The following is a 115,343-nucleotide window of genomic DNA, read 5'->3' as shown; positions in this document are numbered from 1 at the left end:
TAATACGAGCATATTGTCCAGTGCTATCTACAAAATTCTGAAGTAAATAAGAATCTGAAGACATGTTTTTGGCATAAGATAAAATGAAACTACTTTCTTGAGAAGTCGGTAACTGGTAAAATTTAGTATTTCCGTTATAATAGGCTTGTTTAGAATATTTTACCAGATCTACAACCGAAAGAGGTTTAGATAGTTCAGGAATGTCATTAATGGCCTCCTGTAACTCATCCATTCGCTTTAATGTTGAACTTTTCATAACACCTTTTTTTCGTTTGGTGTCGATCATAATTTCAAGAGGCATAATACCGTTAAATTCTTTCTCAAAAAATCGTATATCTCGAAAGAATTCGGTGTTTTGGGGCATGTCTTCAATTAAACTTCCCGATATTTTTATCTGGTAAATACCTATAATACTAGCTATTAATAGTATTAATGAAACCGAATAAATAGCAATGTGTTGATGCTTAACCATGCGTTCCATCCAATTTACAAAACCACCTATCCATCGTTTATTTAAATGCTTTAAGTGACGATTTTTAGGGTAGGGAAGAAAGGTGTAAACAATAGGGATGATAAGTAAGCAAAGTATAAAAATCGCCAAAATACTTAAAGAAGCTACAATACCAAATTCTTTTAATAAGGTGCTCTCGGTAAGAATGAATGTGGCAAAACCAGATGCCGTGGTTACATTGGTCATTAAAGTGGCGTTACCAATTTTAGTAATAACACGCTGTAACGATTTTACTTTATTCCCATGAAGTTTTACTTCATGCTGGTATTTATTGATTAAGAATATACAATTTGGAATTCCAATAACAATAATTAGAGGAGGGATCAAGGCAGTTAAAACCGTAATTTCGTAGTTTAATAAACCAATAATTCCTAAGGTCCACATCACACCGATACAAACGACAATCAGAGATATAAAGGTTGCTCTAAACGATCTGAAAAAGAAAAAGAAAATGATGGAAGTTACCAATAGGGCCGCAGCAACAAATAAACCAATTTCATCAACAATATTTTGTGAGTTTAAAGTTCGAATGTAAGGCATTCCAGAAATACGAACATCTAATTGCTGTGCCTCTTCAAATGCTTTAATCTCGGGAATTAGGTTTGCTTCAATGAAATCTTTCCTTTCAGCAGTATTTACAATATCTTTTTTAAGATAAATGGCGGTTCGAATAGTTTTCGATGTTTTGTTAAACAAAACATTATCATAAAAAGGATATTTGTTAAAAAGTTCATCTTCCAGAATATCAATTTGATTTTGAGATACAATTGAATCCTTAATAAAAGACTCCAACTTAAACTTTGTATGTTCGTTATCTTTTACAAGTTTTTTTAGGTCTTTTATTGAAACTACCGTTTCTACGGCATCATACTTTTTAAAGCTATCTGAAAGATTATTCCAGGCATTTAATTTCGAGACGGTTAATAACGAACTATCTTTAACACCAAGAACAATTAAGTTGCCTTCTTCTCCGAAAGTGTCTAAGAAATTATTGTAAATAATATTTACTTCGTGATCGTCCGGTAGTAGGTTGGCTTCGGTATAGGTGAAGCGCATGTTTTCCCATTTTGTGCTGAAAAATAGGGTGATTAAAATAATACTTAAAAGTATGATTATTTTATTACGTAATATTAATCGAGCTACGACATCCCAGAAGTGCTTGGTAAGAAGTTTAAACATGCCTAAAATAAAAGTTGCGCAAAGGTAGAAAAAAGCTAAATATTACCTCATAAAGTCAAGTTAAATGTAAATTTTAAAGCCAGATTATCTTCAAATTCAGGTAAATGGTAAGCTCCATACCTATAGGTGAAACTTAATCCAAATCCGAACAGTATTTTATTAATCTCAAAACCTGATTCTGTATAGCCTTTATTTAATGATTTGAAAGAAACATTTTGATGCCTTTCAATGTTTCTTATATCACCCAAACCATAACGAGTAATAAGTACTAATTGGGGTTGAAAACGCTGCGAAATATGAAACGGCTTAATAAACTGTTTAAATTGAATAGTTGTAAATCTATCGGAAAAGAATTCATTAAAATACATGGTTTCAAAACTGTTATTTCCAGCTACAGAAAACCGTTGTAAAATGGTTTCTTTAGTAATGTTATTAGGGTACGCATGGTATAAATGTGTTAGTGGTATGTCGCCATTGGCAATACCAGCAACAAGACTTATTTGTGAAAGATAATCATCTTTATTACCTATTTGGTAAACCGCCCTAAAATCGAATTTTGAAAAGTTAAAATCGCTCTGCAAGACATCTTTGAAACTTTTGGTAAATTGAAAAGTGAATTTCGGATAGCCCGCCGTAGTTTCAATCATTTTTGTTCCATCGGTTTCAAATGCGCTAAACGGACTCCATTGAATAGCTGCTTTTGCTGAACTAACATGGAAAGTATCATATAAAGTACCATTAAGGTTATAATTGTAGTTGTATGTTGGATTTATATAACTTGACGAAAAGTCGATTTCTCCAACTAGGCTTGGGGTAAAAGTATGTTCTAGACCAATTGATTTCGTAATGTGATGATGAAATAAATCGATGTTAAATAGTCGCGGTTCAAAAAATTGAAAAAAACGTTTGTCTGTTAAAAATTTGGTACTTCCTGTTTCCTGTAAGTCGTCTGTATAAGATAGGTTTAACCAAGTATTCGTAGTTTCAAATAATCTCGCACCTGCACCTACACTATATTTAAACTTGTCGTCACGAAATCCATAAACGGTATATGCGTTAAATCGGAATTTCTCTGAAAAATTTTCATTTGTTGTGCCACCAAGTCCTGTTCTCACACCTTCGTATTGGTTATATTTAAACAAATATCTAAGGTCGAAATTGAAATATTTAGTAGGAAAGTAACCGTTGCCTAAGCTTTTCAGAAATTTATTTTCATGATTAATAGAATCTTGAGCCGGCTCATTTTTGTCGCTAGCTGTTTGCGACTGCATTATGGCAGAGGAACAAATAAATAAAACGAGAAAACGTTTTTTAAGCATGTACAAAGTTAAAACTATAGAATTAAAAAAAAGCGACAATTAAAATGTCGCTTTTAAATTTGTTATTACACAGTCATGATTTCTTTTTCCTTGACTTCGAAAAGATCGTCAATCTTCTTAACGTATCGGTCTGTTAATTGTTGTACATCGATTTCAGCATTCTTTTTTAAATCTTCAGAAATGTCATCCGATTTTTTAAGATCATTGTTGGCATCCTTTCTTGCGCCACGAACACTAATTTTAGCTTCTTCCGCTTCAGCTTTAGCTTGTTTACTAAGTTGGCGTCTGCGCTCTTCTGTTAATGGTGGTACGTTGATGATAATGGTTTCTCCATTGTTCATTGGGTTAAAACCTAGATTGGCAATCTGAATACCACGTTCAATTTCCTGAAGCATGCTTTTCTCCCAAGGTTGAACCGTAATAGTACGACCGTCGGGTGTGTTTACGTTTGCTACCTGACTGAGTGGTGTCTGTGATCCGTAATAATCAACCATAACACTACCTAGCATAGCAGGACTTGCTTTTCCTGCCCTAATATTTACGAATTGCTTTTCTAAATGCTTTATGGCATTGTCCATAGATTCTTTTGTTGAATCTAATATAAATTGAATTTCTTCGTTCATTGTTTTTAGCTTTTAGTAAATCGATGTTTCAAAAATCAGATCAAATTTATAAGTTTACTTCCGTGCCAACGTTTTCACCTGAAACCACTTTTAATAAGTTGCCTTTTTTATTCATATCGAATACAATAATAGGTAATTGATTTTCCTGACTTAAGGTAAACGCGGTGGTGTCCATAACTTTTAAACCTTTTCTCAAAACATCATCGAAAGAGATGAAATTAAATTTGGTTGCCGTTGTGTCTTTTTCCGGATCGGCGTTGTAAATACCATCAACCCGTGTTCCTTTTAATATAACATCGGCTTCTATTTCTATAGCACGTAAAACGGCTGCAGAATCTGTTGTAAAATAAGGATTTCCAGTGCCACCACCAAAAATAACAACGCGCCCTTTTTCTAAATGGCGCATGGCTTTTCTTCTAATAAATGGCTCGGCTACTTCATTAATTTTAATAGCGGTTTGTAATCTGGTAGGGATGTCGGCATCTTCTAAAGCACTTTGTAAAGCCAAACCGTTTATAACGGTTGCTAACATACCCATATGGTCTCCCTGAACTCGGTCCATGCCATTACTAGCTCCAGCAACACCTCTAAAGATATTACCACCACCAATAACGATGGCTACTTCGACACCTTTATCAGTAATAGTTTTAATGTCTTGGGCGTATTCTGCCAAGCGTTCTGGGTCGATGCCATATTGGCGAGTTCCCATTAAGGCTTCACCAGATAGTTTAAGGAGTATGCGTTTATATTTCATTTGTAATTTTAAGTTTCTTTTCTTGAGCAATTTATGATTGGCGTGCTTTTCTTTGGCATGCCGAGTTGTGGCTATTATATTGTTGCTTATAAAAGTTTAGCAAATATAATGAATATCTTAAATTGCTAAAGTGAATTTTTTACATAAAAAAAGCCATTATACTTATGTAGTATAATGGCTTTTTGATTTATCGATTATAGGATGAATTAACCTACAGTAGCTCTTTTGAAACCAGTGATTTCAACTTCTCCGTAAGAAGAAACATATTCAGCAACTGTTTTCTTTTCATCTTTAATGAATTTTTGGTCTAATAAGCATTGCTCTTGGTCTAACGTAGTGTTATCAGAAATAAAACGCTCCATTTTACCTGGTAAAATTCTGTCCCAGATTTGTTCTGGTTTGCCTTCTGCAGCTAATTCAGCTTTTGCCGCCTCTTCAGCTTCAGCTAAAACTTCAGGAGTTAATTGAGACATAGAGATGTATTTAGGAACGTTTTTAAGTGTTTTACCTAAACGACCTAATTCGATATTCTCTTTTTCAATAACTGCGATTCTGGCTTCAGTTTCAGAAGCAACGTAAGCAGGATCGAAATCTTTATAAGATAATGAAGTAGCTCCCATAGAAGCAACTTGCATAGCTACATCTTTAACTAAAGTTTCAGCGTTATCTACTTTTGAAGATAATCCTACTAAAGCAGCAATTTTGTTAATGTGAACATAAGATCCTACGAAAGGAGCTTCTAATTTTTCAAAAGAAGTAATGTCTAATTTTTCGCCAATAACACCAGTTTGCTCAACTAATTTTTCAGCAACGGTAATTCCACCGAAATCGGCAGCTAAAAATTCTTCTTTTGTATTGTAGTTTAAAGCAGTTTCTGCTAATTCGTTAGCTAATTTAACGAAGTTTTCGTTTTTACCTACGAAGTCTGTTTCACAACCTAAAACGATTGCAACACCAGATGTTTGGTCTGCATTAACTTTAGCGATAGCAGCTCCTTCAGAAGAGTCTCTATCGGCTCTTTTTTCTGCTACTTTTTGACCTTTTTTACGTAAAACCTCAATTGCTTTATCAAAATCACCACCAGCTTCAACTAAAGCTTTTTTACAATCCATCATTCCTGCACCAGTAGCTTGTCTTAATTTGTTAACCTCTGCTGCTGTAACTTTTACTGTAGATTCCATATGTTTTTTAATTTAAAAAAGTCGTTTAAAATTTCTACAAAGAAAATAATTAAACGACTTATTTGTATTGTGTAATTGTTAATTATTCTTCCTCTTGGCTTGCAGTTACTTTAGCTGCTGCTTTTTTAGCTTTAGCAGCTTCTTTAACTGTTGCTTCGTTTTCTTTTTCAGCTTTTCTTTCTGCTAATCCAGAAGCTATTGAAGCTGTAACCTCAGATAAGATTTTGTCGATTGATTTAGAAGCGTCATCATTTGCAGGGATTACATAGTCAACTTGACGTGGGTCAGAGTTAGTATCAACCATTGCAAAAATAGGAATGTTTAATTTTTGAGCTTCTTTAATCGCGATGTGCTCACGCTTAATATCAACTACAAATAAAGCACCTGGTAAACGCGTCATGTCGCTAATAGAACCTAAGTTTTTTTCTAACTTAGCTCTTAAACGATCTACTTGTAAACGTTCTTTTTTAGATAATGTGTTGAAAGTACCATCTTTCTTCATTCTATCGATTGAAGCCATTTTTTTAACAGCTTTTCTAATAGTAACAAAGTTAGTTAACATACCACCTGGCCATCTTTCAGTGATGTAAGGCATGTTGATAGCACCTGCTTTTTCAGCAACGATATCTTTAGCTTGCTTTTTTGTTGCAACAAATAAAATTTTACGACCTGATGCTGCAATTTTAGCTAATGCTGCTCCAGCTTCGTCAATTTTAGCTGCGGTTTTATATAGGTTTATAATATGGATACCATTACGCTCCATATAAACATAAGGAGCCATGTTTGGATCCCACTTACGAGTAAGGTGTCCGAAATGTACACCTGCTTCAAGTAATTCTTTTACTTCTACTGCCATTTTTTAATAGTTTACGTTCTGTTGAATTAGCAATGATCAAGTGGTCTTTTTAAAAATCGCCTTAACCATTTAGATGCTAAACTAAATCCTGTCTTTTGGACTAGGACAACAATAACTAGTTTTAATTTTTTTAATTTGCTATTAACGTTTAGAGAACTGGAATTTCTTACGAGCTTTCTTCTGTCCGAATTTCTTACGCTCTACCATTCTTGGATCTCTAGTTAATAAGCCTTCTGGTTTAAGTATTAATCTGTTTTCAGCATCAACCTCACACATAGCGCGAGAAATTGCTAAACGTACAGCTTCTGCTTGTCCAGTAATACCACCTCCATATACATTTACTGTAATATCAAAGTTGCTTTCATTGTTAGTCAAAGCTAAAGGCTGCTTTACTTTATATTGTAAAGGCGCTGTAGTAAAATAATTAGCTAAGTCTTTTTTGTTGATTGTAATGTTACCACTTCCTGAGGCAACATAAGCACGAGCAACAGCCGTCTTTCTACGGCCGATTTTGTGAATTACTTCCATTACTTGAATTCGTTTAAGTTAATTGTTTCTGGTTTTTGTGCAGCATGTGCATGTTCTGAACCAACAACAACAGTTAAATTGCGGAATAAATCGGCACCTAATTTGTTTTTAGGTAACATTCCTTTTACTGATTTCTCTACTAATCTAGCTGGATCTTTTCCAAACATTTCAGTAGCAGTTAAACTTCTTTGACCACCTGGGTAACCTGTGTGACGAATGTAAGTTTTGTCGTTCCACTTGTTTCCTGATAAGTTGATTTTCTCAGCGTTGATAACAATTACGTTATCGCCACAATCAACGTGTGGTGTGAAGCTAGGCTTGTGTTTTCCTCTTAATAGTTTTGCAACTTTAGAAGCTAAACGGCCCAAAGTTTGACCCTCAGCGTCAACTAAAACCCACTGTTTATCTACAGTAGCTTTGTTAGCTGAAATGGTTTTGTAGCTTAATGTGTCCACGTTATTAATTATTTTTTATTAAACATTCCTCTCTTTAAAAGAGTTTGCAAATGTACGATATTCTTGTTGATAACCAAAACCTCTTGTAGAATTTTTATTTGTTTTGGTTTTGAGTGATTTACAGGTGGTTGCGCTTGGAAATTTATTTAAAATGTTAAGGGATAAAAAATGGGATATTTCCAAATAAAAAAATGGAGGTCAAATGTAATAAATGACACTCCATTTTTTAATATGGTTTATGGCGATGCTAATTAAAATTCAAATTTCGCCATGGTTTGAATTCTATTAGCGGCACCGTATGCATCGTTCGATGTTCTTTGAGCGCCCCAAATATACTCGGCACCAATAGAGAATCTTTCATCGAATTTATATATTAAATTCAAATGCCCAATGCCTCCTCGCTTTAGAGCAAATGGTGCTCTTGATGCCGGAGCGCCAAGCCATCCGTATGCATAGTTAATGTTAGATTCAATTTTTGGTGCCCACCTATGCATAAAGCCAAACATTATGGCTTTTGATAACATGGGGTCTAGTTTCCCTTGGGTATTTAATACGGCATTAGCTTTACTACCTGCAAAGGCTATGATGTTTTCGCCAGAGGCATTACCATAGCTAAAGTTATAGGTGAAGTAATTATTTTCTCCTATGTATTGTCTACCCGCAATTATAAAATCCCATTGCAAGGTATCGTCTGATGGCCCTGTAGCTCCACCATCCCAACGTAATTGAGCTATGCTTGAACCTAAAAATAAAACTCCGGTTTTCCATCTGTAGTCCATTCTTAAGGCTAATAACGGAAGTTTTATCGAAGCTTGACCATCAAAGTTATTTGGGTTTTCAATACCTAAGAATCCCTGATATTCTAAACCAGCAATAAATTTAATTTTTTCACTTAGTTGCTTTTGGTATCTCAATTGAACAGATCGTCCTCCAAATAAGGCGTCACCAGCCGCAAAATCAATCATGAAGGCCATGGACTCCAGAAACGAAAGCGTCGTCCATGTTTGACCTATAATAAAATCGCCTGCTGCTATATAGGCATGTCTTACTCTAAAATGGTTTTCATCGTTAAAGAAGTCGCCCTCAAAAAATAATTGTATTGGAATTTTGTTTGTTTCAAAACGCCGAACATCTATATTAAAACGGGTTTCGTTTACTAAAAAATAGGTGTAACCTTCGTTGTTGAACTCAGGCTCCCCTTCTACAGGAATACCAGACAGTAAAAACTGCTTTTTGTCATTGGTTCCATCGAAATCATATAAATAATCGGCTTTTAAATAGCCTCCAATTTTCATTCTTAAATCGGTTCCAAATAAGGGCCATGAGCCTGGGAATTTTGAACTGACAAGATGCTCTTTTGCTGTTTTTAATATATTTTCTTTAATATCGTCAGCAGGCGAGGATAGCTGGTTTGGAACAGAGTCTTTAACCTGTGCGTAAGTGCCTAAAGAAAATAACAAACTCAATAGTAGGGAAAAAACATTGTAATTTTTCAATTTACTTAAGTATTAGTTGTTAATATCTTATAAGAGCCTTCTTTTAATTTTGAGAAATTTCCAAGAAGGTGACTTACATATAATTTTGTTCTAAAAAGTTATAAAAGAGTTACTTTTCTAATAATTTAAAAATATAATATCCTATATTTTAAAGACTATAAATAGTTTATATTAAAAAAATAACTCCTGTGTATAGTTACATGTTCTAATTCAAATTAACTGTTATTTCGGAAAAATGAAGGATATTTGTGCTCTTATACCAAATTTAGCTCTACTACTACTAGGAGCGATTACATTGAATTTTGGACCAACTAAAAATTGAAGTTTTTGCTTTCCTAAACTTGTAACACCACTTACACTTGGTATTATCCATAGGGTTGAAGTATTTCCTTCCCAGTTTTGTGTGTATTCAATTGTGGCTCCGGCTCCAGCACCAGTTTTCCAGTTGTATACTATAAAAGGTTGTAAAAATAACTGATTAATATCAGGACGTTCGTCATTTCCTGCATAGCTCCAGATTTGATTTACTAAAGCACCAATGGTTAATCCGCCAGTTTGCTTTAATGCTACTATAGACGGTCCGGCAGCAAATTGTTTAGTAGTTAAGAATTCGTTAGTGCCAGTAGGAAAAAATAAAGCAGGACCTACCCCCCAGATTAAACCTCCCGGTTTTGGTGTTGGACTTACAAACGCTGATATTAGAATATCAGATAAGCCGCTTTCAGAGTTTCCGACTCCCGAAATGTTGTATTGAGAAATTATAGGAGCAACAAGACGCGTTATAAGAGTTAAATCCTGAGATAAGGAAATAGGTACAACTGGCTGAAAATTGACGGTATATTTTGCCCCGTTTAAATCACCTATTCCAAAATCTGCATTTTGTTGAAAAGGTGAACTTATTAATGAGGCTACTGGGTTAGCTAATTTTTTAGCTAGTTCTTCTGCTGATGCTTCACTGGATTGATCCTGAGCTTGGGCGAATAGGCTAAAAAAAATAGAGCAAATAATGAAACTAATACGTAATTGATTTTTCATAATGTTAAAATTTAAATGGTTATTTCTGTTTGTTTCTTTTTTCTGTTATTAAATAAAGGATTGGTAAAAAACATTATTCCAATTTCTATCCCAGCCGCATAGGAATTGTTAAAGGCGCTGGAATAGGTTAGTGATACCACACATTTAGGACTTTCCCAACGAACGCCTCCGCGATAACTAAAAGGCGCATTTGCTTGTCCTGCAGTTCCGAATACTTCGCCTACAATGGCAGACTGCGGTATGATTTTATAAAAGGCTACCCTTGAACTATACGTAAATCCCCAGGCTGTATTTCCTGTTTGTTTATGGTCTAAATTAACCGTGGCTCCAGGTAATATGTCAAGTAAAATGTTATCATTAGCAAAGGCATAAGTAGCTGATGCCATGACCCACCAAGATTGAAAGCGACTTGTTACTTCGCCTTGATCCAGGTGCTGGGGGAATAATCCAACACCTCCAAATGCGGCATAACCCGCTGTTTCTGTTTCATTTTGATAGAGTCTTCTTTTTACATAAAATGAAGGATTCAAATATGAGTCTGTATTGGTTCTTGGATTATCGTAATAATAGACAAACTGAGAATTAAATTCCCAATTTGGTAAAAAAGCTATGATGCCATACAACTGTGCATATTCTTGACCGGCCGTTGCAACAAAAGTTGCTACACCATGAGGTGCGACCCATTGATTGTCCCCTACGAATTGTTGGGCTAAAACGTTGCTTGTTATAGCTGGGATTATAACAAGGTGCCAGAGGGAAATACATTTATTCAATAGATTGTTGCTCATAATTAATATTTGCGGTTAAAATAAAGTTAAGAAAAAACTTCTTAACTTTATTTAAGTGTGTGACTTACTTATAACTAGTTCTGTAGCTCTTTTAGGTTGTCAAATATGGTGTAAAAGAACCCAATTGATTTCCCAAATTCATCAACAAGGATACGCTCATTCACACCATGGAAGCCTTTAAACTCTTCAGTGTTTTCTAATTGAATAGCGGTGATGGTATACACATCAGGAGCAAAATCGCGTGCTTGGAAATGTTTCGAATCGGAACCTCCAATTACAAAGAAAGGCGATACAATTAAATCATTGCCATAGATTTGACGGATGGTTTTTTCAAGCATTTTATAAGCAGGATTACCTACCTCTGCTATATTGGTAGCTGGTGTAGAAGCAGAAATGTCTCTAATTTGAATGCGATCATCTTGAATAGCATTTTTCACGTGCTGGATAATTACCTCAGGGGTGTCACCCGGCATAGGTCTGAAATTTACAACAGCTGTTGCTGAGGGCGGTAAGACATTGTCTTTAATGCCGGCGTTGAACATAGTCACAGCAATCGTGGTGTGTAACATGGCTCTGGTAACTTCATTTTTAGTCATGGCCTCAATGAATTTTTTTTCCATGTCGGTCAGTTCATCATCCTTACCAAAGGCAACCGCCGCATAAAGTGGTTGCATCGTTTCATCTAGTTCAGGTCCCATATAGCGATATTGTGAACGAACAGCAGGATGTATTTTGTATGGAAAAGGAGCCGCTTCTAATTTGGTAATAGCTTCTGCTAAAATACCAATGTTAGACTCTTCTGGTGGCATCGATGAATGTCCTCCAATACCATGTATAGCCAATTCTAAACTAATAAATCCTTTTTGAGCAATACCTATTAAAGCCGTATTGTCTTTAATGCCAGGGAAGATACCTGGAGTTAATGGGGCCGACTCATCCATTACATAGGCAAATCGTTTAATACCGCGTTCTTCTAAAACATCAGCAATTTTTTTGGCACCTTCTGCACCTCCTACTTCTTCGTCCTGTCCAAATACGAAATAAATAGTACGTGCTGGTTGCCAGCCTTCTTTAATTTTCATTTCGGCAGCTTCCAGAATGGCATGAATTTGATTTTTATCGTCTAAAACACCACGTCCCCAGATGTAACCATCTTTTACAGTGCCAGCAAAAGGTTCTACTTTCCATTGATCTCTAGATTCTTCTGGAACAGGAACAACATCTTGATGCGCGTAAAATAATGCTGGCTCTAAACTAGGGTCTTTCCCTTCCCAAGTATAAAGTAAACTATAAGGTCTGGGGTCTCCATGTAATTCTTTTTTTAGCGTTTTATGAACCAACGGATATGATTGCTCTAAAAATTTGTGATACCCCTCGAAAGCTTTTGTGTCGAAATCGCTTCTGTCCTGATTGGAAATGGTAGGAAAAGTTACAGCTTTGGATAGTCGTTTAACTGCAGCATCTAAATCAACATCAACAGTTATTTGTTCTATGCCTGTCATCTGCATAGAGGTGAAGTTTTCCAGATTAACAGGTGCTGCAGGTTTTTCCTCTGGTGTACTTTGACTAGCTTTTTGATTACAACTGAAAAATAAGGCTAAAGAACAAATTCCAGTGTAATAGATGACTCTAAATGATGATTTCATGTTATTGTTATATTAGATTAATATATATATTGTTAAAGCACATTGATAATTTGTGCCTTGGTTTATGATAACTGTAGTATTTTATGGATATAGCTTTTAAGCTAGAGCACCTGGAGGACTGGTATTAAATATTTTGTAATTTTTAGGGATAATAATGTTTCGGCTATACTCTAAAAAATAAAAATTTTCAGGTATAGCTAATTGTGAATTAGGCTTGAAGTCCATAAGTGTAAATTAATTATTTTGAATTAGTCAATGAAAGTCTAGTTAATAAAAATAGTGAATTTTATGTTAAAATAAAATCGTTTACAATATTTAATCATTTCTTAATATTTGATTATTAGTGAGTTTTGTATTGATTGTAGTGTTTGTTTACAGTAAGAGAGAAGTTGCAGTTATTAAATCATTAAAGTTTTTTATGAATATTTAATTGCCATTTTTCTTTAAGCTTATTATGTCTAACGAGTGATGCATAAATAACGTCTGTTTAGTTAAATAAATAGTTACCAATTTAATTTTGGTTATTTTTGCATCGCTATGCAAGAATTAAAACTTTCAGATTGGTTGCCTACCACGAACAAAGAGGTGAAAATACGGGGATGGGAAGAACTCGATGTTATCCTGTTTAGTGGTGATGCTTACGTTGATCATCCATCGTTTGGCCCTGCGGTAATAGGTAGGATACTAGAGAGTTATGGTTTAAAAGTTGCTATAGTGCCACAGCCTAATGTGAACGATAATCTTCAGGACTTTGTAAAGCTAGGTAGACCCAAATTATTTTTTGGCGTCACAGGAGGTTGTATGGATCCGATGATTAGTAATTATAATGCTAATAAAAAACGTCGGGATAAAGATGCCTATACGCCAAATGGAGATATTGGTTTTCGACCAGACTATGCTACCACGGTATATTCTAATATTTTAAAGGAGAAGTGGCCGGATGTACCTGTTTTAATTGGCGGGATTGAAGCATCTTTGCGTCGCGTAACACATTACGATTATTGGAGTGATAAACTCATGCCTACCATATTAGAAACATCTAAAGCCGATATGTTGGTATATGGTATGGGAGAACAGCCTTTAAGAGAAATTGTTCGCTTACTGCAAAAAGGCGTGCCCTTTGATAGTTTAAAAACCATTAGCCAAACGGCTGTCCTTTTAAATGCAGATGAAAGCATTCCAAAAAATAGTAATTGGGAAGATGTTGAGATTGTCTCTCATGAAACCTGTTTGATGGATAAGAAAGCATACGCTTCGAATTTTAAAATTATTGAGCAGGAATCTAATAAATTGGCAGCGCGTCGTATTTTTCAGGAAGTAGGAGGTAGGACTCTGATGATTAATCCCCCATATCCTACTATGACCGAGGAAGAAATTGATGCGTCTTTCGATTTGCCTTATACGCGATTACCACACCCCAAGTATAATAAGCGTGGTCCGATACCGGCGTTTGAAATGATTAAGTTTTCCATAAATATCCATCGGGGATGTTTTGGGGGTTGTAGTTTCTGTACTATTTCGGCTCACCAAGGAAAGTTTATTGCATCACGAAGTCAGGAATCTATTTTAAAAGAAGTGGATACGGTAGCCAATATGCCTGATTTTAAAGGATATTTATCTGATATTGGCGGGCCAAGTGCCAATATGTATAAAATGAAGGGAAAAGTACAATCGATTTGCGATAAGTGCGTAGCGCCTTCATGCATTTCACCAGTTATTTGTAGTAATCTGGATACCTCTCATAAGCCATTAACCCAATTGTATCAGGCAGTAGATAGTCACCCAAAGGTGAAAAAATCATTTATAGGAAGTGGGATTAGACATGATATGTTGGTGCCGGAATTCAATAAAAATGCCGATGCCAAAGAGTTAGATGATTATACGGAGGAGGTGATGACCAAGCATATTTCGGGACGTTTAAAAGTGGCTCCTGAACATACCAGTGATCCAGTATTGAAATTGATGCGTAAACCGTCATTTAAATATTTTCATAAGTTTAAAGAACGTTTTGATAAGATAAATGTGAAGCATAAATTGAAATTACAACTGATACCTTATTTTATATCTAATCATCCGGCATGTGAAGCTGAAGATATGGCTAATCTGGCTGCCGAAACTAAAGATATGGGCTTTCAGTTGGAACAGGTGCAAGGGTTTACTCCAACGCCTATGACAGTTGCTACGGTAATTTATTATAGTGGATATCATCCCTATACTCTTAAGAAAGTAAGAACGCCAAAAACCCGAAAAGAAAAAGATGAGCAACATCGCTTTTTCTTTTGGTATAAAGATGAAAATAAAGCGTGGATTCGAAATACATTGAGTAAGCTAGGGCGTCAGGATTTATTAAAAGTATTATTACCCGAAAACGATAGCTGGAGAAAAAATAAACCAGGTAAGCCAAAACATACTTTTGATGATGCCGTACCATTTAATCAGCGGAAAAATAAAGCTAAATTTAGGTCTAATAAGAAAAGGAGCTAACAAAAAAGCGATTCAAATATTTGAATCGCTTTTTTGTTCTTAAATGTGAAGTGTATTTATTAATGTGCTTCTAACCAATTATTACCAGTGCCTAAATCGACAACTAAGGGAACGTCTAGTTTGTAAGCATTTTCCATTTCAGATTTTACTAAATTTTTAATGCTTTCTAATTCCGGTTTATATACATCGAATACCAATTCATCATGTACCTGTAGTAGCATCTTCGTTTTAAAATGACCCTTCTCTAGTTTTTCGAAAATATTAATCATGGCAATTTTAATAATGTCGGCAGCACTACCCTGAATAGGAGCGTTTACTGCATTACGTTCTGCGGCGCCTCTAACTACAGCATTACGGGAATTGATGTCTTTCAGATAGCGACGACGGCCTAAAACCGTCTGTACATACCCATGATCGCGTGCAAAATCTACCTGAGTGCTTATATATGCCTTTAATTTAGGATAGGTTTCGTAGTAGGTATCAATAAGTTCTTTAGCTTCACTGCGCGATAAATCGGTTTGATTGCTTAAGCCAAACGCAGAAACACCATAAATAATACCAAAGTTTACCGTTTTAGCATTACTACGTTGTTCGCGAGTAACTTCATTTAAAGGCACATTAAATACTTTTGAAGCGGTTGAAGCGTGAATGTCTTCTCCATTCTTGAAAGCTTCAATCATGGTTTCTTCTTTGCTTAATGCTGCTATAATACGAAGTTCAATCTGGCTGTAATCGGCCGCGAGCAATGTATAATCTTCATTGCGGGGAATAAATGCCTTGCGAACCTGGCGTCCGCGCTCGGTGCGAATAGGTATGTTTTGTAAGTTCGGGTTGTTACTACTTAAACGCCCAGTTGCAGCAACTGTTTGCATATAATCGGTATGTACGCGACCCGTAATTTTATCAACCTGATTAGGCAATGCATCAATATAGGTGCTTTTTAATTTCGATAATCCTCTAAAATCTAATATCTGTTGAATAATTTCATGGTCTTTCGCTAGGTAGCTTAATATATCTTCCGAGGTTGCATATTGACCTGTTTTAGTCTTCTTTGGTTTATCCACCAATTTCATTTTTTCAAACAGTATGATACCAAGTTGTTTTGGTGAAGCGATGTTGAATTCTTCACCCGCGGCTTCATAAATATGCTTTTCAAGCTGAGCTATGTCATTGTTAAGTTGTTCCGATAACGAATTTAGAAAGTCCTTATTAAGGTTGATGCCCTCAAGTTCCATGGCTGCTAATACACGAAGTAATGGAATTTCAATATCATCAAACAGGGTTTGGGTATTAGCTTCGCCTAGTTCTTTTTCGAAATGTTCTTTAAGCTGTAAGGTAATATCGGCATCTTCTACGGCATACTCCGTCTGTTTTTCTAGGGCGACTTCACGCATAGATAGTTGGTTTTTACCTTTTTTACCAATTAAATTTTCTATGGAGATGGGGCTGTAGTTTAGATACGTTTCGGCAAGCACATCCATATTATGACGCATATCTGGATTAATAAGGTAATGTGCTAACATGGTATCGAACAGTTTACCTTTTACCTGAATATTATATTTGGCTAAAACCTTGATGTCGTATTTTAAATTCTGACCTATTTTCTGTATGGTGTCACTCTCAAAAAACGGTCTTAACTGTTCGATGAGGTTCTGTGCTTCCTTTTGGTCTTGGGGAAATGGCAGATAAAACCCTTTACCAACTTCCCAGGAAAATGCAATGCCTACCAGTTCTGCCGAAAGCGGATTTAATCCCGTAGTCTCCGTATCGAAACATACACTATTCTGTTTCAAGAGGTTTTGAATGAATAATTTCGTAGCCATACCTGATGCCACACTTTGATAGAAGTGTGAAGTATTCTCGGCTGTTTTACGCCCAAAATTTATATGTGCTCCTGCATCATTAGAAGGGTCTGCTCCGAACAAAGAAAATTGTCCGGCACCTGCGGTTTGTGTATCAACCGGTTTTGCTTCAGTGATCGTTTTTTTAGCTTCTTCTTGAGTTGATTCTGGTGCTTTGGTATTTACGATAAAGGTTTTTTGGAAATTGCTTAGTAACTGGCGGAATTCTAAATCCATAAATATTTCGGTTACTTTTTCAATATCTGGTTCAGACATTTCAAAGTCATGCTCGTCAAATACAACAGGGACATCCAGCATAATAGTAGCCAGTTTTTTCGATAGCAAACCGAGTTCCTTATTGGCTTCCACTTTTTCTTTCATTTTGCCTTTAAGCTCGTGCGTGTTTTCCAGTAAGCCTTCCATACTACCGTATAAGCCAATAAATTTTTTGGCTGTTTTTTCACCAACACCAGGTAATCCAGGTATGTTATCACTGGAATCTCCCATCATACCTAAAAAGTCAATAACCTGCAATGGGTCTTCTACTTCAAACTTCTTCTTAACTTCGGGAATTCCCCAGGTTTCGTAACCGCCACCGAACGATTTTGGACGGTACATAAAAATATTTTCAGAAACCAATTGCGCAAAATCTTTATCAGGAGTTACCATAAAGGTTTGGTAGCCCTCTTTTTCAGCTTGTTTAGATAGGGTTCCAATAACATCATCTGCTTCATAACCTTCTTTAACCATGATTGGAATATGCATGGCTTTTAGAATGTCCTGTATATAAGGTATAGCTACTTTAATAGCTTCTGGCGTTTCATCTCTGTTGGCTTTGTAAGCTTCAAACATTTCAACGCGATCGGTGCTTCCGCCCTTATCAAAACAAACCGCCAGGTGATCCGGGCGTTCTCTTTTAATAACATCTAAAAGTGAATTCATAAAACCCATAATGGCAGAAGTGTCTATGCCTTTGGAGTTTATTCTTGGATTTTTAATAAAAGCATAGTAACCGCGAAAGATTAAGGCGTAAGCATCGACTAAAAAAAGACGTTTTTTATCGGACATTGTATTTGTTTTGGTAGAATTTCAAAACTACGAAAACTTGCGCTTATATATGCGTTTTAAAAGTGTTTCGCATTGTAATTTATGAACAAAAACAGATGTCTTAACATATAGTTAAATGTAAAACACAGGTTTATAACTGTTTTGGATTTAGTTATATTTGAAAAAAAAGTACTATGCTACGTTGGATTATTTTTATATGCCTTTACGGTATAATAGATTTTTATGCCTTTCAATCCTTTAAAACGGTTACGAAAAGTAATTGGGTTTATGGTGTATACTGGTTTCTTTCTGTATTGGTCATAGGGAATTTTATATATAATTATTATGGATTTAATAGGCGTGATGGATTTTCCCATGCCAATGCTTTTGCCTTTGGATTCTTTATTGCAATTTTAATTCCAAAAATGGTCCTGCTGATGGTTATGCTTAGTGAGGATTTATTTCGGTTGCCTCAAGCCATATTTAGATATTTTACAGAGGGGGATTCAGCCAAAGGGAATTATTTTGCTTCCAGACGTGCGTTTATAAGTAAGATTGCTTTGGGGATAGCGGCGATTCCGTTTGCTTCTATTATTTATGGGATTTATAAAGGGAAATATAATTATAAGGTCCTTAAATACACGCTTTCTTTTGATGATTTACCGGAAGCCTTCGATGGTTATAAAATTACCCAATTAAGTGATATTCATTCCGGAAGTTTTGATGATGTTGAAAAAGTAAAATACGCAATCGATTTAATAAATGAACAGGAAAGCGATGTTATTTTATTTACAGGTGATATGGTTAATAATAAGGCTGAAGAAATGAAGCCTTTCATGGATATTTTTAGTAAGCTTCATGCCAAAGATGGTAAGTACTCGGTTTTAGGGAATCATGATTATGGGGACTATCTGCATTGGGATTCTGAAGAAGATAAACGCCAGAATCTGGAAGATTTAAAATCAATTCAGAAAGCTATAGGATTCGATTTGATATTAAATGATAGTCGCTATTTAGAAAAAGATGGACAGCGTATAGCTTTAGTAGGTGTTGAAAATTGGGGAGCTGGTGGATTTAAAAAAGCAGGTGATTTAAAGAAAGCGATACAAAAAATTGAGGCGAATGATTTTAAGGTGTTAATGAGTCATGATCCGTCACATTGGGAAAAACAAGTGATAGACGATTCGTATCACTATCATCTTACTTTAAGTGGTCATACCCATGGGATGCAGTTTGGTATTGAAATTCCGGGCTGGTTTAAATGGAGTCCGGTTAAATGGCGCTATAAATATTGGGCAGGTATATATGAGGAAATGGGGCAGTACATTAACGTGAACCGCGGATTTGGATATCTGGCATTTCCGGGACGCGTAGGTATTTGGCCGGAAATAACTGTGATTGAATTAAAAAAGGGAGTTGCTAAAGCCTAATTAGGTCCTATTTGGTGATAAATTTCAATAATTTGCGTAAATTTATGTTAAGATCTTGAAAAATGTGTTGTAAACTATTGCAATTAATTGTAATATGTAAAAAATATGTAGGTTTGTATAAGGTGTTAGACTTTTAAATAACAGCGTATGTCAAAATTTGGAGAACTTATTGATGTAGAAATTCCTGTTTTATTGAATTTTTTCACAGAATGGAATGAGCAATCTACATCCATGCATGCGGTGCTTAGAGATGTGGCCGCAGCCCTTGGTGATAAGGCTAAAGTTATAAAAATTGATGTTGAAAAAAATGGTGAGTTAGCAGAAGCGCTGCGAGTAAAGTCATTGCCAACATTGATTGTTTACAAAGGAGGTGAAATGAAATGGCGACAAAGTGGTGAGCAGGATGCCAACACGCTTATTGGTATTGTTCAGCAGTATGCTTAAAGTCTAATGATTTAAAGCTGTAACCATTTTTTGAAAAGTACTCCAAAGTCTTTGGAAGAGCATATTGCATATTTTTTGAGGCTTTTATGCTGTCATGAAACACAACAATACTTCCGTTGGTAGTTTTAGAAATCACGTTCTCCAAACAGTCTTGTTGAGTTGTTTTATAATCCCAATCGAAAGATAAAACATCCCACATAATAATTTTATAATCTTTAGCTAATAGTAATTTGCCGAGTTTTGGTGTTATTTGACCATATGGCGGACGAAATAATTTTGCTTTTTGCTGTAAGGGGGTGTTATTAGAATGCTTATTTATGGCGCTAGCAGCCAAATCGACGTTTTGTAAATATGCTTCAGCTTTCGTTTTCCAGCCCTTTACATGGTTGTGGGTATGATTGCCAATAGCGTGTCCATAACGAATAATGTTTTGAAAAATATCGGGATGATTTTCAATATTCTTACCTATACAAAAGAAAGTAGCTTTTGCTTGGTATGTGTTTAATGTATCCAAAACCCAATTTGTTATTTCCGGTGTCGGACCATCATCAAAAGTAAGATAAATGAATTTCTCGTTAGTGGAGATGTCCCAAATAAAATTTGGGAACATCTTCTTAGCAACTAACGGTGTTTTTATCGGGGTTAAGGTCATGCCTTACTTTATTGTACTATCGTGTCCTAATTCTATAATAGAATCAAGATCGTCCTGTATTTCAATTTCTTCCTCAGGATCATCTCCGTAGAAATGCTTAAACATCATTAAGTGATTGTTAAAGATATCACCTTCGGTTTCAGCAAATTCTAGATCATATTTTACCAAAACATCTACTAGTGCTTTGTAGCGTTGGATGTCTGTGTAAATCTCTTCAAATAAACGTTCCTGATTGGCAATGGTTAAGCTGCTATACCAGATCAGGTTTTCCTGATATTTTACGGCCACATCTTTAAATAGCTGTCTTGCTTTTTCCTGATTGCCAATTTCATAGTAAGCACCAATGAAGGGCTCTAAAAGCGTGTAGTAACCAAAATAGTCAACAGGCATATTAGTCATAGCAATATCTGCTATCTCTTCGGCTTTATCTAGTTTGTCTTCGTTAATTAATTCCTGTACTAAACGAGCTAAATTACCTCTATAAGTAATGGCGTTTTTGCGGGTTTCAGGATCATGATAAATGTCAGGGCTTCCGCTGTTACCCCAATCCCATTTTTTAACTTTTTCATACATTAAATCGGAGTCTATGCGACCCATGTCGAAAGGGTTTGCACGATCGATAGGGGTTTTTATTGGAACTAATTTATAACATAAACCATCTAGCTGTAAGTAGTCTTTCATCCATAAATAATCATCGTCGCCAAAGCTTCCGCCTGTAAAATATATGGGGCGTTCCCAGTTGTTATTAGCAATCACATCTAACATTAATAGTCGGTTCTTGTAAAGGGCATTACCGCTAACTTTAATGTCGATATAAGGGACTATTTTATCAGCGTCTTTGGCTTTTACAATACCCGATTTTAAGGCATTCTCTTTGTTTACGGGTATGCGTAAATGGGGTGTAGGCATATAGCTAGCATTTAAATCTTGCCTTCTAACCTGAGATAAGTCGATGCCACGCTGTTGTAAAATGTATTTGTATTTTGTTTTGGCATTATCGCTAGCAACGAAATCTAAAAATTGTTTTATGTCTAATGTGTCTTTAATAACATCTTCAATAACAATATAATCGTTAGTTCCATATTTGTATAAATTGTGCGTTAATTGAGAAGGAATAGGTTTACTTTCGTAGGCCTGTCGCTTCATTTGATCGATATACCAGTCTGTTTGGAATAAACTGGTATTTACAATACGAACATCTGTACGGTAGCCTTCTATTTCCTGGGCGTACCAAAGCGCAAAGGTGTCGTTATCTCCAATAGTGAATAAAATGCCATTTTCTTCGCAAGAATCTAAATACATTTTAGCCATTGCTTCAGCGGTATATTTATCAGAACGGTCGTGGTCATCCCAGTTATTGGCAGCTAAAATACCCGGAACAAGAACAAGGCAAATAGCTGTGGTGATACCTGCAGTTAGGTTTTTCGCAGCAATGTAATTTTTAAGAGTATCGTAAATGGCATAGACCCCAAATCCAATCCATATTGCGAATACATAAAATGATCCTACCACCGAGTAATCACGCTCGCGAGGTTCGAATGGGCGAACGTTGGTGTAAACTTGAATTGCTACACCGGTAAACACGAAAAACACCAGCATAGTCCAGAAGATTTTTTTGTTAGTGTTAAATAAGAAGAAGAAGCCAACTAGCCCTAAAATTAGAGGCAACATGTAGTAGGTGTTTCTTCCTTTGTTATTTAATACATCACTTGGAAGGTTCTCCTGTGAATAACCCAATATTTTTGAATCGAGTGGTTTTATTCCAGTAATCCAGTTACCATGATTGTCCATACGACCTTGAATGTCGTCCTGACGCCCTGAAAAATTCCACATAAAATAACGCCAGTACATATAGCCTAGCTGGTATTGGAACATATATTTTACATTATCCCATAGGCTAGGTTTCTCTATGTCTATGTAATTTTTAAAACGTTTAAGGAAATTATTATAATCCTGGTAGTCTACATTTCCTTGATTAACATCATTTCTAAAATTCGCTACGGCAGAACGTAGTTCGTTTTCCATTTGATATTCAGGTTTTAATTTGAATTTTAAAAACCCGGAGAACATCATATAGTTTTCGGCGTGTTCGGCACTCCACATTCTTGGTAATAATGAAGCGTGCTTAGAATTGTAATTTTGTTTAGCACCTTTATAGTCGTTAACAACCACATATTTACCTTTTTCTTCATCCTTTTCGTATTTCGGTTTGTCGTCTACATAAGGATTGTTTTCATCTAAATAAGCATATTGATCGGTAAACTGTGGTCCGTAAAACAAATGTGTTTCAGGATACTGTTCTAAGTTGTAATAGGCTAAAAGTTCACGGGCGCTTGAAGGATTGTTTTCATTAACAACCGTATTGGCATTGGCACGGATTGGTAGCATTAACCAAGTGGAAAATCCGATAATAACAAAGGTTAAACATAATACTCCTGTGTTTAAATGCACATAACCTTTTTTTCTGGTGTATTTAAGCAAATAATAAATGCCTCCAATAAGTAGGATGCCTGCAATGATCGAACCTGAGTTAAATGGAAGCCCAATGGTATTGACAAAAAATATTTCGAAGGCACTAAATATTTTTAAGATATTAGGTGCTAAAAGTTTAAATATGAATAATAAAACCGCCACTGCAGCAACATTGGCGACAATAAAACCTTTAAGAGTAACAGTTTTGTAATTTTTAAAATAGTAAATAAGACCTATGGCTGGAATGGTTAATAATCCCATAAAATGCACCCCAAAAGAAAGTCCTATTATAAATGAAATTAAAATTAACCAACGATTGCCTCGAGGCTTGTTCATGTCGTGTTCCCAGCGTAATCCTAGCCAGAACATGGCAGACATGATTAAAGCAGCCATGGCGTATACTTCAGTTTCAACGGCATTAAACCAGAACGAATCTGTAAAAGTAAAAGCTAAACTACCGACTAAAGCACTGCCCAAAATAGCAATACCTTTATCTTTTGTTACGTCTTCTTTTTCAGAAATTAGTTTTTTTAAAAGTAAGGTAATAGACCAGAACATAAATAAGATGGTAAATGCACTAGCAATGGCACTCATCATGTTCATCATAAAGCCTATTTGGCCAGAATTAAGGGCAAACATAGAAAAGAAAGCCCCTATCATTTGAAACAGTGGTGCTCCTGGAGGATGGCCGACTTCTAATTTTGCAGAGGTTAAAATGTATTCTCCGGCATCCCAAAAGCTAACAGTAGGTTCTACAGTTAAACTGTATGTTATTAAGGCTATTAAAAAAGAAACCCACCCTAGAATGGTATTCCATTTTTTAAAGTTAAATGAGGTCATATGATTTTTTATTTGCTTTGGCGAATTTAGTAATAAATATGATATTCAATATATTTTTAAGTAAACGTTAAGTTTGGTGAAAATATTTTTTTAAAAAATACTTGCAGAAACAAAAGTTTGTTTTAAATTTGCACCCGCAATGAGGAATTGGCCTATGGTGTAACTGGCAACACGTCTGGTTTTGGTCCAGAAGAGTCTAGGTTCGAGCCCTAGTAGGCCAACAGTTGTTTTAAAAGTCTTAGCAATATTGTTAAGACTTTTTTTTGTTTTAAATCTTGTGAGATTATCTTTTTTATCTCAAAAGTAGAATGGTGTTTGAGTGTATGGGTTTCTAACATAGAATTTTAATCGTAATACTTTAAAAACCAATAAAAAGTTTTATATTTGCACCGTTGAAAGGAAAAATTAAGAACGAGGGGACGGAAAGTCCCCTCTTTTTATAATAAAAAATGTTTAAAGATACCGTTAAAGATTTATTAGACGCAGCCTTGGTTGAGAGACCGGATCTATTTTTAATAGAATTTACTGTGCAGCCAGATAATCACATAAAAGTGGTTGTTGATGGTGATAATGGTGTTTTGGTTGAGGATTGTATGTTTGTTAGTCGTGCTATCGAACATAATTTAGATCGTGAAGAGCAAGATTTTTCTTTAGAAGTCATGTCGGCGGGTGCCGCTGCTCCTTTAGTGAATAAGCGACAATATGCTAAAAATCTTAATAGAGATTTAAAAGTTAAAACAGCTACAGAGAAAATTGAAGGCACTTTAATGCTAGCAACCGAAACAAACATCACTTTAGAGTGGAAAGTTAGAGAGCCAAAACCTATAGGTAAAGGTAAAGTAACTGTAAAAAAGCAAGCAAATATTGCTTACGAAGATATTGTAGAAGCAAAAGTTATGATTAAATTTTAATTCAATAAGAGTTATGGAGAATATCGCGTTAATTGAATCTTTTTCAGAATTCAAAGACGATAAGCTAATTGACAGAGTAACGTTAATGGCAATTTTAGAGGATGTGTTTAGAAGTGCTTTAAAAAAGAAATATGGCGATGATGATAATTTCGATATTATTGTAAACCCGGATAAAGGAGATTTAGAGATTTGGAGAAATAGAGTTGTAGTAGCCGATGGTGAGGTTGAAGATCCAAATCAAGAAATTTCTTTAACTGAAGCTCGTAAAATTGAACCAGATTTTGAAGTAGGTGAAGACGTTTCTGAAGAAGTTAAACTTATTGATTTAGGAAGACGTGCTATTTTAGCTTTGCGTCAAAACTTAATATCGAAGATTCACGAGCACGATAATACCATTATCTATAAGCAGTTTAAAGATTTAGTAGGCGAAATTTATACCGCTGAAGTACATCATATTCGTCATAGAGCTGTAATTTTGTTGGATGATGAAGGGAACGAAATTGTATTACCAAAAGATAAGCAAATACCTTCAGACTTTTTCAGAAAAGGTGATAACGTAAGGGGTGTTATTGACAGTGTTGAATTAAAAGGAGCAAAACCTGCTATAATCATGTCAAGAAGCTCCCCTGTTTTCTTAGAGAAATTATTTGAACAAGAAATTCCAGAAGTTTTCGATGGTTTAATTACTATTAAAAATGTTGTTAGAATACCAGGAGAAAAAGCAAAAGTAGCTGTAGATTCTTATGATGATAGAATCGATCCGGTTGGTGCTTGTGTTGGTATGAAAGGATCGAGAATTCATGGTATTGTAAGAGAGCTAGGTAACGAAAACATTGATGTTATTAATTACACTAATAACTTACAATTATATATCACCAGAGCTTTAAGTCCAGCGCGTGTAACTTCAATAAAAATTGATGAAGAAACAAAACGTGCCGAGGTAATTTTAAAACCAGAAGAAGTAAGTAAAGCTATTGGTAGAGGCGGACACAACATACGTTTAGCAGGACAGCTAACAGGTTATGAAATTGATGTGTTTAGAGAAGGAGCAGAGGAAGATGTTGAATTAGCAGAGTTCTCTGATGAAATAGAAGGTTGGATTATTGAAGAATTTAGTAAAGTAGGTCTAGATACCGCTAAGAGTATTTTAGAGCAGGATATTAAAGATTTAGTAAAAAGAACCGATTTAGAGGAAGAAACAATTAAAGAAGTTATTAATATTCTTAGGGAAGAATTCGAAGAATAACATATATTTGAGTATTTTAAAGGCGATTTATGGCTGAAACAATAAGATTAAATAAAGTATTACGCGAACTTAACATTTCTTTAGACCGTGCTGTAGAATTTTTAGATTCTAAGGGCATCGAAATTGAAAAGCGACCGACTACAAAAATTACAGAAGATGTATACAATGTACTGTCTGATGAATTTCAAACAGATGCAAGTAAAAAAGTAGCGTCTAAAGAGGTTAGCGAAGCAAAACAAAAGGAAAAGGAAGTATTGCGTGAACAGCGCGAACGTGAGCTTGAAGAAAAGCAGAAGGAAGCAGCAAGAAAAGAAGAAATAGTTAGAGCCTCTAAAGTACTTTCTGGACCTAAACAAGTTGGTAAAATAGATCTTAACCCTAAGAAAAAAGAAGAGGTTAAGTCTGAACCTGTGCAGGAAACTCCTGTAAAGGAAGAGCCAGCTCAAGAAAAAATTGTTAAGCAAGAAGCGCCTGTAAAAGAAGAAGTAGAACAACCAGTTCAAAAATCTCAGGAAGAAACAAAACCTGAAAAGGTAGAAGAGGTAGTGAAGCCTGAAAAGGCAGAAGTGAAAGAAGTTGTTAAGGAGAAGAAGGAAGAAGCTCCTAAAGCTCCACAAAAAGAGGAGAAACCTATACAAAAAGATGCGCCTGTAGTTAAGAAAAACACCATTACAACGGAAGATGGTGAGCAGATTACTGAAGAGCGTGTTGAAACAAAATACCAAAAGCTTACTGGACCAAAAATTGCTGGAGATAAAATTGACTTATCACAGTTTAATAAGCCTAAAAAGAAGAAGGAAGATAAAAAGCCTGAAGCTAAAGGGGGAGACGCTTCTGGAAATAAGAAAAAGCGTCGTCGTATAAGTAAAGCTGGAGCACCAAATAGTAATAACAATACTGGTGGAAATAATCGTGGACCAGGTGGTAAGAACGATCGTTTTAAAGGTAAACCAGGTCAAGCAAGGCGTCCAATAGTAAAAGAAGATCCTAGCGAGGAAGATGTTAAAAAACAAGTGCGTGAAACACTTGAAAAGCTTCAAGGTAAGTCCTCAAAAGGAAAAGGTGCTAAGTACAGAAGGGATAAGAGAGATCAGCATAGAGATCAAACTGAAAGAGATCTTCAGCAAGAAGCAGCAGAAAGTAAAATACTTAAAGTAACCGAGTTTGTTACTGCAAACGAGGTGGCTACCATGATGGATGTGTCTGTAACACAGATTATCTCCGCATGTATGTCTTTAGGTATGATGGTTACTATGAACCAACGTTTAGATGCAGAAACGTTAAGTATTGTTGCTGAGGAGTTTGGTTATCAGGTGGAATTTGTAACTGCCGATATCGAAGAATCAATAGAGGAAGTTGTAGATAAACCAGAAGATTTAAAAGAGCGTGCTCCAATTGTTACAGTGATGGGACATGTCGATCACGGTAAAACGTCGCTTCTGGATTATATCCGTAAGGAAAATGTAATTGCTGGAGAATCCGGTGGTATTACACAGCATATTGGTGCCTATGGTGTTGAATTAGAAAGCGGACAAAAAATAGCCTTCTTAGATACACCTGGTCACGAGGCCTTTACCGCGATGCGTGCCCGTGGTGCTCAGGTAACCGATATAGCTATTATTGTTGCTGCGGCAGATGATGATATTATGCCACAAACAAAAGAGGCTATTTCTCATGCGCAGGCTGCAGGAGTGCCTATTGTATTTGCAATTAACAAGATAGATAAACCAGATGCTAATCCAGATAGAATAAAAGAAGGTTTAGCAAACATGAACCTGTTAGTTGAAGATTGGGGTGGTAAAATTCAATCACACGATATCTCTGCGAAAATGGGTACTGGTGTAAAAGAATTATTAGAGAAAGTATTACTGGAAGCTGAATTATTAGAGCTTAAAGCAAATCCTAATAAACCGGCAATTGGTACTGTAGTAGAGGCTTTCCTTGATAAAGGTAGAGGTTATGTGGCTACAGTATTAGTACAAGCAGGGACCTTAAGAGTTGGTGATTACGTATTGGCAGGGAAGAACAGTGGTAAGGTTAAAGCGATGCATGATGAGCGTGGAAATGATGTGACTGAAGCAGGTCCGTCAACACCTGTATCAATTTTAGGTTTAGATGGTGCGCCACAGGCAGGTGATAAATTCAATGTATTTGAAGATGAGCGTGAAGCAAAACAAATTGCAGCTAAGCGTTCTCAGTTACAACGTGAGCAATCTGTTCGTACACAACGTCATATTACATTAGATGAAATTGGTCGTCGTATTGCATTAGGAGATTTCCAGGAGTTAAATATTATCCTTAAAGGTGATGTGGATGGTTCTGTTGAGGCTTTAACAGATTCATTCCAGAAATTATCGACTGAAGAAATTCAAGTTAATATCTTGCATAAAGGAGTTGGGGCTATAACAGAGAGTGATGTATTATTAGCATCGGCTTCTGATGCGATTATTATCGGATTTAATGTGCGTCCTGTTGGAAATGCAAGAGCAACAGCTGATAAAGAAGAAATCGATATTAGAACATACTCAATCATCTATGATGCGATAAACGATTTGAAGGATGCTATGGAAGGTATGTTATCTCCGGAATTTAAAGAAGAGGTAACAGGTACTGCTGAAATTAGAGAAATCTTTAAAGTTTCTAAAATAGGTACTATTGCCGGCTGTATGGTTACCAATGGTAAAATACTTAGAAGTTCAGGCGTTCGTATTATTAGAGACGGGGTAGTGGTTTATACCGGCGAATTAGCATCATTAAAACGATTTAAAGATGATGTTAAGGAGGTATCTAAAGGTTACGACTGTGGTATGCAAATTAAAAACTACAACGATATTAAGGAGGGTGATATAATCGAAGCCTTCCACGAAGTTGAAGTTAAAAAGAAGCTTAAGTAATTTAAGTAATTATAAAAAAGAGAAAGCACTTGTGAAAACAAGTGCTTTTTTTGTCTATCTAAGGTTGTATTTGTAGCATCAGGAGGCAATTGTTTAGGTTATAGCTGATTTTGGTATTGTTTTAAATAATAAGGTGATTAAATAGAATCTTAGACAGGTGCTATGTAGTTTTAATAAGAATTTTTATAAGGTACATCTTAAAAGCCGTCGATTTGAAAGTTTAGAAAGGACATAAAAAAAGCGCTAAATAAATTTTTAGCGCTTTTTTTGATTGTTATACCATGTTGCTATGAGCTCTTTTTCGGCTTAAAAATAAAAGCACTTGGGAATTGTCTTTTTATTTTTTTAAGAGCACGATCGGCTTCCAGGCGGGTTCTAAAACTTCCAGCCCATATTTTAAAGTTTGGAGTTTCGTATTGCATAATAGTAGGCCAATCTTCAAATTCCTTATTAAAGTCATTTTGAGCCGCTTCGGCTTCCTTGCGATTGCCTGAATAGATTTGTATTTTATATCTATCGGAATCGTTTTTGTTCATATCCTTTTTAATTTCTAATAATTTACTAATGTTTTTGTCTTGATTGATGCTAACCTGACCTTGTTGAGCATGACTGAAAACACATGCGGTAAATACAACTAAAAAGCCTAAAATGTTGATTTTCAAATTCAATTGTTTTTATTTTAATATTGTTAGTACAAATGTATACGTTATAAGTTTAAAATAAGATTATTTATTTATTTAGAATGTCTCTAAATTAAATGTTAAGAGTTCATGAACATTTCCTAAATCCACTTTAAGTGTTACTTTTGCCCAAGATTTTATAACTGTATATTTTTCTTTTTGATTAAATGAAAAAATCATACCAAAGTTTAGAAGTTAATATAACCGACAATATGAGAAAGGTGACTCACCGTACATTAAGTAAAAACGTTCTTGGTTTAAGCTTATCTATTTTATTACTGTTTACAGCCTCTCTTTCTGCTCAAGGAGGAGACCCGGCAAAAGGAAAATCATTATTTAATGCGAATTGTGCTGCTTGTCATCAGCTTGATAAAAAGATGACCGGTCCGGCTTTACGTAACGTAGAGCAACGTTTGGCAGACGACGAAGGTTTAGATAAACAATGGCTTTATGATTGGATTCATAATAGTGCGGGTGTTATTAAATCTGGCGATGCTTACGCTAATAAAGTGTACAACGAATATGGTGGTGCTGCGATGACGGCATTTCCTCAGTTATCAGAAGAAGATATTGATAATATTTTAGCGTATACGGCTGAAGAAAAGAAAGAAGCTCCTGCCGCTGCTACTGCAGTAGCAACACAATCAACCTCAGATTCTAGCGGTATTTCAAATGAATTAATTTTGGGAGCCTTAGCAATCTTATTTTTGTTGTTAGCTTTAGGTCTTTATTTAGTTAATAAAACATTACGTCGTTTTGCTGAAGCTCAGAATATCGAGTTAGCAGAGGCAACAAAAAGAACGCCACTTTGGAAAGCTTTTATTCAGAATCAATTTTTAATGTTGGTTATGGCTATTTTCTTATTGCTTTCAAGTGCTTATTTCGTTTACGGATATTTAATGCAGGTTGGTGTTGATCAAGGGTATCAACCAGTGCAACCAATTCATTTCTCACATAAAATTCACGCTGGTGATAACGGTATCGATTGTAAATACTGTCACTCATCTGCACGTGTAAGTAAAACATCAGGAATTCCTTCTGTAAATGTTTGTATGAACTGTCATAAATCAATTTATGAGTATAACGGTGAAACATCAGCAGAATATTCTAAAGAGTTTTACGATGGCGAAATCAAGAAAGTATATAAAGCTGCAGGATGGGATGATGCTGAGCAAAAGTATACAGGAGAAACACAACCAATAAAATGGGTGCGTATTCATAACTTGCCAGACTTTGTTTATTTCAATCACTCACAGCACGTTTCTGTTGCTGGTGTTGAATGTCAAACTTGTCACGGTCCAGTTGAAGAGATGGAAGTTCTTTATCAACACGCTCCATTAACAATGGGATGGTGTATTGACTGTCACAGAACAACAAATGTGAAAGTTGAAGATAACGCTTACTACGAGAAAATTCATGAAGAATTATCTAAGAAGTATGGTGTAGAGAAGCTTACAGCTGCTCAAATGGGAGGTTTAGAATGTGGTAAGTGTCACTACTAATTTTCCAGAAAAGGAAAACTTTAAAAGATTAATTAAGAAGTAATTCAATTATATAATATGTCATCAAACAAGAAATACTGGAAAAGTGTTGAAGAGCTGAACGAAAATAGCTCTATTGTTGAGACGCTAAAGCAAAACGAGTTTGTAGCTGAAATACCTACTGATGAATTTTTAGGAGATAAGGATACATTAGAGTCGACATCTACAAGCCGTCGTGATTTCTTAAAATATGTAGGATTTAGTACTGCTGCGGCTTCATTAGCTGCCTGTGAAGGTCCAGTAAAGAAATCCATTCCTTATGTAGTGCAACCTCAGGAAATTATTCCGGGTGTAGCAAACTATTATGCCACTACAATAGCTGATGGTTTTGATTTTGCTAGTGTTTTAGTGAAAACGCGTGAAGGTCGTCCAATTAAAATTGAAAACAATGGCTTAGCTGCTACTAACGGAAGTGCTAATGCCAGAGTGAATGCTTCAGTTTTAGGATTGTATGATAGTTTAAGAGTTCAAGGTCCTAAAAAAGGAGGAGAATCTATTTCTTGGAATACGTTTGATGCTGAAACTACTCAAAAATTAAACGAATTAAAAGGGGCAAATAAAAGAATCGTGTTACTAACACAAACTTTTGCAAGTCCGTCTACAAGTAAGCTCATTGCACAATTTACAGAAAAATATGGTAACGTACAGCATGTAGCTTACGATGCGGTATCAGAATCTGCTGCATTAGACGCTTTTCAAGCAAAATATGGAACACGCGGTTTAGCTAATTACGATTTCTCTAAGGCGATGACTATCGTTTCGGTTGGTGCAGATTTCTTAGGAGATTGGCAAGGCGGTGGTTTCGATGCTGGATATTCTAAGAATAGAATTCCTCAGCATGGAAAAATGTCACGTCATATACAGTTTGAATCTAATATGTCTTTATCTGGTGCTAATGCCGATAAGCGTGTGCCTTTAACACCAACTCAGCAAAAAATTGCTTTAGCTAAATTACATAGTCATATTGTTGGTGGTACGGTATCAGGGAATTTACCTGAACATGTTGAAAAGGCTGTACAGAGTGCTGCTGCCCAGTTAAAAAATGCTGGTAGCGCAGGTGTTGTGATTACAGGAATTCAAGATGTAAATGCTCAAACAGTGGTATTGGAAATTAACGAGCGTTTAGCAAGTGAAGCTTTCGATACTAAGAATGTTATTAAAACAAGACAAGGAAGCGATAAAGAGGTGTCTCAATTAGTTGCCGATTTAAAAGCTGGTCAGGTAGCTGCAGTTATTATGGCTGGAGTTAACCCATTATATACTTTGCCTAATGCTTCAGAATTTGCTGAAGGTTTAAAGAAGGCTGAGTTATCTATTGCGTTTTCAATGAAAGAAGATGAAACGTCTTCGGAAGCACAATACATTGCAGCAGCACCACACTATTTAGAATCTTGGGGTGATGTTGAATTTAAGAGTGGTCACTTTGCTTTAACGCAACCAACCATTCGTCCTTTATTTGATACTAGACAGTTCCAGGAAGCTTTATTAAAGTGGACTGGTAATGATATTTCTTATAACGATTACATCAAACAAGTTTGGAATGCATCTATCTTAAATGGTGGGTCTTTCAACCAAGCTTTACACGATGGACAATTTGTTACCAATGTAGCTGAGGAAGAAACTGCTTCTGAAGGTGCAGAAACTCCAGCGAGTAATGCTGCTGCTAGTTTAGCAGCATCGGCTAAGTCTAATGGTTTAGAATTAGCATTCTATACTAAAACTGGTATGGGTGATGGACAGCAAGCTAATAATCCTTGGTTACAAGAGTTTCCAGATCCTATTTCAAGAGCATCTTGGGATAACTATTTAACGGTTTCTAAAGCAGATGCAGATGCCTTAGGTTTAGCTAATACACATGTTGCAACTGGAGCCTTAAATGGAAGTTATGCAAAAGTAACTGTTGGAAGTACAACACTTACCGTGCCTGTGTTAATTCAGCCAGGTCAAGCAAAAGGATCGGTAGGGTTATCATTTGGTTATGGTAGAACTAGAGGTTTAAAAGAAGAAATGCAAACGGGGGTTAATGCTTATGCATTATACCAAGGATTTAACAATGTGCAAACAGTAACAGTGGAAGCTGCTGCCGGAGAGCATGAGTTTGCATGTGTTCAGTTACACAATACCCTTATGGGACGTGGAGATATCCTTAAAGAAACTACTTTAGAGATATTCAACACAAAAGATAAAAAGCATTGGAATGCGGTTCCTGTAGTGTCTTTAAATCACGAAGAAACTCCTGTAACTTCTCCAGATGTTGATTTATGGGATGAGTTTGATCGTTCTATCGGACATCACTTTAACTTATCAATCGACTTAAATGCTTGTACAGGATGTGGGGCTTGTGTTATTGCTTGTCACGCAGAAAACAACGTACCTGTAGTAGGTAAAACTGAAGTTCGTCGTAGCCGTGATATGCACTGGTTACGTATCGATAGATATTATTCATCTGATGAAACTTTTGAAGGTGATGACGCTAAGAAGGAAGGTTTCTCTGGATTATTCGGAGACAACGGTTCTCTTGGAGGATTTGGAGAAATGGAACACCCATCTGATAATCCTCAGGTAGCATTCCAACCAGTAATGTGTCAGCACTGTAATCATGCACCTTGTGAAACAGTATGTCCTGTAGCTGCTACATCTCACGGGCGTCAAGGTCAAAACCACATGGCGTATAACCGATGTGTAGGTACTAGATACTGTGCAAACAACTGTCCTTATAAAGTACGTCGTTTCAACTGGTTCTTATACAATGGTAATGATGAGTTCGATTATCACATGAATGATGATTTAGGACGTATGGTATTAAACCCAGATGTTGTAGTTCGTTCTCGTGGTGTTATGGAGAAATGTTCTATGTGTATTCAAATGACACAAAAAACAATTCTTGATGCAAAACGTGATGGACGTGTAATCAAAGATGGTGAATTCCAAACAGCTTGTTCTGCAGCTTGTAGCAGTGGGGCTATGGTATTTGGTGATATCAATGATAAGGAAAGTAAAGTTGCAAAACTTAAGGAAGATAACCGTATGTATCACTTGTTAGAGCACGTAGGAACAAAACCTAACGTACAGTATCAAACAAAAGTGAGAAATACAACTGAAGCATAAATCTAATTAAAGAATCAATTATATAATTATGGCGTCTCATTACGAAGCACCTATTAGAAGACCCTTAGTTACAGGTGAGAAATCATACCACGACGTTACTGTGGATGTGGCAAAACCTGTAGAAGGAAAAGCAAATAAGCAATGGTGGATTGTTTTTGGTATTTCACTTGTAGCCTTTCTTTGGGGACTTGGCTGTATTATTTATACCATATCTACAGGTATTGGAACTTGGGGTTTAAATAAAACCGTTGGTTGGGCCTGGGATATTACTAACTTCGTTTGGTGGGTTGGTATAGGTCACGCAGGTACACTTATTTCTGCGGTACTTTTATTATTCCGTCAAAAATGGAGAATGGCAATTAACCGTTCTGCAGAAGCAATGACAATCTTCTCGGTTGTTCAAGCAGGTTTATTCCCAATTATTCACATGGGTCGTCCATGGTTAGGATACTGGGTATTACCTATTCCAAATCAATTTGGATCATTATGGGTTAACTTTAACTCACCATTACTTTGGGACGTATTTGCGATTTCTACGTATTTATCGGTATCATTGGTTTTCTGGTGGACTGGTTTATTACCTGACTTCGCTATGTTAAGAGATAGAGCTATTAAACCTTTCCAAAAGAAAATTTATGCTTTATTAAGTTTCGGATGGTCTGGTAGAGCTAAAGACTGGCAACGTTTTGAAGAAGTATCATTAGTGTTAGCAGGTTTAGCTACGCCATTAGTACTTTCGGTACATACCATTGTATCATTCGATTTCGCAACATCTGTTATACCAGGATGGCACACTACAATATTTCCTCCATACTTCGTTGCTGGAGCGGTATTCTCGGGATTTGCCATGGTAAACACTTTACTTATCATTATGAGAAAAGTGTGTAACCTTGAGGACTATATTACAGTTCAACACATCGAATTAATGAACTTGGTAATCATGATTACAGGTTCTATTGTAGGGGTGGCATATATTACTGAGTTATTCATTGCATGGTATTCTGGTGTAGAATATGAGCAGTATGCATTCTTAAACAGAGCAACAGGTCCTTATGCATGGGCATATTGGATGATGATGTCTTGTAACGTATTCTCTCCGCAGTTTATGTGGTTCAAGAAACTAAGAACAAGTATCATGTTCTCATTCTTTATCTCGATTGTTGTAAACGTAGGTATGTGGTTTGAGCGTTTCGTAATTATTGTTACATCGTTACACAGAGATTACTTACCATCATCTTGGACTATGTTCTCGCCTACATTTGTAGATATAGGAATATTTATTGGAACAATAGGATTCTTCTTTGTATTGTTCTTATTATACTCGAGAACATTCCCTGTAATTGCACAGGCAGAGGTTAAAACGATCTTAAAATCTTCAGGAGAAAAGTATAAAAACTTAAGAGAAGCTGGACAAAGTTTAGTAGGAACTGGTGCAGATGCAAGAACTTCAGGAGATAATGTTAACAACTCAAAAAACGAAGCTTAGACAATGGAAGCAGCATCTAAAGTACTTCACGCTATTTATACGGATGATGACGTATTAATGTCGGCGGTTAAAAAAGTTAAGGCAGCAAAACATCAGATTGAAGAGATATATACACCATTTCCTGTTCATGGACTTGACCGTGCTATGGGGTTAGCACCTACAAGAATTGCTATTACAGCGTTCTTATATGGTCTAGTAGGGTTAACAGTCGCTATTATCATGATGAATTTTATCATGATTGAAGACTGGCCACAAAACATTGGTGGTAAACCAAGTTTCAGTTACATAGAAAATATGCCGGCTTTCGTTCCAATTATGTTCGAGCTTACGGTATTTTTCGCGGCGCATTTAATGGTAATTACCTTTTACTTACGTAGTAGAATGTGGCCTTTCAAAAATGCAGAAAATCCAGATCCAAGAACTACAGACGATCATTTCTTAATGGAGATCCCTGTAAATGGTAATCAAGAAGAACTGGAAAGTTTACTAAAAGAAACTGGAGCAGTTGAGATTAATTTAATTGATAAAGCGCATTAATAAGAGATGAAGAGCTTAATTAAAATATTAGCAATAGCAGTCGTTTTAGTAGCTGTATCGTGTAAAAAGGATACGGCACCAAACTACCAATTTATGCCAAACATGTACGAGTCTGCAGGGTATGAAACTTATGGGGAAGCGGCTTTTAAAAATGGAGTAGAAGCACAATTACCGGCAGAAGGTACTGTAGCGAGAGGATATGTTCCTTTTGATATTGAAAACTCAACAGAAGGTTACCTATTGGCAAAAGAAACTTTAAGCAGTCCTTTAGATTCTACTCAGGTAGATTTGGAAAGAGGTAAAGAGTTGTATGATATTTACTGTGGAATTTGTCATGGTAATAAAGGTGACGGACAAGGTAACTTAGTGAAGCGTGAAAAAATATTAGGTATTCCTAGTTATGATGATGCTGGTAGAGCAATTAATGAAGGAAGTATTTACCACACAATTTACTACGGTAAAAATGCGATGGGTTCTTATGCGAACCAATTAAACGAAGAAGAACGCTGGCAAGTAGTTTCATACGTATTGAAATTAAAGGCAGATTTAGAAAAGTAAGAAGATAAGATTATATAGATATGTACACATTTTCAAATAAATTAAAGACATTTTCTATCATTCTAATGGTTTTAGGAGTGTTAGGTGTTGGATATGGTTTTATGACATCTCATAAATCTTTTGAAGAGGTTGAAACCTTACTTGCAGAAGAGGCGCACCATGGTGGAGGTCATGCAGAAGAAGCAACACATGAAGTTGCTAATACTCATGATACTCACGGTGAAGAGGCGCATGGAGAAGTTAACGACCATAAAAAACATGTAGAGCATGTACAACATCAAATAGCTAACAGACCTTGGTCTGCATTGTATGTAGCAGCTTTCTTCTTTATGATGATTGGTTTAGGTGTATTAGCATTTTACGCTATTCAAATTGCTTCTCAAGCAGGATGGTCGCCAGTATTATTTAGAGTTATGGAAGCCATTACAGCTTATGTCTTACCAGGTGCTTTAATCGTGCTTTTAATTGCAGTTGCTTCAGGAACCATAGGACACTACAATTTATTTGTATGGATGGATCCGGATGTTGTAGCTCACGATAAATTAATTCAGGGAAAATCAGGATGGTTAAGCATAACAGGCTTTACTATTAGAGGTTTAGTATTTATAGCAGGATGGAGTTTATACCGTCATTTTGCTCGTAAATTTTCAATTGCACAAGATACAGCTGAGGATACTAGTAACTTTAAAAAATCATTCCGTATTGCGGCTGGTTTCTTGGTATTCTTCATTTACACAGAATCAATGATGTCTTGGGACTGGATTATGAGTGTTGATCCTCACTGGTTCTCTACATTATTTGGATGGTACGTATTTGCAAGTATGTTTGTAAGTGGTATTACTGTAATTGCTTTAATTACTATTTACTTAAAATCTAGAAACTATTTAGAATTCGTAAACGAAAATCATTTACATGATGTAGCTAAGTTTATGTTCGCAATGAGTATATTCTGGACCTACTTATGGTTCTCTCAATTCATGTTAATTTGGTACTCTAATATTCCTGAAGAGGTAACATATTTTGTATCTCGTTTTAACGATTACAAATTACCGTTCTTAGGTATGGTAGTATTAAACTTTGTGTTCCCAATTTTAATGTTGATGAATGCTGATTACAAACGTATTCCTTGGTTTGTTGTAATGACTGGTTTAGTTATTTTATTTGGTCACTATGTTGATATTTTCAACATGATTATGCCGGCAACTGTAGGAGACAGATGGTTTATAGGAATTCCTGAAATTGGTTCTATTTTACTTTTCGCAGGATTATTCATATTCGTAGTATTTACTGCTTTAACGAAAGCACCATTACTAGTAAAAGGATATCCGTTGATTAAGGAGAGTGAACAATTTCATTATTAATTAAGATATAAATAAAGACGAACGATAACAATGACTGCTTTATTAACAATTATAGTTTTAGTATTTATTTTAGTTGCCATTTGGCAAATGGTAAAGATTTTCGATTTGGCACAGGCCAGAACAGAAAATACACAAGTTGCCACGGACAAGGATAATACAATTAATGGATATATTATGATGGGCTTCTTAGCGTTCATATATATCATTACCATAGTATCTATTGTAAAATGGGGTGATTTACCTCTTTTATCTAATGCGGCTTCAGAACACGGGTCGACTACGGATAATTTAATGATTACTTCTTTAGTAATTATATTCTTTGTTCAAACTATTACTCAGTTTTTATTACACTATTTTGCTTTTAAATATAAAGGTGAAAAAGGTAAAAAGGCTTTATTCTTTGCCGATAACAACAAGTTGGAAGCAGTTTGGACAATCATCCCGGTAATTGTTTTAGCAGGTTTAATTATATACGGATTAAACACTTGGATTAATATCATGGGTGTAGATGAAACTGAAGATCCGTTAGTAGTAGAATTATATGCACAGCAATTTAACTGGAAAGCGAGATACGCTGGTGCTGATAATACCTTAGGTAAAGCAAATGTTCGCTTAATTGATATTGATAGAGCTAATATATTAGGGTTAGATGAGGCTGATCCTAATGCTCAAGATGATATTATTACAACAGAATTACATTTACCTGTAGGACGTCCTGTATTATTTAAGATGCGTTCGCAAGACGTTTTGCACTCGGCTTATATGCCTCACTTTAGAGCACAAATGAACTGTGTTCCAGGTATGATTACTCAGTTTGGATTTACGCCAACAGTAACGACTGCCGAAATGAGACAAACACAGGAAATTCAAGATAAGGTAGCTAATATCAATAGAATTAGAGTTGAAAAAAGTGAAGCCTTAGTAGCTAAAGGTGAAGATGCTTTAGATCGTTATGAGTTTGATTACCTATTATTATGTAACAAAATATGTGGTAAATCTCATTACAATATGCAAATGAAGATTGTTGTAGAATCTCAAGAAGAATATGATTCTTGGATTAAAGAACAAAAAGAATTTAAGAACTCTCTATCAAACTAATTAACAAAAAGTAAATACGATATAAGATTATGTCAGCACACGCAGATACTCACGCTCACGACGACCACGGACATCATCATAAGGAAACCTTTGTAACTAAATATATATTTAGTCAAGATCATAAGATGATTGCAAAGCAATATCTTATTACAGGTACCATTATGGGTGTTATCGGGATTATCATGTCATTGATGTTCCGTATGCAAATTGCTTGGCCAGAAGAGCCTAATGTGATTTTTGAAGCCTTATTAGGAAAATGGGCACCAGAAGGTGTCATGGATGCCGATATTTATTTAGCCTTAGTAACAATTCACGGTACTATCATGGTATTCTTCGTACTAACGGCTGGTTTAAGTGGTACCTTTAGTAACTTATTAATTCCGTTGCAAATTGGAGCACGTGATATGGCATCTGGTTTCTTAAACATGGTATCCTACTGGTTGTTCTTCTTATCGAGCGTTGTAATGGTATTATCTTTATTTGTTGAAGCTGGACCTGCTGCTGCTGGTTGGACAATTTATCCTCCATTAAGTGCATTGCCAATGGCTCAAGGTGGTTCAGGTATGGGAATGACACTTTGGTTAGTGTCTATGGCTATATTCATCGCTTCATCATTATTAGGGTCATTAAACTATATTGTTACGGTACTTAACTTACGTACAAAAGGTATGACCATGACAAGATTACCTTTAACAATCTGGGCATTTTTCATTACGGCTGTAATTGGTGTGATTTCTTTCCCGGTGTTATTATCTGCCGCATTATTGTTAATCATGGATAGAAGTTTTGGAACGTCATTCTTCTTATCAGATATTTTTATTCAAGGTGAAGTATTACACTATCAAGGTGGTTCGCCTGTATTATTCGAGCACTTATTCTGGTTCTTAGGACACCCTGAAGTATATATCGTTATTTTACCTGCAATGGGACTTGTTTCAGAGATTATGGCTGCAAACTCGAGAAAACCAATTTTTGGTTATAGAGCGATGATTGCTTCCATTTTAGCAATTGCCTTCCTATCTACGATTGTATGGGGACATCATATGTTTATTTCGGGAATGAATCCATTCTTAGGGTCGGTGTTTACATTTACAACCTTATTAATTGCTATTCCATCGGCGGTAAAAGCGTTTAACTGGATTACCACCTTATGGAAAGGTAATTTACAGATGAACCCAGCCATGTTATTTTCAATCGGTTTTGTATCAACGTTTATAACAGGTGGTTTAACAGGTATTATTCTTGGTGATTCGGCTCTAGATATTAACGTTCACGATACATACTTCGTAGTGGCTCACTTCCACTTAGTAATGGGTATTTCTGCACTTTATGGGATGTTTGCTGGTATTTACCACTGGTATCCAAAAATGTTCGGACGTATGTTAAATAAGAATTTAGGATATATTCACTTTTGGATTACCGCTATCTGTGCCTACGGGGTATTCTTCCCAATGCACTTTATCGGAATGGCCGGTTTACCGCGTCGTTATTATACGAACAGTAACTTCCCATTATTTGATGATTTAGCAAATGTAAATGTAGTTATTACAGTGTTCGCCTTAATTGGTGGTGCCGTTCAAATTATATATTTATATAACTTCTTTATTAGTATTTTCTATGGTAAGAAGGCAGAACAAAATCCTTGGAAATCGACTACTCTAGAGTGGACAACTCCAGTAGAGCACATTCATGGTAACTGGCCAGGAGAAATTCCTCATGTGCACCGTTGGGCTTACGATTACAGTAAACCGGGTCACGATGTTGATTTCGTTCCTCAAACAGTTCCATTGAAAGATGGTGAAGAAGAACTTCAACATTAGGACTTAGTTAGATGTAAAATACATTAAAGCCTTTCTATACATTAGAAAGGCTTTTTCTTTATATTTGCTTTTGTAATATGCCTTTATGGTATTATTATGATTATTCATTAAAAGGTGTTTTTAAGGCTTATGAACGAGAACCTAGATCCAACAAACGATAATTTTTCACCTGAAGAAATTGATGTAGAAAAGAAGTTAAGACCCTTAGCTTTTGATGATTTTACTGGTCAGGATCAGGTGTTGGAAAATCTTCAAATATTTGTTCAGGCAGCTAATTTACGTAGTGAAGCTTTAGATCATACTTTATTTCATGGGCCTCCAGGACTAGGAAAAACTACCTTGGCACATATCTTAGCCAACGAGCTTAATGTTGGAATAAAAGTTACCTCGGGACCTGTTTTAGATAAGCCAGGCGACTTGGCAGGATTGCTTACTAATCTCGACGAGCGTGATGTCTTATTTATAGATGAAATTCATCGTTTAAGTCCTATTGTAGAGGAGTATTTGTATTCGGCTATGGAGGACTATAAAATCGATATCATGATTGAATCTGGGCCTAATGCTCGAACGGTTCAGATTAATCTGAATCCGTTTACTTTAGTTGGTGCTACGACGCGATCGGGATTATTAACATCTCCTATGCGTGCCCGTTTTGGTATTCAAAGCCGACTACAGTATTACAATACTGAATTATTGTCAACTATTGTAGAACGTAGTGCCTCAATTCTCGATGTGCCCATTTCTATGGAAGCAGCTATAGAAATTGCCGGACGTAGTCGTGGAACCCCGCGGATTGCGAATGCTTTATTGCGTCGTGTTCGTGATTTTGCTCAAATTAAAGGTACTGGAATTATCGATATAGGTATTGCTAAGTTTGCGTTGAAAGCATTAAATGTAGATGCCCATGGATTAGATGAAATGGATAATAAGATCCTTACTACCATTATAGATAAGTTTAAAGGAGGACCTGTTGGAATTACCACACTTGCTACTGCCGTAAGTGAAAGTGCTGAAACTATAGAGGAGGTTTATGAGCCTTTTTTAATTCAACAGGGGTTTATCATGCGAACCCCGCGAGGTCGAGAGGTTACAGAGTTAGCCTATAAACATTTGGGAAGAATTAAAGGTTCCGTTCAAGGTGGTTTATTCTAGTCACGACAATATTTTTATATAGAGTTTCAACCATGAACTTAAAATCGCATTACACGCAACTTATCAAAACCGAAGCCAAACGCCTCGGTTTTTTGTCTTGTGGCATGAGTCAGGCAGGATTTTTAGAAGCTGAGGCTCCAAGATTGGAAAAGTGGTTAAAAAAGGGAATGCATGGTGAGATGCATTATATGGAAAACCATTTTGATAAGCGATTAGATCCCACAAAATTGGTAGAAGGTTCAAAAAGTGTTATTTCTCTTTTGTTAAATTATTACCCAAAAGAAACGCAGATAGAAGGCTCTTATAAACTTTCAAAATATGCCTTTGGCACCGATTATCATTTTGTAATTAAAGACAAGTTAAAGGCATTATTGCATTTTATTCAAGAAGAAATAGGGGAAGTAGAAGGTCGAGCTTTTGTCGATTCAGCTCCAGTCTTAGATAAGGCATGGGCAGCAAAAAGTGGATTAGGTTGGATTGGTAAGCATAGTAATTTGCTAACACGACAAGTGGGGTCTTTTTATTTTATTTCCGAACTTATTGTCGATTTGGAACTAGAATATGATCAAGCTACAACAGATCATTGTGGTACATGTACGGCTTGCATAGATGCCTGCCCAACACAAGCAATTACTGAGCCGCATGTTGTGGATGGCGGCAAGTGTATATCGTATTTTACCATCGAACTTAAAGACAATATTCCTTCAGAATTTAAAGGGAAATTTGATGATTGGATGTTTGGTTGTGATGTGTGTCAGGATGTGTGCCCATGGAATAGGTTTTCAAAGGCACATAGTGAACCTTTATTTAATCCTCATCCGGAGTTATTGTCTATGACGAAAAAGGATTGGGAAGAAATTACAGAGGAAACATTCAAAAAAGTATTTAAAAAATCGCCAGTAAAACGAACCAAATATTCAGGTTTGCAGCGAAATATTAATTTTTTAAAGTAATAAAAGAAGCCCTTGTCGGGCATTCTTTTTAGCTTAATTTATACTTATTTATAAGGCTTAAAATGATGGAAAGTATATAAATAAGCAATCCGTAAATGGTGGTAATAGAACTAACTTTTAATCCTCCCGCCATCATAGCTTGGCTTACTTGTCCCATTTGTTCAATACCTTTAAAAGCACTGTAAAGACCAATAATTTGTCCTAGAATACCAAACGAAAGGGTCATAATACCCATGTCTTTAGTCCAATTCGGATATTTCACAAAACAAATAATAACGGCTAGTAGTAAAAAGGTCAGGATGGTCATAAATAATGTACCTCCTTCATAAAATAAATTCAACATAATTTTTGTTTTAAGGTTTACTTTAAAAGTATCTAAAAATCATGATTTTGAATGATGTTATAAACCAGTCCAGAGCTGTAAAATCCCGTTCTAAAGTAAAACGTTATCAGATCCGGAAGCAAATAAAACAGAATTATTATAATTTTAGGATATGAAAAATCATCCTTTTTTTAAAACAGGGTATTGGTTAGTAGCCTCTGTTTTAATAGCTATGTTGCTAAAAAATTCTATTCCTAATTTTTGGAATGCCTGGTTGATTGCGTTGTTTTTCTTACCGGCAGCTTTAATTGTGAAATTTGGGATAGAAAAGGCCAATCTTTTTAAAGGTATAAAAAAATGGATTCGGTTTTTTTTTATCGCCATGTTGTCTTTGTATTGGGGGTATGTGGCAATAGCTGTTGCCTATTGGTATTTTTTGGAACTTAAAGGGGATTTGTTAGACAAGGTTTTAATTAGTCCGGTATTTATTTGGTTAATAATGGGGTTCTTCGTGTTGTTAGAGTATATTCTATTCAATAAGTCAAAACCGAAAGAGCAAGAAACTATTACTATTTATAGTGATAGAAAAAAAACAACAATTAATATCAGTAACTTGGCGTATATAGAAAGTAGAGCCGAATTTACTATAGCTGTGCTTATTGACGGAAGCGAATTTAAAAACAACGTCAGAATATCGGAGTGGGAGATACGTCTCGGCGATTTTATTCGTATTCATCGCTCATTTTTGGTTAGTCCTATGCATTCTACTTTAAACGGGAATGAAGTTATTGTTAATGCAAATTGGAACTTGCCCATTTCACGAACTTATAAGCAAAAGGTTCTAAGTTATTTTAAAAATTCTATTCAATTATAGAGCCCATAAATTAAACCGAGCTTACAATCGGCATTAATATCATACGATTTTTTGCTAAAAAAGTACCATTAAAAACTTACGTGATTAAGGGTGTAGCTAACATATGATTACTATATTTGTCTTAGTACATAATTCATTAATTTATGAGCGAAGAAAGTAAACGCAGAGAGGCCCTAATATATCACGCCAAACCAACTCCAGGAAAAATAAAAGTAGTACCAACCAAGAAATATGCCACGCAAAGAGATTTGTCTTTGGCTTATTCTCCAGGAGTAGCAGAACCTTGTCTAGAAATTGAAAAAGATAAAAATAATGCTTATAAATATACGGCCAAAGGTAATTTAGTGGCTGTAATTTCTAATGGTACAGCTGTTTTAGGATTGGGTAATATTGGTCCTGAAGCATCAAAGCCGGTTATGGAAGGTAAAGGTTTGTTGTTTAAAATATTTGCTGATATCGATGTATTCGATATTGAAGTAGATACGGAGGACGTTGATGCGTTTATCGAAACTGTAAAGAATATTGCCCCTACATTTGGTGGTATTAATTTAGAAGATATTAAAGCACCAGGAGCTTTTGAGATTGAACGACGTTTAAAGGAAGAATTGGATATTCCTGTGATGCATGACGACCAACATGGTACGGCGATTATATCAGCAGCGGCATTAATTAATGCTTTAGAGCTTATAGAAAAGAAAATTGAAGAGGTTAAAATTGTGATTAGTGGCGCTGGGGCTGCAGCGATTTCATGTTCTAGACTATATCAAGCCTTTGGTGCGAGACGTGAGAATATGGTAATGCTGGATAGTAAAGGCGTTATCAGGGATGATAGAGAAAATTTATCTTCTGAAAAAGCTGAATTTGCAACACACAGAAAGATTGATACTTTGGAAGAAGCAATGGTAGATTCTGATGTGTTTATTGGTTTATCTATGGCTAATGTATTAGCACCAGAGATGTTGTTAACCATGGCTGATAACCCAATTGTTTTTGCAATGGCAAATCCAGATCCAGAGATTAAATACGATTTAGCAATAAAAACCCGAAAGGATGTTATAATGGCTACAGGGCGTAGTGATCACCCTAATCAAGTGAACAACGTGCTTGGTTTCCCATTTATCTTTAGAGGCGCTCTAGATGTGCGTGCCACAAAAATTAATGAAGCTATGAAAATGGCCGCCGTTAAAGCTTTAGCTCGACTTGCTAAAGAACCGGTGCCTGAGCAGGTAAATATAGCTTATGGAGAAACAAAACTTACCTTCGGTAGGGAGTATATTATACCAAAGCCTTTTGATCCACGTTTAATTGCTGAAGTACCACCAGCAGTGGCGAAAGCGGCTATGGAAAGTGGTGTTGCTAAATCTCCGATTACAGATTGGGAAGCCTATAAAGAAACGTTAAGGGAACGCCTAGGTTCCGATAATAAGTTAGTGCGATTACTAATGAATAGAGCGAAACTGGCTCCTAAACGCGTAGTATTTGCAGAGGCCGATCAGTTAGATGTATTAAAAGCAGCTCAGATAGTTTTTGAAGAGGGTGTTGCTATTCCTATTTTATTAGGTAGAGCGGAAACCATCAAGGAATTAATGTCTGAAATAGAGTTTGATGCAGATGTTTTAATAATCGATCCTAAAACCGAAGAGGAAAACGAAAACAAAAATAGATATGCCAAAGTATATTGGGAACAACGTAAACGCCGTGGTGTTACCTATTATGCAGCGCAGCGTTTAATGCGCGAGCGTAATTATTATGCGGCCATGATGGTAAATGAAGGAGATGCCGATGCCGTTATTACGGGGTATTCTCGCAACTATCCATCTGTTGTAAAGCCTATGTTAGAGCTAGTTGGGATGGCGAAAGGAGCACAACGTATTGCCACCACTAACGTAATGATGACGAAGCGAGGTCCACTTTTCTTAAGTGATACTTCAATAAATATTGAACCGGGAACAAAAGAGTTAGTTAAGATAGCTCAAATGACATCTCAAGTAGTGAAAATGTTTGGTATGACACCAGTTATAGCTATGACGTCGTATTCAAACTTTGGTTCATCCGATCATATTAAGGCAACCAAAGTACGCGATGCGGTTAGTTATTTACATCGTTATAATCCAGATTTAGTTGTTGATGGTGAATTACAAACTGATTTTGCATTGAATCCGGATATGTTAAAAGAGACCTTTCCTTTTTCAAAATTAGTTGGTAAAAAAGTAAATACTTTAATTTTTCCAAGTTTAGAATCCGCAAACATTACTTATAAGCTTTTAAAAGAGCTAAATGAAGCAGATTCAATTGGGCCAATCATGATGGGGTTACGTAAACCAGTACATATATTACAGTTGGGAGCAAGTGTCGACGAGATAGTTAATATGACAGCAATTGCGGTTATCGATGCGCAGCAAAAGGAAAAGCAGGAATTAGAAAGGAAAAATGCTAAGTAATCTTATTGAAAATAAATTTATTACATTTGATTATTAACCAATTGCTATAAATGATAACACATATACAAGGCAAACTTGTTGAAAAAAATCCAACCGATGTGGTTATTGAATGTAATGGGGTGGGATATTTAATAAATATTTCATTACATACATATTCTCAAATTCCAGATTTAGAACACTTAAAATTATATACCCACCTACAGGTAAAAGAAGATTCACATACGCTCTATGGCTTTTCATCAGCTATGGAGCGTGAAGTGTTTAGATTACTCATATCTGTTAGTGGTATTGGGTCGAGTATCGCACGAACGATGTTGTCGTCTTTAACTCCCAAACAAGTCGTAGAAGGTATTGCAGGGAACGATGTTGCTTTAATTCAATCTATTAAAGGTATAGGAGCAAAAACGGCGCAGCGGGTTATTATCGATTTAAAAGATAAAGTCTTAAAAATTTACGATGTCGATGAAGTTTCTGTTTCCAAAGACAATACCAATAAAGATGAAGCGTTATCTGCTTTAGAGGTTCTCGGATTTGCGCGGAAAGCTGCAGAACGAGTCGTTGAAAAAATTATGGCTTCTCAACCAGAGGCATCTATAGAAACGATAATAAAAGAAGCTTTAAAAAATTTATAATAGATTTTGATTCTAACCAACTTCAATTTATTAAAATCGAATACAGTTTATTTTAATAGGCACAGTCGAATTGTATGTTTTCTTTTCGCTTTATCAAGTGTGTTTTTCGGTTTTACCCAAGAATCTGTTGAACAGGATACAGTAAAAACAGGATATAGTCTAGGGAATATTAAAACACCTCCACCTAGTAGTATTGAGTCTAAATATACTTATGATGCGCTTACAGACAGGTATATCTACACCGAGAAGATTGGAAACTTTAATATAAACTATCCTGTTATTTTAACTCCTAAGGAGTATTATGCCTTGGTAGCCAAAGAAAATTTAAAAGCCTATTATAAAGAAAAGATTGATGCTTTCGATGGGAAAAAGGATGGTGCCGATGATGCTCAGAAAAATTTATTACCCGAATTCTATGTGAATTCCAGTCTTTTTGAAAATATTTTTGGCGGAAATACTATAGAAGTAATTCCTCAAGGGTCTGTTGAAATGGATATGGGTATATTGTTTTCAAAGCAAGATAATCCTTCGTTTTCACCAAGAAACCGTAGTAATTTTACTTTCGATTTCGATCAACGTATTAGTTTGAGTTTACTAGGTAAGGTTGGAACGAGATTGCAGGTTAATGCCAATTATGATACGCAATCAACTTTTGATTTCCAGAATCTAATCAAATTGGAATACACGCCAACAGAAGACGATATTATCCAGAAAATTGAGGTTGGTAATGTAAATATGCCTTTAAACAGTTCTTTAATTACTGGTGCTCAAAGTTTATTTGGGGTGAAGGCACAATTGCAATTTGGTAAAACAACAGTAACAGGTGTCTTTTCCGAACAAAAATCGGAGGCCAATCGTGTTATTGCCCAAGGCGGTGGCACTCTTGATGAATTTGAATTGTTTATTCGTGATTATGATGAGAATCGCCACTTCTTTTTGGCCCAATATTTTAGAGATACCTATGATGCCGCATTAGCCAATTATCCGTTTATAAACAATAAAGGACTTCAAATTACCAGACTAGAGGTTTGGGTTACCAATAGAAGTAATCGTACTGAGAATGTAAGGAATATTGTAGCTTTTCAGGATTTAGGGGAATCTGATTTGATAGGGTTACAATCACCACCGGCAGATTTCTTTAATGTGGGGCCAGGAGCCGTGCCAAGTAACCAAAATAATAATTTTGACCCGACAAACATAGGTGGAGCAGATTCAGAATTAAACGATGCGATTCGAGATGTTGCAACCGTGCAATCTGGAATTTTGGTCCCAGGCGTGAATGAAGGTTTCGATTATGCAAAACTAGAAAATGCGAGAAAACTTATTCAGGGACAGGAATTTGTTCTTAATAGTCAGCTGGGATATATCTCATTAAATCAGCGATTAAATAATGATGAGGTTTTAGCGGTGGCCTTTCAGTATACTTTAGGCGGTAAAGTTTATCAAGTTGGTGAATTTGCAAACGATGGTGTTAATGCGACCGATGTTACAACAAATACGGGAGGACAGGTTACTTCAGTGGTAAATAGTAATCTGGTTTTAAAATTATTAAAGAGTAGTGTGACCAGTGTTAGTTTGCCTGTTTGGAAGTTAATGATGAAAAACATCTACGACACCGGTGCTTACAATTTAAGTCGTGATGATTTTAAATTCAATATTTTTTACAATGAGGCTTCTCCGTTAAATTATATTACGCCAGTAGGAGCTAATTTTGAACTCGATGTAAACGGAAACCCTGTGACAGGATCAACAGAAGAAAAAGATTTAATTCAGAATGTGCCGCTACTTCGTGTTTTTAATTTAGACAAGCTTAATTTTAATAATGACCCCCAAGCGCGAGGTGATGGTTTCTTCGATTTTGTGCCTGGGTTGACTGTTATTCCTCAGAATGGTAAAATTGTTTTTACAAGTGCAGAACCATTTGGAGAATACTTATTTAAGAAATTAGGAGCCGGTGGGGATTATGGCGATGATACGACTTATAATGATGATCAAAGGAAGTATGTTTACGATGTGCTATATAATAGTACAAAAGCAGCGGCTTTAGAAGTACCTGAAAAAAATAAATTCAAATTAAAAGGGCGTTATAAATCTACAGGAAACGATGGTATTCCAATAGGTTCTTTTAATGTTCCCAGAGGTTCTGTTAAAGTAACTGCTGGGGGGCGTGTTTTAGTTGAAGGTATTGATTATACGGTGAACTATCAGTTAGGGCGAGTTCAAATTTTAGATGAAGCTCTAAAAGCATCAAATACGCCTATCGAAGTATCAACGGAGAACAATGCGGTATTCGGGCAACAAACGAAACGATTTACCGGTATAAATATTGAACATAAGTTCAATGACAATTTTGTGTTGGGTGGAACCCTTTTAAATTTGAATGAGCGTCCAATTACTCAAAAGGCAAATTATGGTACCGAGCCTATTAATAATACTATTTTTGGGTTTAACGGTAATTATGCTACCAAAGTACCATTCTTAACAAGGCTTGTAAATAAGCTTCCTAATATAGATACAGATGTAGAATCTAATGTATCGCTACGTGGTGAGTTTGCCTATCTGTTGCCAGGTGCACCAAAAGGAACGAGTTTAAATGGCGAATCCACTTCCTATATTGATGACTTCGAAGGAACACAAAACGGTATCGATTTAAAGTCCCAATTATCTTGGTATTTGTCGAGTAGACCATTGGAATTAAATATAGCCAGTAACCCAGATGAAGATGATAATGGTATTCAAAATGGTTACCAAAGAGCTATGTTAAACTGGTATAACATTGACCCTATTTTTTACAGTGGCCAAAAGCCAAGCGATGTGTCAGATGATGATATTTCAGGTTTGTATACAAGTCGGGTATTTATAAAAGAATTATTCCCGGATAGAGATTTGGTTCAAGGACAGAACTCGGTTTTAAATACTTTAGATTTAGCATATTACCCAGATGAAAGAGGTCCGTATAACTTTGACCCTGTCGCTGCGAATGGTGTTATTGATAATCCTATGGATTCCTGGGCAGGTATTACTAGACAACTAACAGCAACAGATTTTGAGCAACAGAATGTTGAATATATCGAGTTTTGGTTACAGGATCCGTTTCAGGAAAACCCGAATAACCCTGGAGGAAAGCTAGTGTTTAACTTGGGTAATATTTCCGAGGATATTATAAAAGATGGCCGTAAACTTTATGAAAATGGTTTGCCAAAAGATGGTAATATAAGTTTACTGCCAAAAACAGATTATGGTACTGTTGTACCACAGAATCAATCATTAATTTATGCATTCGATACTTTAGGAGAAGAGCGTGTCAATCAGGATGTTGGTTATGATGGATATAATGATGCTGCCGAAAGAGATTATGTTACTCAAAATAACTTAGATCCAAATTATGCTTCGTTAGAGGATCCATCAAACGATAACTATCTTTACTTCTTAAATGCGAGCGGTGATATATTTGAGCGCTATAAACGCTATAATGGGGTAGAGGGTAATACGCCAGACACCTTTTCAAATACCGATCGTGGTGCAAATACTCAACCCGATGTAGAAGATATTAATCGTGATAATACCATGAACACGATTGATAGTTATTTTGAATACACGCTTGAGGTTAACAGACAAAATTTACCGGAATCGAAGGCCGATTTTGAAAATTTACCTAACAGTAATCCTTTAAAAGAATTTTTAGTTGATTATAAGCAACGACCACGTTCTTTACCAAATGGAGATAGCAAAGATGTGCGTTGGTATCAGTTTAGAATCCCTATTAATGTGCCTTTAGATAGATTTGACGACCCTACGGTGCCTGCTTATAAGCGTTATGGAGGTATTACCGATTTTAGATCTATTCGTTTTAGTAGGGTGTATTTAAAGGGCTTTATGGAACCTACCGTATTTCGTTTTGGTACTTTTGAGTTGGTACGTAGCGAATGGCGTCGTTATACGCAATCTTTAAAAAATGATCCGACTTCACCCGAAAGTACTCAAACCGAATTTTCTGTTGGGGTAGTTGGAACGCTTGAGAATGAAGGACGTTATCAAAGTCCTCCAGGCATTAATCCGGAGCAGTTATTTAATAATAATACTGTAGTTAGACAAAATGAACAATCTCTGGTCTTGAATGTATGTGATTTAGAATCTCAAGATTCGCGTGGTGTTTATAAAAATATCAATTTAGATATGCGCCAGTTTAAACGTATGCGTATGTTTATGCACCTAGAAGAGGATGGTGCAGGTATACCAAACTCAAGTACGGTAGTTGGGTTTATCCGCATGGGTAACGACCTTACGGAAAACTACTATCAAATTGAAATTCCTTTAAAAGTATCAGAATCATCGACTCGTGAAGGCCTTTGGCCTGTTGAAAATGAAATTAACCTCCCAATTGATGTTTTAGGACAAATTAAGGCTTTAGGCATCGATAATATGACCTTGACTAACCAACTGCCTACGTTTTACAATGTCATCGATGGCCAGTTAGATACAAATCCGGTGGATGAATTTGCACCACATAGTCCAACACAACATCGTGTAGCTATTAAAGGAAATCCTAACTATGGTGACATCAGAACCTTAATGGTAGGGGTAAAAAATGCGGTTCCAGGAAGTCCGCCAATGCAGTCGCTTGTCTGTGCACAAGCTTGGTTTAATGAACTTCGCTTGTCGGAAATGGATAATGAAGGTGGATGGGCAGCCATAGTAAGTTTAGATTCTAACATAGCAGATTTCATGAATATTAGCGCCACCGGAAGACAGAGTACATCTGGTTTTGGAGCTATCGAGCAAGGACCTAGTCAACGTAGCTTAGAGGATGTTAAGCAATATGATGTGGTTACCAATGTGAATGTTGGGCAGTTGTTGCCAAAAGATTGGGGAATTCAGTTGCCGTTCAACTACGGGATAAGCGAAGAGTTAATTACGCCTAAATATGACCAGTATTATAACGATTTAACTTTAGATTCCCGATTGGATGCCGCCGATAATAATGCGGATCGTGAACGTATTAAGCAACAATCTGAAGATTATACCAAACGTCAAAGCATCAATTTTATTGGAGTTAGGAAAGTTAGAAACTCAGAAGCCAAACCTCATTTTTATGATGTTGAAAATTTAACCTTAAATTATTCATACAATAAAGTTGAACATCGCGATTTTGAAATTGAAAATTCGGTAGATAAACGAGTACGCGCGGGTGCGAATTACGCTTATAATTTTGAACCATTTAGGGTTGAACCATTTAAAAAGAACGATTCCTTATTTACAAATAAATATTGGAAGATTTTAAAAGATTTTAATCTGAATTTAATGCCTGCCAGTTTTACGGTGAATACCGATATAAACAGGCAGTTTAATAGTCAGAAATTTAGAGAAGTAGAACTTGGAGGCGGTAATATTGGTATTGAAGAATTATTTCGAAGAAATTATACCTTCGATTTTCAGTATACTATTAATTACAATCTAACCGATGCTTTAAGTTTTAACTTTACAGCGGCCAACAATAATATTGTTCGAAATTACTTTAAAGATAATATTATTAATGGCGAACAGGATGAGACTTTGGGTGTTTGGGATGGCTTTTTCGATTTCGGTGATCCAAACAGACAATCTCAAAATTTAGGAATTACTTATGAGCTTCCGATTAATAAGATTCCAACATTCGACTTTTTAAGTGCAACCTATCAGTATAGTGGAAATTTCCAATGGCAAAAGGGATCAGATCTTTACGGTGCTTTAGAATTAAATGGAAATACTTACGATTTAGGAAATACGGTTCAGAATGCCAATACACATAATCTTAATTCATCTTTCGATATGAATAGATTTTATAGGTATATCGGCTTAGTTAAAAAACCTATTAGAAGAACACGTTCACGATCAGGGGCAGGAACACCTCCAGACACTAATGCCAATAACAACAACAAACCAAAAACGAAAAAACAGTCGGCTACCAAATGGATGAATGCCGGGATTGATGTTTTAACAGCTATAAAACGCGTTCAGGTTAATTATTCTGAAAATAACGGAACCTTTTTACCTGGTTATTTACAAACCCCTGGATTTATAGGCACACTCAAACCGACCGTGGGGTTCACTTTCGGTAGTCAGCGTGATGTGAGGTTTGAAGCGGCGCGACGCGGGTGGCTAACGGTATTCCCGGAATTTAATCAGCAATATACGGAAACCCATACCAAGCAATTGGATATCTCTGCTAATTTAGAGCCTGTACAAGATTTAAAAATCGATGTAATTGGAAGTCGGGCACATTATGAAAACTATTCAGAAAATTATATTGTAAATAATATAGGAGGGGAATATGAATATCAGTCGTTAACACCAAATACATTTGGTAATTTTAATATATCAACACTCTTAATTAAAACCGCCTTTAGTAAGAGTGATGAAGTGCAGTCGGGTGCTTTTAATGATTTTAGATCGAACCGATTAACCGTTGCACGCCGATTGGCAGCAGAGCGCGGTGCAGATGTGAATGATTTAGATGATGAAGGCTATCCTAAAGGCTTTGGTAAAAACAGTCAGGCGGTATTGTTACCATCCTTTTTAGCGGCATATACAGGGCAAGATGCTAATAAAGTTAAATTAGGAGCTTTCCGAAATACACCAATTCCAAACTGGGATTTAAAATATACGGGTTTCATGAAAATGGCCTGGTTTAAAAAGCGATTTAAACGTTTTTCACTTACTCATGGGTATCGTTCTATGTATACTATAAATCAATTCCAGGCAAACTTAGATTATGTGGCTGCAGATTATTCTGTGCCCTACGATAATCAACCAAACGAAGTAAAAGACCAGTCTGGGAATTATAAAAACGAAACCTTATACAGTAATATCAACTTAACCGAGATGTTTAGTCCTTTAGTGCGCCTTGATTTCGAGATGCAGAATTCTGTAAAGATATTAGCAGAAGTAAAAAAGGACCGTTTGATGTCTTTAAGTTTCGATAATAATTTAATGACAGAGGTTTTAGGAAATGAATATGTAGTAGGTTTAGGGTATCGCATTAAGGATTTACGAATACGTTCAAAACTAGCGGGGCCATCGAAACGTGTGGTAAGTGATTTAAATATGAAAGCCGATGTGTCGGTTCGTGAGAATAAAACAATTATTAGATATTTAGATTTGGATAATAATCAGGTAACCTCTGGACAAACTATCTGGGGCTTGAAATATTCAGCCGATTATGCGTTTAGTAAGAATCTTACGGCTATATTTTACTTCGATTATTCCTTCTCAGATTATGCCATTTCAACAGCCTTTCCGCAAACTACCGTACGGTCTGGTTTTACATTGAGGTATAATTTTGGTAATTAACAATTTATTCTGTTTGAAATTATAATTTGAATAAATACATTTGCGAAAATAAACTTAAAAAGTATTATGAATATACCATCAGAATTAAAGTATACCAAAGACCACGAGTGGATTAGTATAGAAGGCGATGTTGCAACTATTGGAATCACAGACTTTGCACAAAGTGAACTTGGAGACATTGTGTACGTTGAAGTAGAAACAGTAGATGAAACTTTAGATGCTGAAGAGATTTTTGGAACTGTAGAAGCTGTAAAAACAGTATCAGATTTATTTTTGCCTTTATCGGGAGAAATTATCGAGTTCAATGAAGTGTTGGAAGACGAACCAGAAAAGGTAAATAGCGATCCTTATGGTGATGGTTGGATGATTAAGGTAAAATGTTCAGATTTATCTGAAGTTGAAAATTTATTATCTGCAGACGATTACAAAAGTCTAGTAGGTGCTTAAGAAGCAAATATTTTTAATAAGCATAATTTACACACTAGTTCTTGCTGGTGTGTGTTTAATAAATCTTAATAAACTCCCCGACGTGGGAGTTTCTTTTGCAGATAAGATATTTCATATAGGATCTTATTTAACATTATGCATATTATGGTTTTATAGCTTTTTGTATAAATTTAAGTTTGAGAAGAATTCAGCTTTAATTTACGCCAGTGTTTTTGCATTCTTTTTTGGTATAATTATTGAGGTATTACAAGGAGTGCTTACAGAATCGAGAGCATCAGATTTTTACGATGTTGTAGCCAATTCGTTGGGTATATTAGTCGGTGTAATATTTATATTAATCATTCAAAGAAGAAGCATTAAAAAATTATAAACGTTTGCTTTTTTAGTAAATAAATAGTTATTTTAGCAATTCTTGAAAAACACAAAAATTAATTATGGAACTTAAGAAAAATCCTAAGGCAAATGTTGGGCGTAATAGTTCACTATACTTCGCTGTTGGTTTAGCATTGATGTTATTTTTAACTAATTTTGCTATTAATTATAAAACATACGACAAGTCGGAAATTGATATAGGGCAATTGAACATGGAAGAAGAGTTGGAAGAAGAAATTCCAATTACTGAACAGTTACAAACGCCACCGCCGCCGCCGCCGCCGCCGCCAGCAGCTCCTGAGGTTATCGAGATTGTTGAAGATGAGGTTGAGGTTGAAGAAACTGTAATTGAGTCTACAGAAGTTGATCAGGAAACTGAAATTGTCGAAGTAGAAGAAGTAGAAGTTTCAGAAGTAGAGGAAGATATCGAAGTGCCTTTTGCAGTAATTGAAAATGTGCCTGTTTTCCCTGGTTGTGAAAAAGGAGATAACAATGCTAAAAAAGCATGTATGTCTCAAAAAATTTCTCAGTTTGTTGGTAAAAAATTCAACACAGAATTAGCGAGTGATTTAGGATTAACTGGTAGGCAACGTATCAATGTAATTTTTAAAATTGACAAAACAGGTAATATTACTGGAATCCGTGCTAGAGCACCGCATCCAGGTTTAGAGAAAGAAGCAGCTAGAGTTATTGGGTTACTTCCTAAAATGAAACCAGGGATGCAACGTGGTAAGCCAGTAACCGTACCATATTCTTTACCAATTGTTTTTCAAGTTCAAGATTAATAAAATACACATATCTTAAATAGGATAGATTAAAAATAAAATCCCGTTACAATTTGTAACGGGATTTCTTTTTGGTATGCTTATTGTGATTTTATCATAATATTAATCAATACATTATAAATATTATAAGTATTCCAAAAGAAACTCACGAAGTCATTCGGCAAAATGACTTTAGCGTGAAAAAATCTCAAAAGCATATTGCAAATTTACGAAAAACACCATGCTGTATTTTCAAGTCGGCCTTATTTTATGTTTGCTCGCAGCTTATAGCTTACTTGAAATGAAACTTGAAACTACTATTCCCAATATAGGTGATGTCTTGCCACCAACAGATATTGCTATGGTAGATGTATCTGTTTTTAAGCCTCAAGTGCAGGTAATTAAAAAGGAAGAGCCAAAACCAACTCCTAAAAAAGAGACACAGGTATTAGAACAAGTGCCAGATGATACTCCTGATATTTTTATTGATGACACCTCAGAATATCTGGTTTCTAATAGCGATGATGTAGTTGTTCCAGATAATGTAAATGTAATTGATGTGCCCGAGGATGAAGAACCGGTTCCTTTCGATGTTATCGAGGAGGTTCCGATTTTCCCAGGTTGTGAAGCCGAGGTATCCAACGAAGCAAAACGTAAATGCATGTCTAATAAAATATCAAAGCATATTCGGAGACATTTTAATGTGACATTAGCAGACAGGCTAGGGCTTCATGTTAAGCAAGTAATCCGTACGCAATTTAAGATTGATAAGATGGGTAGAGTGGCCGAAATAAAAGTACGGGGTCCACAGCGTGAACTCGAAGTAGAAGCAGAAAGAGTTATAAATAAATTACCTGTTGTGACTCCAGGAAGACAGCGCGATAAAAATGTTGGAGTTATCTATAGTTTGCCTATAACTTTTTATGTTCAAAATTAAACCTAAGTAAACTATATTAAAACCGTTATTGCATTTGTAATAGCGGTTTTTTTTCGAGGTGGCATTATTAAAAATATACTATCTTTCGGATAAATTTCAATAAGATGCCCATATTCATGAAGAGACTTACTGTTTTATTTCTTCTTTTTCTTCAATATAATCTAACGGCTCAAAACACTTCGTATTATGAAAAACCTCCAGTGTTTTCTGTTTGTGATACTATAGTTATGGAGAAATTAGAGGCGTGTTTTGATAGCCAGGTGTTTAAGCTTATTCAGGATAATTTTAAGCTGCCTCAAACAGTAATCAATGATGATTATAAAGGTGAGGTTGTTGTGTTATTTGAAGTTGATACAATGGGTATATTCAAAATAGTATACTTAGATGCTATTTACGAATCCTTAAAAGCAGAAATGAAACGCGTATTTTCCTTGTTTCCGAAAGTGAAGCCGGCTACTTATAATGGGAGGCCTACTTTTAAACAATACTCTATAGCTATAAAAATACCATTGGAAAATCAGTTTAAAAGTGAACTGAAATCTAAAACTAGAGAAATTACTAAATTAGAGCAACAAGCTAAACAGGAATACGATGAAGTAAATAAATCTATTTCATCTTATAAGCCACAGGCATATTCGAGTCAATTAAATATCCCATTTACACATGGTGATTATTCCAAATTTGGCAGGCAAATGAATATGGTTGGAACCAATAGCCATACGGCGTCGAAACCTTATGTGTATCAAGAAGTTTCTGGATACTACGATTTTCAAGCTGAGAAGGATAAATTAAAGCAAACAAGACAAACTTGGTTCGGAAGAAAATTATGGAATGAACATTTGGTGCAATTACAGAGTCATGAGTTTTGGTTTACCTTAGACCCGATTTTTGATTTACAAGTTGGTAAGGATACCGATGCAGATTTTAATTCTACATATAATAATACAAGAGGTATACTTGTACAAGGAGGATTGGGAAAGAAATTCAATTTTTACACCTCTGTATTTGAAAGTCAAGGGCGTTTTGCTCGCTATGTAAATGCTTATGCAGAAAGTTTAAAGGCGTTTGGTCCAGATCCTGCGATTATTCCGGGGCGTGGTATTGCTAAACGATTTAAAAGTAATTCGTATGATTATCCTGTAGCCGAAGCTTATTTGTCTTATACGCCAGCAAAATTTATTAATATCCAGTTTGGGCATTCTAAAAATTTTATTGGTGATGGATATCGTTCATTATTATTAAGTGACGTAGCCAGTCCGCATCCGTTTTTAAAGTTAAATACCAAATTCTGGAAAATTAAATACACCAATACCTGGTTGTGGTTGCGAGATGTAAGACCTGAAGTAACTGAAGATGGTGCTTTTCTTACAAAATACATGGCGAATCATTATTTAAGTTGGAATGTATCTAAACGATTAAATTTAGGTTTCTTTGAATCTGTAGTTTGGACTAATTCTAATAATCGTGGATTTGATGTGAATTATTTAAATCCGGTAATTTTTTACCGAGCCATTGAATTCGAAACGGGTCAGGATGCTGGAAATGCTATTTTAGGTGCCACTGGAAAATATAAATGGAATGATAATATTAATATATATGGACAATTTATATTGGATGAATTTGCGTTAAGTGACATTAAAGGAGGGGAGAAAAGCTGGCGTAATAAATTTGGTTACCAAATTGGAGCCAAATACTATGATGCTTTTAATGTTGATAATTTAATGCTTCAATTTGAATATAACCGCGTGCGGCCTTATACCTATTCGCATAATACTATTTCAACTAATTACGGACATAATAATCAATCTATGGCGCATTTGTGGGGAGCTAATTTTAGTGAAGCTATTTTGATTGGGCGTTATCATTTAAATAGATGGTTTGCGAATACAAAATTAATTTATGGCGTTCGTGGACTTGATTTTAATACCGATATAGATAGTTATAGTTATGGTGGCGATATTTATAGAAATTATAATGATCGACCGTTTGATAAAGGCGTAAAGATAGGTCAAGGAATCCGGACAAATACATTTAATGGTAATTTACAGATTGGCTATCTAGTAAACCCGGAATCTAATTTGAAGTTGTTTACTGAAGTCACTTTCAGGAACTTTAATCCTGATGCCACCACAGAAACTACTTTTAAAAATGATACCGTTTGGTTTAGTTTCGGATTGCGTACAGATTTATTCAATTGGTATTTCGATTTTTAATTTTGGCGTGTAAAATTAGAGCAGAATATATTTGCTTTTAAGTGGTTAATTAAAATTTAACAATAAAAAGCATTGCTCAGATTGCTTTTATAAAGTACATTTGCACTCGCAATAAAAGAGGCGTCAAAGGATAATAATATTTTGAGTAATTCAAATACTTCATTAGCAACTACTTCAGTAATCGCAGATTTTAAGGAAATCACAAAGATGCGCCTGGCATTAAGTGTTGTGTTTTCTTCGTTGGCAGGTTATTTGCTTGGAGCCGATAACATCGATTTTAAAACCCTTATACTTTTAGCGTTTGGAGGTTATTTCATGGTTGGTGCCTCAAATGCTTTCAATCAAATTATAGAGAAGGATTTAGATGCATTAATGAGTCGAACTCAAAACAGACCAGTGCCGTCCGGGCGTATGTCTGTAACGACGGCATTCATAATAGCAAGTTTGTTTACTTTATTTGGGATTATTATATTATATACCATCAATAAGCAAACGGCTATGTTTGGAGCCATTTCAATATTTCTTTATACTTGTGTTTATACACCTTTAAAGACTAAAACACCATTGGCTGTTTTTGCTGGAGCTATACCTGGAGCAATACCCTTTATGCTTGGATGGGTGGCTGCTACTAATAATTTTGGTATTGAACCAGGAACCTTGTTTGCATTACAATTTTTTTGGCAGTTTCCTCATTTTTGGGCTATCGGATGGTTTTTGTTTGAAGATTATAAAAAAGGAGGCTTTTTTATGTTGCCAACAGGTAAACAAGATCGAGGTACAGCTGTGCAAACAATAATGTATACTGTGTGGACTATTTTAGTTTCAATAATTCCAGTATTTGGTTTTACAGGCGACTTAAAATTATCCATTGTAGCTGTAATAATTGTATTCATATTAGGATTATGGATGTTGTATTACGCCATTCGTTTGTTTAGACTTATGACTGAAAAAGCAGCAAGGCAACTTATGCTAGTTAGTGTATCTTATATTTCTTTGATACAGATTGTTTACGTGATAGATAAATTTTTAAGATAATAATGGATTTAACTCAAGGTACTGCAGAAGAAAAAAATAGAAGAGCTAAGAAAATGATGCTTTGGTTTGGCATTATTTCACTTATTATGTCGTTTGCTGGGTGGACGAGTGCATTTGTAGTTAGTAGTTCAAGACCGGATTGGTTAAAAGATTTTCAGTTACCCAATGCATTTTTAATCAGTACCGTTGTAATTATTATTAGTAGTCTTACATTTTTATTAGCAAAAAATGCTTTAAAAAGAGATAATAAACAACAAACAACCTTATGGTTATTGGTAACATTGGTATTAGGTGTTGTTTTTATTTTTAATCAGTTTTCAGGGTTTCAGCAAATCATTGATTTAGGTTATAATTTTACGGGACCTACCAGTAATGTAACCATGTCTTATATATATTTAATTGCAGTAGTACACATATTGCACGTTGTTGTGGGTTTAATATGCTTGTTGGTGGTTATTTATAACCATTTTAAACAAAAATATACAGCCAGTAATATGTTAGGTTTTGAATTGGCTGCAACTTTTTGGCATTTCATTGATATACTTTGGGTGTATCTGTTTTTATTTCTGTATTTTGTAAGATAAACTTAACGACAATTTTTGGAAAACTTAGGCGGTGTCTATGATAAACGCGATTTAAAGTTTTTAAAAAATAGAGCGTAAATTTCATTAGATAAATAAAATGATTATTTTTGTCCAACTTTTAAAAAATAACCAACTTATATGAGTAGTACAGTGGTGACTTCTGGTTCAGAAGGTAAAACGTGGGGTGGTGGCAATGAGCCACTTAAGGCGAGTTATGGAAAGATGATGATGTGGTTTTTCATCGTTTCTGATGCTTTAACCTTTTCAGGATTTTTAGCGGCTTACGGATTTTCAAGGTTTAAATTTATTGATTCGTGGCCAATTGCGGATGAGGTGTTTACACACGTTCCGTTTTTACATGGTCAGGAATTGCCAATGATTTATGTGGCATTTATGACTTTTATACTTATCATGTCGTCTGTAACAATGGTATTAGCTGTAGATGCAGGTCATCATTTAAATAAGGCAAAAGTGACGTTTTACATGTTCTTAACCATTATTGGAGGTTTAATTTTCGTTGGGTCTCAGGCATGGGAATGGGCTACTTTTATTCAAGGAGATTACGGTGCAGTGCAAACTAAGGGAGGTAATATTCTTCAGTTTGTAGATGCTGAAGGTCATCGTGTTGCTTTGAGAGATTTTGTGGTTGCAGAGCCCAAAGAAAGAACACAACACGAGCGTAAAAGTGGGTTGTGGTTTACAAGTGAATCTGCGTTACCTACTTATACTGTTGAAGAAGTAATTCACGGTCTGGAGGCTCATGATAATGTTTTAGTTAGAACACAAACACTTACTGAAGAAGGTGAGAAAACTATTTTGTCGAGAGCTGAATCTTTAGAAATCATCAAGGCTAATGGGAAACAAGTAGTTGAAGGGGCAAACCTTCATGTAAATGAGTATGGTTCACCTTTATTTGCAGACTTCTTTTTCTTTATAACAGGATTCCATGGATTCCACGTATTCTCGGGAGTTGTTATTAATATCATTATTTTCTTTAATGTGGTATTAGGAACTTACGAAAAACGTAAGAGCTACGAAATGGTTGAAAAGGTTGGTTTATACTGGCACTTTGTAGATTTGGTTTGGGTATTTGTATTTACATTCTTTTACCTTGTTTAATTTTATTTTAAAGCATTAAAAATGGCACAAGATCATAAACTAGAAATATTAAGAGGTTTAGTTAAGTTTAAATCGAATACACAAAAAATCTGGGGCGTATTAATTTTATTATCCATTATTACAGCGGTTGAAGTAGTACTTGGTATTTATAAACCAGAAGTTTTTATGGGACATTTGTTAGGAATGAAAATTCTTAACTGGATCTTCATTATTTTAACGATTGTTAAAGCGTATTACATTACCTGGGATTTCATGCACATGCGTGATGAAACAAAAGGTTTAAGACGCGCTGTAGTTTGGACAGCAATTTTCTTAATACTTTATTTAGTATTCATCTTATTACAAGAAGGTGGGTATGTATTTGGAGTATATGACAATGGTTATATTAAAAAAGATTTTTAATTAAGAAGTCTACTTATATCTTGAGGTATAAGTGTTAAATAAGATATATTAAGGCGGTTATTAAACCGCCTTTTTTTAATTTTGCACACGATTAAAATTAATGAGTTCATGGATTATAAAAAAGTGAGTCGCTATGTGGTTTTGGGAATTTTATTTTTTCTACCAGTAACGTTTTTGTTGTTTTTATATCCGGCAACGCATAACTATACGCCTCTAGATATTGTTAATGAATCGGTTATAGAGTTACAGGGGTTTCAGTCAGATTCAAACGAAAATATTCAATTTAAAGATCATATAACCGTTGTAGGGTTCTTAGGGACAAAGCCTCTAGAAAATGCTATTGCTGCGTCTAATTTAAAAGAACTGGTTTACGACAAGTTTAAAGGTTTTAAGAAGTTTCAAATGGTCGTTGTCGTGCCTAAAGGAACTGAGGCAGAAATTGAAAAATTGAAGGCAGAAATAAATTCCTATGAGGATTTAAGGTTTTGGCATTTTGTGTTTGGAACACCTGAAAGTATCCAAAAAGTATTCAATAGTCTTAAAAGTAAATCATCTCTGGATGAAGATTTAAGCACAAACGATATTTTTATTATCGATAAAGATTTATACCAACGTGGACGTATCGATGATAGATCAGATAAAGAAATTGAAACGAATAAACCGTCTTATATGTTATATTCATATAATAGTATTGAAGTGTCTGAAATTAAAAATAAAATGAGTGATGATTTACGTATTTTATTTACCGAATACAGACAAAAAAGAAAAGGCGAATTCGATTCTACTACGCGAAGAGCACAAGATTTAAATAGTAAAGATGAAAAAAACTAATTATTCATACATTGGTATAGCGTTTGTTATTCTATTATTTGGAATATTATTCGTGCCAAAAATTGTCGATAGAATTACCAATAATGATATCATACGAAATGAAAGTCGTAGTGATTTAGCTGGCGATAAAATGTCTGTTGATTCCGATATGGCTTTTATCGAAATTGATGGCAAACCCAAGAAAGTGCCAGCTTTTTCATTTACGGATCAAAATGGCAAAATAATTACCAATGAAGATTACTTAGGTAAAGTTTATATTGTGGAGTTTTTCTTTTCAACTTGTCCAACTATTTGTCCGAGGATGAATAAAAATCTGGTAGATATTCAGGATGAATTTAAAGATTTTGAAAATTTTGGTATAGCTTCATTCACAATCAACCCTGATTATGATACGGTAGAAATATTAAAAGCTTATGCAGATCAATATGGGGTAACCAATCCAAACTGGCATTTTATGACGGGAGATAAAGAGGTTATTTATAGATTGTCTAATGAAGGATTTAATTTGTATTCGGCTGAAGAGGCCTCAGCTGCTGGTGGTTTTGAACACTCAGGGAATTTTGCGCTAATCGATAAAAATGGGTTTATTAGATCTAGAAAAGACGAATACGGTAATCCAATAATTTATTATCGTGGTATTGTTTCAGAAGCTGAAAAAGTTGATGATGACGGTACACCAGAAGAAATTAGTAAATTAAAAGTTGACATTAAAAAATTACTCAATGAATAATACAGAGGAACTTTTAAACGAGAAAAAGTACAACAAACTCATTATAGTTTTATCGGTGGCTATTCCACTAGTTGTGGCGGTACTTTTTGGGGTTAAAATAGATGCTGAACTTCCGGTATTTTTACCTCCAATTTACGCGTCTATAAATGCATTAACCGCTTTGGTATTGGTATTGGCATTTATTGCTGTCCAGAATAAGAAAATAGTATTGCACGAACGCTTAGTGAAGTTTGCAATTATTTTATCAGTGTTGTTTTTGGTGATGTATGTGGCTTATCATATGACCAGTGATTCTACTAAATATGGAGGTGAAGGCGTTATAAAATATCTTTATTATTTCGTACTTTTAACTCACATAGTAATGTCTATTGTTGTTATTCCATTTGTGCTTATAACCTATGTAAGAGGGATTAGTAATAATATCCAGCAGCATAAAAAAATTGCTAAAATAACGTTTCCTTTATGGTTGTATGTGGCAATAACCGGCGTTGTAGTTTATATTATGATTGCACCGTATTATAGTTAAAATGAAAAGAGTTGTAATTTATATATTGTTTTTCCTGGTTTTCGCATTAAATACGGAAGCTCAATGTGCTATGTGTCGTGCCGTTTTAGAAAGTGGTGAAGGTCAAACAGCAGCCGAAGGAATAAATGATGGCATTGTATATTTAATGGCTATCCCGTACGTGTTGGTTGGAGGTCTTGGTTATCTAATTTATAGAAAATTCAATACGTCAAAATAAATTCAAAAGTTTTTACTTTTTAATGTAACATTCGTTCGCGTTGATAGTCAAACCTATAAGTTATAACGACATTAACGTAAATAAGATGTTAGAAATTCGAAATTTGCACAAATCCTATCCTATAGGCGATTCTAGTCTACATGTGCTAAAAGGGATTAATCTTACGGTCGAAGATGGTGAAATGGTGGCTATAATGGGGTCTTCGGGCTCTGGAAAATCTACTTTACTTAACATCATTGGGATGCTTGATGAAGCCGATTCAGGTGAATATATCTTAGATGGCTTACCTATTAAAAACTTAACAGAAAAAAAGGCGGCCCTATACCGAAACAAATTTTTAGGGTTTATTTTTCAATCTTTTAATCTAATAAATTATAAGACAGCGTTGGAGAACGTTGCATTGCCCTTATATTATCAGGGGATGAGTCGAAAGGAACGACAGGAACTTGCTATGTTCCATTTAGGTAAAGTAGGTCTAACCGAGTGGTCACATCATTTACCTAAAGAATTATCGGGAGGGCAAAAACAACGCGTTGCCATTGCCCGAGCCTTGGCTGCAAATCCGAAGCTGTTACTTGCCGATGAACCTACAGGGGCATTAGATTCGGGTACTTCTTATGAGATCATGAAATTTATTCAAGATTTAAATGATGAAGGCAAAACTATTTTAATGGTCACCCATGAAGAGGATATCGCTAATATGTGTAAGCGTATTGTAAGACTTCGTGATGGTGTTATAATGGAGGATACAAAAATTACTCAGGTGAGAGCTCAACAATATGTTTGATTTAGACCTTTGGCGGGAAATATTTCAAAGTATAAATAAAAACAGAGTACGAAGTTTACTGTCTGGTTTTACAGTTTCCTTTGCTATACTACTATTTGTAATTCTTTTTGGGATCGCTAATGGGCTAAAAAATACATTTAAAGAGGCTTTTGGGAATGACGCTCTAAATAGAGTTTTTGTTAATTCTGGTAGAACTGTTTCTGCTAGCGAAGGGCTTCAAGCTGGTAGGCGAATTCAATTTAAAAATGAAGATTATAATTTTATAAAAGATGAATTTCAGGATAAAGTAGAGTTTATTACGGGGCAAATAAACAAAAACGTAAATGCTTCATTCAGAAATGAGAAGAATAATTATAATGTTCGCGCTATTCATCCAGATCATCAGTTCATAGAAAATACAGAAATAAAAGAAGGACGTTTTATTAATCAGAACGACTTGAATAACACTACTAAAGTAGTTGTTATTGGTCGTTTGGTTGAAGAGGATCTTTTTCTACAAACAAAGGCTTTAGGTAAGTATATAAATTTAAGTGGGATACCTTATAAAATTGTCGGTGTGTTTGCAGATGATGGTGGCGATAGTGAAGAGCGTCTTATTTATATGCCAATTACTACGGCCCAGCGTGTTTATGGAAATAATGATGACATCGATCAAATAACCTTAACTTATAATCCAGAGTTAAACTACGATCAAGCACTAGCCTTTAGTAACCTTCTAACTTCAAAGTTAAAAGACCGTTTTTCTGTTTCAGCAACCGATCAACGTGCTATAAGGGTTCATAATTTAGCTACAGAGGCTAAAAGAGTAAATATTTTTAATCTCGCCTTAACGAGCATTATTTTAATTATAGGTTTAGGGACCTTAATAGCTGGTGTTGTTGGAATTAGTAATATCATGATTTTTATAGTTAAAGAACGAACCAAAGAGATAGGTATAAGAAAAGCGTTAGGAGCTTCACCAAGATCTATTGTATCAATTATATTAATCGAATGTATTATTGTAACTACTATTGCTGGTTATGTTGGACTGTTAATAGGTTTTGGAGTTCTTAAATTATCAGGTCCAGGATTAGCGGCCTATATGATAAAAGATCCATATGTAAGTACAAGTTTGGTAATAAGTGCCACAATAACTTTAATATTAGCTGGAGCTATAGCAGGATACTTTCCCGCAAAACGAGCGTCCAACATCAAACCCATTGTAGCTATAAGAAACGAATAAGTATGTTCAAGTTTATATTTGATAAAGATACATGGCAGGAAGTTTTTGATAGTTTAAGTAAAAATAAGCTGCGAACCATACTTACTATGGTTGGTGTTTGGTGGGGTATTTTATTGTTAGTTGGATTATTGGGAGCAGCCCGAGGACTGGAAAATTCGTTTAATCGTATGTTTGGTGATTTTGCAACCAATAGTGTTTTCATCTGGGCTGGCAATACAAGTAAGCCCTTTAAAGGATTTCAGGAAGGTAAACGTCTTAGATTAAAATTATCGGATGTTGCAAAATTGGAAGATAATATAGAGGGTATTGAATTTGCGGTAGCAAGAAATATGAACCAGGGACTAGTGGTTAGAGATTTCTTGTCGGCAAATTTGAATGTTTTAGGAGATTTTCCCGTTTTAGATAAAGTGAAAAAAAGGAATTTAGTAGCTGGCAGGTTTATTAATCAAAATGATATTGATAATCATAAAAAGGTCACCGTAATTTCAGAAGATACTTATAAGCAGTTGTATGAAAAAGAAGAAGAAGCCATTGGAACTTATATTCAAATTAACAGTATCAATTATTTGGTTGTAGGTATTTATCAAAAAGGAATGATTGATAATTTTGGGCCAAGTGAAGATGTCTATATTCCGTTTTCTACTTTTCAGCAAGTGTATAATCAAGGCGATAAATTTGGATTTTTAATGATCACCGGAAAGCCAGAATATAAAATTGGGCAGATTGAACAAGATGCAAAATTGTTGTTGAAAAATCTTAATGAAGTACACCCCGAAGACAACCAGGCTTTTGGAGGTTTTAATTTAGGAAAGGAATTTGCTAAACGCTATAATTTTTTAACGGGTATGCAATTTTTAACCTGGTTTGTGGGGATTGCTACATTAATAGCAGGTGTATTTGCTATTGGAAATATTTTATTAATAACGGTTAAAGAACGCACCAAAGAAATTGGTGTGCGTCGTGCATTGGGAGCAACTCCTTTCGAGATTCAAAGGCAAATTATAGTAGAGGCAGTATTTCTTACTATTGTAGCTGGGATGTTTGGAGTAATAATAGGTGGATGGATATTAATAGCCTTAGATCATTTTTTAGGGCAAGGTGAAGATGCTATTCTTGTAAACGCCTCGGTATCTATTCTGGTCCTATTTATTGCCATGGTAGTTTCAGTGGTTTTGGGAACGTTAATCGGGTTAATTCCGGCATTTAAAGCAACAAGCGTGAAACCAATTGATGCATTAAGAGAAGAATAAATAAATATAAAAGATGAATAAAACAGTAAAAATTATTTTAGGTATTGTTGTTTTAGTCCTATTACTGGTGGTGATTAAGTATTTTAGAGACGCTAATTCAAAGGCTATTGAAGATTTTAAAGTCGAAGAACCTTTTTATGCATCGATAAATACCAAAGCGGTGGCTACTGGAAAACTGAATCCAGAGGAAGAAATTGAGTTAAAACCACAAATTTCGGGGATTATAGATGACATACTTGTTGAAGAAGGCGATAAAGTTCAAAAAGGTGATTTAATTGCTAAAATTCGTGTTGTTCCAAATGAACAAAGCTTAGTGAGTGCTAAAAGTCGAATTAAAACAGCAGAGTTGTCTTTTAAAAATGCCGAAACGTTATTTAATAGAAATAAAGTGCTTTTTGAAAAGGAGGTGATTTCTCAGCAGGATTATGAAAATAGTGAATTGTCGTATAATCAGGCTAAAGAATCTTTAAGGCAAGCACAAAACGATTATCAAATTATTAAACTCGGATCTTTGTCTGGTGGGAGCACAGCGAATACTAATATTATTGCTCAGATAACCGGAACTATTTTGGAAATTCCGGTTCGGGAAGGTGATCAGGTTATTGAAAGTAATAACTTTAATGCCGGAACCACTATTGCTACTATTGCCGACATGAGTCATATGATTTTTGAAGGTAAAGTTGACGAATCAGAAGTAGGAAAGCTTTCTGAAGGCACAGAGATTAAAGTGGTTTTAGGGGCTATAAAAGACAAAGATTTTCCTGCAATATTAACATTTATAGCTCCAAAAGGGGTAGAAGAAAATGGAGCAGTTCAGTTTACTTTAAAAGCTAATGTAAATATTAACGATGGCACTAATGTAAGAGCTGGTTATAGTGCAAATGCAGAAATAGATATTGAAAGTAAAGACAGCGTATTTGCCATTCGGGAGGCATTACTGCAATATAATAGAATCACGGAAAAACCATATGTAGAGGTGCTTGAAGCCGAGGGGCAGTATAAAAAGGTGGATATCGAATTGGGTATTTCCGATGGAATAAACGTTGAAATAACTGAAGGCCTTAAGGAAGGCGATAAAATAAAAGTGTGGAATAAAGCCTCAGATGACAATAACCCAACTATGAGACCTCCTCATTAATATGATTCAAATTAAAATGAAACAATTTGTATATATAGCGATTATAGCCTGCTGTAGCTTAAGTTTTGGACAGAATAAAAAGTGGACATTGAAAGCTTGTGTTGATTATGCTTTAGAACATAATATTACAGTCCAGCGTAGTGAAAATCAATTAAAAATTAATGAACAAGATATAAAGGCTGCTCAGGGAAATAAATTACCGGGAGTTAGAGCTAATATTTCACAATCCTTAAGCTTGGGGCAAGCCGAATTATTTCCGGGTACTTTTGTTGATAGAACGTTTCACGGGACCAATGCTAGTATAGGGGTCTCTCAGACTGTTTTTGATGGATTCCGAAATACTTATTTTTACAAGCAATCACAATTAAATTTTGAGGCTAATAACTTGGAGCTTTCTAGGATAAAAGATGATATTTCTTTAAATGTCGTAAATGCCTATTTAAATGTCTTGTTTAATCAGGAGAATTTAGAAATAGCTCAGGCACAGTATGATTTTAGTTTGCAACAATTAAAGCAAGTTAAAAATCTTGTGGATGCAGGGGTGCAACCCAAGGCAAATATTTACGATGCCGAGGCAACAGTAAGTAGCGATGCCCAGAATCTTACCGTAGCCGAAAATAATTTGAATTTAGCATTGTTGATGCTTTCTCAATTATTGCAGGTGCCTTTTGATGGCTTTGAAGTTGAAGTTACTACAATTAATAATCCTTCGGAAGCTTTGTTGTATAATAATGTGCAACCAGTTTTAGATATGGCTTTTCAGAATAGAAATGAGATTAAGTTTGCAGAAAAGAATGTTGAAAATGCCGAATTGAGTACAAAGATTTCTAAAGGCGGTTTTTTACCATCTTTAACGTTCGGCTATAGTTTTAATTCTGCAGCAACTTTTTCCAATTTATCGGAATCTAAATCTTTTTTTCAGCAGTTAAATGAACAAAAGGGACATAGTTTTAATTTGAATTTGAGTATTCCTATCTTTTCAAGATTTCAGAATAAAACAGCAGTGGCAAAATCTTTAATTCAGGAAGAGAATAGTAAATTAGACTTAGAGCAGGCTAAGTTAGATTTAGAGTCGACTATACAGCGTGCATTTACCGATGCGCAGGCAGCATTTAAGACTTATCAGGCAGCTAAAAAGTCTCTTGTTTCTCAGGAATTGGCATTTAATAACGCTACCGAACGTTATAATATTGGTGCCATGACCACTTTCGACTTAGAACAAGCACGGGTAAGATTGATAAATGCACAATCTTCCTTAATAAATGCGAAGTATGATTTTGTTTTTAAGACAAAAGTTTTAGACTTTTACATGGGAAAACCAATAATCAATTAATGTGGCTTTAATACTAAGTATAGAGACGGCAACTACCAATTGTTCGGTAGCTTTATCCGAGAATGGAGAAACCATTCTTTTAAAAGAAGATAACAGTAAAAACTATTCGCATGCCGAGCGATTACATGTTTTTATAGATGAGGTTTTAAAAGAACAAAATCTTACAACTAGCGATTTAGATGCTATAGCTGTTAGTAAAGGTCCCGGGTCTTATACAGGTTTGCGTATTGGTGTTTCCGCAGCTAAGGGGTTGTGTTTTGCGTCAGATAAACCTTTAATTTCAGTGCCAACATTGGAGGCATTGGCACATCAGGTTTTATGTAATGAAGGTGTAATAGTTGCTATGTTAGACGCTAGACGCATGGAAGTTTATTCTGCAATTTACGATTCCAAATATAATGAGATAAGAACTACTGAAGCTCAGATTTTAGATGATACTTCCTTTAAGTCTTACTTAGAACAAGGAAAGGTGTATTTTATTGGTAATGGTGTTGAAAAGACAAAAGCGCTGATACATCATCCGAATGCCGTTTTTGTAGAAGATAAAATGCCATCGGCCAATGAAATGGGACATTTAGCATATAATAAGTATAAAAAAAGCGACACCGAAAATGTCGCCTATTTTGAACCTTATTATTTAAAAGATTTTATTGCTCTTAAGCCTAAACCTAAGGTTTAAGCATTTTTGTGTATTTCAACTTGATGTGGATAAGGAATTTCTATTCCGGCCTCATCTAATGCTAATTTAATATTTTCGGTAGTTTCGAAGTATACCGCCCAATAATCTGCAGAAGTAGACCATGGTCGTACAGCAAAGTTTACCGAGCTATCAGCTAGCTCTAAAACATTAACGGTTGGTGCAGGCTCGGAAAGTATTTTAGGATTAGATGTTAATACCTTCATAATAACGTCTTTGGTTTGTTTAATATCGGCATCATAACTTACTCCAATAACGAGATCCACACGACGTGTTCCTTCGGTAGTATAGTTTACAATATTTCCATTCGATAAGGCTCCGTTAGGAATAATAATTTCTTTATTTGATAGTCCTGTTAACTTGGTTGTAAAAATGTTTATTTCTTTAACTCCTCCAATTTCTCCTTGAGCTTCAATGACATCGCCAATCTTAAAAGGTTTAAAAATCATAATCAATACACCACCGGCAAAATTTCCTAAAGATCCCTGAAGAGCCATGCCTACAGCTAAACCAGCTGCAGCAATAATAGCTGCAAATGATGTTGTTGGAACTCCTAAGGTGCCAAGTAAAGTAATTACAAGAAGTATTTTAAGCCCCCAGCTAAATAAGTTTAATAAGAATTTTTGCAGACTCTCATCGTAACTGCTTTTGGTCATGATTCTTTTAGTCCCTTTCAGGATGGCACTAATTACCCAGGAACCAATAATCCATATTATTATGGCACCAATCACTTTTAGCCCATATTCAGTTGCGAGTTCAATCCACTTTTCAGTATCAATACTTTCTAAATTCATAGTTTTATAGTTTATTATTCATTCAAAAATATTAACTATAATATAGATTTCATTATTTAGAGATGAAAAAAACGTTAAATTTTTGGATAACTAATTTTATTCTAACAAAAATTTAATTGCATCTTTAGTCTCGCTTACAGGTAGTTTACACATTTTATTCACGCACACATATATAAGCGTTTCCTGAGGATTATATCTGTTTTCTAGAAGAGGTAGATTACTGTTTTTAGTACTACCAGCAATCATTTTATTAGGAATGAAAGTTTTATTAAGTTCTTTTAATTTTTCTTTTGCTGCTGTCCCAACAATAGCTACTTCGTAGTAAGGTTGGGTGTAATTTAGCATTAATTCTAACCAATTTGAATAGCCTGATGGGTATTCTGAAGCCTCAGGTTTTATATTATTTAACATGGCTTTAGCTACCCTTTCATATTTTTTCTCGTCAAAATAATGTGATAATTTGAATAAGTTTTTTGCCATTATTGAATTACTTGCAGGAATAACATTATCTCTGTATTCTATGTTTCTAGAAATAAGACTTTTGTCCTTACTGGAAGTGAAATGAAACATACTGCTCCCTTCATTGAAGAAATACTTAAACGTATAATCGGTTAGTTTTTTAGAAGTTAACAACCAAGAATCATCAAGGGTGTTTTCATATAAAGTAATAAATGCTTCGATGGTGTTGGTGTAATCTTCTAAATAACCATTTATAGTGCTTGTTCCGTTTTTATAGTTATGGTTTAGTCCGCCATCGTTTCTTAGTTGGTTTTTTAAAATAAATTGAGCATTTTTTATTGCGATATCAAGATATTTTTGATTTTCAAACACACGATAGGCATCAGTATAGCCCTTAAGCATCATAGCATTCCATGAAGTTAAGGTCTTGTCGTCTAAGCGAGGCTTATTACGCTTGGTTTTGTGTTTTAAAAGTATTGATTTCCAACGTAATTTGGAATTTTCTAATTCACTACGGGAAATATTATGTTTGGCTATTATATCAGCGTCACTTGTTTTTCGAATAAGAACATATTTATCGTTTTCCCAAAGCCCATATTTATCGATGTTGTAATAATCTTTAAATAGGGTAAAATCTTTCTTTAAAATTTGTTGAAGCTCATCCAGCGTCCATGTATAATAAGCACCTTCTTCTAGTTCATTTTCACTAGTTAGACTATCGGCATCAAGCGAGGAAAAGAAAGCCCCATTTTTAGCCGTCATATTTTTTTCAATAAAATCCAATGTTTGCTCAACAACGTTTTTATATAATTCATTTTTAGAAATGAGATAAGCATTGGAGTATAAACTAACTAATTGGGCGTTATCGTAAAGCATTTTTTCAAAATGAGGAATATGCCAATTAGTATCGGTGCTATATCTAGAGAATCCTCCTTCTAACTGATCAAAAATACCTCCCGTTGCCATTTTTACCAGGGTTAAGTTTACAAAGTCCAGAAGATTTTCATCTTTAGCATGCCATGCATACCGCAATAGAAATTCTAAATTATTAGGCATCATAAATTTTGGAGCTTTGTTAAAGCCGCCATTTATTTTATCGAAACTTGCACTGAAAGTTTGAACAGCTTTTTCTAGGTAGATATGATTGAAATCGATGTCTTCCGGATTGAATTTTACTGCACTAATAGACTTAATACCTTCTTCTAATTTATTGGCAAATTGTACTAATTTATCAGGTGTTTCCTTATACGTTTTAGTAATTTGCTTTAGAGCATTTACCCATTGATCTTTAGTGAAATACGTGCCTCCCCAAACTGGACGTCCATCAGGAAGAGCAACAACATTCATTGGCCAACCTCCATTTCCTGTTATTAATTGGACTGCGTTCATGTAAACTTGATCTATATCTGGGCGTTCTTCTCTGTCAACTTTTATGTTTATGAAATTATCATTCATAATTTGTGCTACCAAGGTATCCTTAAAGCTTTCGTGCTCCATAACATGGCACCAATGGCAAGCGGCATAACCTACACTAATAAGTATAAGTTTTTTTTCAGATTGAGCCTTTTTTAAAGTTTCATTATTCCATGCATGCCAATTTACGGGATTGTGGGCATGTTGCAACAAATACAGGCTTGTTTCGTTAATTAGTTCATTGGTGTATTTGTGAATTTCGGAATCAGTCGGACTATTTAAACAGCTGCATAAAATTATAAATATGGTCAATATCAAAGTGTGCTTCATGTAATTTAAAGTAATCAAATTATCTATGAATAAACACTTTAATTTATGGAGTATTTTCAATTTTAAAAAGTAAGTAATTATCCATTAATGGCTTCTACAGTTTTGACTTTACCGCCAAGCATTTCTTTTAGCATATTTTCAATACCGCTTTTTAAAGTAAATGTAGATGATGGGCAACCACTACAAGCGCCTTGCAATAATACACTAACATTTTTGGTGTCTGCATCATAAGAAATGAATTGAATATTTCCACCATCACTGGCTACAGCCGGTTTTACAAATTCTTCAAGAATATTTACAATTTCTTTCGATGTATCATCAAGAGCTTCGAATTTATTGTCTAATTGATCATTAGATTTTTCAAGTGCTGTTGCAGCTTCAGGTAATACGATATCTTTACCGTTCTCTATGAAATTCTTAATAAATTCTCGTAATTCAATCGTGATATCCTGCCATTCTGCAATGTCGTATTTCGTAATAGACACGTAATTTTCTTCAATAAAGACACTTTTTACAAAAGGTAAATGGAACAATTCAGTGGCTAGTGGAGATAATTTAGCTTCATCAATAGAGGTGAACTCAAAAAGTGCTGTTACAATTTTTTTGTTAGAAACAAACTTCATTACTGAAGGGTTCGGCGTGCTTTCGGCATAGACCGTTACCGGAACTTTTTTCGGTTGTGCCGTTTCCTCAATAATAACGCCTCCGTCATTCAGGTAAGCCTCAATTTGTTGAGCAACTTCATCTTGTACGTCATTCCATTCAACAATATTATAGCGTTCTACTGCAATAAAATTACTAGAGATATATACTTTTTTTACAAAAGGTAAATAGAATAATTGCTGAGCTAAAGGTGATGATTTTGCTTCATCTATATTATTAAATTCGAAACTTTGATGTTTGGTAATAAACTCGTTAAGCTCGAATTTAACTATGGCATTATTGGTTGTTTCTTTAACTGAAACCTGATAAGTATTCATTTAAGCTAATTTTTCACAAAAATACTAAAAGAAAACTTTAGATATGTATATATTTGATTTTTGTTCTTTCTAATTAAGAAGTTACAATACGGTAAATTAATTCTTATCTTGCTTATATAATTTTTTAATAATCAGGACGTTTATATAGGCTATCGCCTAACTTATAGTTTATGAAGTTAAAACATATTTTTCTTTTAGTCATAACGCTTTGCTGTGTTGAATTTGCAACGTCTCAAGAGGGATTGCCAATTTATACCGATTATCTTACCGATAATTATTATTTAATTCATCCGTCTATGGCAGGGGCTGCAAATTGTGCTAAAATTAGATTAACAGGACGTCAGCAATGGTTTGGTAATGAAAATGCCCCTCGCTTAATGACCTTAAGTGCTAATGGTAGGATAGGAGATTCGCCTTCAGCTATTGGAGGTATCATTTATAAAGATAAAAATGGCTATCATTCTCAAAATGGTGCTTATGTAACGTATGCCCATCATTTAATGTTTTCGCGTAGTGAGTTAGACTTAAATATGCTGTCTTTTGGGTTAAGTGCTGGATTTATTCAGTACAGATTGGATGAAACCTCATTTTTATTTGATGGACCTGATCCGATTATTGATGGGATTGTTCAAAATGAAACCAACTTTAATATGGATTTCGGATTTTCTTACCATTATCTGGATTTTTATGCACATGGAACGATAAAGAATATTTTAAAAAATTCGGGAGTTAATAACGATATTGAAATTACAAACAATTTAAGACGATACTTGTTATCTATTGGGTATGTTTATAGTAAATATGGTAGTACTTGGAGTTTTGAGCCTTCCTTAATGTTTCAGTATAAAGATGGTACTGGTGAATCGGCCATGGATTTTAATGCCAAAGCATACAAGGAAATGGATTTTGGCAGAGTTTGGGCTGGACTGTCATATAGAAACAGTTTTGATGGTGCAGAATACATTACCGATTCCGGAGCCATTGATAGTCAAAGATTACAACAAATAACTCCTATTCTCGGTGTAAATTATAATAAATTCTTATTTGCTTATAATTATACTTATCAAACTAATTCTGTAGTTTTTACTAATGGAGGTTTTCATCAGTTTACTTTAGGGTATAATTTTGGATGCAAGAGAGAACGTTATGACTGTAATTGTCCTTCTGTTAATTAATTAAAGATAGTATGCCTGTTATTAAATCTGTAAATGGTAAGTCGCCTCAAATCCCTGAAGATTGTTATGTCGCTGAAAATGCCACTATTGTTGGTGATGTTGTTATGGGGAAAGATTGTAGTGTTTGGTTTAATGCTGTGATTCGTGGTGATGTTAATTATATAAAAATAGGGAATAAAGTAAATATACAAGATGGTGCTGTAATTCATGCAACTTACAAAACGGCGCCAACGCATATTGGAAATAATGTATCAATAGGGCATAACGCTATTGTACATGGTTGTACTTTACATGATAATGTATTGGTAGGTATGGGGAGTATTATTATGGATAATTGTGTTGTTGAGAGTCATAGTATTATTGCAGCAGGAGCAGTTGTTACTCAAAACACGCATATTGAAGCAGGTTCTATTTATGCTGGAGTTCCGGCCCGAAAAATAAAAGATATTAGTGAAGAACTCATCGCCGGTCAAATAGACCGTATTGCCAATAACTATATTAAATACTCGAGTTGGTTTAAAGAGTAAAGTCAGTCTACTTTATTTAAAAATGTAAATACTCTACTTTATAGTGATTGTTTAGTAATGAAGCCAGTACTTTTGGGTTTCCATTGGTAATAAATTGGTTGTTACTATTAGCATTACTTAAATTTAAGAGCCTATTTTTTTCTAAGATACTTTTCGTTTGCCGTGCAACGGCTTCACCAGAATCTATTATTTTTACATTTGTAGGTAATAGTTCTAGTAGAATGGGTATTAAATAAGGGTAGTGAGTACAACCTAGAACTAAATAATCTATGTTGGCCTCTAACATAGGTTTAAGATAATTTGATAAGAGGCTTCTCATATCTTCAGAATGGAGTTTACCACTTTCAATAAGTTCAACAATACCATTTCCTACGCGTTCAATAACTTTTATATTGCTGGCAAATAATCCGGATGTTTTAGAAAATAACTCGCTGGAAAGGGTTCCTTTGGTGGCTAAAATACCTATGGTATTGGTCTTTGTTTGCAGTGCAGCAGGTTTAATAGCAGGTTCAATGCCAATAAAGGGGATATCGTAGGTGTTACGTAAATAATTTATGGCGTTAGTGGTTGCCGTATTGCAAGCCACAACAATAAGTTTACAGCCATTATTAATTAAATATTCGGTGTTTTTTACACTAAGGCTTACAATTGCTTCCTTGTTCTTTAATCCATAAGGTGCATTAGCGCTATCGGCTAAGTAGATAGTGTTTTCATGAGGCAGTAAGGTGTGTATCTCTTTCCAGATGGATGTGCCTCCAACACCAGAATCGAAAATACCAATAGGTTGTTTGTTCATCGTCTAACAAAAATAAAAAAGCTGCTTTGTACAAAGCAGCTTTTTTAAAATTATTTTGAACTATAATATTAAATACCTAATTCTTTCTTTACGTCGTCAAGTAAGTTTTTACCATCCGCTAAGATAGTAACACCTTGAGCAGAATCTAATACGTAGTCGTATCCTTGAGCTCTAGCTACTTTTAAGATAGCAGCTTTCGCTTTTTCTGTAATAGGTTGTAATAAATCTAATTCTTTTTTCTGTAAATCTTTTTGAGCATCTGCTTGGAATTGCTGAATACGTTGTTGCTTTTCTTGAATTTCCTGTCCTCTCTTAGCGTTTTCTTCTTCAGTTTTAGTAGCAGCTTCTGCTTCGTATTGCTTTAATAAATTTTGAAACTCAGTAACAGAACTTTGAATGTCTGTTTGGTAAGTTTTACTCAAAGTTTCTAATTGAGACTGTGCTGCTTTCATTTCTGGCATAGCAGTAATCAATTCTTGAGTATTTATATGAGCTACTTTAGATTGTGCTTGCGTGAAGCTTATTGATCCGATACATAATGCAGCTGCTAAAAAAAGTTGTTTTAAGTGTTTCATTTTTCTGTTAATTGTATTTAATGTGTTATAAATTGTTAATTTTTGTTATTTAAGCTATCTCTAACTCGTTGTCTTTCTTCTAATATTTTTTGTCTTCGTTCTTCTAATTCTTTTTTACGGTCTTCTCTTTCCTTTAGTTTTCGTTGTCTGTTTTCTTCAATTAATTGTTCTCGTGTTTTTGTTTCTTCAGCTGGTTTTGTCTCGACAGTTTTAGCGTTTACTTCAGTTTCTACGACTTTGGTATCGCTCAATTTTTCAGTATTGTTTTCTGAAACATTATTACGAGCATCTAATTTAGCCTGTCTTGCTTTTTCACGTTCTTCTAATATTTTTTGACGTTTGTCTTCGGCCTCCTTTTTCCTAGCTTCTCGAGCCTCTAAAATTTCACGACGACGTTTCTCAATGGCGCTTTCTCTTTCTTCACGTTTTTCTTCTAAAGCTTTTTCGCGTGCCTCCAATTCGTAATTGATTTCAGGAACCAATTCTTCGGATTCTGCAGCTTTACGCTCCGCTCTGGATTGTGCCTGTGTACGTTTAGCTGTTCTTGTAATACTTCTTATTATACGATCGCTTAAATCAAATTGCTTGGCCGAATATAGCATCACGGCATCTGATGATTTATCGAAAATAAAATCATATTGTCTACCAGAAGCCATATCTTGAACCGCTGCAAAAATTTGATCTTGGATAGGCTGCATGAGTTGTTTTTTTTGAATGAACAAATCGCCATTTGGACCAAATCTTTTTTGCTGATAGTCTAATATTTCTTTTTCTTCAAAAGCAATATCTTCTTCGCGCTCTTCTATGAGTTCAGGCGTTAACAAGGCCTTCTCATTACTTAAATCTTTACGCTTTTGTTCTATAGCATTCAGTTGAGCTGTAATTTCATTTTTCCATTTATCTGCTTTCTGATTTAATTGAATCGTAGCTTCTTGGTATTCTGGAATATTTTCTAAAATATACTCGGTATCTATATAAGCAATCCTTACACCACGTTGCGCATGAGATTGGGTATATAGGCATCCTATGAAAACTATGGTCAGTAAAAAAAGAACGTTGTTTTTCATCTATTAGTTATTTTTATAATTTATTGACTTATAAATTCTAAAAACCGACAGATGATTGGTTTGTTTTCTGTCACTTTTCGAATTGTCTCTTCAAAATTAACGAAATTTAATTTTAAAAATTTCAATTCGTATTCAAATAATGATTAGAAAATATCGTGCCAAAATTAAAATTGTTGCCCAATTATAAAATGCGTTTGCCATCCGCTTGGCTCTGTTTCTCCTGGTATAGGGTCGAAACCATGACCGAAATCGATACCTAGTAAGCCAAATGCAGGCATAAATATACGAACACCTAAACCTGCCGAACGCTTTAAATTAAATGGGTTGTAATCTCTAAAGTTTGTGTAAGATATACCACCTTCAACAAAACTTAAAGCATAAATTTTTGCTGATGCTTTTAATGTTATAGGGTATCTCAATTCTAAAGAGAATTTATTGTAAATGCTTCCACCATCAACATCAGATAGAGATTGATTAGGATATCCACGTAGAGCAATGGCTTCTCTACCATCTAAACTATAGGTTCCTAGACCATCACCTCCTAAAAAGAATCTTTCAAAAGGAATCACACCTCTCGCTTGGTTGTAAGCTCCTAAGAATCCAAATTCTGCACTAGGCCTTAATACTAAATCTTTAAAGATTTGCGTGTACCAGTCACCTTTGAAATTAACTTTATAAAACTCTAACCAACGGTAACGTTCTTGATCGATTTCTCCCATACGTTCTAAATCGTTAGGGTTAGTTCGATCTAGGTTGTCATATTCATCTTTTAATGCTTGATAGTCTACACCATCAAATAACGAATATGGTAATGAAAATTTAGCTGTTACAGAAAAATTAGAACCGCCGGTAGGATATATAGGGTCTACACTGGTATTGTTTCTACTTAACCCTACAGTGTATGATAAGTTGTTTGCATAACCATCACCGAAAGTAAATAAGCCCGTATTGTAATTATTTAAATCGTATCGTTGGTAACTTAGTGCTTGTGATAAGGTAAAATAATCATCAGGTACCGATAGACGTTTTGCTAATCCAACAGTTAATCCAGTGATATTGAAACTTCTAGATTTGTCGGCATTACCAGTTCTAAAGTCATATAAGAACTGTTTTGTGTGCGATAACGAAGTCGAGAATTGTACTGGGCGTTTACCTCCTAACCATGGTTCAGAAAATGAAAAGCTATAAGTTTGGTAAAAACGGCTGGCCTGTAAACGTAAGGCTAATTTTTGGCCATCCCCCATTGGAATTGGTTTGTAAGCTTCTTTATTAAATATGTTTTTAATAGAGAAGTTGTTGAATGACAATCCTAAGGTTCCAATGAAACCACCTCCACCATAACCACCTTGTAATTCAATCTGGCTAGATCCTGTTTCTTTTACAGAATATTCCATATCTATGGTTCCTTCGTTAGGATTTGGATTGTTGAAGTTTGGTGAGATTTCTTGAGCATCAAAAAAGCCTAATTGTCCTAATTCACGAACGGTACGAACCACATTGGCTTTACTATATAATTGCCCTGGACGAGTACGTAATTCACGATAAATAACGTGGTCGTTTGTTTTATCATTTCCAACAACGGATACCGAATTAAAATATGCAGGTTTACCTTCGGTAATTCTAATTTCCATATCGATAACATTATTATCGGCACTAACCTCTACTGGGTTAATGTTAGAGAATAAGTATCCATTATTTTGATATAAGTTTGTGATATCTTGTGCATCTGGTTTTGTGTCGTCGGCAATACGCTCCTGAAGTAAAACCCCATTGTAGGTATCTCCTTTATCGATACGTAGCATACGGTGTAATTGTTCGTCTGTATATACGGTGTTTCCAATGAAAGTAATATCACCAAAGGTGTATTTTTCACCTTCTTCTAAAGCAATGTTAAGAGATATAGTTTTATCATCATTGTAAACGATACTGTCGGAAATAACACGAGCATCCCTATAACCATTTTCTTTATAGGTATCTACTAAACTTACTAAGTCCGTTTGGTAGTCTTCTTCGATGTATTTTGAACGTTTAAGCACGCGCCAAAGTTTCTTTTCTTTGGTTTTTTTCATGCTCTTTTTTAATTTTTTATCATCTAAAATATTATTTCCATCGAAATTAATATGATCTATTTTCACCTTTTCACCTTTGTCAATATTAAGGACCATATTAACGCGAGCCGTTTCGATAGAATCTTTTATTTCAATGGTGTTGATGTGTACTTTAGTATTTAAAAAACCGTCTTTTTTATATTTGTTGGTTAGGTAATATTTTGTAGTAGAAATTAAATTCTCTGTTACCTTTACACCTTTTTTAAGCTTATTATCGTCTATAATAGCTTCTTTTTTAGAGTTTTTAACGCCGTTAATTTTAAGTTCGTTAAGCTGAGGCAGGTCAGAAAGTTTGATTTGTAGGTCCGCGACATCACCTTCAATATTCGAAATATAGACTTCTATATCGCTAAATAATTTCGAGTTCCATAGTTTTTTAACTGCCGCGCTAATGGCTTCCCCAGGAATATTCATTTCCGTGCCACTTCTTAAACCTGAATAGGTAATAATGGTTTGCTCACTAAAGGCTGTATTTCCTGATACAGTAATTTTTCCAAGGGTATATTTTTTACCCTCGCTGTAATTTAGTTCCTGAGCTGTTATATTTATAGTAGCAGTAAAAAGTAATAGCGCTATAAAATACTTTATTTGATTTTTGAATGATAAAGTATTAGTTAAGTTGTTCGCTTGTTTTCCCAAATCTTCGTTCTCTTTTTTGATATTCTTTAATGGCTTCATACAAATGCTCTTTTGTAAAGTCTGGCCATAATACACTAGTAAAATATAATTCGGCATATGCAATCTGCCATAGTAAAAAGTTACTTATGCGTTGCTCTCCACTTGTTCTAATAAGCAAATCTACATCGGGTAACTCACTCGTGTAAAGATGCTCATTAATAATTAATTCATCAATTTTATCGGGCGAAATTATATTATTTTTAACTTTAATACTAATCTCTTTTACAGTATTTGTTATTTCTTCTCGCGAACCGTAGCTTAAAGCAAGTGTTAAAGTTAGTTTTTTGTTGTTTTTTGTCTGTTCTATAACGTCTTGCAATTCTTTGTGTACCTTTTTAGGTAAAAGGGAAAGGTTGCCAATAGCATTGAGTTTAATGTTGTTGTCTTGAAGTGATTTAATTTCTTTTCTAAGTGAAGACACTAAAAGCTTCATGAGGGTTTGCACTTCTAATTTTGGTCGTTTCCAGTTTTCTGTAGAAAAGGCGTAGAGTGTTAAATTTTCAATACCTAATTCGCCACAGCCTTCAATAACTTGTCTGACAGATTTTGCGCCACTTTCGTGACCAATCACTCGCATTAATCCTTGTTGTTTTGCCCAACGACCATTGCCATCCATAATAATAGCAATGTGTTTAGGTAAAATATGATCTTTTATGTTCTCTAATAAATTCATTTGTTAATTCACACAATAACAAGGGTTTTCTCCAAAGGTGTAAGTTAGGGTTATTCCTGAAAAGACATACCAATCGTTATTATTTATGTTGCCAAATCTGTATTGTTGTAAATTTTGTTTTTTAGGAAGACTGCCGTCTAAACCATCTGAAAAAGTATAACGAGCACCAATTTCTATGGCAAACACCAAATCGCCTAAAAAATTAGATTTAAAACCAAGCCCCATTGGAATGCCCATGGTCCAACTAGAAGTGTTTTCTTGAGTTTGAACGCCATTTACGAAATAAGTGTCGTCATGGTGAGCTGCACTTATGCCGCCAAAAAGATAAGGTGTAGAAGATCGAGCACCAGAATGTAAATCGAAATCGATGAAAGTAAATTCGATTCCAGCGGCTATTTCAATAATGCCATTAGAAAACTCGTAACCTCTTTGAATACGTCTTGGGTCTTCAGATTTATTGTCGATTCCTTGTAATTCGGTAAAAATAGCAGATAGTCTGTAAGAATGTCTTTTGCTGCGGTTCCATTTGTAAATACCACCTATGGCAAATTGACTTGGAGAAATAAAATTGGTAGCGCCTACGTCACCAACAAAATTACTTCCACCTAAAAAAACACCTAATTCATTAATTTGAGCCTGGCCGTAGCCAATGCTTAAAATGCTTAGTGTCAATACGATTAAATGCTTCATAAATGTTCGAAAGATTGCAAATATAATAAATATGATTAGCCAATTACAATTTGATGTAAATAGTCTGAATTTAAAACAGTTTTTCTAAAGATTTATTGTTTAATTGCGGTTGTCTTCTCCCCATAAAAGTTTTTTGCGAAGCGTGTCTAAAAAGCTTTCATCAAGCAAATCAATCATTTTTATTTTGAAATCGGCTTTTTTAATTTTTATAATTGTTCCGTTGTCTAAAGTGGCAATTCTGGAATCTAGGGAAACCAGGTGCTGTTCTTCGCGTCCGTGAACCTTTAATTGAATTTCGGTACTATCTGGAATGATTAATGGTCGTGCACTTAAGTTATGAGGAGCGATTGGGGTAAGCACAAAACTATTAGTGCCTGGGGTAATTACTGGGCCACCGCAACTTAAAGAATAACCTGTAGAACCAGTTGGAGTTGATATAATGAGCCCGTCACTCCAATAGGAAGTAAGGAACTCACCATCTAAATGGGTGTCTACCGTAATCATAGAAGTCGTGTTCTTTCGACTCACAGCAATTTCATTTAGTGCGAAATCGAGACAGGCAATTTCTTTATTTTCTGGAATGGTTTCTATAGATAGTAAGCTGCGTTCTGATATTTTATACTTACCGTCTATGATGTTTTGAATGGCATTTTCAATTCGGTCTACCTGAATGGTAGCTAAAAAGCCAAGACGCCCTGTATTTACACCTATAATAGGGATGTTCATGTCTTTAACAAAGGTACTCGCTCTTAAAATGGTACCATCGCCACCAACGCTAACTAATAAATCGAAAGATTTGTCTAGGGTGTCGAAGGTTTTAAAAGAGGTATAGTCGTCAATATTTGGCGATTGCTCTTTGATTAAATTAAAAAATTGCGTTTCTATATAGGCTTCAATATTTTTTTCTAATAAATATGTGAAGAGGCGTTCAACAGACGAGGTGGTCGTTTCGTTGTAAAACCTTCCAAAAACAGCAATTTTCATATTATATGTTTAGATATTTATTTAAATAGTCCGATCGGTCTTTCAGTGTCTCATAGTAGCCGTCTTCTTCATGGCCAGAGACGATGGTGTAACTATATCTTCGGAATGTCTGAATAATTTCATTTAAACCAGAGCTTTCTATTTTTAAGGTAACCTGAATTAAATCACTGGTCATCTTAGAGATAAAGGCGCCAAGAATTTTCCCGTTATTTAATTCTACAATCTGGCTTACTTCACTGAGCGAATAGTCGTTAATGCCTTTTTCAATCACCAGAATGCCTCCAGATTCGGTAAAAAACGGCGTTTCTCCAAATAGATTAATAATATCGTTTAATTCGTAGTATCCTAAATACTTGTTGTTGCTATCAAGTACAGGCATAATATTGGTCGAGTTTACAGCAAAGGCTTCTAAAACGTCCAGCCACAGCGTACTGTCTCGAACAAAAAACGTTTCTATGGAGTATTTATATTCATCCAGATGTTTGTTACTTTCAAAACAATGGGCATCAGTTTCTGAAAGACATCCCAAGTAGATTTTGTTATCGTCTTCAACTGGAATATGAGAGTAGGTTAACTGATTAAAAAGTAATTGTAAATCGCTTATTTTACTCTTACTGTTTAATGGTTTTATATCGTTAATAATGTAATTAGATAAATTCATTATGCTCTCGGTATTAGTGTGCAAATTAATCAAAAAAAAAGTACATAAGCCTTTTCTACTTTGTATTTTTGTCATTTAAAATAGCAATACATGACAAAATTAAGTGTAAATATTAATAAGATAGCAACTTTAAGAAACTCTAGAGGTGGCGATGTGCCTAATGTTGTGCAGTTTGCAAAAGATGTTCAGCGATTTGGTAGCGAAGGGGTAACCATTCATCCTAGGCCAGACGAGCGTCATATTCGCTATCAGGATGCCCGCGATTTAAAACCTGCGGTTTACACCGAATATAACATTGAAGGAAACCCTATTAAGTCTTTTATGGATTTGGTTTTAGAGGTGAAGCCAACTCAGGTAACATTGGTTCCCGATGCCGAAGATGCTATTACTAGTAATGCGGGTTGGGACACTATTAAACATAAAGATTTTTTAATTGATGTTATTAAAGAATTTCAGAATAATAACATTCGCACGTCTATCTTTGTCGATCCTGTTTTGGAACAAATTGAAGGTGCGAAAATTACAGGAACCGATAGAATTGAGCTATATACCGAAAGTTTTGCACATGAGTATGGTTTAGGTAATGAAGCGGGTATTGATTCCTACGTTGAAAGTGCTAAACTAGCAAACGAACTGGGGTTAGGTTTAAATGCAGGACATGATTTATCTTTAGATAACATAAAGTTCTTTAAAGAGAATATCCCTGGCTTATTAGAAGTTTCGATTGGTCATGCTTTAGTTGCAGAGAGTCTGTATTTAGGTGTGGAGAATGTTATTCAAATGTATCTTCAGAAATTAAAATAATGCTTTTACATTCAAATATTTTAGGAGAAGGTGCCCCTTTTATTATACTTCATGGATTTCTGGGAATGAGTGATAATTGGAAAACCTTGGGTATGCAATTTAGTGAGCATCAGTATCAGGTGCATTTGGTCGACCAGCGAAATCACGGGCATAGTTTTCATGATGAGGAGTTTAATTATGAAGTACTGGTGGAAGATTTAAAACATTATTGTGACGTGCTGGGACTGGAAGATGTTGTCTTGTTGGGGCATTCTATGGGAGGTAAAACAGCTATGATGTTTTCTACAAAGTATCCGGATTTGGTTTCTAAATTAATAGTTGCCGATATTTCCCCAAGATTTTATCCTGTGCATCACGATGCTATTTTAGCCGGATTAAGTGCTTTGGATTTTAGTGTTATTAAAACCCGTGGTCAGGCAGATAAAGCTTTAAGTGAATACGTATCAGATTTAGGTACGCGACAATTTTTACTTAAGAATTTATATTGGGTTCAAAAAGGTCAATTAGGTTTGCGTTTAAATATTGAAGTCCTGAAAGAAGAGGTAGCAGAGGTTGGAGAAGCTTTGCCGTCTTATGCTCATTTTGATGGTGATACCTTGTTTTTACGCGGTGACCGTTCGGAATATATTGGTGTAGGCGATGAAACAATAATTAGTAACCATTTTCCAAAGGCAGAACTTATAACAATTGCTAATGCGGGGCACTGGTTGCATGCCGAAAACCCGAAGGATTTTTTTGATGCCGTGATGAGGTTTGTAAAATAAGTTGTAATAATTTACTAACTTTAAGTTTTTAACAGTTATAATTAAAATAAAAATTTCAACATGAATAACCTTATCAAACTATTATTAAATGCCTTTGCAGTTGTGGTGCTCTCAAAGGTTTTGTCGGGAGTATCGGTCGATAGTTATTTAACGGCTATTGTGGTTGCTTTAATCTTAGCTATTTTAAATCTCTTTGTAAAGCCTATTTTAATAATATTAACACTGCCTATAACCGTATTAACCTTAGGTTTATTTCTGTTAATAGTAAACGCGTTAATTATCTTAATTGCAAATAGTTTGGTCGACGGATTTTCGGTAAGTAGTATTTGGGTAGCCTTGCTTTTTAGTGTCTTACTTTCAATACTTCAGTCGATTTTACATTCGTTTTTAAAAGAAGATTAATTTAGCTTTTCAGATTTTATTTACAGTCTATCTACGCTTTTAAAGTTAATTGGTTCATTCTTAAACGATTTCTTAAAGGAAAACACATAAAATCAGGCAATTAAAAACTTTGTCGGGTGGTAAAAATGTTGTATTTTTGCCACCCGATTTTAGTTACATAATTTTTAAGTTTTCAAAAGAAACTTATTTTGTTAAATGCCTAATAGAGGCTTATATCATTTAAAAATGAATATTACAAGAGAAAACGTTGATGCATTAAATGCTGTAGTAAAAGTAGATATCGCAAAAGAAGATTATAGCGATAAAGTAGAAAAAATATTGTCAGATTACCGTAAAACAGCTAACATTCCTGGGTTTAGAAAAGGACATGTGCCAATGGGAATGGTAAAAAAGCAATACGGAAAGGCAGTATTGGTAGACGAGGTTAATAAATTATTGCAAGATGCTTTAAATAAATATCTTACAGAAGAGAAGTTAGACGTGTTAGGTCAGCCACTTCCAAAACAACAAGATGATATCAACTGGGATGCTGATACTTTTTCTTTTGAGTTCGAATTAGGTTTAGCACCAGAATTTGAAGTAAGTTTAGAAAATTTCGAAGGTATTACTAAGTACAATATCACTGCTGATGATAAAATGATCGACGAGCAGGTTGAAAATATCCAGAAGCAATATGGTAAGTTAGTATCTCAAGCAGAGGTTCAAAAAGACAGCGAAATTACTGGTGTTTTCAAAAATGAAGAGCGTGAAATTGAAAATAAAGTAACACTTACTTTAGATAAATTTGCGGGTGATGCTACGGAAAAATTATTTTTAGGTGCTAAAGTTGACGATGTAATTACACTTCAAACTAAAGGACTTTATGATGATGAGCATGAATTAATGCATGCTTTAAAATTAGGTCATGATGATGTTCATGGTTTAGATATTGAAGTAACTTTTACTGTTTCAGAAATTAATACACGCGAGTTAGCAGATTTAGATCAAGAATTATTTGATAAAATCTTTGGTAAAGACGTTGTGAAATCTGTAACTGAATTAAAAGATAAAATTAAAGAAGACGCTGAAAAGCAATTTGCACAACAAGCAGACCAAAAATTCTTAAATGATGTTACTGAGTATTTGGTAGCCAATACTAAATTCGATTTACCTGCAGAATTTTTACAAAAATGGTTACAAACTGCAGGCGAGAAGCAATTAGATAGCGACGAGGCTAAAGAAGAATATGAAAAGTCTGAAAAAAGCTTACGTTACCAATTAATCGAAGGTAAATTAATCGCTGATAATGGTATTCAGGTAACTATGGAAGATATCAAAGGTCATACTACAACTATGATCAAGGCTCAAATGGCGCAGTTTGGACAAATGAATCCTTCAGAAAAAGAATTAGACGATATTGCTGCTCGTGTATTATCAAACCAAGATGAAGCGCGACGAATTTCTGAGCAATTAATCAGTCAGAAGTTATTAGAGCTTTATAAAGAAAAAGCAAATATTGAAGTTAAAGATTTAAGCTATGAAGACTTTGTGAAAGAAGTTTACGGCGATAAATAGGCTTTTAACTAATAAATAAATCCTTATATTTAGGCGCTAAAATAATCTTAATTTAGCGCCTAATTTGTTGATAAACACAGCATATTTAACGAAATTAGTACAGTGAAAATACAGTTATGTTATCATGCTGTTGAAAATTAAGGGTTTAACTAATAATAAGAGACATAATAATATGAATTACGCTAAAGAATTTGAGAAATTCGCGATAAAAGATCAAGGAATTAGCAGTACTTACTACAATAAAATTATTAGTAGTATGTACCCCACCAATTTAACACCAAACATTATTGAAGAGCGTCAAATGAATGCTGTCGCTATGGACGTGTTTTCGCGTTTAATGATGGATCGTATCATTTTCTTAGGAACAGGTATAAACGATCAGGTGGCTAACATTATCCAAGCACAACTGTTGTTTTTAGAAAGTACAGATGCTTCTAAAGATATTCAAATCTATATTAATTCACCAGGAGGAAGTGTTTATGCTGGTTTAGGTATTTATGATACCATGCAATTTATTAAGCCAGATGTAGCGACTATTTGTACTGGTATGGCAGCTTCTATGGGGGCGGTATTATTATGTGCAGGTGCTAAAGGAAAACGTAGTGGTTTAACGCATTCGCGAGTAATGATTCATCAACCATTGGGTGGTGCGCAAGGTCAGGCGAGTGATATAGAAATTACAGCAAGAGAAATTTTAATACTTAAAGAAGAGCTTTATAATATTATAAGTAAGCATTCAGGGCAGGAATACGACAAAGTGTACGCCGATAGTGATAGAGATTACTGGATGAAGGCTGATAAGGCTAAGGAGTACGGTATGATTGACGAGATTTTGGCTCGTAATTAAATAATTTGTAAATTTAAGTTATTGCTTTACTGAATTTTATAGCATAAACTTCCAAAAAATAATAACAGGGATTAATGGCAAAAGAAGAATTAGAATGTTCGTTTTGTGGTCGTAAAAAACCAGAAACAAATTTATTAATAGCGGGGTTAGATGCGCATATCTGTGATAGATGTATTGAGCAGGCGCATGGTATCGTGTTGGAAGAATCTAAACAAAGTGACAGTAGCGATTTATCGGCAGAATTAAAACTTCGTAAACCACTGCAAATAAAAACATTCTTAGATGAGTATATCATTGGTCAGGATACTACCAAAAAGGTAATGTCTGTGGCTGTTTACAACCACTATAAGCGTTTATTACAACCCGTTTCAAACGACGATATCGATATTCAAAAAAGTAATATTATAATGGTTGGACAAACGGGAACCGGTAAAACCTTAATGGCTAAAACCATTGCTAGAATGCTAAATGTACCATTAGCAATTGTGGATGCTACTGTATTAACAGAGGCAGGTTATGTTGGTGAAGATGTTGAAAGTATTTTAACCAGATTACTCCAAGCAGCAGATTATAATTTAGAAAAAGCCGAAAAGGGCATTGTATTTATTGATGAAATAGATAAGATTGCTCGTAAAAGCGATAATCCCTCGATAACACGAGACGTTTCTGGTGAAGGTGTGCAGCAGGCTTTGTTAAAACTTTTGGAAGGAACGGTCGTTAATGTGCCGCCAAAAGGAGGTCGTAAACATCCGGATCAGAAATTTATAGAGGTGAATACTGAAAATATTTTATTCATAGCAGGTGGAGCTTTCGATGGTATTGAGCGCGTTATCTCTAAACGATTAAATATGCAGGCCGTTGGGTATAGTGCATCTATCTCAGAAGATGTGGTAGATCAAAATAACTTACTGCAATATATTATCCCTAGAGATTTAAAAGATTTTGGTTTAATACCTGAAATTATTGGACGTTTACCAGTGTTAACGCATATGGATCCTTTAGACGCTAAAACTTTAAGAGCTATTTTAACCGAGCCCAAAAATGCGATTATTAAGCAATATAAGAAGTTGTTTGAAATGGATGAGGTTGAATTCTCTATTACGAATGGAGCCTTAGATTATATCGTTGATAAGGCTATTGAATATAAATTAGGAGCTCGAGGTCTACGCTCTTTGTGTGAAGAAATTTTAACCGATGCTATGTTTGAAATGCCAAGTAGTGATGATAAAGCCTTGAATGTTACCAAAGCATATGCCGAAGAAAAGTTAACAAAAATAACCTTGAAAAAACTAAAAGCAGTTTCTTAAAATAAGTTATTACATTAATAAAAAAAACCACGTAAAAAACGTGGTTTTTTTGTTTTATAATGGATATTAATTAATAAAGGACATTACGAAAATCTACCTGAATTTTTTATTGTGAAGTAAATGTATGTGGAAATAAATTTATCACAAAACCAATTTATAAGCTTTTAGATTATTAGACGAAATACTCGTTTAAAAACTAAGCTTGTTTCCGTTAATCGGATTTTCATGCGAAATGTTTAAAAGAAGTAATTCATCCATGTAATTACGGGTATTCGAAAGTCGTGGTATTTTGTGTTGCCCACCTAATTTATTGTTTTGTTTTAACCAGTCGTAAAATAAATTTTTACGAGCCATATGAATTTTTGGTTTGTTTAGCGTTATGTTGTTGTAGCGTTTTGCTTCGTAATCTGAATTTAAAGCTTTTAACGCATTATCGAAAAGTTCATTAAAATAGTGAATGTCTTTAGGTGGTTTTTTAAATTCAATCAGCCATTCATGAGCGCCTTTTTCTTTGCCTTCCATAAAAATAGGAGCTGCTGTATAGTCAACAATTTCAGATCGAGTTCGTTTACAAACCTTCTTTAGAGCTTCTTCCGCATTTTCAATAATAAGTTCCTCACCAAAAACATTAATATGATGTTTTGTTCTTCCGGAAATTTTAATTCGGTATGGACTTAATGAAGTAAATCTTACCGTATCCCCAATTTTATAACGCCATAAACCGGCATTAGTTGTGATAATCACAGCATAATTCACATTGAGTTTCACTTCACTTAACGGAATGGCTTTCTCTTCAGAACTTCCATAGGTATCCATAGGAATAAATTCGTAAAAGATACCATAATCAAGCATCAAAAGTAATTCGTTGGAGTTGTTTTGATCCTGAATAGCAAAGAATCCTTCGGAGGCATTATAGGTTTCGTAATATTTAAAGTCTTTTCTAGGTAGAATCTTTTTATATTGATTCACATAAGGAGTAAAACTTACGCCTCCATGAAAATAGACTTCCAGATTGGGCCATATGTCGTGCAGATTTTGTTTTCCTGTAGTTTCTAAAACATTATTTAGTAGAACAAGCATCCAGGAAGGAACCCCAGCAAGACTTGTGACATTTTCATTGATTGTTTCGTTTACTATAGCCTGCATTTTATGTTCCCAGTCACTCATTAAGGACACTTTGTTGCTAGGTGTACTACTGAATTCTGCCCAAAAAGGCATGTTGTCAATTAATATGGCGGACAGATCTCCAAAGATAATACCGTTTTCTTTGTATAATTCTTTGCTTCCTCCTAAGCGTAAGCTCTTTCCAGTAAATAATTGGGAGTCTTCGTTGTTGTTTAAATACATGCAAAGCAAATCTTTGCTAGCAGCGTAGTGACAATCTTCTAAAGACTCTGCACTAACAGGGATAAATTTACTTTTGGCTCTGGTGGTCCCACTAGATTTGGCATACCACCTAATAGGGCGTGGCCAAAAAATATTGGTTTCACCATTCATAGAACGTTCAATGTCGTCTTGCCAGCCATCGTAATTTTTTATGGGAATACGCTCTGAAAATGTTTTGTAACTCTTTATGGATGCGAAGTCATATTTTCTTCCAAATTCAGTGTCTTTGGCTATGTCTATAAGGCTAAATAGTAATTCATTTTGTACTTCATTAGGGTATTTTAGAAATAATTCAATTTGATGAAAACGTTTTTTTAGAAACCAAGAAGCAATCGAATTTACTATAGGTATTGGCATATTTATTTTATCTTTATTTTTTTAAAAATAATACTTTTTTTCATGACCTACCAAGGCGTTTTAACAAAAATGGAAACGGAGTTTTCACAACCTATAGAGTACTATTTAGTTTTTGAAAACGATTTTATAAACATAAACCAATTACTCGATAAAACCATAACAATTCAATTTGTTAAATATCAATGTTTAAACTGCCGATTGGATAAGCAAATCTATCGTCAAGGGTTTTGCAAAAGTTGCTTTTTTGAGATTCCACAGGCGGCCGATTGGATTATGCGTCCCGAATTAAGTACGGCTCATTTAGGAAAAGAAGATCGTGATTTAGAATATGAAAAAAAGGTGCAGTTACAGCCCCATATTGTGTATCTTGCCAATTCTAGCAATGTAAAAGTTGGGGTAACCAGAAAATCTCAGATACCTACTCGCTGGATTGATCAAGGTGCTCATGAAGCCATTGAAATTGTTGAGGTGCCCAATCGGTACTTAGCTGGTATCACGGAGGTTGCATTAAAAGATCATGTGGCAGATAAAACCAATTGGCGTAAAATGCTGAAGAATGATATTGAAGATGAAAATTTAATGACCTGGCGCGACAATTTAAAACAATACATTCCTGAGGAAGTCATGGAATATTTTATTGAAAATAATACAGAAACCAACCTAGATTTTCCGGTTCATAAATATCCAGATAAACCAAAAAGTTTAAATTTAATAAAGGAACAATTATACACGGGGAAATTAGTAGGCGTGAAAGGGCAGTATTTAATTTTTGAAGATAATACGGTGTTTAATGTTCGTGCGAACGAAGGATTAGTTGTTAGTATTACAATCAACTAAAAAAAGGAATAGAGCCCCGATAACAAGTTAATGGTTATCGGGGGTTATATAGAAAAATTAAATATCTTCTTGGTCTCTAAGATTTTGAATGTAAGCCGCTTTTTGGATTTGGCGACGTCTTTTTACAGAGGGTTTCGTGAAAAACTGACCATCTCTCAGGTTCTGCATCACTTTAATATTTCTGTGTTTTCTTTTGTAACGTTTTAAGGCACGTTCTATATTCTCGCCGTCTTTTACAATAATTTTTAACATATATATAAATTAATTCAGATTTGTTTTAGGATTATCCTAAATACGTTTTTAACATTTTACTTTTCGAGGTATGACGCAAGCGTCTAATACCTTTTTCTTTTATTTGTCTTACCCGCTCTCGAGTTAAACCAAAAGCATCGCCTATTTCTTGCAGGCTCATTGATTGCTCTTTACTTATGCCATAATAATACCGTATAATTTCGGCTTCTTTTTCAGATAAAGTATCTAGAGCACGGTTTATTTCCGTGTTTAACGAGTCTTGCATCAAATTAACATCCGGTTGTGGTGTATGGCTAGACTGTACAACATCATATAAATTGGAATTTTCTCCTTCTTTAAAAGGGGCATCCATAGAAACGTGTCTACTCGAAATTTTCATAGACTGCTTCACATCACTAACACTTAAATCTAAAGAACTGGCTAATTCTTCGGCACTTGGTGCACGTTCGTGCGATTGTTCTAAAAACGAATAGGCTTTATTAATTTTATTAATAGAACCAATTTTGTTCAAAGGTAGTCTAACAATTCGAGATTGTTCGGCTAAAGCTTGTAAAATTGCTTGCCTAATCCACCAAACGGCATAAGAGATAAATTTAAAACCACGTGTTTCATCAAATCGTTTGGCTGCTTTTACCAAGCCAGCATTGCCTTCGTTGATTAAATCGGGTAAAGTTAAGCCTTGATTTTGGTATTGCTTAGATACTGAAACTACAAATCTTAAATTCGCCGTTGTTAACTTATCTAATGCTTTTTGATCACCTTTTTTTATTTTCTGAGCTAATTCGACTTCTTCCTCAGCGGTTATCAGTGGTATTTTGCTAATGTCTTGTAAATATTTATCTAAAGATTTTGATTCCCTATTGGTAACCTGCTTCGTAATTTTTAGTTGCCGCATGTACGCCTTGTTCTGGTTTTAAGTTAAACTTGGTTATAACTTAACTTTTTTATTCGAAAAACCTAATTATTGGACGTCTTTTTTAAAAAATAGATATTGATTTACAAAATGTTACTTAATAGTATCCTGTGTTTTTTTCTTTTTACCCAGTAAACCACCAAGGGCATTTTTTACAGTATTTGTAGTGGCATCCGTTTTTGTCGAGTCGGTTTGGTTCTGATTGTTACCTAATATATCAGTAATAACATTTTTGGTGTTTTTGTTTTGTTCCTCCCTGGTTGAGTCAGTTTTTGTGTTATTTCCTTTTATTAAATTCCCGAGTAAATCTTCAGCTTGCGATTTTCCTTGGTTTAAAAGTTTTTGTTTTTGAATTTCAACCAATTGTTTACTTAAATTAGAAACCCCACTGGATAAATCTGTTTTTACATTTGGGTTGTTGAAACTGCCAGTAATATTTGCTGTAACCGGAATCGAAATGTTTTTAGCTTCTTCGCTATCTATTTTAGCTATTAGCTGATTAATATCGCTGCCTAAATATTTTGCAGGCACATTAAATACAGCATTATAATCCATGGTTTCGTCGAACCCGTGAGAACCGGAAACATCAATGGTGATGTCTTCGTATTTAATTTGAAATGGTTTCACATTTACTTTACCTTCTGCAAATTCAAATTTTGTTTTTATATCTTTTAAATTCAATTTTTTAAAGTCGATAAAATTGAATGTGTTATCCAGTTTACTTAATGCTGCGCTTTGGTCTGGACTGATGCTGGTTGTTAATAATTCAGCTAAGGCATTCCCAGACATAGAACTTAAATTAGGTGTGAAATCTTTTGTTAAATCGCCACTTAAATTAAGTGTTGAATTTAAAGTTCCTTGAATTAAATTAGCTATCGGTGCTAGATTTTGAAGCAATTCTAAGCCTTTAAAAGATTGTGCAACGTCAAAACCATTTATGTCTAAATTTAAATTAAAATTTGGGGTGTTGTTTTTTGTTGAAACATTTCCGGCAACGGCCAAGGCTCCATTAAAAATATGTGAAGTTAAATTGGTTAAAGATACTTGTTGATCTTTTATTATGAGTGTGCCTTTTACGTCTTTCAGATTTAAATTGTCGTAAACTACCTGATTGGCCTGTGCGTTTATGGTACAATCTAAAAAAGCTGGGATTTTTAAAGATTCTGAGGTTTCTGTAGATTCTTTTTGTGTTTCGGTTTCTTCTGTTTCATTGTTGTCAACCATAAAATCACTTACTTTAAAAAGCGTCGATTTTAAATTAAAATTTCCTTGAAGTGTATTGTTGCTAACTAAAAATCCTATAAGGTTATTAATAGTTCCATTGGCATTAATATCGCTATCACCTGATTTGGCCTCGAATGAATTTAATGAAACGGTTTGCGGGTTAAAACTAATCTCAGCATTTGTAATGTGTATAGGGTTTACAACATCTTTCGAAGCAAATACGAAATTACTAACACTAGCCGAACCGTTATTTTTAATTCGTGCATAATTACTAGTTTCTATAGCGTTCATATCAAAAGCTGTAGAAAGCTTGGCTTTTAGGATACCACTTAATTCCTGATCGAGCTCTATAGGATAGGCTTGTTTTAGGTTGGCTAAATTTAAAACACCATCTATATGAGCTTTTACAAACATGTTTGATGTGATGTTACTTATAGAGGCAGATGATTTAAACACATCTTGATCAATTTTAAAATTTAGTGTGTTTAAGTCTATATGAGTATCGTCCGCCAGCCCTGTACTGTTTTTTATAGAGGTGTTAATTACTATGTTATCCACACGTTTTGGAAGATCAGGATATTTAAAGGAGGCTTTGTTCGATGTGATTTGAATATCGAATGTAGGAATGGTTGTTTCGGTAATTTTACCTTTAATAAGGCCTTTAACTTTAAAATCTCCAGTGGTTTCTACACCTTCAATACTTTTAGAATAGACTTCAGGGATAAGAGCTAAGAAATTTTTGAAATTGGATTCGGGATTTTCAAAAGTAATATCGACCTCTTGGCCGTCGTCAAATAATCGTATATAACCATCAAATTTTAAAGGTAGCTTGTTGATGAAACCAGTGTTTTCCTTAAAGCTATATTTGTTGTTTTCTAAATCAAGTTCGATAAGCGCGTCTAATTTTATGGAATTATTTTTTAAATATTCAGTGTTATCTATTGAAACGCTAACATTGGCACTGGTTTTTGTATCTAAAATGGATGTGTCAGCAGAAAAGGAGCCATTCCCAGTATGATTTAATTCGGAAATGCGCATTTCAGTTTTTGAGCCGTCATCAATGTAAATAAAAGTACTATTGCTAATGCCGTAATTTTCTATATCAAACGAAAATCCTCCCGATTGTTCACTTTCTTCAGGTTCACTTGTGTTGCTTGATTTTGCTATATCGTAGTTAACTCGGCCTAAACTGTCTGTTTTCAGAGTGATTTCAGCTTCATCAATCGTAAAGGTGTTTATAGCCAAAGGCCCATCACTTTCACTTTTGAATAATTCTTTTAATGACATGGAAAAGGCTATGTTTTTTACGCTAATAAACTTTTCATCCTTAAAAGGTTCAAAATTTGTAATCATTAAATCATCGATACCCACATGTGCTTTTGGGAAATTCTTTATAAAACTTAAATTAACATTGCTAAACTCAACTTTGGCGTTTAGGTTATCATTAATAAATTGTTTTACTAAATGTTGTATTTGAGATTGAAATGCTAACGGCAGCGCAATAAGAAGCGCTAATATGATTAATATTGAAATTCCGAATATTTTAAGTGCCTTTTTCACAGGTGTTAAGTTTATTGATTAGTGAGCTTTATATTATATACGCAAAATAGGTATGAACAGTTTAAAGTTAAAAATTTTCGGCTTTAAGTTTGCTATAAAAATTAGAGTAAATTTATTTCTTCATTCACCTTTAAATTAAAGCGTTTTCTAAATATATAAACGCCTAAATACATAAAAGGAGTATCGCAAAGGGCTACAATAACCTTAAATAAAAATCCACTAATCAGTAAGCCTTGAAACATATGCCAGGGCAGTACTTCAAAAAGGCATAAAAGTAAAACAACTGAAAGCGTATCGACGAATTGCGATAACCAGGTTGAAAAATTATTTCTTAGCCAAAGATGTCTGCCTTTAGTCAGTCGTTTCCAGAAATGATAGATCTGAATATCTACAAACTGCGCGCATAGGTAAGCAGTCATACTGGCTCCAACAGCTAATATAGTGCGTCCAAATACATTGGAAAAAATGTCGTCGTTTATTGGAGAACTATCTACAGCTGGAACTAAATCGGCTATAAAAACAATTAAAACGGAAAAAAGTGAGGCAAAAATGCCAGTTATAACTACTTGATTGGCGCGTTTTTTACCGTAAATTTCACTTATTAAATCGGTAATTAAAAAAGTGATTGGGTAGGGTAGAATACCTACTGAAACAACAAAAAGTTTAGAACCGAATATTTCTATATCGAAAGGATACCAATAAAAAAACTTTTGAAAAATTAGATTTGATACTACCAATGAGGTTATAAATAAAGCTCCTAAAAGCATATAAATTCTTTGGGCAGCGAGTTTGTCTTTTAACGTCATAAATATTTTTTGAAAAATACGATTAGTAAATATAAAAGATTAAAATTTGTTTTAGTTATTTTGCCCCTTATATGAAGCGAACATCTACATTTTATATAGCTTTTGGTAGTAATAAAGGCAATAAGTTAAATAATATACAACTAGCTGTAAATGAAATTTACAAGCAAGTAGGAGATGTTAAACACATTTCAAAATTATATAAGTCTAAAGCCGTTGGTTTCGACGGGGATGATTTTTTAAATGGTTGTTTAGAGTTAAACTCTTGTCTTGAGCCGCAGGTAGTTTTGGATATATTGCTGTCTATTGAAAATAAACTTGGTCGGATTAGAACAGAATCTGATACTTATGAATCTCGAACTATAGATTTAGATATTGTTTTAGTGGATGATAAGATTATTAATACCGAATCTTTGCTAGTGCCTCATCCGCAAATGATGTATCGCAAGTTTGTTTTGTTGCCTCTAAATGATATTGCGTCATATGTAATGCATCCTGTACTGAAAAAAGAAATAGGTGTATTATTGCAAAATTGCAAGGATGCTTCGGAATTAGAGCCAATACAAGAAATAATAAAGATTCCTACTTCAGAATTTGAATTATCAAAATTTAATTACATCGCAATTGAAGGAAACATTGGGGCAGGAAAGACTAGTCTGGCAACTAGAATAGCTGAGGATTTTAATGCAAAATTGATTCTAGAACGATTTGCCGATAATCCCTTTCTTCCAAAGTTTTATGAAGACGCCAATCGGTATGCCTTTTCTTTAGAAATGTCCTTCTTAGCAGATCGGTATCAACAAATCACAGACGATTTATCGCAGCTTGATTTGTTTAAAGATTTTGTGGTAAGTGACTATGATGTTTTTAAGTCACTGATATTTGCCAAAGTTACCCTTCAAGAGGATGAATTTAATCTTTACCGCAAGCTTTTTTATTTAATGTATAAAGAATTGCGGAAACCTGATTTATATATTTATCTATATCAAAAAACAGCACGACTTCAGGAAAATATTAAAAAACGCGGTCGTGATTATGAACAGAATATCGCTGACGATTATTTAAATAAAATTAATTCTGGTTATTTAGATTTTTTAAAAATTCAAAACGACTTTAATGTAAAAATCATCGATGTTTCAAATAAAGACTTTGTAAACGATCGAGAAGATTATTTGTGGGTATTGCAACAGATAGCGGTTAATTAGGTTTTCATTTTACTAAATATATCCCACACCACCACACCACAACTTACCGAGATATTTAAAGAGTGTTTCGTGCCAAATTGTGGAATTTCAATAACCATGTCGCTAGTACTAACCACATCTTGTGCAACACCCTTTACTTCATTTCCGAAGACTAAGGCGTAAGTTGTATCTTTTTCAGGGGTGAATTCGTTTAACATTGTAGCATTTTCAGCTTGTTCAATTGCACAAACTTTTACCCCTTTTTGTTTTAATTTTTCAACTAAATCGATAGTGTTTTCTACATATTCCCAGGCCACCGTATCGGTACTTCCCAGGGCTGTTTTATGAATGTCTTTATGAGGAGGCGTGGCGGTAATGCCGCACAAATAGATTTTTTCAATTAAAAAGGCATCACTTGTTCTAAAAACAGAACCTATATTATTCAAGCTTCTAATATTATCTAGTATTATAATTAGGGGTGTTTTTTTAGATGATTTAAAGGCATCTACGCTTAATCTGTCTAGTTCACTGTTTTTTAATTTGCGCATACTCGATTTCTGTTTGTGTTTAATTTCAGTCTATTGTTGAAATCTCAATTTAATTGTAGATAACTTATAATGTTACGATTTCAAAAAAAATCAAAATAGTACTACTTTAGCAATCTTACAATAATCGCAAAAATAACATTAAAAAACCTTTTACCATTGGCTAAGAAAGCAAAAAAAGAGACCCCTTTAATGAAACAGTATAATACAATAAAGGCGAAATATCCGGATGCCTTGTTATTGTTTCGTGTGGGTGATTTTTACGAAACATTTGGGGAAGATGCCGTGAGAGCTGCAGGTATTTTAGGTATTATATTAACTAAACGAGGGGCTGGTAGCGAAAGTGAAACTGCTCTGGCCGGGTTTCCGCATCATTCGTTAAATACCTATTTGCCAAAATTGGTAAAAGCGGGAGAACGTGTAGCTATTTGTGATCAATTGGAAGATCCGAAGCAAACCAAAACCATTGTAAAACGTGGAGTTACCGAATTGGTTACTCCTGGAGTCGCATTAAATGATGAGGTTCTAGTGTCGAAATCGAACAATTTTTTGTGTTCGGTTTATTTTGATAAGAAATATATAGGAGTTTCATTTTTAGATATTTCTACCGGTGAGTTTTTAACGTCTCAAGGGAATGCGGAATATATTGATAAGCTATTACAGAATTTTAGTCCGAGTGAAGTGCTAGTGTCTAAGCAGAAGCGGTTATTGTTTAATGAAACCTTCGGAAGTGATTATCATACATTTTATCTTGAAGACTGGATTTATCAAACGGACTATGCCTATGAGACTTTAACGAAACATTTCAATACAAAAACCCTTAAAGGGTTCGGAATTGAAGATTTGCATGAAGGTATTATTGCGGCAGGATCTATTTTGCATTATTTGTCAGAGACTCAGCATAACAAACTGGAACATATTGCTTCGGTGTCTAGAATAGCTGAAGATGATTATGTGTGGATGGATAAATTTACCATTCGAAATCTAGAACTTTACAATTCAACAAATAATAATGCGGTAACATTATTAAGTGTTATTGATAAGACCATTTCGGCAATGGGAGGCCGTATGCTAAAACGTTGGTTGGCCTTACCTTTAAAGAATGCCGATAAAATTAAGCATCGTCATGAGGTAGTCGATTTCTTTGTTAAGGAAACCGGTTTGCTTCAAAAAATTCAGAATCAGATAAAGCATATTGGCGATTTAGAACGACTCATATCTAAAGTTGCCACAGGCAAAGTTAATCCACGGGAAGTTATTCAACTTAAAAATTCTTTAGAGGCTATTGTCCCTATAAAAGCTATGGCTTCTAATTGCGATAATACTTCTTTAAAGATAATTGGAGATACTTTGCAAAGTTGTGATGTGCTTCGAGAAAAAATTAAGCAGATGCTTAACGAAGAAGCTCCGGTAAATGTGTTAAAGGGGCATACTATTGCTGTAGGTTATTCTACCGAATTAGATGAGCTTCGTAATTTATCGAAATCAGGGAAAGATTATTTAGATAATATGCTAAAGCGCGAAAGTGAGCGCACTGGTATAACGTCTTTAAAAATTGCTTCAAACAATGTTTTTGGGTACTACATTGAAGTTAGAAATACGCATAAAGATAAAGTTCCTGAAGATTGGATTCGAAAACAAACCTTGGTAAGTGCCGAGCGTTATATTACAGAAGAATTAAAGGAGTATGAAGCAAAAATTTTAGGTGCCGAAGACAGAATACTTGGCATCGAGCAGCAGTTGTTTGGCGAGTTGGTTGCATGGATGAATCAGTATATTAAACCCGTGCAGCAGAACGCCCATTTAATTGGTCAAATTGATTGCTTGTGTGGTTTTGCTCAATTGGCAAAAGACAACCATTATGTATATCCTGAAATTGATGATTCTTTTGATTTAGATATTAAAGAAGGGCGTCATCCGGTTATCGAAAAGCAATTGCCTATTGGTGAAGCCTATATCACCAATAATGTATTTCTTGATCGATCCACTCAGCAAATTATTATGATTACTGGTCCAAACATGTCCGGTAAATCGGCCATTTTGCGTCAAACAGCCTTAATTGTATTGTTGGCTCAAATGGGTTGTTTTGTTCCTGCCGAATCGGCAAGAATTGGCTTGGTAGATAAAATATTTACTCGTGTAGGTGCTAGCGATAATATATCTATGGGAGAATCGACATTTATGGTTGAAATGAATGAAACGGCTTCCATATTAAATAATATATCTGAAAGAAGCCTGGTGTTACTCGATGAGATTGGTCGTGGCACCAGTACTTATGATGGTATTTCTATTGCTTGGGCTATAAGCGAATATTTACATGAACACCCAGCGAAGCCTAAAACATTATTTGCTACCCATTATCATGAGCTTAATGAAATGACTGAAACTTTTGGGCGTATTAAAAATTATAATGTTTCAGTTAAAGAATTAAAAGATAATGTGCTTTTTTTAAGAAAGCTGGTAGAAGGAGGTAGTGAACATAGTTTTGGTATTCATGTTGCAAAAATGGCGGGGATGCCTCAGCAAGTTTTACGGCGTGCTAACCAAGTTTTAAAGAAATTAGAGAAGTCGCATTCCAGTGAAGAGCTCACCGAATCAGTGAAATCTATTAAGGATGAAATGCAGTTAAGTTTTTTCAATTTAGACGATCCGTTACTTGAAAATATAAAGGATGAAATATTAGAAACTGATATTGATACACTTACACCAGTGGAAGCTTTGATGAAATTAAATGAAATTAAGCGCATGTTGGTAAAGAAAAAACGGGCTTGAAAAATAAATTAAATTTTTTTTCAAAAAAGCTTTGCGAATCCAAGAAATGTCTTAAATTTGCAACCGCAATCACGAATTGCTCGTTCATTTAAAGACTGCGAAAGTAGCTCAGGGGTAGAGCATCACCTTGCCAAGGTGAGGGTCGCGGGTTCAAATCCCGTCTTTCGCTCTGAAACTTTCGAATAAGATATACCAAGATGCTGAAGTGGTGGAATTGGTAGACACGTTGGACTTAAAATCCAATGGCCATTATGGCCGTGCGGGTTCAAGTCCCGCCTTCAGTACTAAAGCCTTTACAATTTTTGTAAAGGCTTTTTTTATGGATTTTAATGAGATTTTGTACCATACCTAAACAACCCATAACCATTGTAAATGATTAGTCCAGTTACAATAGTTATGTGGGGTTTATTGGTGTAATTTAAGATCAAGGGATGATAGTAAAACCTCTATTTTTTCTTTATTGGAAGGTCTTGGAGCATTATAGTCTACTACATTGCCTTTAGGGTCTATGAGAATAAATCTAGGAATAGCATTTACGCCATATGCCTTTATGAAGTTAGATTCAAATTTATCTGGAGCAATAATTTGAGTTCCCGACATATGCTTGTCTTCAATCATTTTACGCCATTTATTTTTGTTTTTTTGGTCATCTACAGATATACTAATAAAAGCAATATTTTTATCCCTATAGTTCTTTTCAAGAGTCTCCAAAAAGGGAATTTGATATTTACAAGGTCCGCACCAGGTGGCCCAAACATCTATGTAAACATATTTTCCAGTAAAGTCAGATAGGGACGTTTTAGAACCATCATAGTTTTCATAATTTTCGAAAGTAGGTGACACAGTGCCCTTTTTTAGTTGTTTAAACAAATTATGCTCTTCATCATATTTATCGGTAATTCTTTTAATTAAAGATTCGATATACGATGTTTCAATAGAAATTTTGTCTTCAGGAATATTAGAATAAGCATTTAGGGCTTTCATAAATTCTGCTTTAAGAGTTTCTGTTTTATATTTAAAATCAGATTTATCTAGTCTATACCAATCTTTTTTGTAGCTTTTATTTGATGAAAGCATCCGTTGTTTCTCAATGATGAAATTGTTGTAATCGGCATTGTCATTTTCAAATTGGGCAGTTTCTTTAAAAATAGTTGCATCGGCAGTTAGAGAAATGTTTTCACCATTTTTTATATAAATTGGAGTACTAATACTATCCTTTTCTAATAACAAATGAAACTGATCAAATTTGGTATTTAGTTTAAGAGTGTCTGTGAAAATGCCCTGCATGTCGAGCTTAACAGATTTCTTGTATCCATTCATTCCATAGATTGAAATTTCTTTAGAATTAGCATTCAAAATTTTTCCTGATAATTTGGCATATTCGGGATGTTGTTTTTTTGTGTTACAGGATTGCAATTGGAGCATTATTAATGCAAAGTATAGTATTCTTTTCATAACTTGAATAGGTGGTATGGCTAAGGTGTTTTTGATTTTCATATTGACTGTTATTGTTTAAATTCTTTTAAATATTTATGAAATAAATTCTTAAGATATTTAAACTATGAGTAGATAATGTGGGAAATGGGTGGAAAAAATCTTACGAATAATGCGGAATAATGAAAAAGAAGACTATCCTGTGTGTAAACTAAGTAATGAAAATATATAGCACTTTCGAGCTGTAGTTAATTATATCACAGAATTATACTTTTATAAAAATACGTTTTCTATAAAGTAAATAGGCTAGAAAAATATAGAAGGCGACAACTCCTAATCCATAAAGGAGCGAACTCATTTCAGGAATTATGAAATCGTGTAGAAAAATATTTTCATATAACCAGGAATGTATGTTTTGAGAATTGTTAATTGGGATTAAATACATACATTTTGAAATTAAACTGGAAAGAAAGTATATGGTAATGGCATTCATGCCAACATATTTAAAAATATTTCCAAACTTATAGTTTTTAATATCCTTTAGATAATAAATAATCGCCAGAAGTAAGGTAGCCCACCCATTAGTTACTAAAACAAAAGAGCTACTCCAAAAGGCTTTGTTTATAGGGAACCAAAAATTCCATATATAGCCAAGTGTCAGAAAAACCAAGGCTATACCTATTAAAAAATTAATGCTTTTATAATGGTCTAAAACTTTAGCTGTTAATACACCTGAAAGACATGACACTATTGAAGTTAGGGTGCTTAACAGTCCTTCTGGGTCATAATCAGCCTGCCACATATGGTTTCCTAAAATGTTTAAATCAATATAATTCGCCCAATTATTTATGCTTCTATCTAAGGTTGGTACATTTCCGTTGGGCAAAGGAATAAAATCCAATAAGATCCAGTAGCCTATCAATATGAAAACACAAATGGCTAAAAGTTTTTTCCATGAAAAGTTGAGGTAAAGAAGGGCGGAAACAAAAAAGACAATACCTATACGTTGTAATACTCCTGGAAATCTTAATGTTTCGATATCGGAAATAAAAGGCATTTGCGGGATAAATGCATTTAGAAACAGTCCTAATCCAATAAGTTTTAAACTTCGAATGCTGATTTTTTTTATGGTTGAAGCATTGGGTGTTTTGTTTTTATAGGCGAAGTAAATCGAGATGCCTACAATAAAAAGAAAGAATGGGAAGATTAAATCGGTTGGGGTAAGTCCATGCCATTGAGCATGTCGTAAAGGAGGATATATGTTATTCCAGTCTCCGGGTGTATTTACTAATACCATAGCGATGATAGTTAGCCCTCTGAGTATATCAACCGATTCAATTCTTTTTTTCATCATTATACTATAAAGTAAAGTATGTTACTTTTTTAAGCCTACTTTATGACCAATAAAAGCATAGTATAGAATGATGAGATAACACGGTAACAATATCCAATATCCAAACGAAGCGGCATCAGCAGTTGCAGCTAAAATTTCATTACCTTCGGATATTAATTGCTCTTTTTTAACATCAACTAACTTGCCATATAATGGCGGTAATATGGCTCCGCCAGAAATAGCCATTATTAATAATGCTGAGGCGGTTTTTGTAAACTGACCTAAACCATTTAAAGCTAAAGGCCAAATAGCGGGCCAAACTAGTGCATTTGCTATTCCTAAGGCAGCCACGAAAAGAACAGATGTGAAACCACTAGTAGATACAATGCAAAAAGAAAATATTATACCCAGTATCGCGCTGGATTTTAAGGCTAAAGCTTGACTAATGTATTTAGGAATTAAAAATACGCCGAGCGCATAGGTGGCTACCATTGCCATTAAGGTAAATAAGGTAAAAAACTTGGCTTGTTCAACAGGGATGTCTAAGGAAATACCATAAGAAATAATTGTATCTCCAGCAATAACTTCAACGCCTACATATACGAATAAAGCTAAAACTCCCAACCATAAATGTGGAAATTGGAAAATACTGGTTTTAGTTTTTTCGCCAGTTTCAGAAGCATCAATAGGTTTGGCTTCAACATGTGGTAAAGGTGCTTTTCTAATTAATAGGCCTAGCAATATTAAGACGATAGCCATAACTATGTACGGTGTTATAACGCTATCGGCCATGGTATTAAGTAATTCGATTTTTTCGGAATCGTTTACAGTACTAAGCTTGTCTTTTAAGCTATCGATACCCGATAATAAAATAGCTCCAAAAATTACAGAACCTAGTGCTCCAGCTACTTTATTAGCAATACCCATGATGGCAATACGTTTGGCGGCGCTTTCAATAGGCCCTAGAATAGTTATATAAGGGTTTGATGCTGTTTGAAGGAGAGTCATGCCGGCTCCTTGAATAAATATAGCCGTTAAAAACACCCAGTAAGTGCGAGCTTCGGCTGCAGGAATGAAAATTAAAGCGCCCAAAGCCATAATAATAAGTCCGAGAGACATGCTTTTTCTGTATCCTAATTTGTTAATGATGTAGGAAGCAGGAATGGCCATGACTACAAAGGAAATATAGGAAGCCGAGGCTACCAGGTATGATTGTGCATCGGTAAGCTCGTTAATGGTTTTCATAAAGGGAATGAGTGCGCCATTAATCCAGGTTACAAATCCGAAAATGAAAAAAAGTCCAGCAATTATAAATATAGGTATAAGGGTGCTGTTTTTTGATGGAGTCGATTCTTCTATGGTTTGAGCCATGATAAAATAGTTAATTATAAAAGGTTATTGATTAGTTTTCGTTGTCGTCTGTTATGTTGAAAATGCGTTCTTTTGTTTGTTTCAGGTAATTTCGTCCAATAGGTATTTTTCGGTTTGAAATTTCTACGGTGTTACCTTCTAAGGCGCTTATTTTATTTATTGATATGGTATAGGATCGGTGTATACGTAAAAAATTCGATTGTGGTAATTCTTCGGTGATGGCAGATAATGATTTATGAACAACATAATCGCCCAAATTAGTAATAACCTTAATGTAATCTTTTAAGCTTTCTATATATAAAATATCGTTTAAATTCACCTTAATCAACTTCTTGTTAACTTTTAAGAAAATATGAGGCTCTTGATGTATGCTGGAATCTCCCATGGTATTGCTCACATACATTTGTTGATAAATTTTATTAATGGTTTTTAAAAAGCGCTCAAAAGGAATTGGTTTTACTAAATAGTCTAAGATATTTATTTCAAATCCTTTAACAGCGTATTCGCGATATGCTGTGGTGATTACAATTAATGGCTTATAACTCAGGTTGTCTATAAACGCGAAACCAGTCATCTGTGGCATGTTTATATCCAGAAAAATAACATCTATTTTTTCTTTTTCTAAAATGTGGTATGCTTTTAATGGGTTGTTGAAGGTTTCAACAATTTCTATATGATCGAAATTTTTTAGATGGTTTTCAATCACCGTAATTGCTAAAGGTTCGTCATCAATAATGATACATTTAATCTTCATCAAACAGGGATTTTTAAAAATAGTTGGTGTTTGTTATCAATAGTTTTTGTTTCTAAAACAAAATCATTAGCAAATAGTAGTTTTAATCGTCTTAGTGCATTTTCATTGCCAATTCCATGGGGTTTACTGTTATCCTCGAAAACATTCGGATTAAAACTATTCGTAAGTTTAAATTCTAAATAGCCGCTTTGTTCCACATTGAAACTCATATCTATTTCTAATTTGTCGTTACCTTTCATGCCATGCTTGAAACTGTTTTCAACAAAAGAAAGCAGAAGCAATGGTGGAACTTCAATGTCTTCAAGATTGCCGGTAATATCCATTTCAACATGAATGCGGTCTTCAAAACGTAAACGTTCAATATCCACAAAATTATTTATGTGGTTTATTTCTTGTAGTAAATTGGTTTTGGTTCCGTCAATTTCATAAAGAACGTATTGCATCATTTCAGACAATTTAATAACTAGTCTGGGTGCATTATCAGATTTTTGGAGCGTTAAGGCATACAGATTGTTTAAAGTATTGAAAAAGAAATGTGGTTGTATTTGCGTTCTTAGGTATTTCAGTTCGGTGCTTAATTGTAATTTTGCTAGGTCTTCATTTTTCTTTTTCTCCATAAACCACTCTACAACGAACTTAATAGAGGTTACAAAAGAAATGACATACAGTTCTCCTAAAATTACTGCTACTATATAGTTGATGTCAAAAAAGTTAGATGCTAAGTGAGATTCTGGATATATTTTTTCGGTAACCAAAATATAATTTAAAGATGTTCTAATAACATACACTAGAACCAAAATAAAAATCATAATAGCTACGTAGCGCTTGTATTTTTTACGTAAAATAAATTTTGGGATTAAATAAAATATATTACCATACACGATAATAATATGAATCGCAAACTCTACTACGTTTGATTTAAACGAATAGACATAATCGTTAAAATAACTTCCCCAGCGCCAAACATTAAATGCAAAATATATCAACCAAAATATCAAGTGATATTTGACTGGTATGGTGGTTCCTATTTTTTGTTTAAAGGTTGAGATAAAATTAATTATTTAAGATTTTGTTGGTAAAACAATAATAAAATAAAGCAATTTTAATCATATAATCATTAATTACCAATTATTTTATAAATAGTTTATTGTAGCAGAATGTCTTATCTAACTAATTGTGTTGTCTGTATGTAAAATACTGTCGTCTATATAAATTTTTTTAACATTTTTTTAATAATCAATAGTTTGGCACAACTAGAAAAACTAAATAATTTAATTATGAAACAAAACTTACGAACTCTTTTCTTGTTTTCTTTTGTGCTGCTAATAGGGCAATTAACCTTTGGTCAGGAAAAAGATATAACAGGAGTAGTAACTTCAAAAAGCGATGGAATTCCATTGCCTGGAGTGAATGTAACAGTTAAAGGGACCTCTAATGGGGCTCAAACAGATTTTGATGGGAATTATTCTTTAACGGTAAATGTTGGAGATGTATTAAATTTCTCTTACTTGGGAATGACTTCTGTTGAAGTAACAGTTGGAGAATCAAATGTTATTAATGTAGCTTTAGAAGAAGATGCTGAACAATTAAACGAAGTTGTAGTAACGGCTTTAGGTATTAAAAAAACAAGAAAGTCATTGACTTATGCAGCTCAGGATATTAATGCTGATGAGTTAAATAAGGTGAAACAAACCAATCCGGTAAATAGTTTATCTGGTAAGGTGGCAGGGGTGTCGATAACCAGAAGTAGTTCTGGTGTTGGTGGCTCGGTAAAAGTTACTTTACGTGGTAACTCGTCTATAGGGAATAATCAGCCATTATATGTTGTAGATGGAGTTCCTTTATCTAATCCATCTTCAAGTCAACCAGAAGATAGCTTTGGTGATATAAATGGAGGAAACAGAGATGGTGGAGATGCTATGTCTTTAATTAATCCAGAGGATATTGAGTCTTTAACAGTTTTAAAAGGAGCTTCGGCATCGGCATTATATGGTAGTGCAGGATTGAATGGGGTTATTTTAATTACGACCAAAAGAGGTAAATCCGGAAGTTTTAAAGTTGATTTTTCGTCAAATTTAACAGTTGATTCTGCTGCTTATGCAATGGATTTCAATGATGAAACTCAAAGTAATATTGATGATTTCTTAAATACTGGATTTACAAATATTAATGCCTTATCTGTTTCTGGTGGAACCGATAAAGCACAAACGTATTTTTCATATAGTAATTCGTTTGCAACGGGCGTTATGCCTGAAAATAGGTTAAAGCAGCATACATTTAATGTCCGTGAAACTGCGAAACTTTTTGATGATAAGTTAAGTATTAATGCTAGTGTAATGGCATCTACGCAAAATGTTACTAATAGACCTATATCAGGGTTATATTTTAATCCGTTAGTAGGAGTATATGGTTTTGCGTCTGATACTGAAAAGTTGTCTGATTATGAAAATTTTGAAAGTTATGATCCTTCAAGAAATATTATGGCTCAGCGTTGGTTTAGAGGTACTTCTGATATTGAGCAAAATCCATATTGGATTTTACATAGAAATGCATCAGAGGATACAAATCAAAAGTTAGTAGCTTCTGTAAATTTAAATTATCAAGTTAACGATTGGTTAGCCCTACAAACTAGAGGAACATATGATAAGTCGTTGTTCAATTTTGAAAGAAGAATTTATGCAACTACAGAGGCAACTTTGGCTCCGGCGAATGGGCGTTACATTGTAAATAATAATGATTTTACACAATATTATGGTGATGTTATAGCTAATATTAATAAGCAGTTTGGAGAAACAATTTCTTTATCTGCAATTGTTGGTACTAGTACGACTAGAACAACTTCAGAATCTTTTATAGGTGATTCAGGAACTAATGGCGGGTTACAGTATGCAAATGTGTTTTCATTTCAGAACTTTAATGGAAATCCGTCGGTTAACTTTACACAAAATTCATTAGAGACACGAGTGAACTCGGTGTTTGCTAGTGCTACTATAGGTTTTAATGATAAAATATTTGTAGATTTAACAGCAAGAAATGATTGGACATCTACACTTCCAAAAGAAAATAATTCATTCTTCTATCCATCAATTGGTTTAACCGGTGTTTTAAGTGAGTTATTTGAATTGCCTGAAGCTGTGTCTTTTGCAAAATTACGTGCATCGTATGCAGAGGTAGGTAATGGTTTTGCTGCGGATCAAATTAACCCTCAGCGTTCGATTATTTTTGGAGGTGGAGGCGTTAGCCCTGCCGATCCAATAAGACCATTCCCAGGTTCTACACCAAAACCAGAAAGACAAAAATCTTTTGAAATAGGTACCGAATGGAAGTTTGCAAATAATAGATTAGGAATCGATTTAGGGTATTATAATACTAAAACGGTAGATCAGTATTACGCGTTTTCTACTTCAGTTTCAATTATAGGTGCTCCTCAGGCATATTTAAATTCTGGTGAAATTTCGAACAAAGGTTTTGAAGCAACGGTATTTGCAATACCTGTTCAGAATGATAATTTCTCATGGAATACTTCATTAAATTTCGCTTCTAATAAAAATAGGATTGAAAAAATCTATAATGGACAGGTGCTTGAAGGTTTAATAGAACCTGAATTCTTTACATTATCAGGAAAAGGAGTTAATACTTTTGGTTCCTATTTAGTTGAGGGCGGATCATTTGGTGATATTTATGCTCAGGTAGTTAAAAGAAATGCTGATGGCTTACCGATCATAGAAGGAGATGCAGTTATAGCTGATAATGATAATACAGTGGATGGACTTACTAAGGTAGGTAATGCTAACCCGGATTTTACTTTAGGGTGGAATAACTCGTTTTCTATTAAAAATTTCACAGTCGATTTCTTAATCGATGGAAAATTTGGAGGAGAAACAATGAGTATGACAGAGGCTGTAGTGGAAGGTACTAGTAATAATTCGGCAAGAGAAACCGCAAATAATAATGTTAATGTACAGATAGATGGTACACCAACTACAATGTCAGCGAAAGACTATTATGGTAAAGTAGGCGGTAGAAATGGATTTACAGGTGAGTATATTTATAGTGCAACCAATGTTAGGCTTGCAGAGTTTGCTTTAGGATACAATTTTAATTTAGGTGAGAATTCTTTTTTCTCTAGAGTAAAAGCTTCATTAGTGGGTAATAACCTGTTTTTCTTTTATAAAGATGCGCCGCATGACCCTAATTTATCTATGAGCACAGGTAATGCATTACAAGGTGTGGATGTGTTAGCTCTGCCTTCGACGAGAAGTATAGGTCTTAATCTTAATTTAACATTCTAAAAAAATAAGCAATGAAAAATATAAAGAACATATTGTCATGTTTAGTTGCCGCAGGGCTTCTAAATACATCTTGTAGTGATTTAGAACGATTTAATGTAAACGAAAGAAATATTACTCAGGAACAATTGGAAGTCGACTTTCAACATGTAGGGTCTAAGTATAAACCAATATTTGAGAGTATATACCAGTATACGCCGGCGTGGTCGTATCAGTTACAACAAAATTTAAATGCCGATGTCTATTCTGGTTATTTGACCAACCCAAGGCCATTTGTTGCGGGAGCGAATAATACTACATATAGTTTGGTTAGTGGATGGAATAATTTTATTTGGTCTGTTCCATATTCTAATGTAATGAATAACGTTAGTGAAATATCTAAGTTAACAGAAGCGGATTATCCTACATTGCACGCAGTTGCCTTAATTTTAAAGGTTGCAGCAATGCATCGAGTTTCTGATGTATTTGGCCCCATTGTTTATACGAACTTTGGAGATTTAGAAAATGCAGGGGTTTATGATTCACAAGAGGAAGCATATAATGCCTTTTTTACAGATTTAGATACGGCTGTTGCTAATTTAATGACAGATATAGATAGTGAAAGATTTGCTGCATTCGATTTATCTTATGGGGGTAATTACACCAATTGGGTAAAATTAGCCAATTCATTAAGATTACGTCTGGCTATTCGTATTTCGAAAGTAAATCCAGTAAAAGCGAAAACAGAAGGAGAAAAAGCGTTATCTCAGTCTTTAGGGGTTATGGGAACAAATCCTGAAGGATTTTTTGTTAATAGTGCTTTGGACCATCCATTATCTATTATAGATAACTCTTGGGGAGATATTCGAATGAATGCATCTATGGAATCTATATTAGTTGGTTACGACGATGCAAGAGCGACGAGTTATTTTGATGCACCTACAAGTGTTTCTGGAACGGTTAAGGGGGTTCGAGGCGGATTACCATTACTTCCGGGATATGCCGATGAGCTTGCGCAAAAGGCGGATTATATAGGTTTCTCTTCAATAAATGATAATATTCATACTTCAACTGTTCAGTTAATGACGGCAGCAGAAGTAGCATTTTTGAAAGCTGAAGCCGCTTTACGTGGATGGCAAGGTGCCGGAGATGCTAAAACAAATTATGAAACAGGTATACAATTATCTTTTGAGCAGCATGGGGCTAGTGGAGCATCAAACTATATAGCCGATAATACTTCAACACCTGCAGATTATGTAGATCCTGTAAATCCTAGTAATAATATAGCTGCTTTAACAGACATTACAATTGCCTGGGATGAAGGAGCAACGAATGAAGAGAAATTAGAGCGTATTATTACTCAAAAGTGGATTGCTATGTTCCCTGAAGGACAAGAAGCTTGGAGTGAGTTTAGACGTACTGGATACCCTAAAATATTCCCTGTTGTTAGTAATCAAAGTGGAGGCACTATCGATACTAATATTCAGATTAGAAGAATTCCGTTTGTAGATAGTGAGTTATCAACAAATCCGGAAGGGGTACAAGATGCTGTTACAAAATTATCAGGTCCAGACAACGGAGGTACGCGCTTATGGTGGGATACTGGAGCTGCTAATTTTTAATATTCAGATAGTTTTATCATAGTTAGTTTGTTGGTATGCAAGCAGGAGATTTCGGTTTTCTGCTTGCTTAAACAATAGTAATTTTCAAAAAGGATTATTGTGAAAATTGTAGATCATAAAAAAATAGCTTTCACAAAAGCTGGCAAATTCGAGGAAACACGTTATGAAAAAATACATAACGTAATATTCAATAATTCAAATGAGGCCTCGGTTTTAGTAGCAGAGGAAATAGCAACTTTAATAAGAGAAAAAGAGGGTAAGGGAGAGTTTTGTGTGCTTGGTTTAGCTACAGGGTCTTCACCAATAAAAGTTTATGAGGAGTTGGTAAGAATGCATAAAGAGGAAGGGCTGAGTTTCTCTAATGTAATAACCTTCAATTTAGATGAATATTACCCAATGGAAAAAAGTGATATTCAGAGTTACTACTATTTTATGCATGAACACTTGTTTAATCATATTGATATTTTACCTGAAAATATTAATATTCCAAATGGTAAAGTAAGCTCTGAAGATTTGTATCAATACTGCATTGATTACGAAATGAAGATTAAAGCTGTTGGTGGTTTAGATTTTCAGCTTTTAGGTATTGGTAGAACAGGTCATATAGGATTTAATGAACCTGGATCACATTATAATTCTGGCACCCGAAATATAACCTTAGATCATATCACAAGGGTGGATGCCGCTCCGGCATTTTTGGGAATTGATAATGTGCCAAGAAAGGCCATTACTATGGGGATAGGTACAGTTATGGCCGCGAAACGAATCGTGTTATTAGCATGGGGAGGTAATAAGGCTGAGATTGTGAAACGAACCATAGAAGGTGAGGTCACGGCAGAAGTTCCTGCGACTTATCTTCAAAATCATGACAACACTAGCTTTTTGCTAGATGAGGCCGCTTCTTCTGAATTAACTCGTGTAAAAACACCTTGGATTGTAACAGCCTGCGCCTGGAATGACGAGTTGAAATTAAAGGCTGTTGTATGGTTAAGTGAATTAACCAAGAAACCAATTTTAAAGTTAACGGATAAGGATTATAATGATAATGGAATGTCTGGGTTGCTTACCGAAGAAGGAACGGCATACAATTTAAACATAAAAATGTTTAATAAGTTGCAGCATACCATTACAGGTTGGCCGGGAGGAAAGCCGGGGGCCGATGATACGAATCGACCAGAACGTGCTCATATTCCCAAAAAACGAGTTATTATATTTAGTCCGCATCCCGATGATGATGTCATCTCAATGGGAGGAACTTTCGATCGTCTCGTAGAGCAGGGACATGAAGTGCATATTGCATATCAAACATCCGGTAATATTGCGGTTTCCGATGATGAAGCCATAAAATTTGCCGAGATTGTTCAGAATTTAAATCCTGATTGTACCACATCAAAAGAGATTATAGATTTTCTTAAATCGAAAAAAGAAAATGCTATCGATTCTAAAGAAGTAAGAAAACTAAAAGGATTGATACGTCGTGCCGAATCTTATGGGGCGACCCGTTATTTAGGGGTTCCCGATGCGTATGTACACTTTTTAGATTTACCATTCTACGAAACAGGAACCATTAAAAAGAATAATTTATCACAAGATGATATTGATATAATGTGTGCCCTAATAGAAGATATTAAGCCTCACCAAATATATGCCGCTGGAGATTTAGCCGATCCACATGGAACACATAAGGTGTGTTTAGATGCTTTGTTTGAAGCATTGAAAATATTAAAGCCAAAATCTTTTATGGACGATTGTTGGGTGTGGTTGTACCGTGGAGCTTGGCACGAGTGGGAATCTTATCAGATTGAAATGGCTGTGCCTATGAGCCCAGATCAGGTTTTAAGAAAGCGACATGCTATTTTTTACCATCAATCTCAAAAAGATGGAGTGATGTTTCAAGGTGACGATTCAAGAGAGTTTTGGGTGCGCGTTGAAGATAGAAATCGGTTAACGGCAAATAAGTATAATGAGTTAGGATTGGCAGAATATGCCGCTATTGAAGCATTTAAACGCTA

General features: G+C 34.8%; 92 protein-coding genes and 3 tRNA genes (2 of these 95 running past the window's edge). 56 read left to right on the top strand and 39 right to left on the bottom strand.

Going from position 1 to position 115,343, the window contains the following annotated elements; genetic code table 11:
* The 12 genes from H611_RS0107700 to H611_RS0107640 all read right to left on the bottom strand — a co-directional run.
* Positions 1-1,690, bottom strand: the 5' portion of a protein-coding gene (locus H611_RS0107700; protein ID WP_027137812.1) for an efflux RND transporter permease subunit. Its footprint begins 698 nt before the window's first position; the window shows 1,690 of its 2,388 coding nt (coding positions 1-1,690); its start codon is at positions 1,688-1,690; its stop codon lies off the left edge, out of view.
* Between the two features lie 47 nt (positions 1,691-1,737).
* The gene (locus H611_RS0107695) at positions 1,738-3,009 is read right to left on the bottom strand and encodes a hypothetical protein (protein WP_035483659.1); all 1,272 of its coding nucleotides are present in this window, start codon (positions 3,007-3,009) and stop codon (positions 1,738-1,740) included.
* A 65-nt stretch (positions 3,010-3,074) separates the two neighbouring features.
* Entirely contained in the window at positions 3,075-3,632 is a 558-nt protein-coding gene (gene frr / locus H611_RS0107690; protein WP_027137810.1) for a ribosome recycling factor, read from the bottom strand.
* Positions 3,633-3,678: 46 nt separating this feature from the next.
* Entirely contained in the window at positions 3,679-4,386 is a 708-nt protein-coding gene (gene pyrH / locus H611_RS0107685; protein ID WP_027137809.1) for a UMP kinase, read from the bottom strand.
* Between the two features lie 206 nt (positions 4,387-4,592).
* Positions 4,593-5,567, bottom strand: coding sequence for a translation elongation factor Ts (gene tsf, locus H611_RS0107680; RefSeq protein WP_027137808.1), 975 nt, complete (start codon positions 5,565-5,567; stop codon positions 4,593-4,595).
* Positions 5,568-5,649: 82 nt separating this feature from the next.
* A complete protein-coding gene (gene rpsB / locus H611_RS0107675; protein WP_027137807.1) occupies positions 5,650-6,423 on the bottom strand; it encodes a 30S ribosomal protein S2 in 774 nt (257 codons plus the stop codon).
* A gap of 141 nt (positions 6,424-6,564) precedes the next feature.
* A complete protein-coding gene (rpsI, locus tag H611_RS0107670) occupies positions 6,565-6,951 on the bottom strand; it encodes a 30S ribosomal protein S9 (protein ID WP_027137806.1) in 387 nt (128 codons plus the stop codon).
* The gene (rplM, locus tag H611_RS0107665) at positions 6,951-7,406 is read right to left on the bottom strand and encodes a 50S ribosomal protein L13 (protein ID WP_027137805.1); all 456 of its coding nucleotides are present in this window, start codon (positions 7,404-7,406) and stop codon (positions 6,951-6,953) included. The genes rpsI and rplM overlap by 1 nt, the downstream gene beginning before the upstream one ends.
* 251 nt (positions 7,407-7,657) lie before the next feature.
* Positions 7,658-8,902: a DcaP family trimeric outer membrane transporter gene (locus H611_RS0107655; RefSeq protein WP_157515067.1), complete on the bottom strand. Its 1,245-nt coding sequence runs from the start codon at positions 8,900-8,902 to the stop codon at positions 7,658-7,660.
* A 222-nt stretch (positions 8,903-9,124) separates the two neighbouring features.
* On the bottom strand, positions 9,125-9,937 hold the full coding sequence (locus H611_RS0107650) for a hypothetical protein (RefSeq protein WP_051238760.1): 813 nt from the start codon (positions 9,935-9,937) through the stop codon (positions 9,125-9,127).
* A gap of 11 nt (positions 9,938-9,948) precedes the next feature.
* Positions 9,949-10,725 (bottom strand): hypothetical protein, encoded by a 777-nt coding sequence (locus tag H611_RS0107645; RefSeq protein WP_027137802.1) that lies wholly within the window; start codon positions 10,723-10,725, stop codon positions 9,949-9,951.
* Between the two features lie 74 nt (positions 10,726-10,799).
* Positions 10,800-12,371 (bottom strand): M20 family peptidase, encoded by a 1,572-nt coding sequence (locus tag H611_RS0107640; RefSeq protein ID WP_027137801.1) that lies wholly within the window; start codon positions 12,369-12,371, stop codon positions 10,800-10,802.
* 537 nt (positions 12,372-12,908) lie between these two features.
* Between H611_RS0107640 and H611_RS0107630 the strand changes: the two genes are divergently transcribed.
* Positions 12,909-14,855, top strand: a complete 1,947-nt coding sequence (locus H611_RS0107630) for a YgiQ family radical SAM protein (protein WP_027137800.1) — start codon at positions 12,909-12,911, stop codon at positions 14,853-14,855.
* A gap of 59 nt (positions 14,856-14,914) precedes the next feature.
* Here H611_RS0107630 and polA read toward each other — a convergent pair whose 3' ends face one another.
* Entirely contained in the window at positions 14,915-17,764 is a 2,850-nt protein-coding gene (gene polA / locus H611_RS0107625) for a DNA polymerase I (RefSeq protein ID WP_027137799.1), read from the bottom strand.
* A 173-nt stretch (positions 17,765-17,937) separates the two neighbouring features.
* Here polA and H611_RS0107620 point away from each other — a divergent pair, with 173 nt between their 5' ends.
* Positions 17,938-19,173, top strand: coding sequence for a metallophosphoesterase (locus H611_RS0107620; RefSeq protein WP_027137798.1), 1,236 nt, complete (start codon positions 17,938-17,940; stop codon positions 19,171-19,173).
* 147 nt (positions 19,174-19,320) lie between these two features.
* Positions 19,321-19,617 (top strand): thioredoxin family protein, encoded by a 297-nt coding sequence (locus H611_RS0107615; RefSeq protein WP_027137797.1) that lies wholly within the window; start codon positions 19,321-19,323, stop codon positions 19,615-19,617.
* On the opposite strand, the gene H611_RS0107610 is transcribed toward H611_RS0107615, so the two are convergent.
* Together H611_RS0107610 and H611_RS0107605 are read right to left on the bottom strand one after the other, a co-directional pair.
* A complete protein-coding gene (locus tag H611_RS0107610; protein ID WP_027137796.1) occupies positions 19,589-20,269 on the bottom strand; it encodes a polysaccharide deacetylase family protein in 681 nt (226 codons plus the stop codon). The genes H611_RS0107615 and H611_RS0107610 overlap by 29 nt on opposite strands.
* Before the next feature lie 3 nt (positions 20,270-20,272).
* Positions 20,273-23,581 carry a glycosyltransferase family 117 protein gene (locus tag H611_RS0107605; protein ID WP_027137795.1) on the bottom strand — a complete coding sequence of 1,103 codons (3,309 nt, stop codon included), beginning with the start codon at positions 23,579-23,581 and terminating at the stop codon, positions 20,273-20,275.
* A 148-nt stretch (positions 23,582-23,729) separates the two neighbouring features.
* Here H611_RS0107605 and H611_RS0107600 point away from each other — a divergent pair.
* The 4 genes from H611_RS0107600 to infB all read left to right on the top strand — a co-directional run bounded on the left by H611_RS0107600 (position 23,730) and on the right by infB (position 28,632).
* Positions 23,730-23,802: transfer RNA gene (locus H611_RS0107600), tRNA-Gln, on the top strand.
* Between the two features lie 228 nt (positions 23,803-24,030).
* Positions 24,031-24,492: a ribosome assembly cofactor RimP gene (gene rimP, locus H611_RS0107595; protein ID WP_027137794.1), complete on the top strand. Its 462-nt coding sequence runs from the start codon at positions 24,031-24,033 to the stop codon at positions 24,490-24,492.
* 13 nt (positions 24,493-24,505) lie between these two features.
* Positions 24,506-25,738, top strand: a complete 1,233-nt coding sequence (gene nusA / locus H611_RS0107590; RefSeq protein WP_027137793.1) for a transcription termination factor NusA — start codon at positions 24,506-24,508, stop codon at positions 25,736-25,738.
* 29 nt (positions 25,739-25,767) lie between these two features.
* Complete coding sequence (infB, locus tag H611_RS0107585) at positions 25,768-28,632, top strand: translation initiation factor IF-2 (RefSeq protein WP_027137792.1); 2,865 nt, start codon at positions 25,768-25,770, stop codon at positions 28,630-28,632.
* A gap of 287 nt (positions 28,633-28,919) precedes the next feature.
* Here the strand turns inward: infB and H611_RS0107580 are convergent, their stop codons facing one another.
* Entirely contained in the window at positions 28,920-29,294 is a 375-nt protein-coding gene (locus H611_RS0107580; RefSeq protein WP_245574782.1) for an SPOR domain-containing protein, read from the bottom strand.
* 230 nt (positions 29,295-29,524) lie between these two features.
* Between H611_RS0107580 and H611_RS0107570 the strand changes: the two genes are divergently transcribed.
* The 10 genes from H611_RS0107570 to queG all read left to right on the top strand — a co-directional run bounded on the left by H611_RS0107570 (position 29,525) and on the right by queG (position 42,926).
* Complete coding sequence (locus tag H611_RS0107570; protein ID WP_027137790.1) at positions 29,525-30,814, top strand: c-type cytochrome; 1,290 nt, start codon at positions 29,525-29,527, stop codon at positions 30,812-30,814.
* Positions 30,815-30,871: 57 nt separating this feature from the next.
* Complete coding sequence (locus tag H611_RS0107565; RefSeq protein ID WP_027137789.1) at positions 30,872-33,961, top strand: TAT-variant-translocated molybdopterin oxidoreductase; 3,090 nt, start codon at positions 30,872-30,874, stop codon at positions 33,959-33,961.
* A 28-nt stretch (positions 33,962-33,989) separates the two neighbouring features.
* On the top strand, positions 33,990-35,447 hold the full coding sequence (nrfD, locus tag H611_RS0107560) for an NrfD/PsrC family molybdoenzyme membrane anchor subunit (RefSeq protein ID WP_027137788.1): 1,458 nt from the start codon (positions 33,990-33,992) through the stop codon (positions 35,445-35,447).
* 3 nt (positions 35,448-35,450) lie between these two features.
* A complete protein-coding gene (locus H611_RS0107555) occupies positions 35,451-35,984 on the top strand; it encodes a DUF3341 domain-containing protein (RefSeq protein WP_027137787.1) in 534 nt (177 codons plus the stop codon).
* Between the two features lie 6 nt (positions 35,985-35,990).
* The gene (locus H611_RS0107550; RefSeq protein ID WP_027137786.1) at positions 35,991-36,542 is read left to right on the top strand and encodes a c-type cytochrome; all 552 of its coding nucleotides are present in this window, start codon (positions 35,991-35,993) and stop codon (positions 36,540-36,542) included.
* Positions 36,543-36,562: 20 nt separating this feature from the next.
* Positions 36,563-37,903 (top strand): hypothetical protein, encoded by a 1,341-nt coding sequence (locus H611_RS0107545; protein ID WP_027137785.1) that lies wholly within the window; start codon positions 36,563-36,565, stop codon positions 37,901-37,903.
* A gap of 30 nt (positions 37,904-37,933) precedes the next feature.
* On the top strand, positions 37,934-39,001 hold the full coding sequence (locus H611_RS0107540) for a cytochrome c oxidase subunit II (protein ID WP_027137784.1): 1,068 nt from the start codon (positions 37,934-37,936) through the stop codon (positions 38,999-39,001).
* Positions 39,002-39,030: 29 nt separating this feature from the next.
* Positions 39,031-40,821 (top strand): cytochrome c oxidase subunit I, encoded by a 1,791-nt coding sequence (locus H611_RS0107535; RefSeq protein ID WP_027137783.1) that lies wholly within the window; start codon positions 39,031-39,033, stop codon positions 40,819-40,821.
* 129 nt (positions 40,822-40,950) lie between these two features.
* Positions 40,951-41,973, top strand: a complete 1,023-nt coding sequence (gene ruvB, locus H611_RS0107530) for a Holliday junction branch migration DNA helicase RuvB (protein WP_027137782.1) — start codon at positions 40,951-40,953, stop codon at positions 41,971-41,973.
* A gap of 32 nt (positions 41,974-42,005) precedes the next feature.
* Entirely contained in the window at positions 42,006-42,926 is a 921-nt protein-coding gene (gene queG / locus H611_RS0107525; protein ID WP_027137781.1) for a tRNA epoxyqueuosine(34) reductase QueG, read from the top strand.
* A gap of 28 nt (positions 42,927-42,954) precedes the next feature.
* Here the strand turns inward: queG and H611_RS0107520 are convergent, their stop codons facing one another.
* Complete coding sequence (locus tag H611_RS0107520; RefSeq protein WP_027137780.1) at positions 42,955-43,269, bottom strand: MotA/TolQ/ExbB proton channel family protein; 315 nt, start codon at positions 43,267-43,269, stop codon at positions 42,955-42,957.
* A gap of 151 nt (positions 43,270-43,420) precedes the next feature.
* Here H611_RS0107520 and H611_RS0107515 point away from each other — a divergent pair, with 151 nt between their 5' ends.
* From H611_RS0107515 to tsaB, 23 genes are all read left to right on the top strand, one after another.
* Positions 43,421-44,122, top strand: coding sequence for a LytTR family DNA-binding domain-containing protein (locus H611_RS0107515; RefSeq protein WP_027137779.1), 702 nt, complete (start codon positions 43,421-43,423; stop codon positions 44,120-44,122).
* Positions 44,123-44,265: 143 nt separating this feature from the next.
* The gene (locus H611_RS0107510; RefSeq protein ID WP_027137778.1) at positions 44,266-46,563 is read left to right on the top strand and encodes an NADP-dependent malic enzyme; all 2,298 of its coding nucleotides are present in this window, start codon (positions 44,266-44,268) and stop codon (positions 46,561-46,563) included.
* 50 nt (positions 46,564-46,613) lie between these two features.
* A complete protein-coding gene (ruvA, locus tag H611_RS0107505) occupies positions 46,614-47,195 on the top strand; it encodes a Holliday junction branch migration protein RuvA (RefSeq protein WP_027137777.1) in 582 nt (193 codons plus the stop codon).
* A 6-nt stretch (positions 47,196-47,201) separates the two neighbouring features.
* A complete protein-coding gene (sov, locus tag H611_RS0107500; protein WP_394330427.1) occupies positions 47,202-54,524 on the top strand; it encodes a T9SS outer membrane translocon Sov/SprA in 7,323 nt (2,440 codons plus the stop codon).
* A gap of 66 nt (positions 54,525-54,590) precedes the next feature.
* Entirely contained in the window at positions 54,591-54,971 is a 381-nt protein-coding gene (gene gcvH, locus H611_RS0107495; protein WP_027137775.1) for a glycine cleavage system protein GcvH, read from the top strand.
* Between the two features lie 82 nt (positions 54,972-55,053).
* Positions 55,054-55,341: a VanZ family protein gene (locus H611_RS14125; RefSeq protein WP_169515987.1), complete on the top strand. Its 288-nt coding sequence runs from the start codon at positions 55,054-55,056 to the stop codon at positions 55,339-55,341.
* A gap of 64 nt (positions 55,342-55,405) precedes the next feature.
* On the top strand, positions 55,406-56,128 hold the full coding sequence (locus H611_RS0107485) for an energy transducer TonB (protein ID WP_027137774.1): 723 nt from the start codon (positions 55,406-55,408) through the stop codon (positions 56,126-56,128).
* A 280-nt stretch (positions 56,129-56,408) separates the two neighbouring features.
* Positions 56,409-57,044, top strand: a complete 636-nt coding sequence (locus tag H611_RS0107480) for an energy transducer TonB (RefSeq protein WP_051238759.1) — start codon at positions 56,409-56,411, stop codon at positions 57,042-57,044.
* Positions 57,045-57,160: 116 nt separating this feature from the next.
* The gene (locus H611_RS0107475; RefSeq protein WP_027137772.1) at positions 57,161-59,257 is read left to right on the top strand and encodes a hypothetical protein; all 2,097 of its coding nucleotides are present in this window, start codon (positions 57,161-57,163) and stop codon (positions 59,255-59,257) included.
* 141 nt (positions 59,258-59,398) lie between these two features.
* On the top strand, positions 59,399-60,292 hold the full coding sequence (cyoE, locus tag H611_RS0107470) for a heme o synthase (RefSeq protein ID WP_027137771.1): 894 nt from the start codon (positions 59,399-59,401) through the stop codon (positions 60,290-60,292).
* 2 nt (positions 60,293-60,294) lie between these two features.
* On the top strand, positions 60,295-60,876 hold the full coding sequence (locus H611_RS0107465) for a cytochrome c oxidase subunit 3 (protein ID WP_027137770.1): 582 nt from the start codon (positions 60,295-60,297) through the stop codon (positions 60,874-60,876).
* Between the two features lie 138 nt (positions 60,877-61,014).
* Complete coding sequence (locus H611_RS0107460; RefSeq protein ID WP_027137769.1) at positions 61,015-61,995, top strand: cytochrome c oxidase subunit 3; 981 nt, start codon at positions 61,015-61,017, stop codon at positions 61,993-61,995.
* A 21-nt stretch (positions 61,996-62,016) separates the two neighbouring features.
* The gene (locus tag H611_RS0107455) at positions 62,017-62,397 is read left to right on the top strand and encodes a cytochrome C oxidase subunit IV family protein (protein WP_027137768.1); all 381 of its coding nucleotides are present in this window, start codon (positions 62,017-62,019) and stop codon (positions 62,395-62,397) included.
* A gap of 108 nt (positions 62,398-62,505) precedes the next feature.
* Positions 62,506-63,228 (top strand): hypothetical protein, encoded by a 723-nt coding sequence (locus H611_RS0107450; RefSeq protein WP_027137767.1) that lies wholly within the window; start codon positions 62,506-62,508, stop codon positions 63,226-63,228.
* A complete protein-coding gene (locus H611_RS0107445) occupies positions 63,215-63,958 on the top strand; it encodes an SCO family protein (RefSeq protein ID WP_027137766.1) in 744 nt (247 codons plus the stop codon). The genes H611_RS0107450 and H611_RS0107445 overlap by 14 nt, the downstream gene beginning before the upstream one ends.
* A complete protein-coding gene (locus tag H611_RS0107440; protein ID WP_027137765.1) occupies positions 63,951-64,484 on the top strand; it encodes a DUF420 domain-containing protein in 534 nt (177 codons plus the stop codon). Before H611_RS0107445 ends, H611_RS0107440 begins: the two co-directional genes overlap by 8 nt.
* A gap of 1 nt (position 64,485) precedes the next feature.
* Complete coding sequence (locus tag H611_RS0107435) at positions 64,486-64,701, top strand: membrane protein (protein WP_027137764.1); 216 nt, start codon at positions 64,486-64,488, stop codon at positions 64,699-64,701.
* Between the two features lie 85 nt (positions 64,702-64,786).
* Positions 64,787-65,488, top strand: coding sequence for an ABC transporter ATP-binding protein (locus H611_RS0107430; protein WP_027137763.1), 702 nt, complete (start codon positions 64,787-64,789; stop codon positions 65,486-65,488).
* Entirely contained in the window at positions 65,481-66,710 is a 1,230-nt protein-coding gene (locus H611_RS0107425; RefSeq protein WP_027137762.1) for an ABC transporter permease, read from the top strand. Before H611_RS0107430 ends, H611_RS0107425 begins: the two co-directional genes overlap by 8 nt.
* Before the next feature lie 2 nt (positions 66,711-66,712).
* Entirely contained in the window at positions 66,713-67,960 is a 1,248-nt protein-coding gene (locus H611_RS0107420; RefSeq protein ID WP_027137761.1) for an ABC transporter permease, read from the top strand.
* Between the two features lie 13 nt (positions 67,961-67,973).
* Positions 67,974-69,098: an efflux RND transporter periplasmic adaptor subunit gene (locus tag H611_RS0107415; RefSeq protein WP_027137760.1), complete on the top strand. Its 1,125-nt coding sequence runs from the start codon at positions 67,974-67,976 to the stop codon at positions 69,096-69,098.
* A gap of 16 nt (positions 69,099-69,114) precedes the next feature.
* Complete coding sequence (locus H611_RS0107410) at positions 69,115-70,431, top strand: TolC family protein (protein ID WP_027137759.1); 1,317 nt, start codon at positions 69,115-69,117, stop codon at positions 70,429-70,431.
* Position 70,432: 1 nt separating this feature from the next.
* On the top strand, positions 70,433-71,110 hold the full coding sequence (gene tsaB / locus H611_RS0107405; protein WP_027137758.1) for a tRNA (adenosine(37)-N6)-threonylcarbamoyltransferase complex dimerization subunit type 1 TsaB: 678 nt from the start codon (positions 70,433-70,435) through the stop codon (positions 71,108-71,110).
* Here the strand turns inward: tsaB and H611_RS0107400 are convergent.
* From H611_RS0107400 to H611_RS0107390, 3 genes are all read right to left on the bottom strand, one after another.
* Positions 71,107-71,922: a mechanosensitive ion channel family protein gene (locus tag H611_RS0107400; RefSeq protein ID WP_035483654.1), complete on the bottom strand. Its 816-nt coding sequence runs from the start codon at positions 71,920-71,922 to the stop codon at positions 71,107-71,109. The genes tsaB and H611_RS0107400 overlap by 4 nt on opposite strands.
* A gap of 96 nt (positions 71,923-72,018) precedes the next feature.
* Positions 72,019-74,124 carry a thioredoxin domain-containing protein gene (locus H611_RS0107395; protein ID WP_027137756.1) on the bottom strand — a complete coding sequence of 702 codons (2,106 nt, stop codon included), beginning with the start codon at positions 74,122-74,124 and terminating at the stop codon, positions 72,019-72,021.
* Between the two features lie 77 nt (positions 74,125-74,201).
* Entirely contained in the window at positions 74,202-75,104 is a 903-nt protein-coding gene (locus tag H611_RS0107390; RefSeq protein ID WP_027137755.1) for a NifU family protein, read from the bottom strand.
* A 170-nt stretch (positions 75,105-75,274) separates the two neighbouring features.
* Between H611_RS0107390 and H611_RS0107385 the strand changes: the two genes are divergently transcribed.
* Positions 75,275-76,279, top strand: a complete 1,005-nt coding sequence (locus H611_RS0107385; RefSeq protein WP_027137754.1) for a PorP/SprF family type IX secretion system membrane protein — start codon at positions 75,275-75,277, stop codon at positions 76,277-76,279.
* Between the two features lie 11 nt (positions 76,280-76,290).
* Entirely contained in the window at positions 76,291-76,806 is a 516-nt protein-coding gene (locus H611_RS0107380; protein WP_027137753.1) for a gamma carbonic anhydrase family protein, read from the top strand.
* A 16-nt stretch (positions 76,807-76,822) separates the two neighbouring features.
* On the opposite strand, the gene murI is transcribed toward H611_RS0107380, so the two are convergent.
* From murI to H611_RS0107340, 8 genes are all read right to left on the bottom strand, one after another.
* Positions 76,823-77,602 (bottom strand): glutamate racemase, encoded by a 780-nt coding sequence (murI, locus tag H611_RS0107375; RefSeq protein ID WP_027137752.1) that lies wholly within the window; start codon positions 77,600-77,602, stop codon positions 76,823-76,825.
* 68 nt (positions 77,603-77,670) lie between these two features.
* Positions 77,671-78,177: an OmpH family outer membrane protein gene (locus H611_RS0107370; protein WP_027137751.1), complete on the bottom strand. Its 507-nt coding sequence runs from the start codon at positions 78,175-78,177 to the stop codon at positions 77,671-77,673.
* A gap of 35 nt (positions 78,178-78,212) precedes the next feature.
* The gene (locus H611_RS0107365) at positions 78,213-79,244 is read right to left on the bottom strand and encodes an OmpH family outer membrane protein (RefSeq protein WP_027137750.1); all 1,032 of its coding nucleotides are present in this window, start codon (positions 79,242-79,244) and stop codon (positions 78,213-78,215) included.
* Between the two features lie 164 nt (positions 79,245-79,408).
* Positions 79,409-82,030: a BamA/OMP85 family outer membrane protein gene (locus H611_RS0107360; RefSeq protein WP_084158164.1), complete on the bottom strand. Its 2,622-nt coding sequence runs from the start codon at positions 82,028-82,030 to the stop codon at positions 79,409-79,411.
* Positions 81,963-82,703, bottom strand: a complete 741-nt coding sequence (locus H611_RS0107355) for an isoprenyl transferase (RefSeq protein ID WP_027137748.1) — start codon at positions 82,701-82,703, stop codon at positions 81,963-81,965. Before H611_RS0107355 ends, H611_RS0107360 begins: the two co-directional genes overlap by 68 nt.
* A gap of 3 nt (positions 82,704-82,706) precedes the next feature.
* On the bottom strand, positions 82,707-83,393 hold the full coding sequence (gene porG / locus H611_RS0107350; protein WP_027137747.1) for a type IX secretion system protein PorG: 687 nt from the start codon (positions 83,391-83,393) through the stop codon (positions 82,707-82,709).
* Between the two features lie 99 nt (positions 83,394-83,492).
* Positions 83,493-84,377, bottom strand: a complete 885-nt coding sequence (locus H611_RS0107345) for an NAD kinase (protein ID WP_027137746.1) — start codon at positions 84,375-84,377, stop codon at positions 83,493-83,495.
* Between the two features lies 1 nt (position 84,378).
* Positions 84,379-85,038: a CBS domain-containing protein gene (locus H611_RS0107340; RefSeq protein ID WP_027137745.1), complete on the bottom strand. Its 660-nt coding sequence runs from the start codon at positions 85,036-85,038 to the stop codon at positions 84,379-84,381.
* A 90-nt stretch (positions 85,039-85,128) separates the two neighbouring features.
* Between H611_RS0107340 and H611_RS0107335 the strand changes: the two genes are divergently transcribed.
* The 6 genes from H611_RS0107335 (at position 85,129) to clpX (ending at position 90,716) form a co-directional block, all read left to right on the top strand.
* Positions 85,129-85,842, top strand: coding sequence for a pyridoxine 5'-phosphate synthase (locus H611_RS0107335; RefSeq protein ID WP_027137744.1), 714 nt, complete (start codon positions 85,129-85,131; stop codon positions 85,840-85,842).
* On the top strand, positions 85,842-86,606 hold the full coding sequence (locus tag H611_RS0107330) for an alpha/beta fold hydrolase (RefSeq protein ID WP_027137743.1): 765 nt from the start codon (positions 85,842-85,844) through the stop codon (positions 86,604-86,606). The genes H611_RS0107335 and H611_RS0107330 overlap by 1 nt, the downstream gene beginning before the upstream one ends.
* A gap of 60 nt (positions 86,607-86,666) precedes the next feature.
* Positions 86,667-87,008, top strand: coding sequence for a phage holin family protein (locus H611_RS0107325; RefSeq protein WP_027137742.1), 342 nt, complete (start codon positions 86,667-86,669; stop codon positions 87,006-87,008).
* Positions 87,009-87,233: 225 nt separating this feature from the next.
* Positions 87,234-88,562, top strand: a complete 1,329-nt coding sequence (tig, locus tag H611_RS0107320; protein WP_027137741.1) for a trigger factor — start codon at positions 87,234-87,236, stop codon at positions 88,560-88,562.
* 172 nt (positions 88,563-88,734) lie between these two features.
* Positions 88,735-89,409, top strand: coding sequence for an ATP-dependent Clp endopeptidase proteolytic subunit ClpP (clpP, locus tag H611_RS0107315; RefSeq protein ID WP_027137740.1), 675 nt, complete (start codon positions 88,735-88,737; stop codon positions 89,407-89,409).
* A gap of 74 nt (positions 89,410-89,483) precedes the next feature.
* The gene (gene clpX, locus H611_RS0107310) at positions 89,484-90,716 is read left to right on the top strand and encodes an ATP-dependent Clp protease ATP-binding subunit ClpX (RefSeq protein WP_027137739.1); all 1,233 of its coding nucleotides are present in this window, start codon (positions 89,484-89,486) and stop codon (positions 90,714-90,716) included.
* A 189-nt stretch (positions 90,717-90,905) separates the two neighbouring features.
* Here clpX and H611_RS14120 read toward each other — a convergent pair whose 3' ends face one another.
* Positions 90,906-92,459 (bottom strand): GH3 auxin-responsive promoter family protein, encoded by a 1,554-nt coding sequence (locus tag H611_RS14120; protein ID WP_051238757.1) that lies wholly within the window; start codon positions 92,457-92,459, stop codon positions 90,906-90,908.
* 42 nt (positions 92,460-92,501) lie between these two features.
* Here H611_RS14120 and H611_RS0107300 point away from each other — a divergent pair, with 42 nt between their 5' ends.
* Entirely contained in the window at positions 92,502-93,296 is a 795-nt protein-coding gene (locus H611_RS0107300; RefSeq protein ID WP_027137738.1) for a DUF2797 domain-containing protein, read from the top strand.
* A gap of 57 nt (positions 93,297-93,353) precedes the next feature.
* Here H611_RS0107300 and rpsU read toward each other — a convergent pair whose 3' ends face one another.
* The 4 genes from rpsU to H611_RS0107280 all read right to left on the bottom strand — a co-directional run bounded on the left by rpsU (position 93,354) and on the right by H611_RS0107280 (position 98,051).
* A complete protein-coding gene (gene rpsU, locus H611_RS0107295; RefSeq protein WP_027137737.1) occupies positions 93,354-93,548 on the bottom strand; it encodes a 30S ribosomal protein S21 in 195 nt (64 codons plus the stop codon).
* 31 nt (positions 93,549-93,579) lie between these two features.
* Complete coding sequence (locus H611_RS0107290; protein ID WP_027137736.1) at positions 93,580-94,443, bottom strand: sigma-70 family RNA polymerase sigma factor; 864 nt, start codon at positions 94,441-94,443, stop codon at positions 93,580-93,582.
* A 111-nt stretch (positions 94,444-94,554) separates the two neighbouring features.
* The gene (locus tag H611_RS0107285) at positions 94,555-97,245 is read right to left on the bottom strand and encodes an AsmA-like C-terminal region-containing protein (RefSeq protein ID WP_027137735.1); all 2,691 of its coding nucleotides are present in this window, start codon (positions 97,243-97,245) and stop codon (positions 94,555-94,557) included.
* Positions 97,246-97,346: 101 nt separating this feature from the next.
* On the bottom strand, positions 97,347-98,051 hold the full coding sequence (locus H611_RS0107280) for a queuosine precursor transporter (protein ID WP_027137734.1): 705 nt from the start codon (positions 98,049-98,051) through the stop codon (positions 97,347-97,349).
* Positions 98,052-98,122: 71 nt separating this feature from the next.
* On the opposite strand from H611_RS0107280, the gene folK reads away from it, so the two are divergent.
* Positions 98,123-99,253, top strand: coding sequence for a 2-amino-4-hydroxy-6-hydroxymethyldihydropteridine diphosphokinase (gene folK, locus H611_RS0107275; protein WP_027137733.1), 1,131 nt, complete (start codon positions 98,123-98,125; stop codon positions 99,251-99,253).
* On the opposite strand, the gene H611_RS0107270 is transcribed toward folK, so the two are convergent.
* Entirely contained in the window at positions 99,250-99,780 is a 531-nt protein-coding gene (locus tag H611_RS0107270) for an RNA methyltransferase (RefSeq protein ID WP_027137732.1), read from the bottom strand. The two genes, folK and H611_RS0107270, sit on opposite strands and share 4 nt — an antisense overlap.
* Positions 99,781-99,936: 156 nt before the next feature.
* Here H611_RS0107270 and mutS point away from each other — a divergent pair, with 156 nt between their 5' ends.
* From mutS to H611_RS0107255, 3 genes are all read left to right on the top strand, one after another.
* Positions 99,937-102,549, top strand: coding sequence for a DNA mismatch repair protein MutS (gene mutS / locus H611_RS0107265; protein ID WP_027137731.1), 2,613 nt, complete (start codon positions 99,937-99,939; stop codon positions 102,547-102,549).
* 97 nt (positions 102,550-102,646) lie between these two features.
* A tRNA-Gly gene (locus H611_RS0107260) sits at positions 102,647-102,718 on the top strand.
* Between the two features lie 30 nt (positions 102,719-102,748).
* Positions 102,749-102,833, top strand: a tRNA-Leu gene (locus H611_RS0107255).
* A 121-nt stretch (positions 102,834-102,954) separates the two neighbouring features.
* On the opposite strand, the gene H611_RS14505 is transcribed toward H611_RS0107255, so the two are convergent.
* The 5 genes from H611_RS14505 to H611_RS0107230 form a co-directional block, all read right to left on the bottom strand.
* Positions 102,955-104,046: a TlpA family protein disulfide reductase gene (locus H611_RS14505; protein ID WP_027137730.1), complete on the bottom strand. Its 1,092-nt coding sequence runs from the start codon at positions 104,044-104,046 to the stop codon at positions 102,955-102,957.
* A gap of 202 nt (positions 104,047-104,248) precedes the next feature.
* Positions 104,249-105,337: an acyltransferase family protein gene (locus H611_RS0107245; RefSeq protein WP_316928842.1), complete on the bottom strand. Its 1,089-nt coding sequence runs from the start codon at positions 105,335-105,337 to the stop codon at positions 104,249-104,251.
* A 21-nt stretch (positions 105,338-105,358) separates the two neighbouring features.
* Positions 105,359-106,687, bottom strand: a complete 1,329-nt coding sequence (locus tag H611_RS0107240; RefSeq protein ID WP_035483650.1) for a sugar MFS transporter — start codon at positions 106,685-106,687, stop codon at positions 105,359-105,361.
* Between the two features lie 31 nt (positions 106,688-106,718).
* Entirely contained in the window at positions 106,719-107,441 is a 723-nt protein-coding gene (locus H611_RS0107235; protein WP_027137727.1) for a LytR/AlgR family response regulator transcription factor, read from the bottom strand.
* Positions 107,441-108,439 (bottom strand): sensor histidine kinase, encoded by a 999-nt coding sequence (locus H611_RS0107230; RefSeq protein ID WP_245574781.1) that lies wholly within the window; start codon positions 108,437-108,439, stop codon positions 107,441-107,443. Before H611_RS0107230 ends, H611_RS0107235 begins: the two co-directional genes overlap by 1 nt.
* Positions 108,440-108,718: 279 nt before the next feature.
* Between H611_RS0107230 and H611_RS0107225 the strand changes: the two genes are divergently transcribed.
* The 3 genes from H611_RS0107225 to nagB all read left to right on the top strand — a co-directional run.
* Positions 108,719-111,733: a TonB-dependent receptor domain-containing protein gene (locus tag H611_RS0107225; RefSeq protein ID WP_027137725.1), complete on the top strand. Its 3,015-nt coding sequence runs from the start codon at positions 108,719-108,721 to the stop codon at positions 111,731-111,733.
* 11 nt (positions 111,734-111,744) lie between these two features.
* Positions 111,745-113,331: a RagB/SusD family nutrient uptake outer membrane protein gene (locus H611_RS0107220; RefSeq protein WP_027137724.1), complete on the top strand. Its 1,587-nt coding sequence runs from the start codon at positions 111,745-111,747 to the stop codon at positions 113,329-113,331.
* Between the two features lie 99 nt (positions 113,332-113,430).
* Positions 113,431-115,343, top strand: the 5' portion of a protein-coding gene (gene nagB, locus H611_RS0107215; protein WP_245574780.1) for a glucosamine-6-phosphate deaminase. It continues 10 nt past the right edge of the window; 1,913 of the gene's 1,923 nt are visible here — the first part of the coding sequence; its start codon is at positions 113,431-113,433; the stop codon falls past the right edge of the window.

The organism is Gaetbulibacter saemankumensis DSM 17032 (genome assembly GCF_000425645.1).
Classification (GTDB): Bacteria; Bacteroidota; Bacteroidia; order Flavobacteriales; family Flavobacteriaceae; genus Gaetbulibacter; species Gaetbulibacter saemankumensis.
This window is presented reverse-complemented; position numbering and strand designations above follow the sequence as displayed.

Bases quoted from the DNA above. Each gene is read 5' to 3' on its own strand.
- H611_RS0107515 (WP_027137779.1), top strand. From the start codon at position 43,421: ATGAAAAATCATCCTTTTTTTAAAACAGGGTATTGGTTAGTAGCCTCT.
- H611_RS0107240 (WP_035483650.1), bottom strand. From the start codon at position 106,687: ATGGCTCAAACCATAGAAGAATCGACTCCATCAAAAAACAGCACCCTT.
- H611_RS0107425 (WP_027137762.1), top strand. From the start codon at position 65,481: ATGTTTGATTTAGACCTTTGGCGGGAAATATTTCAAAGTATAAATAAA.
- H611_RS0107555 (WP_027137787.1), top strand. From the start codon at position 35,451: ATGGAAGCAGCATCTAAAGTACTTCACGCTATTTATACGGATGATGAC.
- H611_RS0107390 (WP_027137755.1), bottom strand. From the start codon at position 75,104: ATGAATACTTATCAGGTTTCAGTTAAAGAAACAACCAATAATGCCATA.
- H611_RS0107220 (WP_027137724.1), top strand. From the start codon at position 111,745: ATGAAAAATATAAAGAACATATTGTCATGTTTAGTTGCCGCAGGGCTT.
- ruvA (WP_027137777.1), top strand. From the start codon at position 46,614: ATGATAACACATATACAAGGCAAACTTGTTGAAAAAAATCCAACCGAT.
- folK (WP_027137733.1), top strand. From the start codon at position 98,123: ATGAAGCGAACATCTACATTTTATATAGCTTTTGGTAGTAATAAAGGC.
- H611_RS0107335 (WP_027137744.1), top strand. From the start codon at position 85,129: ATGACAAAATTAAGTGTAAATATTAATAAGATAGCAACTTTAAGAAAC.
- H611_RS0107460 (WP_027137769.1), top strand. From the start codon at position 61,015: ATGAGTAGTACAGTGGTGACTTCTGGTTCAGAAGGTAAAACGTGGGGT.
- queG (WP_027137781.1), top strand. From the start codon at position 42,006: ATGAACTTAAAATCGCATTACACGCAACTTATCAAAACCGAAGCCAAA.
- H611_RS14120 (WP_051238757.1), bottom strand. From the start codon at position 92,459: ATGCCAATACCTATAGTAAATTCGATTGCTTCTTGGTTTCTAAAAAAA.
- H611_RS0107360 (WP_084158164.1), bottom strand. From the start codon at position 82,030: ATGAAGCCATTAAAGAATATCAAAAAAGAGAACGAAGATTTGGGAAAA.
- H611_RS0107695 (WP_035483659.1), bottom strand. From the start codon at position 3,009: ATGCTTAAAAAACGTTTTCTCGTTTTATTTATTTGTTCCTCTGCCATA.
- H611_RS0107365 (WP_027137750.1), bottom strand. From the start codon at position 79,244: ATGAAAAACAACGTTCTTTTTTTACTGACCATAGTTTTCATAGGATGC.
- H611_RS0107480 (WP_051238759.1), top strand. From the start codon at position 56,409: ATGAAACTTGAAACTACTATTCCCAATATAGGTGATGTCTTGCCACCA.
- H611_RS0107640 (WP_027137801.1), bottom strand. From the start codon at position 12,371: ATGAAATCATCATTTAGAGTCATCTATTACACTGGAATTTGTTCTTTA.
- H611_RS0107225 (WP_027137725.1), top strand. From the start codon at position 108,719: ATGAAACAAAACTTACGAACTCTTTTCTTGTTTTCTTTTGTGCTGCTA.
- H611_RS0107615 (WP_027137797.1), top strand. From the start codon at position 19,321: ATGTCAAAATTTGGAGAACTTATTGATGTAGAAATTCCTGTTTTATTG.
- murI (WP_027137752.1), bottom strand. From the start codon at position 77,602: ATGAACAAACAACCTATTGGTATTTTCGATTCTGGTGTTGGAGGCACA.
- H611_RS0107415 (WP_027137760.1), top strand. From the start codon at position 67,974: ATGAATAAAACAGTAAAAATTATTTTAGGTATTGTTGTTTTAGTCCTA.
- H611_RS0107300 (WP_027137738.1), top strand. From the start codon at position 92,502: ATGACCTACCAAGGCGTTTTAACAAAAATGGAAACGGAGTTTTCACAA.
- nrfD (WP_027137788.1), top strand. From the start codon at position 33,990: ATGGCGTCTCATTACGAAGCACCTATTAGAAGACCCTTAGTTACAGGT.
- frr (WP_027137810.1), bottom strand. From the start codon at position 3,632: ATGAACGAAGAAATTCAATTTATATTAGATTCAACAAAAGAATCTATG.
- H611_RS0107455 (WP_027137768.1), top strand. From the start codon at position 62,017: ATGGCACAAGATCATAAACTAGAAATATTAAGAGGTTTAGTTAAGTTT.
- pyrH (WP_027137809.1), bottom strand. From the start codon at position 4,386: ATGAAATATAAACGCATACTCCTTAAACTATCTGGTGAAGCCTTAATG.
- H611_RS0107430 (WP_027137763.1), top strand. From the start codon at position 64,787: ATGTTAGAAATTCGAAATTTGCACAAATCCTATCCTATAGGCGATTCT.
- porG (WP_027137747.1), bottom strand. From the start codon at position 83,393: ATGAAGCATTTAATCGTATTGACACTAAGCATTTTAAGCATTGGCTAC.
- H611_RS0107440 (WP_027137765.1), top strand. From the start codon at position 63,951: ATGAATAATACAGAGGAACTTTTAAACGAGAAAAAGTACAACAAACTC.
- H611_RS0107570 (WP_027137790.1), top strand. From the start codon at position 29,525: ATGAGAAAGGTGACTCACCGTACATTAAGTAAAAACGTTCTTGGTTTA.
- H611_RS0107380 (WP_027137753.1), top strand. From the start codon at position 76,291: ATGCCTGTTATTAAATCTGTAAATGGTAAGTCGCCTCAAATCCCTGAA.
- H611_RS0107520 (WP_027137780.1), bottom strand. From the start codon at position 43,269: ATGTTGAATTTATTTTATGAAGGAGGTACATTATTTATGACCATCCTG.
- ruvB (WP_027137782.1), top strand. From the start codon at position 40,951: ATGAACGAGAACCTAGATCCAACAAACGATAATTTTTCACCTGAAGAA.
- H611_RS0107565 (WP_027137789.1), top strand. From the start codon at position 30,872: ATGTCATCAAACAAGAAATACTGGAAAAGTGTTGAAGAGCTGAACGAA.
- H611_RS0107550 (WP_027137786.1), top strand. From the start codon at position 35,991: ATGAAGAGCTTAATTAAAATATTAGCAATAGCAGTCGTTTTAGTAGCT.
- clpP (WP_027137740.1), top strand. From the start codon at position 88,735: ATGAATTACGCTAAAGAATTTGAGAAATTCGCGATAAAAGATCAAGGA.
- rimP (WP_027137794.1), top strand. From the start codon at position 24,031: ATGTTTAAAGATACCGTTAAAGATTTATTAGACGCAGCCTTGGTTGAG.
- rpsB (WP_027137807.1), bottom strand. From the start codon at position 6,423: ATGGCAGTAGAAGTAAAAGAATTACTTGAAGCAGGTGTACATTTCGGA.
- H611_RS0107340 (WP_027137745.1), bottom strand. From the start codon at position 85,038: ATGAATTTATCTAATTACATTATTAACGATATAAAACCATTAAACAGT.
- H611_RS0107630 (WP_027137800.1), top strand. From the start codon at position 12,909: ATGCAAGAATTAAAACTTTCAGATTGGTTGCCTACCACGAACAAAGAG.
- tsf (WP_027137808.1), bottom strand. From the start codon at position 5,567: ATGGAATCTACAGTAAAAGTTACAGCAGCAGAGGTTAACAAATTAAGA.
- gcvH (WP_027137775.1), top strand. From the start codon at position 54,591: ATGAATATACCATCAGAATTAAAGTATACCAAAGACCACGAGTGGATT.
- nusA (WP_027137793.1), top strand. From the start codon at position 24,506: ATGGAGAATATCGCGTTAATTGAATCTTTTTCAGAATTCAAAGACGAT.
- H611_RS0107385 (WP_027137754.1), top strand. From the start codon at position 75,275: ATGAAGTTAAAACATATTTTTCTTTTAGTCATAACGCTTTGCTGTGTT.
- H611_RS0107370 (WP_027137751.1), bottom strand. From the start codon at position 78,177: ATGAAACACTTAAAACAACTTTTTTTAGCAGCTGCATTATGTATCGGA.
- H611_RS0107510 (WP_027137778.1), top strand. From the start codon at position 44,266: ATGAGCGAAGAAAGTAAACGCAGAGAGGCCCTAATATATCACGCCAAA.
- H611_RS0107280 (WP_027137734.1), bottom strand. From the start codon at position 98,051: ATGACGTTAAAAGACAAACTCGCTGCCCAAAGAATTTATATGCTTTTA.
- H611_RS0107535 (WP_027137783.1), top strand. From the start codon at position 39,031: ATGTCAGCACACGCAGATACTCACGCTCACGACGACCACGGACATCAT.
- H611_RS0107605 (WP_027137795.1), bottom strand. From the start codon at position 23,581: ATGACCTCATTTAACTTTAAAAAATGGAATACCATTCTAGGGTGGGTT.
- rpsI (WP_027137806.1), bottom strand. From the start codon at position 6,951: ATGGAAGTAATTCACAAAATCGGCCGTAGAAAGACGGCTGTTGCTCGT.
- H611_RS0107410 (WP_027137759.1), top strand. From the start codon at position 69,115: ATGAAACAATTTGTATATATAGCGATTATAGCCTGCTGTAGCTTAAGT.
- H611_RS0107325 (WP_027137742.1), top strand. From the start codon at position 86,667: ATGAATAACCTTATCAAACTATTATTAAATGCCTTTGCAGTTGTGGTG.
- H611_RS0107610 (WP_027137796.1), bottom strand. From the start codon at position 20,269: ATGACCTTAACCCCGATAAAAACACCGTTAGTTGCTAAGAAGATGTTC.
- H611_RS0107650 (WP_051238760.1), bottom strand. From the start codon at position 9,937: ATGAAAAATCAATTACGTATTAGTTTCATTATTTGCTCTATTTTTTTT.
- H611_RS0107330 (WP_027137743.1), top strand. From the start codon at position 85,842: ATGCTTTTACATTCAAATATTTTAGGAGAAGGTGCCCCTTTTATTATA.
- H611_RS0107445 (WP_027137766.1), top strand. From the start codon at position 63,215: ATGAAAAAAACTAATTATTCATACATTGGTATAGCGTTTGTTATTCTA.
- H611_RS14505 (WP_027137730.1), bottom strand. From the start codon at position 104,046: ATGAAAATCAAAAACACCTTAGCCATACCACCTATTCAAGTTATGAAA.
- H611_RS0107395 (WP_027137756.1), bottom strand. From the start codon at position 74,124: ATGAAGCACACTTTGATATTGACCATATTTATAATTTTATGCAGCTGT.
- infB (WP_027137792.1), top strand. From the start codon at position 25,768: ATGGCTGAAACAATAAGATTAAATAAAGTATTACGCGAACTTAACATT.
- H611_RS0107485 (WP_027137774.1), top strand. From the start codon at position 55,406: ATGGAACTTAAGAAAAATCCTAAGGCAAATGTTGGGCGTAATAGTTCA.
- H611_RS0107235 (WP_027137727.1), bottom strand. From the start codon at position 107,441: ATGAAGATTAAATGTATCATTATTGATGACGAACCTTTAGCAATTACG.
- polA (WP_027137799.1), bottom strand. From the start codon at position 17,764: ATGTCCGATAAAAAACGTCTTTTTTTAGTCGATGCTTACGCCTTAATC.
- tig (WP_027137741.1), top strand. From the start codon at position 87,234: ATGAATATTACAAGAGAAAACGTTGATGCATTAAATGCTGTAGTAAAA.
- H611_RS0107400 (WP_035483654.1), bottom strand. From the start codon at position 71,922: ATGAATTTAGAAAGTATTGATACTGAAAAGTGGATTGAACTCGCAACT.
- H611_RS0107475 (WP_027137772.1), top strand. From the start codon at position 57,161: ATGAAGAGACTTACTGTTTTATTTCTTCTTTTTCTTCAATATAATCTA.
- H611_RS0107620 (WP_027137798.1), top strand. From the start codon at position 17,938: ATGCTACGTTGGATTATTTTTATATGCCTTTACGGTATAATAGATTTT.
- H611_RS0107355 (WP_027137748.1), bottom strand. From the start codon at position 82,703: ATGAATTTATTAGAGAACATAAAAGATCATATTTTACCTAAACACATT.
- H611_RS0107435 (WP_027137764.1), top strand. From the start codon at position 64,486: ATGAAAAGAGTTGTAATTTATATATTGTTTTTCCTGGTTTTCGCATTA.
- H611_RS0107645 (WP_027137802.1), bottom strand. From the start codon at position 10,725: ATGAGCAACAATCTATTGAATAAATGTATTTCCCTCTGGCACCTTGTT.
- H611_RS0107465 (WP_027137770.1), top strand. From the start codon at position 60,295: ATGGATTTAACTCAAGGTACTGCAGAAGAAAAAAATAGAAGAGCTAAG.
- H611_RS0107345 (WP_027137746.1), bottom strand. From the start codon at position 84,377: ATGAAAATTGCTGTTTTTGGAAGGTTTTACAACGAAACGACCACCTCG.
- H611_RS0107420 (WP_027137761.1), top strand. From the start codon at position 66,713: ATGTTCAAGTTTATATTTGATAAAGATACATGGCAGGAAGTTTTTGAT.
- H611_RS0107245 (WP_316928842.1), bottom strand. From the start codon at position 105,337: ATGATGAAAAAAAGAATTGAATCGGTTGATATACTCAGAGGGCTAACT.
- H611_RS0107450 (WP_027137767.1), top strand. From the start codon at position 62,506: ATGGATTATAAAAAAGTGAGTCGCTATGTGGTTTTGGGAATTTTATTT.
- H611_RS0107290 (WP_027137736.1), bottom strand. From the start codon at position 94,443: ATGCGGCAACTAAAAATTACGAAGCAGGTTACCAATAGGGAATCAAAA.
- rpsU (WP_027137737.1), bottom strand. From the start codon at position 93,548: ATGTTAAAAATTATTGTAAAAGACGGCGAGAATATAGAACGTGCCTTA.
- clpX (WP_027137739.1), top strand. From the start codon at position 89,484: ATGGCAAAAGAAGAATTAGAATGTTCGTTTTGTGGTCGTAAAAAACCA.
- H611_RS0107540 (WP_027137784.1), top strand. From the start codon at position 37,934: ATGACTGCTTTATTAACAATTATAGTTTTAGTATTTATTTTAGTTGCC.
- H611_RS0107270 (WP_027137732.1), bottom strand. From the start codon at position 99,780: ATGCGCAAATTAAAAAACAGTGAACTAGACAGATTAAGCGTAGATGCC.
- H611_RS0107545 (WP_027137785.1), top strand. From the start codon at position 36,563: ATGTACACATTTTCAAATAAATTAAAGACATTTTCTATCATTCTAATG.